The 107,348-nt window shown below is 70.3% G+C and carries 105 protein-coding genes and 2 riboswitches (1 of these 107 only partly in view); of the genes, 38 read left to right on the top strand and 67 right to left on the bottom strand.

Going from position 1 to position 107,348, the window contains the following annotated elements:
• Nucleotides 1-570: the 3' portion of a neutral/alkaline ceramidase gene (locus ACFO6S_RS08435; RefSeq protein ID WP_378415899.1), read on the top strand. Its footprint begins 1,488 nt before the window's first position; the window shows 570 of its 2,058 coding nt (coding positions 1,489-2,058); its start codon lies beyond the left edge, outside the window; it ends in the stop codon at nt 568-570.
• A 97-nt stretch (nt 571-667) separates the two neighbouring features.
• Here the strand turns inward: ACFO6S_RS08435 and ACFO6S_RS08440 are convergent, their stop codons facing one another.
• The 5 genes from ACFO6S_RS08440 to hsaA form a co-directional block, all read right to left on the bottom strand.
• On the bottom strand, nt 668-1,372 hold the full coding sequence (locus ACFO6S_RS08440) for a hypothetical protein (protein WP_378415901.1): 705 nt from the start codon (nt 1,370-1,372) through the stop codon (nt 668-670).
• A gap of 162 nt (nt 1,373-1,534) precedes the next feature.
• The gene (gene hsaB / locus ACFO6S_RS08445) at nt 1,535-2,110 is read right to left on the bottom strand and encodes a 3-hydroxy-9,10-secoandrosta-1,3,5(10)-triene-9,17-dione monooxygenase reductase subunit (RefSeq protein WP_378415902.1); all 576 of its coding nucleotides are present in this window, start codon (nt 2,108-2,110) and stop codon (nt 1,535-1,537) included.
• On the bottom strand, nt 2,107-3,009 hold the full coding sequence (gene hsaC, locus ACFO6S_RS08450; protein WP_378415904.1) for an iron-dependent extradiol dioxygenase HsaC: 903 nt from the start codon (nt 3,007-3,009) through the stop codon (nt 2,107-2,109). Before hsaC ends, hsaB begins: the two co-directional genes overlap by 4 nt.
• A complete protein-coding gene (gene hsaD / locus ACFO6S_RS08455; protein WP_378415906.1) occupies nt 3,009-3,890 on the bottom strand; it encodes a 4,5:9,10-diseco-3-hydroxy-5,9,17-trioxoandrosta-1(10),2-diene-4-oate hydrolase in 882 nt (293 codons plus the stop codon). Before hsaD ends, hsaC begins: the two co-directional genes overlap by 1 nt.
• A gap of 11 nt (nt 3,891-3,901) precedes the next feature.
• Nucleotides 3,902-5,077: a 3-hydroxy-9,10-secoandrosta-1,3,5(10)-triene-9,17-dione monooxygenase oxygenase subunit gene (hsaA, locus tag ACFO6S_RS08460; RefSeq protein ID WP_378415908.1), complete on the bottom strand. Its 1,176-nt coding sequence runs from the start codon at nt 5,075-5,077 to the stop codon at nt 3,902-3,904.
• 191 nt (nt 5,078-5,268) lie between these two features.
• On the opposite strand from hsaA, the gene ACFO6S_RS08465 reads away from it, so the two are divergent.
• Together ACFO6S_RS08465 and ACFO6S_RS08470 are read left to right on the top strand one after the other, a co-directional pair.
• Nucleotides 5,269-6,441, top strand: coding sequence for a Rieske 2Fe-2S domain-containing protein (locus tag ACFO6S_RS08465; RefSeq protein WP_378415911.1), 1,173 nt, complete (start codon nt 5,269-5,271; stop codon nt 6,439-6,441).
• Complete coding sequence (locus ACFO6S_RS08470; protein WP_378415912.1) at nt 6,438-6,776, top strand: hypothetical protein; 339 nt, start codon at nt 6,438-6,440, stop codon at nt 6,774-6,776. The genes ACFO6S_RS08465 and ACFO6S_RS08470 overlap by 4 nt, the downstream gene beginning before the upstream one ends.
• Nucleotides 6,777-6,855: 79 nt before the next feature.
• Here the strand turns inward: ACFO6S_RS08470 and ACFO6S_RS08475 are convergent, their stop codons facing one another.
• A complete protein-coding gene (locus ACFO6S_RS08475; RefSeq protein WP_378415914.1) occupies nt 6,856-7,641 on the bottom strand; it encodes a 2-keto-4-pentenoate hydratase in 786 nt (261 codons plus the stop codon).
• 77 nt (nt 7,642-7,718) lie between these two features.
• Entirely contained in the window at nt 7,719-9,326 is a 1,608-nt protein-coding gene (locus tag ACFO6S_RS08480; protein ID WP_378415916.1) for an FAD-binding protein, read from the bottom strand.
• Nucleotides 9,327-9,450: 124 nt separating this feature from the next.
• Between ACFO6S_RS08480 and kstD the strand changes: the two genes are divergently transcribed.
• The 3 genes from kstD (at nt 9,451) to ACFO6S_RS08495 (ending at nt 13,923) form a co-directional block, all read left to right on the top strand.
• On the top strand, nt 9,451-11,157 hold the full coding sequence (kstD, locus tag ACFO6S_RS08485; RefSeq protein WP_378415918.1) for a 3-oxosteroid 1-dehydrogenase: 1,707 nt from the start codon (nt 9,451-9,453) through the stop codon (nt 11,155-11,157).
• A 13-nt stretch (nt 11,158-11,170) separates the two neighbouring features.
• Nucleotides 11,171-12,031: a MaoC/PaaZ C-terminal domain-containing protein gene (locus ACFO6S_RS08490; RefSeq protein ID WP_378415920.1), complete on the top strand. Its 861-nt coding sequence runs from the start codon at nt 11,171-11,173 to the stop codon at nt 12,029-12,031.
• 98 nt (nt 12,032-12,129) lie between these two features.
• Nucleotides 12,130-13,923, top strand: coding sequence for a cholesterol oxidase substrate-binding domain-containing protein (locus ACFO6S_RS08495; RefSeq protein WP_378415922.1), 1,794 nt, complete (start codon nt 12,130-12,132; stop codon nt 13,921-13,923).
• Between the two features lie 190 nt (nt 13,924-14,113).
• On the opposite strand, the gene ACFO6S_RS08500 is transcribed toward ACFO6S_RS08495, so the two are convergent.
• From ACFO6S_RS08500 to zapE, 6 genes are all read right to left on the bottom strand, one after another.
• The gene (locus ACFO6S_RS08500) at nt 14,114-15,628 is read right to left on the bottom strand and encodes an acyl-CoA synthetase (protein ID WP_378415924.1); all 1,515 of its coding nucleotides are present in this window, start codon (nt 15,626-15,628) and stop codon (nt 14,114-14,116) included.
• Nucleotides 15,629-15,675: 47 nt separating this feature from the next.
• Nucleotides 15,676-17,304, bottom strand: coding sequence for an acyl-CoA dehydrogenase family protein (locus tag ACFO6S_RS08505; protein ID WP_378415925.1), 1,629 nt, complete (start codon nt 17,302-17,304; stop codon nt 15,676-15,678).
• Between the two features lie 66 nt (nt 17,305-17,370).
• The gene (locus ACFO6S_RS08510; protein WP_378415926.1) at nt 17,371-18,135 is read right to left on the bottom strand and encodes a PaaX domain-containing protein, C- domain protein; all 765 of its coding nucleotides are present in this window, start codon (nt 18,133-18,135) and stop codon (nt 17,371-17,373) included.
• Nucleotides 18,136-18,439: 304 nt separating this feature from the next.
• Complete coding sequence (locus ACFO6S_RS08515) at nt 18,440-19,876, bottom strand: MFS transporter (RefSeq protein ID WP_378415928.1); 1,437 nt, start codon at nt 19,874-19,876, stop codon at nt 18,440-18,442.
• Nucleotides 19,873-20,709 carry a mycofactocin-coupled SDR family oxidoreductase gene (locus ACFO6S_RS08520; protein WP_378415929.1) on the bottom strand — a complete coding sequence of 279 codons (837 nt, stop codon included), beginning with the start codon at nt 20,707-20,709 and terminating at the stop codon, nt 19,873-19,875. The genes ACFO6S_RS08515 and ACFO6S_RS08520 overlap by 4 nt, the downstream gene beginning before the upstream one ends.
• 133 nt (nt 20,710-20,842) lie before the next feature.
• On the bottom strand, nt 20,843-21,829 hold the full coding sequence (zapE, locus tag ACFO6S_RS08525; protein ID WP_378415931.1) for a cell division protein ZapE: 987 nt from the start codon (nt 21,827-21,829) through the stop codon (nt 20,843-20,845).
• Between the two features lie 84 nt (nt 21,830-21,913).
• Here zapE and ACFO6S_RS08530 point away from each other — a divergent pair, with 84 nt between their 5' ends.
• Nucleotides 21,914-22,522, top strand: coding sequence for a TetR/AcrR family transcriptional regulator (locus ACFO6S_RS08530; RefSeq protein ID WP_378415933.1), 609 nt, complete (start codon nt 21,914-21,916; stop codon nt 22,520-22,522).
• An 11-nt stretch (nt 22,523-22,533) separates the two neighbouring features.
• Here ACFO6S_RS08530 and ACFO6S_RS08535 read toward each other — a convergent pair whose 3' ends face one another.
• The 7 genes from ACFO6S_RS08535 to ACFO6S_RS08565 form a co-directional block, all read right to left on the bottom strand.
• Nucleotides 22,534-22,908, bottom strand: coding sequence for a RidA family protein (locus tag ACFO6S_RS08535; RefSeq protein ID WP_378415935.1), 375 nt, complete (start codon nt 22,906-22,908; stop codon nt 22,534-22,536).
• A gap of 89 nt (nt 22,909-22,997) precedes the next feature.
• Nucleotides 22,998-24,170: a lipid-transfer protein gene (locus tag ACFO6S_RS08540; protein WP_378415937.1), complete on the bottom strand. Its 1,173-nt coding sequence runs from the start codon at nt 24,168-24,170 to the stop codon at nt 22,998-23,000.
• Nucleotides 24,167-24,607 carry a MaoC family dehydratase gene (locus ACFO6S_RS08545; protein ID WP_378415938.1) on the bottom strand — a complete coding sequence of 147 codons (441 nt, stop codon included), beginning with the start codon at nt 24,605-24,607 and terminating at the stop codon, nt 24,167-24,169. The genes ACFO6S_RS08540 and ACFO6S_RS08545 overlap by 4 nt, the downstream gene beginning before the upstream one ends.
• Entirely contained in the window at nt 24,604-25,668 is a 1,065-nt protein-coding gene (locus tag ACFO6S_RS08550) for a bifunctional MaoC family dehydratase N-terminal/OB-fold nucleic acid binding domain-containing protein (protein WP_378415940.1), read from the bottom strand. The genes ACFO6S_RS08545 and ACFO6S_RS08550 overlap by 4 nt, the downstream gene beginning before the upstream one ends.
• Nucleotides 25,665-26,813 (bottom strand): acyl-CoA dehydrogenase family protein, encoded by a 1,149-nt coding sequence (locus ACFO6S_RS08555; RefSeq protein ID WP_378415942.1) that lies wholly within the window; start codon nt 26,811-26,813, stop codon nt 25,665-25,667. Before ACFO6S_RS08555 ends, ACFO6S_RS08550 begins: the two co-directional genes overlap by 4 nt.
• Nucleotides 26,798-27,895, bottom strand: a complete 1,098-nt coding sequence (locus ACFO6S_RS08560) for an acyl-CoA dehydrogenase family protein (protein ID WP_378415944.1) — start codon at nt 27,893-27,895, stop codon at nt 26,798-26,800. The genes ACFO6S_RS08555 and ACFO6S_RS08560 overlap by 16 nt, the downstream gene beginning before the upstream one ends.
• Before the next feature lie 124 nt (nt 27,896-28,019).
• Entirely contained in the window at nt 28,020-30,170 is a 2,151-nt protein-coding gene (locus ACFO6S_RS08565) for an acyl-CoA dehydrogenase family protein (RefSeq protein ID WP_378415946.1), read from the bottom strand.
• A 166-nt stretch (nt 30,171-30,336) separates the two neighbouring features.
• Between ACFO6S_RS08565 and kstR the strand changes: the two genes are divergently transcribed.
• Entirely contained in the window at nt 30,337-31,002 is a 666-nt protein-coding gene (gene kstR / locus ACFO6S_RS08570) for a cholesterol catabolism transcriptional regulator KstR (protein WP_378415948.1), read from the top strand.
• Nucleotides 31,003-31,059: 57 nt separating this feature from the next.
• Nucleotides 31,060-33,624 carry a trehalose-phosphatase gene (otsB, locus tag ACFO6S_RS08575; RefSeq protein WP_378415950.1) on the top strand — a complete coding sequence of 855 codons (2,565 nt, stop codon included), beginning with the start codon at nt 31,060-31,062 and terminating at the stop codon, nt 33,622-33,624.
• 24 nt (nt 33,625-33,648) lie between these two features.
• Here otsB and ACFO6S_RS08580 read toward each other — a convergent pair whose 3' ends face one another.
• On the bottom strand, nt 33,649-34,737 hold the full coding sequence (locus ACFO6S_RS08580) for a LacI family DNA-binding transcriptional regulator (protein WP_378415952.1): 1,089 nt from the start codon (nt 34,735-34,737) through the stop codon (nt 33,649-33,651).
• A gap of 86 nt (nt 34,738-34,823) precedes the next feature.
• Between ACFO6S_RS08580 and ACFO6S_RS08585 the strand changes: the two genes are divergently transcribed.
• The 5 genes from ACFO6S_RS08585 (at nt 34,824) to ACFO6S_RS08605 (ending at nt 39,173) form a co-directional block, all read left to right on the top strand.
• Complete coding sequence (locus ACFO6S_RS08585) at nt 34,824-35,879, top strand: metal ABC transporter solute-binding protein, Zn/Mn family (protein WP_378415954.1); 1,056 nt, start codon at nt 34,824-34,826, stop codon at nt 35,877-35,879.
• 83 nt (nt 35,880-35,962) lie between these two features.
• Entirely contained in the window at nt 35,963-36,787 is an 825-nt protein-coding gene (locus ACFO6S_RS08590) for a metal ABC transporter ATP-binding protein (RefSeq protein WP_378415955.1), read from the top strand.
• Nucleotides 36,784-37,671, top strand: a complete 888-nt coding sequence (locus tag ACFO6S_RS08595; RefSeq protein ID WP_378415957.1) for a metal ABC transporter permease — start codon at nt 36,784-36,786, stop codon at nt 37,669-37,671. The genes ACFO6S_RS08590 and ACFO6S_RS08595 overlap by 4 nt, the downstream gene beginning before the upstream one ends.
• 126 nt (nt 37,672-37,797) lie before the next feature.
• Entirely contained in the window at nt 37,798-38,556 is a 759-nt protein-coding gene (locus ACFO6S_RS08600) for a LamB/YcsF family protein (RefSeq protein WP_378415959.1), read from the top strand.
• Entirely contained in the window at nt 38,556-39,173 is a 618-nt protein-coding gene (locus tag ACFO6S_RS08605) for a 5-oxoprolinase subunit B family protein (RefSeq protein WP_378415960.1), read from the top strand. Before ACFO6S_RS08600 ends, ACFO6S_RS08605 begins: the two co-directional genes overlap by 1 nt.
• 68 nt (nt 39,174-39,241) lie before the next feature.
• Here ACFO6S_RS08605 and ACFO6S_RS08610 read toward each other — a convergent pair whose 3' ends face one another.
• Complete coding sequence (locus ACFO6S_RS08610) at nt 39,242-40,639, bottom strand: MFS transporter (protein ID WP_378415962.1); 1,398 nt, start codon at nt 40,637-40,639, stop codon at nt 39,242-39,244.
• Nucleotides 40,640-40,700: 61 nt separating this feature from the next.
• Complete coding sequence (locus ACFO6S_RS08615; protein WP_378415964.1) at nt 40,701-41,390, bottom strand: ZIP family metal transporter; 690 nt, start codon at nt 41,388-41,390, stop codon at nt 40,701-40,703.
• A 49-nt stretch (nt 41,391-41,439) separates the two neighbouring features.
• Between ACFO6S_RS08615 and ACFO6S_RS08620 the strand changes: the two genes are divergently transcribed.
• Nucleotides 41,440-42,297 carry a 5-oxoprolinase subunit C family protein gene (locus ACFO6S_RS08620; protein ID WP_378415966.1) on the top strand — a complete coding sequence of 286 codons (858 nt, stop codon included), beginning with the start codon at nt 41,440-41,442 and terminating at the stop codon, nt 42,295-42,297.
• Nucleotides 42,298-42,387: 90 nt separating this feature from the next.
• On the opposite strand, the gene rlmB is transcribed toward ACFO6S_RS08620, so the two are convergent.
• Genes rlmB through ACFO6S_RS08645 form a run of 5 tightly spaced genes read right to left on the bottom strand, consistent with a single transcriptional unit; the run spans nt 42,388 to nt 46,552 of the window.
• Nucleotides 42,388-43,371 carry a 23S rRNA (guanosine(2251)-2'-O)-methyltransferase RlmB gene (gene rlmB, locus ACFO6S_RS08625; protein WP_378415968.1) on the bottom strand — a complete coding sequence of 328 codons (984 nt, stop codon included), beginning with the start codon at nt 43,369-43,371 and terminating at the stop codon, nt 42,388-42,390.
• Nucleotides 43,371-44,780: a cysteine--tRNA ligase gene (cysS, locus tag ACFO6S_RS08630; RefSeq protein ID WP_378415970.1), complete on the bottom strand. Its 1,410-nt coding sequence runs from the start codon at nt 44,778-44,780 to the stop codon at nt 43,371-43,373. The genes rlmB and cysS overlap by 1 nt, the downstream gene beginning before the upstream one ends.
• Before the next feature lie 11 nt (nt 44,781-44,791).
• Nucleotides 44,792-45,268 carry a 2-C-methyl-D-erythritol 2,4-cyclodiphosphate synthase gene (gene ispF, locus ACFO6S_RS08635; protein ID WP_378415972.1) on the bottom strand — a complete coding sequence of 159 codons (477 nt, stop codon included), beginning with the start codon at nt 45,266-45,268 and terminating at the stop codon, nt 44,792-44,794.
• Nucleotides 45,269-45,279: 11 nt separating this feature from the next.
• Nucleotides 45,280-46,050 (bottom strand): 2-C-methyl-D-erythritol 4-phosphate cytidylyltransferase, encoded by a 771-nt coding sequence (ispD, locus tag ACFO6S_RS08640; RefSeq protein WP_378415974.1) that lies wholly within the window; start codon nt 46,048-46,050, stop codon nt 45,280-45,282.
• Between the two features lie 13 nt (nt 46,051-46,063).
• Nucleotides 46,064-46,552, bottom strand: a complete 489-nt coding sequence (locus ACFO6S_RS08645) for a CarD family transcriptional regulator (RefSeq protein WP_378415976.1) — start codon at nt 46,550-46,552, stop codon at nt 46,064-46,066.
• A 274-nt stretch (nt 46,553-46,826) separates the two neighbouring features.
• On the opposite strand from ACFO6S_RS08645, the gene ACFO6S_RS08650 reads away from it, so the two are divergent.
• Together ACFO6S_RS08650 and radA are read left to right on the top strand one after the other, a co-directional pair.
• On the top strand, nt 46,827-47,441 hold the full coding sequence (locus tag ACFO6S_RS08650) for a copper chaperone PCu(A)C domain-containing protein (RefSeq protein WP_378415978.1): 615 nt from the start codon (nt 46,827-46,829) through the stop codon (nt 47,439-47,441).
• A 276-nt stretch (nt 47,442-47,717) separates the two neighbouring features.
• The gene (radA, locus tag ACFO6S_RS08655; protein ID WP_378415980.1) at nt 47,718-49,148 is read left to right on the top strand and encodes a DNA repair protein RadA; all 1,431 of its coding nucleotides are present in this window, start codon (nt 47,718-47,720) and stop codon (nt 49,146-49,148) included.
• Nucleotides 49,149-49,172: 24 nt separating this feature from the next.
• Here radA and ACFO6S_RS08660 read toward each other — a convergent pair whose 3' ends face one another.
• Entirely contained in the window at nt 49,173-49,742 is a 570-nt protein-coding gene (locus ACFO6S_RS08660) for a PaaI family thioesterase (RefSeq protein ID WP_378415982.1), read from the bottom strand.
• Nucleotides 49,743-49,873: 131 nt separating this feature from the next.
• On the opposite strand from ACFO6S_RS08660, the gene disA reads away from it, so the two are divergent.
• Nucleotides 49,874-50,953 (top strand): DNA integrity scanning diadenylate cyclase DisA, encoded by a 1,080-nt coding sequence (gene disA / locus ACFO6S_RS08665; protein ID WP_378415984.1) that lies wholly within the window; start codon nt 49,874-49,876, stop codon nt 50,951-50,953.
• A 24-nt stretch (nt 50,954-50,977) separates the two neighbouring features.
• On the opposite strand, the gene ACFO6S_RS08670 is transcribed toward disA, so the two are convergent.
• Together ACFO6S_RS08670 and ACFO6S_RS08675 are read right to left on the bottom strand one after the other, a co-directional pair.
• Nucleotides 50,978-51,697, bottom strand: a complete 720-nt coding sequence (locus tag ACFO6S_RS08670) for a DUF4232 domain-containing protein (RefSeq protein ID WP_378415986.1) — start codon at nt 51,695-51,697, stop codon at nt 50,978-50,980.
• Between the two features lie 123 nt (nt 51,698-51,820).
• Entirely contained in the window at nt 51,821-52,453 is a 633-nt protein-coding gene (locus tag ACFO6S_RS08675) for a carbonic anhydrase (protein WP_378415988.1), read from the bottom strand.
• Nucleotides 52,454-52,532: 79 nt separating this feature from the next.
• On the opposite strand from ACFO6S_RS08675, the gene ACFO6S_RS08680 reads away from it, so the two are divergent.
• Nucleotides 52,533-53,402 carry an HhH-GPD family protein gene (locus ACFO6S_RS08680; protein WP_378415990.1) on the top strand — a complete coding sequence of 290 codons (870 nt, stop codon included), beginning with the start codon at nt 52,533-52,535 and terminating at the stop codon, nt 53,400-53,402.
• 34 nt (nt 53,403-53,436) lie between these two features.
• Here the strand turns inward: ACFO6S_RS08680 and ACFO6S_RS08685 are convergent, their stop codons facing one another.
• Both ACFO6S_RS08685 and ACFO6S_RS08690 read right to left on the bottom strand, forming a co-directional pair.
• The gene (locus ACFO6S_RS08685; RefSeq protein ID WP_378415992.1) at nt 53,437-53,805 is read right to left on the bottom strand and encodes an Imm51 family immunity protein; all 369 of its coding nucleotides are present in this window, start codon (nt 53,803-53,805) and stop codon (nt 53,437-53,439) included.
• A gap of 38 nt (nt 53,806-53,843) precedes the next feature.
• The gene (locus tag ACFO6S_RS08690) at nt 53,844-54,593 is read right to left on the bottom strand and encodes an alpha/beta fold hydrolase (RefSeq protein ID WP_378415993.1); all 750 of its coding nucleotides are present in this window, start codon (nt 54,591-54,593) and stop codon (nt 53,844-53,846) included.
• A 31-nt stretch (nt 54,594-54,624) separates the two neighbouring features.
• Between ACFO6S_RS08690 and mhuD the strand changes: the two genes are divergently transcribed.
• Together mhuD and ACFO6S_RS08700 are read left to right on the top strand one after the other, a co-directional pair.
• Nucleotides 54,625-54,936: a mycobilin-forming heme oxygenase MhuD gene (mhuD, locus tag ACFO6S_RS08695; protein ID WP_378415995.1), complete on the top strand. Its 312-nt coding sequence runs from the start codon at nt 54,625-54,627 to the stop codon at nt 54,934-54,936.
• 69 nt (nt 54,937-55,005) lie between these two features.
• The gene (locus tag ACFO6S_RS08700; protein WP_465269191.1) at nt 55,006-55,479 is read left to right on the top strand and encodes a tellurite resistance TerB family protein; all 474 of its coding nucleotides are present in this window, start codon (nt 55,006-55,008) and stop codon (nt 55,477-55,479) included.
• Nucleotides 55,480-55,713: 234 nt separating this feature from the next.
• Here ACFO6S_RS08700 and ACFO6S_RS08705 read toward each other — a convergent pair whose 3' ends face one another.
• The 3 genes from ACFO6S_RS08705 to ACFO6S_RS08715 all read right to left on the bottom strand — a co-directional run bounded on the left by ACFO6S_RS08705 (nt 55,714) and on the right by ACFO6S_RS08715 (nt 58,271).
• A complete protein-coding gene (locus ACFO6S_RS08705; RefSeq protein ID WP_378415997.1) occupies nt 55,714-56,403 on the bottom strand; it encodes a TerD family protein in 690 nt (229 codons plus the stop codon).
• A gap of 43 nt (nt 56,404-56,446) precedes the next feature.
• Nucleotides 56,447-57,559: a DUF475 domain-containing protein gene (locus tag ACFO6S_RS08710; protein WP_378416000.1), complete on the bottom strand. Its 1,113-nt coding sequence runs from the start codon at nt 57,557-57,559 to the stop codon at nt 56,447-56,449.
• A 136-nt stretch (nt 57,560-57,695) separates the two neighbouring features.
• Nucleotides 57,696-58,271 carry a TerD family protein gene (locus tag ACFO6S_RS08715; RefSeq protein ID WP_378416002.1) on the bottom strand — a complete coding sequence of 192 codons (576 nt, stop codon included), beginning with the start codon at nt 58,269-58,271 and terminating at the stop codon, nt 57,696-57,698.
• Nucleotides 58,272-58,429: 158 nt separating this feature from the next.
• Between ACFO6S_RS08715 and ACFO6S_RS08720 the strand changes: the two genes are divergently transcribed.
• The 8 genes from ACFO6S_RS08720 to ACFO6S_RS08755 all read left to right on the top strand — a co-directional run bounded on the left by ACFO6S_RS08720 (nt 58,430) and on the right by ACFO6S_RS08755 (nt 66,611).
• Complete coding sequence (locus ACFO6S_RS08720) at nt 58,430-59,632, top strand: hypothetical protein (protein WP_378416004.1); 1,203 nt, start codon at nt 58,430-58,432, stop codon at nt 59,630-59,632.
• Nucleotides 59,629-60,822, top strand: a complete 1,194-nt coding sequence (locus tag ACFO6S_RS08725) for an HpcH/HpaI aldolase/citrate lyase family protein (RefSeq protein WP_378416006.1) — start codon at nt 59,629-59,631, stop codon at nt 60,820-60,822. The genes ACFO6S_RS08720 and ACFO6S_RS08725 overlap by 4 nt, the downstream gene beginning before the upstream one ends.
• Nucleotides 60,819-62,192 (top strand): phosphoribosyltransferase family protein, encoded by a 1,374-nt coding sequence (locus tag ACFO6S_RS08730; protein ID WP_378416008.1) that lies wholly within the window; start codon nt 60,819-60,821, stop codon nt 62,190-62,192. Before ACFO6S_RS08725 ends, ACFO6S_RS08730 begins: the two co-directional genes overlap by 4 nt.
• A complete protein-coding gene (locus ACFO6S_RS08735) occupies nt 62,189-63,301 on the top strand; it encodes a cysteine protease StiP family protein (RefSeq protein WP_378416009.1) in 1,113 nt (370 codons plus the stop codon). Before ACFO6S_RS08730 ends, ACFO6S_RS08735 begins: the two co-directional genes overlap by 4 nt.
• Entirely contained in the window at nt 63,298-64,170 is an 873-nt protein-coding gene (locus ACFO6S_RS08740; protein ID WP_378416011.1) for an HAD family hydrolase, read from the top strand. Before ACFO6S_RS08735 ends, ACFO6S_RS08740 begins: the two co-directional genes overlap by 4 nt.
• Nucleotides 64,171-64,205: 35 nt before the next feature.
• Nucleotides 64,206-65,384, top strand: a complete 1,179-nt coding sequence (locus ACFO6S_RS08745) for a TerD family protein (RefSeq protein ID WP_378416013.1) — start codon at nt 64,206-64,208, stop codon at nt 65,382-65,384.
• A 73-nt stretch (nt 65,385-65,457) separates the two neighbouring features.
• Nucleotides 65,458-65,533, top strand: a riboswitch (cobalamin riboswitch).
• A 47-nt stretch (nt 65,534-65,580) separates the two neighbouring features.
• Nucleotides 65,581-65,775, top strand: coding sequence for a CbtB domain-containing protein (locus tag ACFO6S_RS08750; protein WP_378416015.1), 195 nt, complete (start codon nt 65,581-65,583; stop codon nt 65,773-65,775).
• Nucleotides 65,766-66,611 (top strand): CbtA family protein, encoded by an 846-nt coding sequence (locus tag ACFO6S_RS08755; protein ID WP_378416017.1) that lies wholly within the window; start codon nt 65,766-65,768, stop codon nt 66,609-66,611. The genes ACFO6S_RS08750 and ACFO6S_RS08755 overlap by 10 nt, the downstream gene beginning before the upstream one ends.
• A gap of 94 nt (nt 66,612-66,705) precedes the next feature.
• On the opposite strand, the gene ACFO6S_RS08760 is transcribed toward ACFO6S_RS08755, so the two are convergent.
• From ACFO6S_RS08760 to ftsH, 20 genes are all read right to left on the bottom strand, one after another.
• The gene (locus ACFO6S_RS08760) at nt 66,706-67,455 is read right to left on the bottom strand and encodes a DsbA family oxidoreductase (protein ID WP_378416019.1); all 750 of its coding nucleotides are present in this window, start codon (nt 67,453-67,455) and stop codon (nt 66,706-66,708) included.
• An 89-nt stretch (nt 67,456-67,544) separates the two neighbouring features.
• Entirely contained in the window at nt 67,545-67,979 is a 435-nt protein-coding gene (locus tag ACFO6S_RS08765; protein WP_378416020.1) for an OsmC family protein, read from the bottom strand.
• Nucleotides 67,980-68,118: 139 nt separating this feature from the next.
• Nucleotides 68,119-69,729: an MFS transporter gene (locus tag ACFO6S_RS08770; protein WP_378416022.1), complete on the bottom strand. Its 1,611-nt coding sequence runs from the start codon at nt 69,727-69,729 to the stop codon at nt 68,119-68,121.
• Between the two features lie 143 nt (nt 69,730-69,872).
• Nucleotides 69,873-72,425 (bottom strand): ATP-dependent Clp protease ATP-binding subunit, encoded by a 2,553-nt coding sequence (locus tag ACFO6S_RS08775; protein ID WP_378416024.1) that lies wholly within the window; start codon nt 72,423-72,425, stop codon nt 69,873-69,875.
• Nucleotides 72,426-72,729: 304 nt separating this feature from the next.
• Nucleotides 72,730-73,602, bottom strand: a complete 873-nt coding sequence (locus ACFO6S_RS08780; RefSeq protein WP_378416026.1) for an esterase/lipase family protein — start codon at nt 73,600-73,602, stop codon at nt 72,730-72,732.
• Nucleotides 73,603-73,761: 159 nt separating this feature from the next.
• On the bottom strand, nt 73,762-74,106 hold the full coding sequence (locus tag ACFO6S_RS08785; protein WP_378416028.1) for a histone-like nucleoid-structuring protein Lsr2: 345 nt from the start codon (nt 74,104-74,106) through the stop codon (nt 73,762-73,764).
• 123 nt (nt 74,107-74,229) lie between these two features.
• Nucleotides 74,230-75,741 carry a lysine--tRNA ligase gene (lysS, locus tag ACFO6S_RS08790; protein ID WP_378416030.1) on the bottom strand — a complete coding sequence of 504 codons (1,512 nt, stop codon included), beginning with the start codon at nt 75,739-75,741 and terminating at the stop codon, nt 74,230-74,232.
• A gap of 45 nt (nt 75,742-75,786) precedes the next feature.
• Complete coding sequence (locus ACFO6S_RS08795; RefSeq protein ID WP_378416032.1) at nt 75,787-76,209, bottom strand: rhodanese-like domain-containing protein; 423 nt, start codon at nt 76,207-76,209, stop codon at nt 75,787-75,789.
• Nucleotides 76,206-76,787: a cysteine dioxygenase gene (locus ACFO6S_RS08800; RefSeq protein ID WP_378416034.1), complete on the bottom strand. Its 582-nt coding sequence runs from the start codon at nt 76,785-76,787 to the stop codon at nt 76,206-76,208. The genes ACFO6S_RS08795 and ACFO6S_RS08800 overlap by 4 nt, the downstream gene beginning before the upstream one ends.
• Nucleotides 76,788-76,942: 155 nt before the next feature.
• On the bottom strand, nt 76,943-77,758 hold the full coding sequence (locus tag ACFO6S_RS08805; RefSeq protein WP_378416036.1) for a type III pantothenate kinase: 816 nt from the start codon (nt 77,756-77,758) through the stop codon (nt 76,943-76,945).
• A gap of 2 nt (nt 77,759-77,760) precedes the next feature.
• Complete coding sequence (gene panD / locus ACFO6S_RS08810; RefSeq protein ID WP_378416038.1) at nt 77,761-78,201, bottom strand: aspartate 1-decarboxylase; 441 nt, start codon at nt 78,199-78,201, stop codon at nt 77,761-77,763.
• A gap of 15 nt (nt 78,202-78,216) precedes the next feature.
• On the bottom strand, nt 78,217-79,134 hold the full coding sequence (panC, locus tag ACFO6S_RS08815; protein WP_378416040.1) for a pantoate--beta-alanine ligase: 918 nt from the start codon (nt 79,132-79,134) through the stop codon (nt 78,217-78,219).
• Nucleotides 79,131-80,072 (bottom strand): Rossmann-like and DUF2520 domain-containing protein, encoded by a 942-nt coding sequence (locus ACFO6S_RS08820; protein ID WP_378416042.1) that lies wholly within the window; start codon nt 80,070-80,072, stop codon nt 79,131-79,133. The genes panC and ACFO6S_RS08820 overlap by 4 nt, the downstream gene beginning before the upstream one ends.
• 130 nt (nt 80,073-80,202) lie before the next feature.
• On the bottom strand, nt 80,203-81,231 hold the full coding sequence (locus ACFO6S_RS08825; protein ID WP_378416044.1) for a DUF6779 domain-containing protein: 1,029 nt from the start codon (nt 81,229-81,231) through the stop codon (nt 80,203-80,205).
• A 68-nt stretch (nt 81,232-81,299) separates the two neighbouring features.
• Nucleotides 81,300-81,770 (bottom strand): DUF3180 domain-containing protein, encoded by a 471-nt coding sequence (locus ACFO6S_RS08830; protein WP_378416046.1) that lies wholly within the window; start codon nt 81,768-81,770, stop codon nt 81,300-81,302.
• The gene (folK, locus tag ACFO6S_RS08835; protein ID WP_378416048.1) at nt 81,767-82,273 is read right to left on the bottom strand and encodes a 2-amino-4-hydroxy-6-hydroxymethyldihydropteridine diphosphokinase; all 507 of its coding nucleotides are present in this window, start codon (nt 82,271-82,273) and stop codon (nt 81,767-81,769) included. The genes ACFO6S_RS08830 and folK overlap by 4 nt, the downstream gene beginning before the upstream one ends.
• A complete protein-coding gene (gene folB, locus ACFO6S_RS08840; RefSeq protein ID WP_378416050.1) occupies nt 82,270-82,644 on the bottom strand; it encodes a dihydroneopterin aldolase in 375 nt (124 codons plus the stop codon). The genes folK and folB overlap by 4 nt, the downstream gene beginning before the upstream one ends.
• Nucleotides 82,637-83,452, bottom strand: coding sequence for a dihydropteroate synthase (gene folP, locus ACFO6S_RS08845; RefSeq protein ID WP_378416125.1), 816 nt, complete (start codon nt 83,450-83,452; stop codon nt 82,637-82,639). Before folP ends, folB begins: the two co-directional genes overlap by 8 nt.
• A 32-nt stretch (nt 83,453-83,484) precedes the next feature.
• On the bottom strand, nt 83,485-84,087 hold the full coding sequence (gene folE, locus ACFO6S_RS08850; protein ID WP_378416127.1) for a GTP cyclohydrolase I FolE: 603 nt from the start codon (nt 84,085-84,087) through the stop codon (nt 83,485-83,487).
• Between the two features lie 138 nt (nt 84,088-84,225).
• Nucleotides 84,226-86,754: an ATP-dependent zinc metalloprotease FtsH gene (gene ftsH / locus ACFO6S_RS08855; protein ID WP_378416052.1), complete on the bottom strand. Its 2,529-nt coding sequence runs from the start codon at nt 86,752-86,754 to the stop codon at nt 84,226-84,228.
• 352 nt (nt 86,755-87,106) lie between these two features.
• Here ftsH and ACFO6S_RS08860 point away from each other — a divergent pair, with 352 nt between their 5' ends.
• Complete coding sequence (locus tag ACFO6S_RS08860) at nt 87,107-89,107, top strand: serine/threonine-protein kinase (RefSeq protein WP_378416053.1); 2,001 nt, start codon at nt 87,107-87,109, stop codon at nt 89,105-89,107.
• Nucleotides 89,108-89,145: 38 nt separating this feature from the next.
• On the opposite strand, the gene ACFO6S_RS08865 is transcribed toward ACFO6S_RS08860, so the two are convergent.
• From ACFO6S_RS08865 to dacB, 5 genes are read right to left on the bottom strand one after another with little or no spacing between them, the layout of a single operon-like run.
• Nucleotides 89,146-90,483: an amidase gene (locus ACFO6S_RS08865; RefSeq protein ID WP_378416055.1), complete on the bottom strand. Its 1,338-nt coding sequence runs from the start codon at nt 90,481-90,483 to the stop codon at nt 89,146-89,148.
• Between the two features lie 10 nt (nt 90,484-90,493).
• Complete coding sequence (gene hpt, locus ACFO6S_RS08870; protein ID WP_378416057.1) at nt 90,494-91,048, bottom strand: hypoxanthine phosphoribosyltransferase; 555 nt, start codon at nt 91,046-91,048, stop codon at nt 90,494-90,496.
• 4 nt (nt 91,049-91,052) lie between these two features.
• The gene (gene tilS / locus ACFO6S_RS08875) at nt 91,053-92,057 is read right to left on the bottom strand and encodes a tRNA lysidine(34) synthetase TilS (protein ID WP_378416059.1); all 1,005 of its coding nucleotides are present in this window, start codon (nt 92,055-92,057) and stop codon (nt 91,053-91,055) included.
• The gene (locus ACFO6S_RS08880) at nt 92,054-93,127 is read right to left on the bottom strand and encodes a zinc-dependent metalloprotease (RefSeq protein ID WP_378416061.1); all 1,074 of its coding nucleotides are present in this window, start codon (nt 93,125-93,127) and stop codon (nt 92,054-92,056) included. The genes tilS and ACFO6S_RS08880 overlap by 4 nt, the downstream gene beginning before the upstream one ends.
• Nucleotides 93,124-94,512 carry a D-alanyl-D-alanine carboxypeptidase/D-alanyl-D-alanine endopeptidase gene (gene dacB, locus ACFO6S_RS08885; protein WP_378416063.1) on the bottom strand — a complete coding sequence of 463 codons (1,389 nt, stop codon included), beginning with the start codon at nt 94,510-94,512 and terminating at the stop codon, nt 93,124-93,126. The genes ACFO6S_RS08880 and dacB overlap by 4 nt, the downstream gene beginning before the upstream one ends.
• Nucleotides 94,513-94,665: 153 nt before the next feature.
• Between dacB and ACFO6S_RS08890 the strand changes: the two genes are divergently transcribed.
• Nucleotides 94,666-95,157, top strand: coding sequence for an inorganic diphosphatase (locus ACFO6S_RS08890; RefSeq protein ID WP_378416065.1), 492 nt, complete (start codon nt 94,666-94,668; stop codon nt 95,155-95,157).
• A 195-nt stretch (nt 95,158-95,352) separates the two neighbouring features.
• Nucleotides 95,353-95,991, top strand: coding sequence for a transcriptional repressor LexA (gene lexA, locus ACFO6S_RS08895; protein WP_378416129.1), 639 nt, complete (start codon nt 95,353-95,355; stop codon nt 95,989-95,991).
• Nucleotides 95,992-96,009: 18 nt separating this feature from the next.
• On the opposite strand, the gene ACFO6S_RS08900 is transcribed toward lexA, so the two are convergent.
• From ACFO6S_RS08900 to ACFO6S_RS08910, 3 genes are all read right to left on the bottom strand, one after another.
• Entirely contained in the window at nt 96,010-97,761 is a 1,752-nt protein-coding gene (locus ACFO6S_RS08900) for an MDR family MFS transporter (RefSeq protein ID WP_378416067.1), read from the bottom strand.
• Nucleotides 97,743-98,246: a MarR family winged helix-turn-helix transcriptional regulator gene (locus ACFO6S_RS08905; RefSeq protein ID WP_378416070.1), complete on the bottom strand. Its 504-nt coding sequence runs from the start codon at nt 98,244-98,246 to the stop codon at nt 97,743-97,745. The genes ACFO6S_RS08900 and ACFO6S_RS08905 overlap by 19 nt, the downstream gene beginning before the upstream one ends.
• Before the next feature lie 209 nt (nt 98,247-98,455).
• Nucleotides 98,456-99,283: a crotonase/enoyl-CoA hydratase family protein gene (locus ACFO6S_RS08910; protein WP_378416072.1), complete on the bottom strand. Its 828-nt coding sequence runs from the start codon at nt 99,281-99,283 to the stop codon at nt 98,456-98,458.
• 118 nt (nt 99,284-99,401) lie between these two features.
• On the opposite strand from ACFO6S_RS08910, the gene ACFO6S_RS08915 reads away from it, so the two are divergent.
• Nucleotides 99,402-99,920 carry a 2-oxo-4-hydroxy-4-carboxy-5-ureidoimidazoline decarboxylase gene (locus ACFO6S_RS08915; protein WP_378416074.1) on the top strand — a complete coding sequence of 173 codons (519 nt, stop codon included), beginning with the start codon at nt 99,402-99,404 and terminating at the stop codon, nt 99,918-99,920.
• A 52-nt stretch (nt 99,921-99,972) separates the two neighbouring features.
• On the opposite strand, the gene ACFO6S_RS08920 is transcribed toward ACFO6S_RS08915, so the two are convergent.
• Complete coding sequence (locus ACFO6S_RS08920; protein ID WP_378416131.1) at nt 99,973-100,542, bottom strand: TetR/AcrR family transcriptional regulator; 570 nt, start codon at nt 100,540-100,542, stop codon at nt 99,973-99,975.
• Between the two features lie 159 nt (nt 100,543-100,701).
• On the opposite strand from ACFO6S_RS08920, the gene ACFO6S_RS08925 reads away from it, so the two are divergent.
• The 3 genes from ACFO6S_RS08925 to ACFO6S_RS08935 are packed head-to-tail and all read left to right on the top strand — an operon-like array spanning nt 100,702 to nt 102,842.
• A complete protein-coding gene (locus ACFO6S_RS08925; RefSeq protein ID WP_378416076.1) occupies nt 100,702-101,802 on the top strand; it encodes a hypothetical protein in 1,101 nt (366 codons plus the stop codon).
• Between the two features lie 56 nt (nt 101,803-101,858).
• The gene (locus ACFO6S_RS08930; RefSeq protein WP_378416078.1) at nt 101,859-102,332 is read left to right on the top strand and encodes a YbaK/EbsC family protein; all 474 of its coding nucleotides are present in this window, start codon (nt 101,859-101,861) and stop codon (nt 102,330-102,332) included.
• A gap of 42 nt (nt 102,333-102,374) precedes the next feature.
• Complete coding sequence (locus tag ACFO6S_RS08935) at nt 102,375-102,842, top strand: flavin reductase family protein (protein ID WP_378416133.1); 468 nt, start codon at nt 102,375-102,377, stop codon at nt 102,840-102,842.
• 4 nt (nt 102,843-102,846) lie between these two features.
• On the opposite strand, the gene ACFO6S_RS08940 is transcribed toward ACFO6S_RS08935, so the two are convergent.
• On the bottom strand, nt 102,847-104,151 hold the full coding sequence (locus ACFO6S_RS08940) for an aminotransferase class V-fold PLP-dependent enzyme (RefSeq protein WP_378416080.1): 1,305 nt from the start codon (nt 104,149-104,151) through the stop codon (nt 102,847-102,849).
• Nucleotides 104,152-104,253: 102 nt separating this feature from the next.
• Nucleotides 104,254-104,369: riboswitch (SAM riboswitch) on the bottom strand.
• A gap of 179 nt (nt 104,370-104,548) precedes the next feature.
• On the opposite strand from ACFO6S_RS08940, the gene ACFO6S_RS08945 reads away from it, so the two are divergent.
• Nucleotides 104,549-105,778 (top strand): L,D-transpeptidase, encoded by a 1,230-nt coding sequence (locus ACFO6S_RS08945; protein ID WP_378416082.1) that lies wholly within the window; start codon nt 104,549-104,551, stop codon nt 105,776-105,778.
• A gap of 113 nt (nt 105,779-105,891) precedes the next feature.
• Complete coding sequence (locus ACFO6S_RS08950; protein WP_378416084.1) at nt 105,892-106,545, top strand: NAD(P)H-binding protein; 654 nt, start codon at nt 105,892-105,894, stop codon at nt 106,543-106,545.
• Nucleotides 106,546-106,632: 87 nt separating this feature from the next.
• On the opposite strand, the gene ACFO6S_RS08955 is transcribed toward ACFO6S_RS08950, so the two are convergent.
• Nucleotides 106,633-106,962, bottom strand: a complete 330-nt coding sequence (locus ACFO6S_RS08955) for a hypothetical protein (protein ID WP_378416086.1) — start codon at nt 106,960-106,962, stop codon at nt 106,633-106,635.
• Nucleotides 106,963-107,348 lie beyond the last annotated feature (386 nt).

The raw sequence follows: 107,348 nt of genomic DNA on the forward strand, positions 1-107,348 counted from the left end.
ACCACCCCGGAGGAGTACGACTCCCAGCAGTACGAGGGCGGCTCCACGCTGTTCGGGCGGTACACACTGCCTGCCTACCAGCAGGGCTACGCCGCGCTGGCGGCCGCGCTGCGCACCGGCGCCGAGGTACCGCGCGGGCCCGCTCCCCGGGACCTGTCCGCGGTCCAGCCCGGCGCCATGCAGTACGTCGACCTCGACGAGCCGGTGGCCGGTCACGCCTACGGCGACGTGCTGGTGCAGCCGGCCGCACAGGTGGCCCCCGGCACCGAGATGGCTGTCGAGTTCGTCACCGGGCACCCGAAGAACAACCAGCGCCGCAACGGCACCTTCCTCGAGATCCAGCGTCGCACCGGCGCGGACTGGGTGCGGGTGGCCGACGACGGTTCCTGGTCCACCAAGTACCGCTGGCGCCGCGTGGGCCAGCACGGCTCGGTCGCGCGGATCACCTGGGACGTCCCCTCCGACACGGAGGCGGGCACCTACCGGGTCACGCTCTTCGGCGACCAGAAGGACGGGGCCGGGAAGGTGTCGTCGTTCACCGGCACCTCCGGCGAGTTCACCGTCGGGTAGGCACCTCCTCACGGCCGCACCGGCGGCCGCGCCGCGAACACCGAAGGGCCCCTGCGTTGCAGGGGCCCTTCGGTGTCGACGGGGACGGTTCGAACCGCTACCCCGCGGGGAACACGAACGTGTCGTTGACGAAGCGCTCGGCGCGACCCGAGAAGGCGACCCCGGTCGCGCTGCGACCGCCCAGGATCCGCGCCAGCACGGTGCCCTCGGGCACGTTCACCGTCCCGACGCCCGAGGCCGGTCGGTCGATGGTCATGTTCGCGTTCGTGGTGACCACGTAGCGCCCCTGGGCGTCCCGGGTCCACAGCTTGTAGACAATCCCCGGGTTGGGCACCCGCACCGAGTCCGGCAACAGCGACGGGGTCAGCTGTGCGGTGGCGGTGGTGGGCGCCAGCACGCCGCCGGCCGACGCGGACGCCTGCCGACCCAGCTGGTAGGGCGCGCCGAGATCGAGGGAGATCTCGACGCGCTCGTTCCGGTAGCCGAGGCCTGACTTGAACTCGGACAGCAGCACATTCGTGTCCAACTGCGAGAGCATGTAGATGTTCTCGGCGACCACCTCGCCCAGTCGCGGCGAGGAGACCGGCCGCGGCGGCTCGACCGACAGCGCGGCCTCGGACAGGTGGAACCGGCCGATCTCGGTCCCGTTGACGTTCGCACCCGCACAGGTCGAGGTCTCGACCAGCATCGTGGGCATCGCGGCGAGGGCGAATCCAGGCGGGAGCACCGCACGGGCCCGCTCGGCCTGCGCCGGGTCGAGCGGGATGGTGACACCGAGGTTGGCACACGAGTGTGCCTCCACGACCCCCACATGCGCCGCACCCGCTGCAGCCGGTTGGGCTGCAGCGGGTGCGGCGAATATCAGGGGAAGTGTGAGTGCACCGATCGCAACCCGCGCCAACGTCTTTCGTCGTCCGGCAGTTACGCGCACCACGCTTTACCTCTTCTGTTGTTGTGCGGGCACCTACAGCCAGGTGTCCTCTGTCGTCGCCGTCAGGAACGCCTCGAGGTCGTCCCGCCAGGCCGCCGGCGTCGTCTTGTCCGGCTCGATCCCGGTGTACTGCCCACGGTAGAACAGCAGCGGACGCTCGGTCTTGATCTCGCTGAGCGAGGAGACCCGACCGAAGACCACGTAGTGGTCACCGCCGTCGTGCACGGTCTCGACGGTGCAGTCGATGTGAGCGAGCGACTGGTCGATGATCGGCGAACCCAACGGTGACGGCGTCCAGCCGATCCCGGCGAACTTGTCCGGTTCGCGCGAGCCGAAGCGCGCGCACACCGACTGCTGCTCTTCGGCCAGCACGTTGACGCAGAACTTGCCGCTGCGCTCGATCGCCGCCCAGGAGCGCGAGCCCTTGGTCGGGCAGAACAGCACCAGGGGCGGGTCCAGCGACAGCGCCGCGAACGACTGGCAGGCGAAACCCACCGGCTCGCCGTCGTCGATCGTGGTGATGATGGTGACTCCGGTGCAGAACTGGCCCAGCACCGTCCGGAACTGCCGCGGGTCGAGCGCCGGAGTCACCGCATCGGGGGAACTCACGGCTTCATTCCCACCGTGAAGTCGTGACCCCACAGGCTGACCGCCGTGCTCTCCCTCGCGATCCAGCTCTCGTCCTCGACCTCGCGGCCCTCGCAACCGAACTCGATGTCGAATCCGCCGGGCGTCTTCATGTAGAACGAGAGCATCAGGTCGTTGACGTGCCTGCCGAGGCTGGCCGACATCTTGACCTTCTTGCGGGTCGCCCGATCCAGGGCGAGTCCGACGTCGTCGGAGTTCTCGACCTCGACCATGAGGTGCACGATTCCGGTCGGGTTCGGCAGCGGCAGGAACGCGAGGCTGTGGTGCCGCGGGTTGCAGCCGAGGAAGCGCAGCCAGGCCGGCTCACCGTCGGCCGGACGGCCCACCATCTGCGGGGGCAGACGCATCGAGTCGCGCAGCTTGAAACCGAGGACGTCGCGGTAGAACCGCAGCGACGCCTCGTCGTCGTCGGTGGTGAGGACGACGTGGCCCAGGCCCTGCTCGCCGGTCACGAACTTGTGCCCGTAGGGGCTGACGATGCGCCGGTGCTCGAGTGCCGCGCCGTGGAAGACCTCGAGCGTGTTGCCGGAGGTGTCCTCGAAGGTGATCAGCTCGACGACGCGCCGGTCCTGCAGCTGCTCTGCGGTGCCCTCCTTGAAGGCCACCCCCGCGGCGGACAGGTTGTCCCGAACTTCCTGCAGCTCAGCGGCATTGGCTGTCTCCCAGCCGGAGACCTGCAGCCGGTCCTTCTCGCCCGGCACGATCACCAGGCGGGCCGGGAAGTCGTCCATCCGCAGGTACAGGGCGTCGGGGTTGGTGCCCTTGCCCTCCACCATGCCGAGAACCTTGAGCCCGTAGTCGCGCCAGGCCGCCATGTCGGTGGCCTCGATGCGCATGTAGGCGAGTGAACGGATACCCATCAGTTGCCCCCATCGGAGAGGAAATCACTTGCAAGCCTGTTGAACTCGTCGAACTTCTCGAGCTGCGCCCAGTGGCCGCAGCCGCCGAACACGTGCAGCTGCACGCGCGGGATCATCTTGAGCGCGACCATCGCACCGTCGAGCGGGTTGACCCGGTCCTCGCGGCCCCAGATCAGCAGCACCCGCTGACGCAGCTTGTACGCCTCGCGCCAGAGCATGCCGAGCTCGAAGTCCGCTCCGGAGAAGGACTTCCCCATCGCCTTGGCCGCGGCCAGGGACTCCGGGGTGCTGGCGGCCGCGAACCGCTCGTCGACCAACTCGGGGGTGATCAGCTTCTGGTCGAAGACCATGATCCGCAGGAACGCCTCGAGGTTCTCGCGCGTCGGCTGGTAGCTGAACTTGCCGAGGTTCTTCACGCCCTCGGTCGGGTCCGGTGCGAACAGGTTGACGCTCAGCCCGCCGGGGCCCATCAGCACGAGCCGGCCGGCCCGGTCCGGGTAGTCCAGCGCAAAGCGCACGGCCGCGCCGCCACCGAGGGAGTTGCCGAGCAGGTGAACCCGGTCGGTGATCTCCAGCGTGTCGAGCAGGTCCTTGAGCGCCGAGGCGCTGTGCACGAAGTACTGCGGGTGCTCGGACGGCTTGTCGGAGAGCCCGTAGCCGGGCTGGTCCACCGCGAGCACGTGGAAGTTCTCGGCCAGCACCGGGATGTTCTTCGCGAAGTTCGACCACGAGGAGGCACCCGGTCCGCCGCCGTGCAGCAGCACGATCGTGGGGCCGTTGCCCACACCCGCCTCGTGGTAGTGCAGCTTCAGGTCCGGGCGGACCTGCGCGAAGCGCGAGGTCGACTCGTAGGTGAGCTCGCCGGTCTCGATTGTCGTCATGTGTCTACCCCTCAGACCATCGTGTCTGCGAGCGGCAGACCGAACTCGGCGCCACCGAACATGACGTAGGCGCGCTCGGGATCGTTGGCGGCGTGCACGCGACCGGCGTGCGCGTCGCGCCAGAAGCGCTGGATCGGGGTGCCGTTCTGCAGCGCGGTCGCACCGGAGTTCTCGAAGAGCTTGTCGATGGACGCGATGGCGCGGCCGGTGGCCCGGACCTGGTCACGGCGGGCGCGCAGGCGCAGCTCGATCGGGACCTCCTCGCCGGCGAGGAGAAGGGCGTACTCGTCGGCGACGTTGCCGGAGAGCTGACGCCAGGCCGCGTCGATGTCGCTGGACGCCTCGGCGATCCGGATCTTGGCGAACGGGTCGTCCTTCGCCTTCTCGCCGGCGTAGGCCGCGCGCACGCGCTTGCCCTGGTGCTCGACGTGCGCGTCGTAGGCACCGAACGCCATGCCGACGATCGGGGTGGAGATGGTGGTGGGATGGATGGTGCCCCAAGGCATCTTGTAGACCGGCGCGGTGTTGTTCTCGAGGCCGGGAGCGGTCAGGTCGCTCATCGCCTTGAAGCTCAGGAAGCGGTGCTTGGGCACGAAGACGTCCTTGACGACCACGGTGTTGGAACCGGTGCCGCGCAGGCCGACCACGTTCCACACGTCGTCGATCTGGTAGTCGGAGCGCGGGATCAGGAAGCTGCCGAAATCGACCGGGCGGCCGTCCTTGATCACCGGTCCGCCGACGACGACCCAGTCCGCGTGGTCACAGCCGGACGACCAGGCCCACGAGCCGGAGACCTGGTAGCCGTCCTCGGCCACCACGCCCGCGCCCATCGGCGCGTACGAGGACGAGATCCGCACGTCGCGGTCCTTGCCCCACACGTCCTCCTGCGCCTGCTGCGAGAAGAGCGCGAGGTGCCAGTTGTGCACGCCGAGGATGCCCGCCACCCAGCCGGTCGAACCGCAGGCGCTCGCGATGTCACGGACCACGGTGTAGAAGTCCACCGGGTTGGCCTCGCAGCCACCCCACTGCGCGGGCTGCAGGAGCCGGAAGAAGCCGGCCTCCTGAAGCTCCTTGATCGAGGCGTCCGGGACGCGCCGCAGATCCTCGGTCTCCTGCGCGCGCTCGCGCAGGGTCGGCAGCAGTTTCTGAACCTTCTCGATCACCGCGCGGCTGTCGTGCTCACCCACTGGTACTCCCTCAAGTGTTGGTGGTTGGCTGTTCTTCTGAGACTAGAACACGTTCACATTTGTGTCGAGAAAACGCCCAACCTGCGAGTCCATCCTCTCCGACAGGAACAACCAGCCCGATTGTCTAGCAAAACCGGGCCAAGTTCTATAACGTGTTCTAGTAACAAGACCGAAGGGATGTGAGGGCACAGATGACCGACAGAAGCGGCGCATCCGGCAAGGGTGTTCGTGAGATCGACGTGGGCAGCACCCCGACGCGGTTCGCGCGTGGCTGGCACTGCATCGGCCTGGAGAGCGAGTTCCTGGACGGCAAGCCGCACTCAGTGGAGGCGTTCGGCACCAAGCTCGTCGTCTTCGCCGACAGCGAAGGCAAGCTGAACGTCCTCGACGGGTACTGCCGGCACATGGGCGGCGACCTCAGTCAGGGCACCATCAAGGACGACTCGATCGCCTGCCCGTTCCACGACTGGCGCTGGGGCGGCAACGGCAAGTGCACCGGCATCCCCTATGCCCGGCGCGTCCCGCCGCTCGCACGTACCCGTTCGTGGACCACGCTGCAGCGCAACAAGCAGCTGTTCGTCTGGCACGACGCCGAGGGCAACCCGCCGCCCGCGGACGTCACGATCCCCGAGCTGCCCGAGGTCCTCACCGACGAGTGGACCGACTGGCAGTGGAACCGGATCGTGGTGAACGGCTCCAACTGCCGCGAGATCGTCGACAACGTCGTGGACATGGCGCACTTCTTCTACGTCCACTACGGGTTCCCGAAGTACTTCAAGAACGTCTTCGAGGGCCACGTCGCGACCCAGTACCTGCAGAACCACGGCCGTCCGGACGTGGGCGACATGGGCACCCAGTACGGCGAGTCCGTGCTGGACTCGGAGGCGTCGTACTTCGGCCCGTCGTACATGGTCAACTGGCTGCACAACAACTACAGCGGCTACAAGGTCGAGAGCGTCCTGGTCAACTGCCACTACCCGATCACCCAGGACTCCTTCATGCTCATGTACGGCGTGAGCGTGGAGAAGCCGAAGGGCCTCGACGACGCCACCAGCAACAAGCTGGCGCGCAAGTTCACCGCGGGCGTCGCAATGGGCTTCGAGCAGGACGTCGAGATCTGGAAGAACAAGACCAAGATCGAGAACCCGCTGCTCTGCGAGGAGGACGGGCCGGTCTACCAGCTGCGTCGCTGGTACGAGCAGTTCTACGTCGACGTCGCCGACATCGACGAGAAGATGACGCAGCGGTTCGAGTTCGAGATCGACACCACCAGGGCCGTCGAGGCGTGGCAGCGCGAGGTCGACGCAAACCTCGCCCGCAAGGCCGAGGAGCAGGCCGCGGCCGAGAGCAAGACGGGCGTATGACGATGACCTCGACCTGGGCCAAGGCCCCGAACTTCGCTTCCAGCCCGGCCCAGGTCGAGGCCGTCCGTGCGCAGACCGTCGTCGACCACCACACCTACCTCGAGCAGGGGCTGCAAGAGGTGGAGTGCCGTGCCTGCGGCACCTGCGTACTCGTCCGGAAGAACAGCGCCCGGCACACCAGCATCCAGTGGCAGGCCGATCCCATGCAGGCGTGCCCTGAGTTTGCCGGCGCAGGCGGGCGCACCGGGTCGATGCAGACCTGCCCGCGCCTGATCAGCAGCATCGACCATGCCGTGATGGAGGGCATCGTCGAGATCCGCGACGCGGCCGAGTAGCAGCACGTCGAGAAGGGGCGCGCATCCGACTGGATGCGCGCCCCTTGCCGTTTGGGCCGACTGAAAGCTGCCGGACCGGCTACTTGAACTGCATCGACACGGTGCCGAGTCCGCTGAAATCGGCGTGGAAGTAGTCGCCCGCGGACGCGTCGACGGCCCGCGAGCACGCGCCCGGCAGGACGAAGTCGCCCGCCTTCAGCCGCACCCCGTAGGCCTCCATCTTCCGCGCGATCCAGGCCACCGCGTTGGCCGGATTCCCGAGGACCGCATCGCTGCGCCCCCAGGCCACCTCCGTGCCGTTGCGCGAGAAGACGGTGTCGATGGCGGTGAGGTCGATGTCAGCCGGTGCGACCCGGGCCGCACCGAGCATGAAGCTGCCGCAGGACGCATTGTCCGCGATGGTGTCGCACCCGTTGATCATCCAGTCCGCGATCCGGCTGTCGATCAACTCGATCGACGGCACCACGTACTCCGTCGCCGCGAGCACGTCCTCGAGCGTGCACTCCGCGCCCGGCAGGTCCGCGCCCAGGATGAAGCCGACCTCGACCTCGACCTTCGGCGAGCAGAACCGGGTGACGTCCACCGGAACCTCCTCGGCCGAGGCCATGTCGGCGAACAGGTGACCGTAGTCGGGCTCGTCGAGGCCCACCATCTCCTGCATGGCCAGCGACGTCAGGCCCACCTTGTGCCCGAACAGTTTTCCGCCTGCGTCCAGCCGACGACCGACGTTCAGCAGCTGAATCTCGTAGGCGTCGTTCTCGTCCAGGTCCGGGTACTGCACCGAGAGCGGTGCGATCGGTCCTCGACCAGCCTCTGCAAGCCGCAGACGCTCCGCAATTACCACCCGCAAGTCCGTCGAAAGCATCGGCCATCCTTTGCGTTCGCCCGCGAGTCCCCCAACGGACTCGGAATCTCGTTCGAACTCTACGAGCAATCCGTGTGCTAGCTGGCAGAATTGACCGAGTTCCGCCGAGAGGCGTGGGCCGCTGCTCGGCGTCCCGAGAACACGCAATCCGCGAGCGACAGGCCGCTGACGTACGAGTTCGAGCAGATCCCGACGGCCGTGCGGCCGGCCGCGTAGAGACCCGCGATCGGCTCGCCGGAGGCCTCGAGGACCGCTCCGGTGTCCTCGTCGACGACCAGGCCGCCGAGGGTGATCATCGGGAGCGGGTTGGTCAGGCTCTTCTTCAACGACACGTCGAACATCGAGTACGGGCCGGCGCCGACCGGGCGGCGGAAGTCCGCGGGCTTGCCCATCGGATCGGCGGTGCCGGCGGCGATCGCCTCGTTGTGCGCGGCAACGGTGGCGGCCAAACCGGCCGGATCCACCCCGACCTTCGCCGCCACCTCGTCGAGGGTGCGTGCGGTGGTCCGCTCCACCCGCAGCAGGGTCTCGGCCTGAATCCGCTGGAACCAGTTGGTCTGACTGCTCAACTGCGCGCGCGCATCCTTGACGAGGTCCGCGTCCGCGACCAGCCACCCGTTGCCGCCGCGCTCGGAGATCATCGCGTGACCCAACGCGGCGCCGTACCGGGACTCGTCCACCATCCGCTCACCCCGCCGGTCCACCAGCAGGGACCCGAGGTAGGCGCTGGTCGGGACGATGAACCGCCACGCCGAGATGTTGGACATCTTGGCGGTGGCACCGCCGACGTCGGTCCCCATGAAGATGCCGCTGCCGTCGTCCGCGGCCGTGCCCAGCGCCAGCCCGCCGCGGTAGTTCGGGGCGTGCTCGGCGACCATCGCGCGGTTGGCGATGAAGCCGCCGGCGCTCAGGATCACGCCGGAACGTGCCTGCACCCGGATCGGCCGGCCGTACCGGGCCTCGATCCGCTCGACCCGCTTCTGCAGAATCTTGCGCATCGGCGGGTAGTAGATGCCGGGCTTGGCAGAGAGCGCCGCGAGCCGCGCGTGCTCACGTCGCACCCGGGCCGGCGCCCCGCGCAGGCTCAGGCACTCCACCCCGATCACGGCGCCGTCGTCGTCCGTCAGCAGTCGCACCGCACGCGTCTGCTGCTCGAGCCGCAGCCCCTTGGCCAGCGCGGAATCGATCAGCGGCCCGTAGAGCATCTTCCCGGAGGTGCCCTTGCCCTTGGCGCGGTGCCCGCGTGGAGCGGGCGGCGCGACGTCGCGGAATCCGCCGGCGGCCTCGCTGCCCGAGTAGTAGAGGTAGTACTTGTCGGTCGGGTAGGACGTCTTGAACGGGCACAGTGACGCCTCGAAGGGCACGCCGTTGCCGGCCAGCCACTCGATCATCCTCGGACTCTCGTCACAGAACCGGCGCAGCGTCTCCGGGCGGACGGCGTCGCCGACCTCACTGCTCAGGTACGCGAACATCGCGTCCGTGGTGTCCTCGATGCCGGCCTCGCGCTGCACCGAGGTGCCGCCGCCGGCGTAGACGATGCCACCGGAGATCGCGCTCGCCCCACCCCCACCGCAGCGGTCCAGGGCGAGCACCTCGGCGCCCGCATCCAGGGCCTCGAGCGCTGCGGACACTCCCGCCACGCCAGTTCCGACCACCACGACGTCCGCGGAAAGATCCCAGGCCACCGTGCACCGCCCTCTCGTTGCTGCAACGTGTTTTCGTTGTGCGCGTCCGAAACGCCCGATCCCAGGAATACTTCCTGGCAGAAAGGATGGACGACGACTACCCCGATTCTATAACGTGTTCTACATGAGCAAGCAGGAATACGACGTCGTCGTTGTCGGAAGTGGCGCCGCGGGCATGACCGCGGCACTGACCGCAGCCCACCAGGGCCTGAGCGTGGTCATCGTCGAGAAGGCCGCCCACTACGGCGGATCCACCGCTCGATCCGGTGGCGGGGTGTGGATCCCCAACAACGAGGCACTGCAGGCGGCCGGGGTGACCGATACACCGGAAGCCGCCCGGTCGTACCTGCACGCGATCATCGGTGACGTGGTCGCGCCCGAGCGGATCGACACCTACCTCGACCGCGGCCCGGAGATGCTGTCCTTCGTGCTGAAGAACAGCCCGCTGAAGCTGCAGTGGGTGCCCGGCTACTCCGACTACTACCCCGAGGCACCCGGCGGACGGGTCGGCGGACGCTCCGTCGAACCCACCCCGTTCGACGGCAACAAGCTCGGCGCCGACCGCAAGAACCTCGAACCCGACTACGTCAAGGCCCCCAAGAACTTCGTCATCACCCAGGCCGACTACAAGTGGCTCAACCTCCTCATGCGCAACCCTCGCGGACCGCTGCGCGCGATGAAGGTCGGCACCCGATTCATCGCCGCCAAGCTGATGCGCAAGGACCTGCTCGTGCGGGGCCAGGCACTGGTGGCCGGCATCCGGCTGGGCCTGCAGGACGCCGGTGTGCCGATCCTGCTGAACACGCCGCTGACCGAGCTGTACACCGAGGACGGCGCCGTGCGCGGCGTGAAGGTCCTCGTCGACGGCGAGGAGCAGGTCATCCGGGCCCGGCACGGCGTCGTGCTCGGCTCCGGAGGCTTCGAGCACAACGACGAGATGCGCAAGAAGTACCAGCGTGGACCCATCGGCACCGAGTGGACCGTCGGCGCCAAGGCGAATACCGGCGAGGGCATCGAGGCCGGCCAGAAGGTCGGCGCGGCAGTCGACTTCATGGACGACGCCTGGTGGGGCCCGTCCATCCCGCTGACCGGCGGCCCTTGGTTTGCCCTCTCCGAGCGCACCCTGCCGGGCTCGATGATGGTCAACACCTCAGGCAAGCGCTTCGGCAACGAGGCCGCGCCCTACGTCGAGGCGACCCACATGATGTACGGCGGCAAGTACGGCCAGGGCGAGGGCCCCGGCGAGAACATCCCCACCTGGATGATCCTCGACCAGCGCTACCGCAACCGCTACACGTTCGCGGGCATCACCCCCCGCTCGCCCTTCCCCGGCCGCTGGCTCAAGGCCGGCGTGGTGGTCAAGGCCGGCACCATCGCCGAGCTGGCCGAGAAGACCAACCTGCCCGTCGACGCGCTGACCGAAACGGTGGAGCGCTTCAACGGCTTTGCCCGTAGCGGCAAGGACGAGGACTTCGGCCGCGGCGACAGCGGGTACGACGCCTACTACGGCGACCCGCGCCTGAAGAACCCGAGCCTCGGCGAGATCAGCAAGGCCCCGTTCTACGCGATCAAGATGGTGCCGGGCGACCTCGGTACCAAGGGTGGCATCTGCACCGACACCGAGGGTCGCGCACTGCGCGAGGACGGCACCGTGATCGAGGGCCTCTACGCGGCGGGCAACGCCAGCGCCCCCGTGATGGGCCACACCTACGCCGGCCCCGGCGCGACCATCGGTCCCGCGATGACCTTCGCGTACCTGGCGGTGCTCGACATCGCCGGTCGCGTCAAGGCCGGCACCACCGATTCCGCCTCCGCCGCCACCACGAACTGAGAGGGGTAAGCAGTTGCCCATCAACCCCGACATCGCGGTCGGCGCCGAGCTGCCCGTCCAGGAGTTCTCCTGGGCCGGTTCGGACGTCCAGCTCTACCACCTCGGCATCGGCGCGGGCGCCCGCCCGCTCGACGCCCGGGAGCTGAACTACCTCACCGACGGCAAGCCGCAGGTGCTCCCGACCTTCGCCACCGTGGTGGCGAACATCCACGCCACAGAGGCGCCGAAGGTGTCCTTCCCCGGCGTGGAGATCGACCTCGCCAAGGTGGTGCACGGCAGCCAGGAGGTGACCGTGCACCGGCCGATCCCGGCCGAGGGCAGCGCCCGCACCACGACCCGGATCTCCGAGGTCTGGGACAAGGGCAAGGCCGCGGTGATCGTCCAGGAGTCGGTCACCACCGACCTCGACGGCAACCCGCTGTGGACTGCTCGCTCGTCGATCTTCGCGCGTGGTGAGGGCGGTTTCGGCGGCGAGCGCGGGCCGTCCGACAGCGTCGCCCTGCCGGACCGGGAACCGGAGTTCGAGGTGACCGTTCCGATCCTTCCGCAGCAGGCTCTGCTGTACCGGATGTGCGGCGATCGAAATCCGTTGCACTCAGATCCGGAATTCGCCTCCGCGGCGGGCTTCCCTGCCCCTATCCTGCATGGACTGTGCACTTACGGAATGGTGTGCAAGGCGGCCGTCGACGTGGCCTTGGAGTCGGACGCATCCCGAGTGAAGGGCTACCGGGCACGGTTTGCCGGGGTCGTGTACCCGGGCGAGTCCCTCCGGGTTCGGATCTGGCAGGACTCGGGCCGCCTGCTGATCTCGGCCACTGTGCCTGAGCGTGAAGACTCACCCGCCCTCGCGGACGTAGTCCTCACTCTCGCCTGACATTCCGTGTGCCTGCCGCCCGGTATACCCGGGCGGCAGGCACACGTGTACAAACTTCATCGACGCTCAAATAACTACCACCGCAACGGAGTACACGCATGTCGGCATCTCACGACGAACAGGCCGGGCTGTCTCGGCGAGGCTTCATCGCCGCAGGCGCGGGCGCGCTGGCCGCCACGGCCATCGGCGCATGGACCCCGGTCTACGCCGTCCCCGTCCGGACCCAGGGATCCGCCTCCGGTTCCGCTGCCTTCTCGGGATCCGCCTCCGGTTCCGCCGCCAGTCTCCCCACGCCGCCGGAGTTCCCCGAGGGCATCGACCTGGCCCAGCAGGCGTACCAGAACTGGTCCAAGGAGATCATCCTGGACAAGACGCTGATCGCGTTCCCGAACAGCGCCGATGACGTCGTGCGCCTGACCAACTGGGCCCACGCCAAGGGCTACACGCTGCGTCCGCGCGGCGCCATGCACGGCTGGACGCCGCTGACCGTCGTGAACGGCGCGCCAGTGGACAAGGTCATCCTCGTCGACACCATCAAGCATCTCGGCGGCGTCGTCGTGAACCAGGGTGCGGTGAACACCGTGACCGCCGGTCCCGGTGCCACGCTCTCCGAGATCACCGATGCACTGCAGGCAAAGGGCCTGGGCTTCGCCAACCTGCCGGCGCCGGGCGTGCTCACCATCGCCGGCTGCCTGGCCGTGGACGCCCACGGCGCGGCGCTGCCCGCCGACGGCCAGGCGACCCTGCCCGGCCACACCTACGGCTCGCTGTCGAACCTGGTCACCTCGCTGACCGTCGTCGCATGGAACGGCACCGAGTACGCGCTGCGGACCTACGACCGCAGCGACGCGGCGATCAACCCGCTGCTGACCAACCTGGGCCGCACCTTCATCACCTCGGTGACGCTGCAGGCCGGCCCCGCCTTCCGGATGCGCTGCGAGTCGTTCACCGACATCACCTGGCAGGAGATGTTCGGACCGAAGGGTGCCGAGGGTCGCACCTTCGAGTCCTACGTCGCCAAGAACGGTGGCGTGGAGGCGATCTGGTACCCGTTCACCGAGAAGCCGTGGCTGAAGGTGTGGTCGGTGGCCCCGGAGAAGCCGGCCACCTCCAAGGAGGTCAGCGGGCCGTACAACTACCCGTTCTCGGACAACCTGCCGGAGGGCGTGGCCGACCTGGTCGGCAAGATGAACGCGGGCCTGCCGGGCATCGCGCCGCAGTTCGGCAAGATCATGTACAACACCACCGTCTCCGGCCTGAAGAGCGACAACGCCTCGGACCTGTGGGGCTGGGCGCCGGACCTGCAGTACTACATCAAGGCCACCACGCTGCGGCTGACCGAGGGCGGCGGCGCCGTCGTCACCAACCGTGCCAACATCGGCCAGGTCATCCACGACTTCGCCACCTGGTACAACGAGCGCATCCAGCACTACAAGGGCCAGGGCAAGTTCCCGCTCAACGGCCCCGTCGAGATCCGTTGCTGCGGCATGGATCGCATCCAGGACCTGCAGGTGCCGACCGCCGGTGCCCCGACCATCTCGGCGATGCGCATCCGCGACGATCATCCCGACTGGGACACCGCGATCTGGCTGAACGTGCTCGGCGTGCCCGGCACCAAGGGCATGTTCGCCTTCTACCGCGAGATGGAGCAGTGGATGCGCGGGCACTACGCCGGCGACACCGCCGTCTTCCGTCCCGAGTGGTCGAAGGGCTGGGCGTTCGGACCGGAGAAGCCGTACACCGACGGGCCGATCATCTCGACCGACCTGCCGAACAGCTACCGCGACGGCCTGCCGAACTCGGACAACTGGGACACCGCTCGCGCGGCGTTCAACCAGCTTGACCCGCACCGGGTCTACAGCAACACCTTCATGGACCAGCTGCTGCCGTAGTACCCCCGCAGTACCCGTTCCACCGACGCCGGTGGTGTCCGCGTTCACGCGGACACCACCGGCGTTTGCGTTCGCGCGGCAGGGGTTTGCGTCAACACGGCCGGCGCGGCGCAGACGACCCGAGCCCGGAACGACCAGGGCCGGCCGTGGCAATGCCACGGCCGGCCCTGGTGTCAGGCAGTCGTTCCGGTCAGCCGTCGGACGCGCAGGCGGCCACCCGATCACGCAGCGCGTTCTTCTGGATCTTGCCGGTCGCGGTGGTCGGCAGCGCCTGGAGGAAGCACACACTGGTCGGCGTCTTGAAGCCGGCCAGACGTTGCCGGGCAAACGCGATGACCGCCTCCTCCGTGAGGTCCTCGTCATCCTTCGCGACCACGAACGCAACCGGGGTCTCTCCCCACTTCGCGTGTGCCGCACCGACCACCGCCACGTCACGCACCTGTGGCATCTCCGCGATCACCAGCTCGACCTCGCGGGTGTAGACGTTCTCCCCGCCGCTGATCAGCATGTCCTTCCGCCGGTCCACGAGAGTGATGAAGCCGTCCTCGTCGACCCAGCCCAGGTCGCCGGTGTGGAACCAGCCGCCGCGCAAGGCTTCCGCGGTCTCCTCCGGGCGCATCCAGTACCCGACGAACACATTGTCCCCTCGCACGAGGAGCTCACCCACCGTGCCTACGGGTACGTCCTGATCGCGGTCGTCCACGACCCGAATGTCGATACCGAACAGCGACCGGCCGATGGAACCCGCCTTGGTGCGGATGTACTCGGCATCGAGCTTCGCGACCGACGGCGCGCACTCGGTCATCCCGAAGCCCTCCTCGAACGGGATTCCGAGATCGGCGAAGAACTCCAGCACCGCGATCGGAGCCGGCGCTCCGGAGGTGAGCGCACAGTCCAGCGAGGACAGGTCGTAGCGCTCGAGATCGGGCACCGCCGTCACCGCCTGCCACATCGTCGGCACGAGCAGCAATTGGGTCACCCGTTCCGCGGCAACCAGATCCAGGACGGCGGTCGGGTCGAACGACGGCAGGATCACGTTGCGTCCGCCCAGGTAGATGAACGGCAGCGTGTGCAGACCCAGCCCACCCATGTGGAACATCGGCAGCGCGGTGATGGTGACGTCGCTCTTGCGCAGCCCGAACGCCGACGTGACGGCGGCGGCATTCGCGCGCAGGTTCTCGTGCGTGAGCATCGCCCCCTTGGGACGGCCGGTGGTGCCCGAGGTGTACATGATCACCGCCACGTCGTCGCGGTCCACCTGGGAGGGCACCGGCTCCTGGCTCCCGTCAGCCAGCAGGGTGTCGTACTCCTCGCCCAGGGTGACGACGTCGCGCACCCGCACCCCCGGCTCCGCCAGCGCGGCCGGTACCTGGGCGAACTGTCCGTGTACGAACAGCAGTTCCGCACCGAGATCGGCCAGCACGTAACCGATCTCCGGCGCCGTGAGCCGCACGTTGATCGGCGTGAAGATCGCCCCGAGCTTTGCGCTGGCGAACAGGACCTCCAGGCACTCCACCGAGGACGCGACGACGGCCGCGACCCGGTCCCCGCGCCGGACCCCGAACCTGGACCGAAGCTGATTGGCCAGCCGGTCGGTACGGTCGTTGAACTCGCCGTACGTCCAGGACCGTCCGTCGTAGACGAACCCGACCTTGTCCCCGCTCAACTGGGCGCGCTGGACCGCCCACTCACCGATTCCCTGCATTGATCGACTCCCTTACGTTGTGTGGGTCCGACTCGGAATGTGTTCGCTCAGCCGACCTTCGGGGTGATGCGGCCCAGGATCGCCGTGAAGTCCACGCCGCCGGGCAGGGTGCCGTAGACGCTTCCGCGATCGCCGTCGAGGCGGGTCGCCACGAATGCGTCGGCGACGGCCGGGTCGCCGAACCGGATCAGCAGCGACGCCTGCAGGACGAGCGCCATCCGTTCGATGACCCGACGGGCCAGGAACTCGGCGCCCGCGAGATCGGTGAGCTGAGAGCGGATCTCGGCCACGGCGCGCTGGATGCTGGGCTGGGGGCCTGCGAGGGCGACCTCGTCGAAGAACGCCTCCACGGACTGCGGGCTCTTGGCCATCGCACGCAGCACGTCGAGTGCCGCCACGTTGCCGCTGCCCTCCCAGATGCCGTTGAGCGGGGACTCGCGGAAGAGTCGCGGCATCTGCGACTCCTCGATGAAACCGTTGCCGCCGAAGCACTCCAGCGCCTCCGCCGCGTGCGCGGGCCAGCGTTTGCACACCCAGTACTTCCCGATCGCCAGCGCCAGTCGCAGGAACCTCGACTCCGCCTCGTCGCCGCGGGTGGACCGGTCGTGCGCTCCGGCCAGCCGCATCATCAGCAGCGACGCGGCCTCGGATTCCACCGTGAGGTCCGCGAGCACGTTGCGCATCAGCGGCTGGTCGATCAGGTAGCTGCCGAAAGCCTTGCGATTTCTCGCGTGGTGCGCGGCCTGGGTGACGCCGCGGCGCATTCCCGACGCCGCGCCGATGAGGCAGTCCAGCCGAGTCATGTTGACCATCTTGATGATGGTCGGCACGCCCCGGCCCTCCTCGCCGATCCGCCAGCCGACCGCGTTCTGGTACTCGATCTCGCCGGACGGGTTCGAGCGGTTGCCCAGCTTGTCCTTCAGCCTCATCAACCGCACGTCGTTGAGGGTTCCGTCGGGCAGGACGCGCGGCACCAGGAAGCAGGTGACACCGGCCTCCGTCTGGGCCAGGGCCAGGTAGAGGTCCGCCATGGTGGCGGAGGTGAACCACTTGTGGCCGACGATCCGGTAGCTGCCGTCCGGCTGCTCGGTCGCGCGGGTGGTGTTCGCGCGGATGTCGGAGCCGCCCTGTTTCTCGGTCATCGACATCGTCGCGAGCAGGCCGGCCTTGCCGAGCGGCGCCGTCAGGCCCGACTCGTAGAAACCGTTGGACAGCAACGGCTCGTAGGTGGCCGCCAGCTCCGGGGTGTCCCGCAGTGCGGGGATCGCGGCGTACGTGGCCGAGATCGGGCAGGTGTGACCGGCCTCGACGTTGGACCAGACGTAGAACTTCGCGGCGCGGGCGACATGGCTGCCGGCCCGGTCGTCCGACCACGGCGCGCCGTGCAGGCCGTTGGCCACCGCGGTGGACAGGAGGTTGTGCCAGGCCGGGTGGAACTCGATGTCGTCGATCCGATGGCCGAATCGGTCGTAGGGCTTGAGCACCGGCGGGTTCTCGTTGGCCAGACGACCCCAGTCCTGCACCTCCGCGGTGCCCGCCAGCTCACCGAGCGCGCTCACCTCATCCATCGACCACTCTGCGCCCTCGCGGACGAGCCCGTCCATCAGAGTTGCGTCGTCGGCCACGTTGTGGCCCTCGAGCGGGTTGGCCTGATTGAAAACCTCATGCGTCTGCATGGCTGCCTCCTTCGACTACAAGGGGACATTACGTATTTCAAACAGTCGATGTCAATGAGTAATATTTCAGCTCTCCGCGGCGCCCCCGATCTCGGGAATCGAGACGAATTCCTCCTGGTAGGCGGCCCACGCCCCGTACACTCGCGCCCCCGACCACGGGTCCGGCTGCAACCGCGAAGGCAACACCGGATCGGTGAGCAGGTGGCGCACGATCGCCGTGGCCACTGTGAAGCGGTCCACAGCGCTGTCCGCCAGGTCCATCAGGTCGAGCAGCCGGCAAGACTCCGCCTCCCACTCGGACAGGTCAAACAGCGTGGCGGCCAACTCGACCGGGTCACCGGCCGGCCGGCCCCGCAGCACTTCCACCGGCTCGGCGGTCAATTCGAGCGGGCGGACCAGGTTTGCCGGCCGCAGCCACACCCCCTCCCGCAACTCGGCCAGGCGCAGTCGGGCCAGAAGGGCCCGCAGGGTGGCCCGGTCGCCGGGGTCCCGCCCGCTCCCGGTCACCACCACGATCTCCCACTCCCCGTCCCAGTCCCGGGTCTCCTGCCGCACCTCGTGCAGCACCCGCTGACGGCGCTCGAGCAGGGACGAACTCAGGTGGAACCCGTCGGCGGTCCGGATCAGGTCACCACCGGTGACCATCCGGCTCAACGCGGCCCTGGCCGCGGACTCCTTGATGCCGAAGGCCCCGGCCGCACGGACCACCTGCGCCGGCGTCGGCCGCACGGGGTGGTTGCTGACGAGCAGGCTGAGGATCACGCCGCGCGCCGTCAGGCGTGGCAGATGGGCCTGAAGGTCCAGTGCCGAAGAATCGGTGGTGCCGTCCACGTCCGGTCGCTCCTCGCTGTGGTGTCGGGCAACCGCACCCACCCCGGACGTCCCCGGGCGCGGGCCACGAGCAAGCCCTGTCGAGCTCGTCCCGGCTGCCGATAGTTCCTCGCCACACCGTAGGGCGCGATCGGGTCGGAACGGTCCGGGGCCCGCCGAGAACCGGCCTGCCCAGCCGGCCGACACCGCGACCCCCGCCGAATGAACGGACCGTTCATGCGATCACATCGAATGAACGGAACCGTTCATTCGATGTGGCGGGCGGCGGCGAACGGTGGCGGCGGGCGGCGGGCGGCGGGCGGCCCTAGGCGCGCGAGCGCATCGGGACCGCGACGGCGATCACGGCGGCCGCGATCGAGGTTCCCGCACCGATCAGGTACATCGTGTGGAATGCCGAGAGCGTCGGGACGGTCACCCCGGCCACCGTCAGAGTCGACGACGCCAGCACCGCTGCGCCGACCGCGCTGGCGGAGGACGTGCCGACAGACCGCATCAGGCCGTTGACGGAGTTCGCCGACGCGGTCTGGTCCCGCGGCGCGGCCTCCGTGATGAGCACCGGCATGGCGGCCATCGTCAGGGCGACGCCGCCGGAGATGACCGCGGCGCTGACGGTGATGACCGTGACGGTCGACTCGGCGAGGACCCGCAGCAGGTAGCCGGCGGCGATCACCACCGCGCCGGCGAACAGCGTGGTCCGGGCCCCCCACCGGGCCGTCATCCGGGCCGAGAGCGGCACCAGCACCAGCATCGCCACCCCGCCCGGCAGCATCGCCAGCCCGGACGCGGCCTCGGACAGCCCGTGCCCGAAACCGCTCTCCACCGGGGCCTGCAGGTGCTGGGTCGCCGTGTATGCACTGAGGAACATCGCGAAGCCGAGCAGCACCGCGCAGATGTTGGAGACCAGCACCGGGCGCAGCGTCGTCGTGCGCAGGTCCACCAGCGGCTGGGGCACCCGCAGCTCGTACGGCACCCACATCGCGAGCGTGAGCAGGCCGATCCCGACCAGCCCGAGGATCGTCGGGCTGGTCCACCCCCACTCGCCGCCCTTCGACACGGCCAGCAGCAGCCCGGTCAGGGACACGGACAGCAGCAGCGCGCCGACCTGGTCGAACCGCCCGCCGGACTTGACCGGGGACTCCGGCACCACCCACAGCAGCAGCACCAGCATCACCACACCGACCGCGGCGGTGACCCAGAACAGCCAGTGCCAGCTCAGGCTCGCGTGGATGACCCCGGCCATCGGCATGCCGAACATGCCGCCGATGCCGAGCGCGCCGCTCATCAGCGCCACCCCGACCCCGAGCCGGTCCGGCGGCAGCACGTCCCGCATCAGGCTGATCCCGACGGGCAGCAACGCGACGGCGAAGCCCTGGAACACCCGCCCGACGACGACGCCCTCGAAGGAGCTGCTCAGCGCGGAGATGACGGCTCCGACGGTCATCACCGTGAGGCAGAGCAGCATCATCGCCCGCTTGCCGTACATGTCGGCCATCCGGCCGACCAGCGGCGTCGCGACGGCGCCGGTCAACAGGGTCGCCGTCACCAGCCAGGACGCCGTGGTGCTCGGCACGTCGAGCGCGACCGCGAAGTCCGGCAGGATCGGCACCACCAGCGTCTGCTGCAGGGCCACCACGACGCCCGAGAGACTGAGGACACCGACCACCGCCCGCTGCCGGGCCACACCCGCCACGACGGCGGGTGCGACGGCAGCACTGCGCGACGTGTCCTCAGTGGCGCTCACCCGGTGACGCGGGCGGCGTTACCGGCGTCGATCGGCAGCACGGTGCCACTGATGTGGGCGCTGGCCTCGGCGGCGAAGAACAGCACGGCGCGGCTGATCTCCTCGGCCTCGAGCCACGGCACCGGCTGCGCGTGCAGACTCTGGAACACCGGCGCGACGTCCTCCGCCGTCGGCGCGTCCAGGTCCGGACGCATCAACGAGTAGAGGGCGTCATTGTGGATCATCGGCGTCGAGATGTTGCCCGGCGCAATGACGTTGACGGTGATGCCGTGGCCGGCGAGGTCCAGCGCCGCGCTCTTGGACAGACCGATCACGCCCCACTTGGACGCGGCGTAGGCCACCATGTTGGTGTTGCCGGCCCGGCCGAGCATCGACGAGATCGTGACGATCCGGCCGTAGCCCCGCTCGATCATGCCGGGCGAGACCGCGCCGAGGGTGTTGAAGACGCCGGTCAGGTTCGAGTTGATGGTCTCGTCCCACTGGGCCGAGGTCATCGACTGGATCGGCGACGCGACGGACACGCCCGCGTTTGCGACCGCGATGTCGATGCGCCCGAACTCGGACTCGGCCCGGGCCACCAGGGCATCCATCGCCGCCCGGTCCCCGGTGTCGGCCTTGACCGCGATGCAACGGCGGCCGGTGGCCTCGACGAGCCGAACCGTCTCGGCGAGGTCCGCCTCGGTGGCGAGCGGGTAGAAGACCTGAGCGCTGTCCTCGCAGCGGTCGCAGATCACCACGTCGGCGCCTCGCTCGGCGAAGGCCACCGCGTGCGCGCGGCCCTGCCCGCGCGCGGCTCCGGTGACCAGTGCGACCTTGCCCTGGAAGTCGTCCATAGTGCTGCACTCCTCGCGTCGAATGGTTCTGTCGTCATCACTACTCCTGCGCGCCCCGGCCCGCCGGACATGTCCCGCCCAGCGGTATCCGATCGGCCCGCCGAACTGCCGGGGATCCGGCACCCTCACCGGCTCAGCGCAGCAGCGCGAGCCGACTGCGGGCCCGGGCCAGGTCCGGGACGGCCTCGGGGTCGCCGCCGTCCACGTGCGTTCGATCCGGGGTGCGCCAGTCCGAGCCGACCACGGTCAGCGACGCGTCCCGGTCGTGCAGGACGTCGACGAGCGTGCAGAACCGTTGCACGCCGTCCGGGGTGGCCCGGCCGATCGACGGGACGCCGCTGACCACCCAACGGCGATGGATCGCCACGAGCCCCAGGTAGTCCTGCGCCGACGTCGGCCGCTCACAGAGGTCGTCGAAGTCGAACCAGACCAGCTCGCCGCGGACGGCCCTGGCGGTGATCGCGCGCCCGGCGTCCAGGCCGACCGCGGTCCGTTCGTGCGGGTGCGGCACGTCGAGCGCGTCGGCGTCGGGCAGGTAGCGGCCCGACGCGAAGCCGCCGCGAGTCCGCTCGCCGAGCCGGTAGTCGCGATCGCCGGCCAACTCGATCACGTCGAGCCGACTCGTCAGCTCCGCGATCGTCGGCAGGAACCAGTCGTGGAAGAGCGGATTGGGCAGCAGACCGTCCGGCGGGTAGTTCGAGGTGACCACCAGCGCCACCCCGCGGTCCCCGAGCAGCTGCACCAACCGGGTGAGCAGGGCGCCGTCGCCGACGTCGTGCACGTGGAACTCGTCGAAGAACAGCACGTCGCAGTCGCCGAGCAGACTCGCCAACGCGCGCTCGATGCCCAGCTCGTGGGTCAGCCGGTGCAACTGGCGGAAGAACTCGTGGAAGTGCACCCGCCGGGTGGACCGGCCGACGAGGCCGCCGCGGAAGGTGTCCATCAGCCAGGTCTTCCCGCGTCCGACCGGCCCCCACAGGTAGACGCCGCCACCGCCCCGCAGCGTGGCCGCCGCGAGCCGGTCGGCGACCGCGCGCTGGCCGTGGTCGAGTTGGAAGCCCGCGGCCGCGGCGGCCCGCTCGAACGTCCCGGGAACAATGGTCGGTGGTGTCCGTCGCATGGCAGCGACTCTACGAATGTAGAGTGGGCATCTCAACGAGAGACATGTCTCAGTGCGAGACCTTCGGAACAGGAGCCGACGACCATGGCGAGCGACACGGGCCGGCACGCACGGATCGCGGACGCCGTGCTCGACATCGTTGCCGCGGAGGGCATCCGGGCCCTGACCCACCGGGCAGTGGACCGACACCTCGGCCTGCCGAACGGGTCCACCTCGTACTACTTCCGGACCAAACGCGAACTGCTGGTTGCCGCGGTCGAGCAGCTCAACGCCACCTCGCGGCGCGACTTCGAACGGTCCCGGCTCACCCGACCCCCTGCCGAGCTGCCGGCCCTCGCGGAGCTCGCGCGCGACATCGGCGCCGCCCTCGACGCGATGCTCGTCGGCCGCGTGCGCGACATCCGGGCCCGGTACGCGCTGACGCTGGAGATGGTGAACGACAAGGAGATCCAGCAGGCGCTGGCAACCAGCATCTTCTCCCAGCCGCTGGGCGCCGCACTGGTCCGAGACCTGGGGTCCGCTGACCCCGAGGTCGACGGCGCCAACTTCGTGGCCCTGTGCGAGGGGCTGGTGTGGGAACGCTCGGTCGGCGCACAGGCACTGACGGGACCGGCGCCCGGGTCGGCCGCGAGCGCACGCGAGCTCACGGCGGCGGTCGCGACGTACCTCAGGGGCGTGGCCGCCGGACGCTGAAGTCGGGCGTCTCAGTCCCGGGCGCGGGCGACTGCCTTGATCTCCACCAGGGTGCCGACCATGGCCAGGGCCGCGACGCCGACCGCGGTCCAGGCAGGCCGGTTGTCGCCCTGGAACTCAGCCTTGGCCGCCAGGAACTCCGACAGGTGCTGCGGGTAGTCGGTGTGGAAGGTGGTCAGCTCGACCACGTCGGCGGGCGTGCAGCCCTGCCGTTGCAACACCTCGCGCAGCGTGTCGAAGGCCAACCGGTACTGCCGCTCGGGGTCGGCGGGCACGGTGCCGTCGTCCTCGAGTCCGACCTGGCCGGAGAGGAACCAGAGGTCGCCGGCGCGGACTGCGTCCGAGTAGCCGAACTCCTCCTCCCAGCCCTTGTTCCCCTGCCCCATGCGATTTCCCTTCTCCCGGAAACGAGTGTGGCCGTGGGCATCTGAAATGCCCACGGCCACGCTCGGTCGTCAATGCGGTGGTCGAACCCTCAGGCGGTGAGCACCAGGCCCGAGGTCGGCACGCCGGTGCCTGCGGTGACCAGCAGCTGGGACGCGCCCGGCACCTGGTTGACGGCGGTGCCGCGGATCTGACGGACGCCCTCGGCGATGCCGTTCATGCCGTGGATGTACGCCTCGCCGAGCTGGCCGCCGTGCGTGTTCAGCGGCAGCTTCCCGCCGATCTCGAGCGCACCCGGCTCGCGCACGAAGTCCTTCGCCTCGCCGCGCTTGCAGAACCCGAGGTCCTCGAGCTGCATCAGCACGTACGGGGTGAAGTGGTCGTAGAGCACCGCCATGTCCATGTCCTCCGGACGCAGACCCGACTGGTCCCACAGCTGGTTGCCGACGAGCTCCATCTCGGGGATGCACGCGAGGTCGTCGCGGTAGTAGCTCATCATCGTGTACTGGTCCTTGCCGCTGCCCTGGGCCGCGGCCGCGATGGAGACCGGCTTCTGCTTGAGGTCCTTGGCCCGCTCGGCCGAGACGACGACGATCGCGATGCCGCCGTCCGACTCCTGGCAGCAGTCCAGCAGGTGCAGCGGCTCGGCGATGAACCGCGAGTTCTGGTGGTCCTCGAGGGTGATCGGCTTGCCGTAGAAGAACGCATTCGGGTTGGTCGCCGCATGCTTGCGGTCGGCGACGGCGATCCGACCGAAGTCCTCACTGGTGGCGCCGTACTGGTGCATGTACCGGCGGGCCATCATCGCCACACTGCCCGCGGGCGTGCTCAGCCCGTGCGGGTAGGAGAAGGCGTAGTCCGCACCCGAGGAGTTCACCTGGTTGACCAGGCCGGAGTCGACCTGGCCGAACCGGTGCCCGGAACGCTCGTTGAACGCCCGGTAGGCCACCACCACGTCGGCGACGCCCGAGGAGACGGCCAGCGCCGCCTGCTGGATGGTCGCGCAGGCCGCGCCGCCGCCGTAGTGGATCCGGCTGAAGAACTTCAGTTCCGGGATGCCCACCGCGCGGGCGACGGCGGTCTCGGTGTTGGTGTCCATCGTGAACGAGACCAGGCCGTCGACCTCCGCGGGCGTCAGGCCCGCGTCGGCGAGGGCGAGGCTCACGGCCTCCGCGGCGAGCCGGAGTTCGCTTCGCCCAGAGTCCTTCGAGAAGTCGGTGGCGCCGATGCCGACGATCGACGCCTTGCCGGACAGGCCGCTCATGCGGGGCTCCCCACTGCGCTAGACGAAACCGTGCCGTCCATGACCAGCCGGACGGTGGAGGTGATGTGCTTGCCCAGCGAGTCGCTGCCGACGACGGCCAGGGTGACCAGCCCGTCCTCGATCGACTCGACAGTGCCGGTCAGCGTCAGGGTGTCGTAGGCGTACCACGGCACGCCGAGACGCAACGCGATCGACTTGACGACGGCCTTCTGCCCCGCCCAGTCCGTGACGTAGCGCTGCACCAGGCCGGTGTCCGTCAGGATGTTGACGAAGATGTCCTTGGAGCCGCGCTGCTGCGCGAGGTCCCGGTCGTGGTGCACGTCCTGGAAGTCGCGGGTGGCCAGCGCCGTCGACACGACGAACGTCGGCGTCCCCTCGACGACCAGCGCCGGGAGCGTGTCGCCGACCGCGACGGCGGGCGGGTTCAGCGGGGTCATCGACTCTCCTCGGAACTGATGCGATCGACGGGCCGCCACGCGTACAGCGTCCAGGCGCCCTTGGCACTGTCGTCCGGGTCGGCCGGGAAGTCGAGGAAGTCCACCTCGACGCTCTGGCCGATGGCGACGGTCTCGGGGTCTGCGCCGCGCAGCTCGCCGAGCATCCGCACACCCTCCTCCAGCTCGACCAGCGCGATGACGAACGGCAGCGGTCGACCCGGCACCTTCGGCGCGTGGTGCACGACGAAGCTGAACACCGTGCCGCGACCGGAGGCCACCACGTAGTCGGTGGTCTCGCCCTTGGGCTTCCACAACGCGGGCACCGGCGGGTGCTGCAGCGAACCGTCGGGACGCTGCTGCAGGCGCAGCTCGTGCGCGGCCACGCCCTCCCAGAAGAACTGCGTGTCCCGCGACGCGGCCGGCCGCATCATCCGGGTGCCGTCGAGGTCGTCGACCGGGTCGCCGCTGGCCGAGGTGGCCACGGCCGCGGCCTCGGGATCCACGGCCTCCGCCTTGGCCGGGGGCGCGAACTTGAGGATGCGGAAGAGCATCTCGGCGACGACCTCGTCGCCCACCTTCCACAGGTTCCGGGTGGTGAAGAACCAGCCCTCCCCCAGCCCCGTCTTCTTCGGCCCCACAACGTCTTCGAGAACCGACTCGATGGTGACCTCCTCGCCCGGGGCGAGGTAGCGGTGGTAGGTCTGATCGCAGTTCGTCGCGACCACGGAGGTGTACCCGGCATCGTCGAGGATCTGCGTCATCGCGCCCAGCGGGTCGTCCTCCTCGCGGACCGCACCGAGGCCGCGCATGGTCCAGACCTGCGCCATCGCGGGCGGCGCCACCACACCGGCGTGGCCGGCGGCGCGGGCCGCGTCCTCGTCCACGTAGATGGGGTTCTCGTCGCCGATCGCCTCGACCCAGTTGCGGATCATCGGCAGGTTGATCGGGTCACGCCCGGCGCGGGGCTTGCTCGCCCCGCCGTCCCGAACCCGCTGCGCGGCAGCCAGAATCGAGGCTTCCCGCTCGGTCGCCTCGGTGCTCGTCGTCACGTTCTCGCTCACCTCGGCACCTTCGGCAGCTTGAGCCCGGCCATCGCGATGAGCTCACGCATGACCTCGTTGACGCCGCCGCCGAACGTGATCACCACGTTCCGCTTGACCTGCACGTCCAGCCAGCGCATCAGGTGCGCGGTCTCCGGGTCACCCGGGTCGCCGTGCGCCCCGACGATCTCGTCGGCGATCCGCCCGACCCGCTGAATGCGTTCGGTGGCAAAGACCTTCGTCGCCGACGCATCGGCGATGTCGACGTCGCCGGTGGCCGCGGCCACCTGCCAGTTCAGCAGCTCGTTGAGCCGGTAGGTCGCGTGGATCTCGCCGAGGCCGCGCTGCACGTCGGGCTCGCCGAGCAGGTCGCGCTTGGCGGCCCACTCGTGCACCTTCTCGTACAGCCCGGCGACCCGGCCCGCGGGTCCGAGCATGACGCGCTCGTGGTTGAGCTGGGTGGTGATGAGCTTCCACCCCTTGTTCTCTTCTCCGACAAGCATGCTCGCGGGCACGCGGACGTCGGAGTAGTAGGTGGCGTTGACGTGGTGCGCGCCGTCGGCGGTGATGATCGGGGTCCAGGTGAAACCCGGGTCCGTGGTGTCGACGATCAGGATCGAGATGCCGCGGTGCCGCGAGTCCGCGTCACCGGTCCGCACCGCGAGCCAGATGTAGTCGGCGTCGTGGCCACCGGTGGTGAAGATCTTCTGTCCGTTGACGATGTACTCGTCGCCGTCCCGGACCGCCGTGGTGCGCAGCGCCGCCAGGTCGGTCCCGGCCTCGGGCTCGGAGTAGCCGATCGCGAAGTGGACCTCGCCGGCCAGGATCGCGGGCAGGAACTTGCGCTTCTGCTCCTCGGTTCCGTAGGTCTGGAGCGTCGGGCCGACCGTCTGCAGGGTGACCGAGGGCAGCGGAACGTCGGCTCGCACGGCCTCGTTCACGAAGATCTGCTGCTCGATCTCGCCGAAGCCCTTGCCGCCGTACTCCGTCGGCCAGCCGACGCCGAGCCAGCCGTCCTTGCCCATCCGGCGGATCACCTCACGGTAGGTGGGTCCGTGCCGCTCGGTGAGCATCACCTCGGCCTCCTCCGGGGAGATCAGTCCGGAGAAGTAGCGGCGGAACTCCGCCTGCAGCTCACGCTGTTCGGGTGTCAGATCGATGAACACCGGGCCCCCACGAGGTCGAGTCGGGACGAGGCGCCGCCGATGAGGCGCGCCAGGTCTTTGGCAATCGAGAAGTAGCGGTGCATCGGGTACGTGACGTCGACGCCCAGACCGCCGTGCAGGTGGTGCAGGGTGCGCATCGCGGCGGGCACCTCGGCGGCGATCCAGTAGGACATCACCTCGAGGTCGTCGTCCGCGTCGGCCAGCGTCCGGTCGCTGTCGGCGTCCAGTCCCTCAGCCACCCGCCAGCCCGACGAGAGCGCCGAGACGTGCAGGGTGCGGGAGGTGACGTAGACGTCGGCGATCTGCTGCGCGACGGCCTGGAACATGGCCAGCGGCTTGCCGAACTGTTCCCGGGTACGCAGGTGGTCCGCGGTCAACGTGGTGGCGCCGGCGAGCAGTCCGTCCGCGTAGGCACCGATGCAGGCCAGGGCGATCCGGTACAGGGTGGCGTTGTCGCCGCCCAGCACCTCGCCCGCAGGCACCCGGACACCGTCGAGCCGCACCGAGAACTCGGGGGCACCCGAGGAGGTGGCACTCTTGGCGAGGGTCACGCCGGGGGCGTCGGGCGCGACCAGCACCACGCCCGCGTCGGTCGGCACCAGGATCCGGTACGCCAGGTCCGCGAACTGCACCGCGACCTTGAGCCCGGTGACGACCACACCGTCACCGTCGTCGGCGGCCACGGCCGTCGTCGCCGGAGCGAGCGGGAACGCCGCGCCCGGTTCGGCCAGCGCCGCGGTGAGCACCCGGCCACCGGAGACCCGCTCCAGCAGCACGTCCTGCTGCTCGGCGGTCCCCAGCGCGAGCACCGGCAGCACGCCGAAGCCGAGGGTGGCGAGGGCAGGCACCGGGGCCGCGCCGCGACCGAGCTCGGTCAGCACCGCCGCCACCTCGGCCAGGCCGAGTCCGTCACCGCCGAGCCGTTCGGGCACCGCCAGCGAAAGCATGTCCGCCTTCGCGAGCGCCGCCCACAGTGCGGGGTTGAACCCGCTGGTGTCGGCAGGATCGGAGACCTCGCGGGCGAGCAGCCCGACGACGATCTCCGCCACCGTTTCCTGAGTCTGGTCCTGAGAGAAATCCACGCTTGACAATCCCGCCTACGAGGTTAGAACGTGTTCTAGTTGTATCAGTTTCTGGGTATCGGAACAATGCCCGCCCGGCCCGGGAACGCGTACCCGGGCCGGGCGGGAACTGGTCTCGCGAGCGCTAGTCCCGGGGCAGACCCAGGATCCGCTCCGCCGCCACCGTGAGCAGGATCTGCTCGGTACCGCCGGCGATGGACAGGCATCGGGTGTTGAGGAACTCGCGCGAGAGCGGTCCCTCGACCGCACCCGCGGTGCCTGCCAGTTCGAGGGCGAACTCCGCGACCGCCTGCCGGTGCCGGACGCCGACCAGCTTGCGCACGCTCGACGCCGGGCCGGGGTCCTGGCCATCGAGCTGACGCAGGGTGGTCCGGTGCTCGAGCAGCGAGCCCACCATCGCCTCGCCGATCAGGAAGCCGATCCGGTCCTCGGTGACCGCGTTGGCGCCGCCGGCGCGGGCGAGGTCGAGCAGTTCCTCCATCGCCTTGCCCAGCGACGAGCCGCCGCTCATCGCGATCCGCTCGTTGGCCAGGGTGGTGCGGGCCAGCTTCCAGCCGCCGTTGACCTGCCCGACCACGCAGTCGTCGGGGACGAAGACGTCGTCGAGGAAGACCTCGTTGAACAGCGCGTCACCGGTGATCTCACGCAGCGGCGAGATGCGGATGCCTGCGCTGCGCATGTCCACCAGGAAGTAGGTGATGCCCTTGTGCTTGGGTGCGTCCTTGTCGGTACGGGCCAGGCAGATCGCCCAGTGCGCCTCGCGGGCCAGCGACGTCCAGACCTTCTGCCCCTGCAGCTTCCAGCCGCCGTCGACCTTCTCGGCGGTGGTCCGCAGCGCGGCCAGGTCCGATCCCGCGCCGGGCTCGGAGAACAGCTGGCACCAGATCACGTCGCCGCGCAGGGTGGGCACCGCGAAACGCTCGATCTGCTCCGGTGTGCCGTGCTCGAGGATGGTCGGCACCGCCCACCAGCCGATCACCAGGTTGGGGGTCTCGAGGCCCGCGCGGACGGTCTCCTCGCCGATCAGGATCTGCTCGGCGGCCTTGGCCGACTTGCCGTACGGCTGCGGCCAGTGCGGCGCGAGGTAGCCGGACTCCGCGAACGCCACCCGACGCTCCTCGTCGGCCAGCGCGGCGACGGCCTCGAGCTCGGCGCGCACGCCGGCCCGCTGCGACTCGAGGTCGCCGAGTTCGATGGTCAGGTGCCTGCGGTCGCCGGCCAGGGTCAGTTCCGCGACGCGGGCCCGCCAGGCCGCCCCGCCGCCCAGCAGCGCCCGCAGCGAGAGCACCCGACGCAGGTAGAAGTGCGCGTCGTGCTCCCAGGTGAAGCCGATGCCGCCGAGCACCTGGATGCAGTCCTTGGCCGTGTCGACCGCGGCGTCGAGCGCGACCGCGGCCGCGACCGCGGCGGCGATCGGCAGCTCGTCGTCGGTCTCCGCCGCGACAGCGGCGTCCCAGGCGACGGCCCGGGCCTGCTCGACGCGGCAGAGCATCTCCGCGCACAGGTGCTTGACCGCCTGGAACGAGCCGATCGGCTTGCCGAACTGCTCGCGGATCTTCGCGTACTCGACCGCGGTCCGCAGGCACCAGCCGGCGATCCCGGCGGCCTCGGCCGCGGCCAGGGTGGCGGCCAGGTCACGCACCAGGCCCGGCCGGACCCCGGTGAGCACCCGATCCGACGGCACGCTCACGCCGTCGAGCCGGACGGTGGCGAGCGGGACGCTCAGGTCCACGTTCTCGACCGCCTCGACGGTCAGGCCGTCGCTGTCGGCGTCGAGCAGGCACCACACGGTCTCGCTGCCGCGGGCGGCGGGCAGCAGCACCGAAACGCCGGGCGCGCCGCCGAGCGCGAAGCCCGCGTCGCCGCGCAGCACCAGGTTGCCGTCGGCGTCCGGCTCGGCCGTCACCGCGCCGTCGAGCACCACGCCCACCGGTCGCTGACCCTCCGCCAGCTCCGGGCCCCAGGTCTTGGCGGCGGTCTCGCCGCTGCGCCCGACCACCAGTGCGGCCAGCGCCGTGGACAGCACCGGCCCGGCGGCCAGCTCGGCGGCGGCCTGCTCGAGCATCACCGCGAGGTCGACGATCTCGCCGTCCGCGCCGCCCACCTCCTCCGCCTGCGCGACCATGAACACCCCGAGTTCGGCGAGCGCCGACCAGTGCGTCCGCCAGGAATCCGCTTCGTCCGATCGCAGAGTCTCGATAGGATTGACCGAGCGGGCCCAGGACTGGATCGATTCCTGGACGGCGCGCTGCTCGTCGGTCGTGGCGATGGTCACAAGAAGGGCCAACCTTTCAGAACTGTCAGAGTCTGCACCTGACAAAATCGTGTAGAACGTGTTCTAATCTCTTAATCGGTCCATAGTCAAGACCAGGACCGCTGCAGTCAAGACCGGGACCGAAAAACGCCGGTTCCAGAACACACCTATGCCAAGGATTTCGTCGATGACCTCCTCATCTCGTACACGTTCGGCGGGCAAAGTCGCCGCAAACAATGCGACCGTGACGACGCTGACCGACGATGACCTCAGTTCGAACGCACAACGCGACCGTCGCAAGCGCATCCTCGACGCCACCCTCGTGCTGGCCTCGAAGGGCGGCTACGAGGCCGTACAGATGCGCGCCGTGGCCGAGCGCGCCGACGTCGCGGTGGGCACCCTCTACCGCTACTTCCCCTCGAAGGTGCACCTGCTGGTCTCCGCGCTCGCCCGCGAGTTCGAGAAGATCGACACCCGCAAGAAGGGCATGCCGCCGGGCGAGAGTCCGATCGAGCGGATGACCATGATCCTCGGCCAGATCACCCGGGCCATGCAGCGTGAGCCGCTGCTCACCGAGGCGATGACCCGCGCGTTCATGTTCGCCGACGCGTCCGCCGCCGCGGAGGTCGACCAGGTCGGCAAGCTGATGGACTCGCTCTTCGCCCGCGCCATGAGCGACACCGAACCCACCGAGGAGCAGCTCGCGATCGCCCGCGTCATCTCCGACGTGTGGCTGTCGAACCTGGTGGCCTGGCTGACCCGCCGCTCCTCGGCCACCGACGTCGCCAAGCGCCTCGCGCTCACCGTCGAACTGCTGCTCGGCGGCGGCTACCAGGATCCCGCCAAGGCCTGAGTGGCGTTCGCGTCCTGAATACCGATCGCACGCACTTTCCTAAGTAGACTTCGCACGGTGAGTGCGCAAGACCTACCTCTCGAGCTCCGACGTCGCCTGATCGCCGTCGCCAGGACGCCGCGCCTGCTGGTGGCGTCGGACTACGACGGCACCATGGCGCCGATCGTGTCCGACCCCGCCAAGGCGTTCCCCCATGCCGAGTCGGTGCGGGCGCTGCGGGCGCTCGCGAGCCTGCCCGCCACCGACTCCGCGGTGATCTCCGGGCGGGCGCTGCGGGACCTGGCGATGCTCTCGCGGCTGCCGGTCGAAGTGCAGTTGGTGGGCAGTCACGGCTCCGAGTTCGACGTCGGGTTCGTCCACGAGATCAACGACGACGCCAAGCGCCTGCTCCGGGAGATCACCCGCGAGCTGCAGGTCATCGCCTCCGCCGGGGCCGGTCTGACCGTCGAGACCAAGCCGGCCAGTGCCGCCCTGCACGTGCGCAACGCCGAACCCGCGGTGGCCGACGCCGCGCTCGCCCGGGTCCGCGGCGGCGCCGCCACCTGGGACGGCGTGCAGGTCACGGACGGCAAGGCCGTCATCGAACTCGCCGTGATCGCCACCGACAAGGGCGAGGCCCTCGACATCATCCGGCACCGGGTCGGTGCCTCGGCCACGGTGTTCTTCGGCGACGACGTCACCGACGAGAAGGCCTTCCGCCGGCTGGCGGGACCCGACCTCGGGGTGAAGGTGGGCACCGGCGAGTCGCTCGCCGAGTTCCGGGTCGGGACCACCGAGGACGTCGGCACCGCGCTGGCGTTCCTGTTCGAGGAGCGGCGCGCCTGGCTGCACGGGGACAGCGCCGCCCCGATCGAACGACTCACGATGCTGGCCAGCCCGCGCTCGGTGGCCCTGGTCACCCCCGACGCGTCGCTGAGCTGGCTGTGCCACCCGGAACCGGACTCCGCCGCCATGTTCGCCCACCTGCTCGGCGGCGCCCAGGCCGGTCACTTCACCGTGGCGCCGCAACGCGCCGCGCTGCCGCTGAGCCAGCGCTACGTCGACGGCACCATGACCGTGCAGACCCGGTGGGCGAGCCTGCAGGTCACCGACTACCTGCCGCACGACGTGCCGTCCGACCGGACCGACCTGACCCGGGTGATCACCGGCCAGGCCAGGGCCGTCGTCACCTTCGCCCCGCGTCCCGAGTTCGGGCAGGTACAGGTCCAGCTCGAGCGGGAGGAGAACGGCCTGCGGGTCTACGGCACCAACGATCCGGTGGTGCTGCGGTCGCCCGGCGTCGACTGGGAGATCACCAGCGACGGGGTGCAGCAGACCGCGACCGCGGTCGTCGACCCGTCGTCCGGCCCGATCGTGCTCGAACTGCGCTGCGGCACCTCGGATCTCGACCCGTCGGCGACGCCGGAGCCCGAGCGTCGGGCGGCCGCCGAGTCGTACTGGCGGGACTGGGCGCAGGGTCTGGCGCTGCCGCCGCTCAAGCCCGACCTGATGAAGCGCTCGGCACTGACCCTGCGCGGGCTGGTGCACGCCGAGTCCGGGTCCATCCTCGCGGCGGCGACCACGTCGCTGCCGGAGGAAATCGGCGGCGTCCGCAACTGGGACTACCGCTACTGCTGGCTGCGCGACGCCTCACTGACCGCGTCCGCGCTGGTCTCCCTGGGCTCGCTCGCCGAGGCCGAGAACTTCCTCGCCTGGGTGCACCGGGTGCTCGAGACGGTGCCCGGCCCGGAGCGGCTGCACCCGCTGTACACGATCTACGGCTCCAGCCTGCCGCCCGAGGCGGTCCTCGACACGCTGCCCGGGTACGCCGGGTCCCGTCCGGTGCGGGTCGGCAACGCCGCGAACTCGCAGGTGCAGCTGGACGTGTTCGGGCCGATCGTGGACCTGATCTCGCATCTCGCGCACGCCCGCGAGCGGCAGGGCATCTCCAGCACCCTGACCGACGCCGACTGGGACCTGGTGTGCGCCATGGTTTTCGCCGTCGAGCGCCGGTGGTCCGAGCCCGACAACGGCATCTGGGAGATCCGCGGCAACCCGCGGCACCACGTGTACTCGAAGGTCATGTGCTGGGTCACCGTCGACCGCGCGCTGACCCTGGCGCGGCAGTTCGGGCGGGACGCCGAACCCGGCTGGGAGACCCTGCGCGCCGAGATCGCCGACGAGGTCAAGGACCGGGGCTGGAGCGACCGCGCCAACTCCTACACCGCGGCCTACGACGGCACCGACCTCGACGCGGCCACGCTGCACATCGGCCTGGCCGGCCTGATCGACCCGTCCGACCCCCGGTTCGCCGCCACCGTCACCGCGACCGAGGCCGAGCTGCGGAGCGGTTCGACCGTGTACCGGTACCACCACGACGACGGCCTGCCCGGCGGCGAGGGCGGATTCCACCTGTGTGCGGCCTGGCTGATCGAGGCCTACCTGCTGACCGACCAGCTCGCCGACGCGGAGGCCCTGTTCGCGCAGCTGGTGGCGGCGGCCGGACCGACCGGGCTGCTCAGCGAGGAGTACGACCCCGTCGCGGAGCGCTCGCTGGGCAACCATCCGCAGGCCTACAGTCACCTCGGCCTGCTGCGGTGCGCGCAACTGCTCAGCGAGGCCCGGGCCCAGTCCGTCGGTTAGGCCGCCCGGCCCGGGTCGGAGGTGCTACGACCCGGGCGGTGCCGCGGTGTGACCGCGCAACAGCTCGGTGTCGAGCATCTCGACCGTCGCGACCCCGGAGTGCGACGCGGTGAGCAGCAGCGCCCCGGCCCGGCGGCCCTTCTCCTCGGCGGGCTGGCGGACGGTGGTGAGCCCCTCGCGGAGGGCGTCCTCGATGCCGTCGAACCCGGTGATCGACAGCTGCCCGGGCACGTCGATGCCCCGGCCGCGGGCGTAGTCCAGGGCCCCGAGCGCGAGCACGTCGGTGGTGCACAGCAGCGCGGTGATCCGCGGGTTCAGGGTCAGCGCCTGCTCGGCGGCGGAGTGACCGGCCGGCCCGGAGTGCTCGGCCCGCTCGATCACCGTCAGCGAGTGCGGGTCCAGCCCGGCGGCGGTCAGCGCGTCACGGATCCCGGCGATGCGTTCGCGCTGCACGTGGAAGTTCGGCGAGTTCAACCGTTCGCCCTCGACGAGCCCGTTCCGGATGTCGCGACCCAGACGCATGCACAGGACGCCGAAGCTCGTGTGCCCCAGCGAGATCAGGTACTCGGCCACCTTGCGCATGGCGCCGCGGTCGTCGATGCCGACCAGCGAGGCACCTGCGATCTCGCGAGGCTGGTCGCACACCACCATCGGCATCCGGCGCCCGCGTACCGCCGCGAGGTACGGGTCGTCGTCGGCGACGGAGTACACCACGAAGCCGTCCACCCCGGCCTGCTGCACCACGGCGGCCGCGTCCACGTCCTCGCGCCCGGGCCCCGCCGGCACCAGCAACAGGCCGTGGCCGGCCTCCTCGCAGGACTCCGCGAGCCCCGCCAGGAAGCTCATCGCGGCCGGGTCCCGGAACGAGTAGCTCAGCGCCTCGGTGAGCAGCAGGCCCACCGCGCCGGCCTTGCGGGTGCGCAGCGAACGGGCCACCGGGTCGGGCCCCGGATAGCCGCGGCGCCTGGCCGCGTCGAACACCCGCTCGCGCAGCTCGGCGGAGAGCTGGTCGGGACGGTTGTAGGCGTTGGAGACGGTGGTGCGGGAGATCTTCAACTCGGCCGCGAGCGACGCCAGGGTGGCCTGACGATGCGGATGACGGGACCGGGGCATAGCTCGGACGGTACTGAACGCGGCGGTGACGGGAACCACGACCCCGCTAATAGACAACGGAAACGGTTTCCATTAATATTTGGAGAATGCCTCAGCCAGCCCCGACCCGCTCTCACCGACGCACTCTCGGCACCGCCGTCGGGCTCGCAGTGGCCGCCGCGCTGACCCTCGGCGCCTGCTCCACCGCCGCCGGCGTGAACTCCGCCGACCCCGTCGAGCCCGGCCAGCGGGTGAGCATCGTCGCGTCCACCAACGTGTGGGGCTCGGTCGCCGCCGCCGTCGCCGGGGACCGGGCGGACGTCGTCTCGATCGTCTCGGACCCAGCCGCGGACCCGCACTCCTACGAGGCCAGCCCGCGCGACGCCGCCCGGCTCACCGATGCGCACCTGGTGGTCTACAACGGCGGCGGGTACGACGGCTTCCTCGACGACATCCTCGCCAGCATGCCCGACAAGTCGACGGTCGACGCGTTCTCGCTGCACGGCTCGGCGACCGACCTGCACGGTGAGCACTCCCCCGCCGCCGAAGCCGCACCGGCCGCCGAGACCGCACCGGCTGCCGAGGAACACCCGGAGGCCGACGGGCACGACCACGACCACGACCACGGCGGGGTGAACGAGCACGTCTGGTACGACATCGCCACCGTCGACGCCGTCGCGCAGCGGATCGCCACCGAGCTCGCCACGCTGGACCCGACGAACGCCGCAGCCTACGCCGCCAACGCCGACGACTTCCACGACGAGCTGCACCGGATCACCGCCGTGACCGACTCGATCGCGAAGGCGCACCCGCAGGCCCCGGTCGCGCAGACCGAGCCGATCGCGCACTACCTGTTGGCCGCGGCGGACCTGCACGACCAGACCCCCGAGGACTTCACCCGGGCCATCGAGGAGGGCAACGACCCGCCGCCCGCGGCGATCGCTGCCACCCGGGAACTGTTGGCAGACAAGAAGGTAGACGCGTTGATCTACAACAGCCAGACCCAGGACCGGGTGACCCAGAGCGTCCGCACGGCCGCCGAGTCCGCGGGCATCCCGGTTGTCGAGGTGAGCGAGACGCTGCCCGAGGGCGTCACCTACGTGCAGTGGCAGGCCGAGACCGCCGCCGCCCTGGCCGCCGCGCTCGACGGCAGCACCCGGTGAGCGACGCCACGCCGGATCCCGTCGTCGACCCCGCGGTGGAACCGGCAGTTCAACCCCCGGTGGAACCGGCAGTTCAGCCCCCGGTGGAACCGGCAGTTCAGCTCAGCGGCGCCGAGCTCGCGTACGGCTCGCGCACCCTGTGGTCCGGCCTGGACCTGCAGGTGCGGCCCGGCGAGTTCGTGGCCGTGCTCGGGCCCAACGGCTCGGGCAAGACGTCTCTGCTCAAGGTCCTGCTCGGCCAGGTACCGCTGTCCGGCGGCAGCGTCCGGATCGCAGGCACGCCCGCGCGCGCCGGGAACTCCCACGTCGGGTACATCCCGCAGCAGAAGACCATGGACGAGGGCCTGCCGCTGCGCGGCCGCGACCTGGTCGGCCTCGGCGTGGACGGACACCGCTGGGGCACCGGCTTCCGCGGCCGTCGGGCCCGCCGCGCCATCGTCGACGCCGCCATCACGCAGGTGGGTGCGCAGGCCTACGCCGACGCCCCGGTCGGCTCGATGTCCGGCGGTGAGCAGCAGCGGCTGCGGGTGGCGCAGGCCCTCGTCGGCGACCCGAAGGTGCTGCTGTGCGACGAGCCGCTGCTGAGCCTGGACCTGGCCAACCAGCACCGGGTCTCCGACCTGATCAACCAGCGCCGGCTCGACCACCAGACCGCGGTGCTGTTCGTGACCCACGAGATCAACCCGATCCTGCCGCTCGTCGACCGGGTCCTCTACCTCGTCGACGGCCGGTTCCGGATCGGCACGGCCGCAGAGGTGATGACCTCGGAGGTGCTCTCCGAGCTGTACCAGACCGATGTCGAGGTGCTGCACGTGCGCGGGCGACTGGTCGTCGTCGGCACCGGCGACGCCATCGACGCCCTCGGCAGCGCGGGCGGCGAAGGCATCCACCACGAGGACCACGAATGAACGAGAAGCTCTCCGAGGCGCTGTCGCTGATGTTCGACTGGCAGGCCACCGTCGACCTGCTGCACTACGACTTCGTCCTGCAGGCCCTGCTCGCCGCCGCCATCCTCGGGCTGCTCGCGGGCGCGATCGGACCGCTGATCATCAGCAGGCAGATGTCGTTCGCCGTGCACGGCACCAGCGAACTGTCGCTGACCGGCGCCTCCGCCGCACTGCTCGCCGGACTGAGTGTCGGCGTCGGCGCCATCCTCGGCTCGGTGGTCGCGGCGGTGCTGTTCGGGTTGCTGGGTTCGAAGGCCCGCGAACGCGATTCGGTGATCGGCGTGATCATGTCGTTCGGGCTCGGCCTGTCCGTGCTGTTCATGTGGCTCTACCCCGGCCGCACCGGCACCAGTTTCTCGCTGCTGGTCGGCCAGATCGTCGGCGTCGGCAACAGCGGGCTGCAACTGCTGCTGGTGTGCGCGGTCCTGGTGCTCGCGGTGCTGCTGGTGGTGTACCGGCCGCTGCTGTTCGCCAGCACCGACCCGGAGGTCGCCCGGGCCCGCGGCGTGCCGATCCGGGCCCTGTCGATCGTGTTCGCCGTGCTGGTCGGCGTTGCCGCCGCGTTGGGCGTGCAGATCGTCGGGGCCCTGCTGGTGCTCTCGCTGCTGATCACCCCCGCGGCCGCGGCCGCCCGGATCACCTCGAACCCGCTGCGCACCACGCTGTTGTCCATCCTGTTCGCCGAGACCGCGGCGGTCGGCGGCATCCTCCTGTCGCTGGCGCCCGGCGTTCCGGTGTCCACCTTCGTCACCGGCATCTCGTTCGTGATCTACCTGATCTGTCGGGTGGTGGGTTCGCGACGCGGCCACAACAGCGGTCGGATCGTGGCCCCGGCCGCCGCCTGACCCGTCTCGCACACCCCTGCTGCTCGGCCATACATGCGCGTTGCCCGCGCACCGGGGGTGTGCGGGCGACACGGAGCGTGTGCCGGCGCGGGGACCGTCGACGTCATCGGCGCCTAGGATTCGGCCATGGCGTCAATCGACTTGAACAGCGATCTCGGCGAGAGCTTCGGGGCCTGGCGGCTCGGTGACGACGACGCCATGCTCGACCTGGTCAGCAGCGCGAACATCGCGTGCGGCTTCCATGCCGGCGACCCGACCACCCTGCTGCGCACCTGCCGCGCGGCGGGCGAGCGGACGGTCCGGATCGGCGCGCAGGTCGGCTACCGGGACCTGGCCGGCTTCGGGCGGCGTTTCCTCGACGTCGCCCCCGCCGACCTCACCGCCGACGTGATCTACCAGATCGGCGCTCTGGACGGCCTGGCCCAGACCGTCGACTCCGCGGTCGCCTACCTCAAGCCGCACGGGGCCCTGTACAACGCGATCGTGCACCACCGTGAGCAGGCCCGCGCCGTGGTCGCCGCCGTGCTCGCCTACGACCCCACCCTGCCGGTGCTCGGGCTGCCAGGCTCGGTGTTCCTCGTCGAGGCGGAGGCCGCCGGACTGCGCACGGTGGCCGAGGCGTTCGCGGACCGCGCCTACACCGCTACCGGGGAACTGGTGCCGCGCACCGAACCCGGTGCGGTGCTCACCGATCCCGCGCACGTCGCCGACCGGGTACTCCGGATGGTCGACCGCGGCGAGATCGTGGCCGCCGACGGCACGGTACTGCCGGTCGCTGCCGAATCCGTCTGCGTGCACGGCGACTCCCCGTCCGCGGTGGCCATGGCCGACGCCGTCCGGACCCGGCTGGTCGCGTCGGGCATCGGCGTGGAACCGTTCGTCTGATGCGCCTGCTCGACGCCGGCGACAGCGCGGTGCTGGCAGAGTTCGACGACCTGGACTCGGTGCTCGCCCACTACCGGGCGCTCGACGCCGACCGCGTCGAAGGCATCGTCGACGTCGTCCCGGCGGCCCGTACCGTCCTGGTGCGATTCGACAGTGCACGGACCGACCGGGCCCGAATCACCCGCTGGCTGACCGAGACCCGGCCGGTCACCGGCGCCGAGTCCACCGCGACCGAGGTCGAGGTGGTCCGGATCGAGGTCCGCTACGACGGCCCCGACCTGTCGGAGGTCGGGGAGCTGACCGGGCTCGGGGCGGACGGCGTCGTCGCCGCGCACACCGGCCGCGACTGGACGGTGGCCTTCGCCGGATTCGCCCCGGGGTTCGGCTACCTGGTCGGCGGCGACCCGCGGCTGCAGGTGCCGCGACGGACGGTGCCGCGCACCGAGGTACCGGTCGGCGCGGTCGGCCTGGCAGGCGAGTTCTCGGGCGTCTACCCGCGCGCCTCGCCCGGGGGCTGGCAGCTGATCGGCAGCACAGCCGCACCGATGTGGGACGTCGACCGCGATCCGCCGGCGCTGCTGCGGCCGGGCGCGACGGTTCGCTTCGTCGCCCTCTGACCCCGCCGAGTGTGCAGTTCTCGTCGCTTCACCTGGGGTCGATGCCCCGGCAACTGCACGCTCGACGGCTACCGGACCGGCACCGCCCGCCAGGCCAGCGGCGCCGCGCACGCGGCCAGCACCGCGACGGTCCCGAACAACAGCTGCGCCGACCCGACCGTCGAACCGCCGAGGTTGACCAGCACCCCGGCCAGCGCGGACCCGAACGCGTTGGACACCAGCTGCACGGTGTTGATGGCCGCGGCCGCCCGGCCGCCCTCCACCGGGTCGTCGGTGCTGCCCATCACCAGCGCGGACAGGTGCGGCCAGGCCATTCCGATGCCGGCGCCCGCCACCACCAGCGCCAGGGCCCAGACCGCGATCACCGACCCGGACGCGGCGTCCCGCTGCGTCGACGCCGCGGTCAGGAAGCCGAGCGCGACCATCGCCGGACCCGCCACCAGGACCGCCCGCACCGCCCGCGGCCGCGCCGCGCCCGCGCTGGAGATCTCGCCGATGGTCCAGCCGACCGCCAGCGCGGAACCGAGGAAGCCGGCGGCGATGGGCGTCAGACCGCCGAGCCGCTGACCGAAGAGCGGCACGAAGGTCTCCGCGGTGGAGGCGATCGCAAGCAGCACGATGGTCAGGTAGCACCACTTGAGCGTGTTGCCTGCGACGAAGGTGACGGCCGGCAGCACCCGCACCGCCGCGCGCCGCTCGAGCACCACGAACACCACCAGCAGGCCTAGACCGGCCAGCACCCCGGCGCCCGCCACCCCGACGCGGGTGGCCAGGCTCGCCACGCTCACCACCAGTGCGGCGGAGGCGAGCAGCAGCATCGACCGGACCGGGATCGCCTCCACCGCCGCCTCGGCGACCCGCTCGCCGGGGATGTACCGGGGCACCAGCGCGGCCAGCGCCAGGGCGAGCACCGCGAGGGTGACGAAGGCCAGCCGCCACACCCCGAACTGCGCGAACACCCCGCCCACCGCCGGGCCCACGAAGGTGCCGATCCCCCACATCGCGGAGACCAGTGCGGACGCCCGCGACCACAGCCGGGCCGGCAGCACCGAACGGATCAGCGCGTACGCGAGTCCGCTGAGCAGCCCGCCGCCGAAGCCCTGCAGTGCCCGGCCGAGCAGCAGCACCAGCATGTCCGGGGCCGCCGCGCACACCAGCGTGCCTGCGGTGAACAGCCCGATCGCGCTCAGGTAGGCCCAGCGTGGCCCCACCCCGGCCAGCAACCGGCTGACCAGGACCGCCGAGACCACCGAGGCCACCAGGAAGATCGTCGCCGCCCAGGCGAAGTAGCGTTCGCCACCGATGTCGTCGACGGCCGAGGGCAGCAGGCTCGCGGTGAGGTAGATGTTGACGGCGTAGAGCGCGACGCCGCCGGCGAGCACCACCATGGCGCCGAGGTACTCGGGGCCGAGAAGTTGCCGCCAGCCGCGCTCGGCGGAATCGGACCCGTGGTCGGTCGAATGCATTCCGCCACGCTAGAACCTCGAGGTCGGTCGGGGTCAATTCGCGAGGTCGCGGGGCAGGCGTTCAGCCGCCGAGGGCGAAGGCCACCAGGAACCCGAGCGCGGTGGACAGCCCCACCCACCAGCCGCCCTCCCGGTAGGCCTCCGGCATCAGCGAGTCCGCCAGCACGGCGATCGTCGCGCCGCCCGCGAACGCCTGGATCACCGCGATGTGCCGGTCGCTGATCGAGTCGGCCGCCGCGTTCGCGGCGACCACCACCAGTACCAGCACCACGGCCGTCACCGCCCACAGCAGCAGCGTCCGGCGCGGGTCGAACCGATGCTGGGCCCGCATCGACGCGGCCCCGGCCACCGCCTCGGGGACGTTGCCGACCGCCACCGCCACCAGCAGCACCAGGCCACCTCCCCCGCCGAGCGAGACGCCGAGCGCGGTGTTCTCCGGGATGCCGTCGAGCAGGGTGCCGAGCATCAGCGCCCACCCCAGGGCCGCCGCTCCGAGCTTGTTCTCGATGAGGTGATCCGACACCACGTAGACGAAGGCGCCTGCGATCAACGCGGTCCCGGCGACCGCCACCCCCTCGGCGTCGAACGCCGGCTGGAACAACTCGGTGGACACCGCGGCCACCATGGTGCCCGCGCCGAACGCCATCAGCGCGGCGAGCAGCGGCCGCGGCAGGTCGTACCGCAGGCCGATCAGCGCACCGAGGAACAGCGGCACGGCCGTGCCCAGCCCGTACAACGCGGCGGTCAGCATCCGCCGATCGTAGTGCGGCGCCGATCACCGGTGAGGGACACTCGATGGTGTGGCGTGGCTGGAGGTGCTTCGTACCGGGGTGTTGGTCACGGTCCAGGACCGTGGCCGCCCCGGATTCGGCGCGCTCGGAGTCGGGGCGTCCGGCGCCGCCGACCTGGACTCGCACGAGTGCGCAAACCGACTGGTGGGCAACGACGCTCGGGCGGCGACCCTGGAGATGACGTTCGGCGGGCTGCGGGTGCGCGCGATCGGGTCGGTGACGGTCGCGGTCGCCGGGGCCCGGGTGGACCTGAGTGTCGGCGGTACGCCGCGGGGCGACTTCGCCGCGGTGCACCTGGCCGACGGCGACGTGCTGACGGTCGGCCGCGCCGTCGGCGGGCTGCGCAGCTACCTCGCGGTGCGGGGCGGGATCGCGGTGGCGCCGACCCTCGGCAGCCGGGCCAGCGACACCCTCGCCGGCCTCGGTCCGCCGCGGGTCCAGGTCGGCGACCGGCTGCCGGTCGGCGACGCGACCGGGGACTGGCCGGCGCAGGACTTCGTCCCGCCGCCGCCCGCCCGGTCCGGACCGACACGGCTGCGGCTGCGCCTCGGACCGAGATCGGACTGGTTCACCGCCTCCGCGCTCGACGCGCTGTTCGGGCAGGAGTGGGCGGTCTCGCCCGACAGCAACCGGGTGGGGGTGCGACTGCACGGCCCGGTGCCGCTGGCGCGGGCACAAGGCGCCGAGCTGCCGAGCGAGGGGATGGTGCGTGGGGCACTACAGGTGCCGACCGGCGGCCAGCCGGTGCTGTTCCTGGCGGACCACCCGGTGACCGGGGGCTACCCGGTCATCGCGGTGGTGGCGGACGCCGATCTCGGCGCGGCCGGGCAGCTGGTGCCCGGCGGCGCGGTGCGCTTCGTCCGGTGACGCGGCCGGACCTGATCCCGTAGACCCGGGCCGCAAACCAGTGCGCCGCTGTGGTCGTCGAGACCACAGCGGCGCACGGAGCGTCGAACGTCAGCGGCGGCGCTGGCGCGCGATGTCGGCGAGCACCACACCCGCGGCGACGGACGCGTTGAGAGACTCCACCGGGCCCGCCATCGGAATGCTGAGGATCGAGTCGCAGTTCTCCCGGACCAGGCGCGAGAGGCCCTTGCCCTCGGATCCGACCACGATCACGACCGGGCCGGTGCCGTCGTACTGGTCGAGGGTGGTGTCGCCGCCCGCGTCGAGCCCGACGATCTGGACGCCCTTGGCCGCCCAGTCCTTCAGGGTCCGGGTGAGGTTGGTGGCCTGCGCGATCGGCAGCCGCGCCGCGGCACCGGCGCTGGTGCGCCACGCGACGGCGGTGACGCTGGCGCTGCGGCGCTGCGGAATCACCACGCCGTGCCCACCGAAGGCCGCCACCGACCGCACCACGGCGCCCAGGTTGCGCGGGTCGGTGATGTTGTCCAGCGCGACCAGCAGCGCGGGCTCCTGCTGCTTGCGGGCCTCCGCGATCAGGTCGTCGGGATGGGCGTAGCGGTACGGCGGCACCTGCAGGGCGACGCCCTGGTGCAGACCGTTGGCGCTCATCCGGTCCAGGTCGGACCGCGGGACCTCGAGGATCGAGATGTTGGCCTCGGCCGCGAGCTGCACCGCCTCCTTGAGGCGGTCGTCGCTCTCGGTGCCGACGGCAACGTAGAGCGCGGTCGCCGGGACGCCTGCGCGCAGGCACTCGACGACGGGATTGCGGCCCAGCACGTTCTCGGGACCGGCGTCTCCCTTGCGCGGGGAACCGCCGCGGCCACGGGGCGCGCTGCCACCGGTGCGGCCGGCGTCCGCGGCCTTGGCCGCGGCCCGGGCCCGCTTGGCGGCGGGGTGCTTGGTGCGCTCGATCGCGGGCGGGGTAGCCCCACGGCCCGCGAGGCCGCGGCGGCCGCCACCGCCTGAGCCGACTACCTGGCCCTTCTTGGTGCCCGACTTGCGGACTGCACCGCGCCTGCTCGAATTGCCAGCCATCACTGCCCTGCTTCGTTGTGGTTCGTCTGAACGGCCCACTCGGGCCCGTTCGGTGTATCGGTGACCTCGATGCCCGCCGAGGCGAGCCGGTCCCGAATCTTGTCGGCCGTCGCCCAGTCCTTGTCGGCCTTGGCCTGCTGCCGTGCTTCCAGGTTCGCACGAACCAGCACGTCGAGCGCGTCGTGCAGCGCGGAGCCGTCGCCCGCGCCCGAGACCCAGTGCGGATCGAGTGGGTCCACCCCGAGGATGCCCATCATGGCGCGCACCTGCCCGGCGATCGCGACCGCCGACTCCAGGTCGCCCGCGGCCAGCGCCCGGTTGCCCTCGCGCTGACGGCCGTGGATCTCGGCGAGCGCCTTGGGCACCCCGAGGTCGTCGTCGAGTGCGGCCGCGAACTCCGCGGTCCACTTTCCGACCGGGACCTCCCCCGCACGTTCCTGCGTCTTGAGCACGAACGCCTCGATACCCCGGTAGGTCTCCGCCGCCACGTCGAGCGCATGGTCCGAGTACTCGAGCATGGAGCGGTAGTGGGCGCCGCCCAGGTAGAACCGAAGCTCCTGGGGCCGGACCCGCTTGAGGACGTTGGGCACCGACAGCACGTTGCCGAGGGACTTCGACATCTTCTCGCCGCCCATGGTCACCCAGCCGTTGTGCAACCAGTACTGCGCGAAGCCGTCGCCCGCGGCGCGGCTCTGTGCGAGCTCGTTCTCGTGGTGCGGGAACACCAGATCCAGTCCGCCGCAATGGATGTCGAACGCCGCCCCGAGGTAGGCCTCGGCCATCGCCGAGCACTCCAGGTGCCAGCCGGGCCTGCCGCGGCCCCACGGCGTCGGCCAGGACGGCTCACCCGGCTTCTCCGCCTTCCACAGCGTGAAGTCCCGCGGGTCGCGCTTGCCCTCCGCGGCGCTCTCGCCCTGGTGCACGTCGTCGAGCTTGTGCCCGGACAGCGCGCCGTAGCCGGGGTAGCTCCGGACGTCGAAGTAGACGTCGCCGGCGGCGGCGTAGGCGTGTCCGGCGTCGATCAGCCGCGCCATCAGCTCGACCATCTGCGTGACGTGGCCGGTCGCGCGGGGCTCCGCGGACGGGGCCAGCACCCCGAGCTGGTCGTAGGCCCAGCTGAAGGAGCGCTCGTAGGTCGCCGCCCACTCCCACCAGGGTCGGCCGGCCTCTGCGGCCTTGTTCAGGATCTTGTCGTCGATGTCCGTGACGTTCCGGACGAAGGCGACGTCGTAGTCGTGCGCGAGCAACCAGCGCCGCAGTACGTCGAACGCGACACCGCTGCGGACGTGACCGATGTGCGGCTCACCCTGCACGGTCGCGCCACACAGGTATACCGACGCGTGTCCGGGGGCCAGCGGTACGAACTCACGCAAGGCCCGCGCTTCGGTGTCGAATAGGCGCAGAGTCACGACGTGCGATCTTACCGGTCCGGAGCAGCGTCTTGTACCAGTGCGGTCGCGATGGCCGCGATGCCCTCCCCGCGCCCGGTCAGCCCGAGTCCGTCGGTGGTGGTCGCCGAGACCGAGACCGGCGCTCCCAGCACACCGGAGAGCACGGCCTGCGCCTCCGCCCGGCGCGGGCCGATCTTGGGCCGGTTCCCGATCACCTGCACGGCGGCGTTGCCGACGACGAGGCCCTGCGCCTCGAGCAGCTGGCGCACCTCGCCGAGCAGCAGCACGCCGCTGGCGCCGTCCCACTCCGGCCGCCCGGTGCCGAACACCGAACCCAGGTCGCCGAGGCCGGAAGCCGACAGCAGCGCGTCGCACAGCGCATGCGCGGCGACGTCGCCGTCGGAGTGTCCGGCGCACCCGTCCTCGTCCTCGAAGAGCAGGCCCGCCACCCAGCAGGGTCGGCCACGCTCGATCGGGTGGACATCGGTACCAATTCCTACTCGCACGCGTCGCGCTCCTAGTCGGTCGAGGTTGCCAGGTCGGTCGAAGTTGCCAGGTCGGTCGAGGCCCTGGGGTCGGCCGCGGGCGCCGAGGTCCACGGGCCCTCGTCGCACAACGCCCGGGCCAGGGCCAGGTCGATCGCAGTGGTGATCTTGAAGGCCAGCGGGTCGCCGGGAATGGTCCGGACCCGGCCGCCGAGTCGCTCGACCAGGCCTGCGTCGTCGGTGGCCACGGACTCGGCCGCGGCGTAGGCCCGGCGCAGCACCGAGGCGGAGAAGCCCTGCGGGGTCTGCACGGCCCGCAGCTCGGCCCGTTCCGGGGTGCCGGTGACCACGCCGTGCGCGTCCACCGTCTTGATCGTGTCCGCGACCGGGAGCACCGGAACCACCGCATCGGTGCCGGCCCGGAGCTCGGCCACCACCCGGGCGACCAGGTCGGGCGGTGTGAGCGCGCGAGCGGCGTCGTGCACCAACAGCAGGTCCGCGTCGGGCGCGGCGGCCAGTCCGGCCCGCACCGAGTCGGTCCGCTCCGCGCCGCCCGCGACCACGTCGACGCCGTCGGGCAGTTCGGTGCGCACCTCGGCGACCCGGTCGGCTGGGACGATCACCACCACCCGGTCCACGACGCCGGACGCCAACAGCCCGTCCACCGACAGCCGGAGCAGGGTCTCGCCGCGCAGCGTCACGAACGCCTTGGGGATTCCGGCGCCCAGCCGGACCCCCTGACCGGCGGCCGGTACCAACGCAACGACCCGGCCGACGTGATCCACGTCGGCCGGGTCAGTCACAGTGCGCACAGTCCTACGAGGCAGCTGCGAGAACCTCGTCGAGAATGATGTCGGCCTTGGCCTCGTCAGTCCCCTCGGCGAGCGCGAGCTCACCGACCAGGATCTGCCGGGCCTTGGCGAGCATCCGCTTCTCACCCGCGGAGAGTCCGCGATCCTGCTCCCGACGCCACAGGTCGCGCACTACCTCCGCGACCTTGTTCACGTCACCGGAGGCAAGCTTCTCCAGGTTGGCCTTGTAGCGGCGCGACCAGTTGGTCGGCTCCTCGGTGTGCGGCGCCCGGAGCACCTGGAACACCTTGTCCAGGCCCTCCTGGCCCACGACGTCACGAACGCCTACGTACTCGGCGTTGTCTGCGGGAACCCGAACAGTGAGGTCGCCCTGGGCGACCTTCAGAACGAGATACTCCTTCTCGACACCCTTGATGGTGCGGGTTTCGATCGCCTCGATCAGCGCCGCTCCGTGGTGGGGGTATACGACGGTTTCTCCGACCTTAAAAATCATCTGTCCCGTGCCCCTTTCGATCTGCCCAGTTTATCACGGGTTCTCGCCATCCTGATTCCAACTGCGCTGGTCAGGGGCACAGTACGTGATCCGGAGGGCTTGACAGGGGGGCTCGGACGTGCACGGGGAGGCCTTAAACAGACCGTGCGGCCTCGGGATTCGGCTCACCGCGACGCGCCGGAACCGTCCGATTGGGCACCCCGCGACACGGTGTGGGAGCTTCACTACTACGCTACCTAGTGGAGCTACGACCCGACGCCGTGGAGGACAACCCGTGACAGCCCTGAATGCGCCGACTCGACGAGTCGCGACCGCAGTTGCCCTGGCCGCAGCCGCGGCAATCTCGCTGTCCGCCTGCAGCGCGGGCCAGATTTCGCAGACCGCGACCCAGGTCGCCGCTGTGAATGGAAACTACGCGAACCAGGGCGACGTCGCCCTGCGCAACGTGCACATCCTGTACCCGAACAGCGACGAGTTCAGCCTCGAGCCGGGCGGCACCGTTGCACTGGCGTTCACCGCGGTGAACGAGAACCTCTCCGAGCCTGAGCGACTCGGCCGGATCAGCACCGACTTCGCCAAGTCCGTCACCATCGCGGGCGAGGCCGGCGGCCGGGTCATCGACCCGGGCACCTCCCTCGGTGCCGGCGTGCGCGCGGCCACCGTCCTCGACGATCCCGAGGACCCCACGCAGCTGGTCCTGGTGACGCTCGACGACATCAGCGAGGGCGTGCGGCCCGGACTGACCATCCCCGTCACCTTCACCTTCGCGCGGGCCGGCGACATCACCGTCCAGGTCCCGGTCGACGCCGGGCCGCTCACCGAGCGCCACGAGTCGGACATGTCCGGCAACGCCGATGCCGAGCACCTGGACAGCGGCGGCGGACACTGACCGTTCGCACGGTTCACCTCCCGATCTGAGAGAACGGCCCCCGACGGCGACGTCGGGGGCCGTTCTCGTTCCGGCACGGCCCGAGACGGGCAGAACTCGGCCGCGCAACGAACGCGCCGACGAACGCGAAAACTCGTTCGATCCCCGGCGTGTCGCCCGCGCGTGGGCCGCGAATCGCCGGGCGGACCGGAGGCAGGCATCACCGCGTCCCCGGCCCCGGTCCGGTCGGCGGCCACGCCGGGTCGACCTGTCGGACCCGCCACCTAGGCTGCCGTGGTGGCCAAACCAAAGTCGAACTTCCGGTGCACGTCCTGCCAGCACACGATGCCCAAATGGGTCGGCCGCTGCCCGGACTGCGGCGCCTGGGGATCGGTCGAGGAGGCCCCGGCGCTCGCCGCCGCGGTGACCGGCCGACCCGGCGCCACCGCCGCTCGCGGTGGCGCCGCGCTGGTGCCCAACTCCCCCGCGATGCCCATCTCGGAGATCAGCGGCACCTCGAGCCTGGCCAAGCCGACCGGCGTCGAGGAACTGGACCGGGTGCTCGGCGGCGGCCTGGTGCCCGGATCGGTGGTGCTGCTCGCCGGCGAGCCCGGCGTCGGAAAGTCGACCCTGCTGCTCGAGGTGGTGCACCGCTGGGCCCGACGCGACCCGCAGGACCGCGCGCTGTACGTGACCGGCGAGGAGTCGGCCGGACAGGTCCGGCTGCGGGCCGACCGCACCGGCGCCGTGCACGAACGGGTCTTCCTGGCGGCGGAGTCCGACCTCGCGACGGTGTTCGGCCACGTCGAGCAGGTGCGTCCCACCCTGCTGATCGTCGACTCGGTGCAGACCATGCTGGCCGCCGACGTCGAGGGCGTCACCGGCGGCGTCACCCAGGTCCGCGCCATCACCAGCGCGCTGACCTCGTTGGCCAAGACCACCGGCATCCCGGTGCTGCTGATCGGGCACGTCACCAAGGACGGCGCGGTCGCCGGTCCCCGCTCGCTCGAGCACCTGGTGGACGTGGTGCTGCACTTCGAGGGCGACAAGCACTCCACCCTGCGGATGGTCCGCGGGGTCAAGAACCGGTTCGGCGCCGCCGACGAGGTGGGCTGCTTCGAACTCCGCGAGGACGGCATCGTGTGCGTCAGCGACCCGTCCGGGCTGTTCCTGCACCACCGCGACGACGCCGTCGCGGGCACCGCGGTCACCGTCACGATGGACGGCAAGCGGCCGCTGCTGGGCGAGGTCCAGGCCCTGGTCGCGCACACCACCATGCCGTCGCCGCGCCGCGCGGTCAGCGGCATGGACTCCGCCCGCGTCGCGATGGTGCTCGCGGTCCTCGAGCGACGGTTCGGGATCAAGGTGTCCGACAAGGAGGTGTACGCGGCCACCGTCGGCGGCATGCGGGTGACCGAACCCTCCGCGGACCTGGCCCTGGCCCTGGCCGTGGCGTCGGCCTTCCGGGACGTGGCGCTGCCGACCGGGCTGGTGGTGCTCGGCGAGGTCGGGCTGGCCGGCGAGGTGCGGCGCGTCACCGGCGTCGGCCGTCGGCTGGCCGAGGCCAAGCGGCTCGGGTTCACCCACGCGGTGGTGCCGCGCGACTCCGGCGACGCGCCGCCGGGGTTCAGGTCCGTCGAGGTCGGCAGCCTCGGCGAGGCACTGCGCGTGCTGGACGGGCTGCCGGCGGCCCCGGCCCCGCGCCCGCGGCTGCGCCCGGTGACCTGAGGGCTGCCCGGCCGCCCGGCGGTGCTAGATCGAGGAGGTGCCGAACGACGTGCCGAAGGGCGACTCGGGCACGCCGTCGACGACGTCCGCCATCGGGGTGAAGTGCTCCGCGGTGATCGTCAGGAACAGCCCGCGGGAGGTGGCCACGACCGCGTCGCCTGCGGCCGCGCCCTCCACGATGCGCGCCTCGGCGCTGGTGTAGACCTTGCGCCGGACCATGCCCTCGATCCGGGCCCGGAACTCGAGCACCGAGCCCAGCGGGACCGGGCGGGCGAAGTCGATCTCGAGGTGCCCGGTCACCACCGGACCGCCGAGGACCATGCAGGCCATCCCCTGCACCTCGTCGAACGCCACCGAGAGGATGCCGCCGTGGATGACGCCGGGGCCGCCCTGGTAGCGCGGGGCCACCGTCAGGCGCCCGCTGACCTCGAGGCCCTCACCGGCGTTGAAGGTCATCGCCATCCCGGCGGGCTGGTCGTCGCCGCACCCGAAGCACTTCGACCAGTGCTGCGGCAACGCGCCACCGGGCTCCGGGAAGAAGTCCGGGCGGACGGGGAGGGTCAGATCATCGGGCAAGGTCCAGGTACTGCTCATGGATAGGTAATCTAATCCGGGGAGTTGCGTTCGGGGTGACCGGCTCCCACGTACCGATAAACGGAACCGTGATCACGGAACCGTGCCAGTTGACGGCCCGCGCGATTTCAGCGAGGCACTAGGGGGACGGGTTGGAGAACACGACGGCCACGCTCCGCGAGACGATCTCCCGGTTGGCTCCGGGGACCGAGTTGCGCGACGGCCTGGAGCGGATTCTGCGCGGCCGTACCGGCGCGCTCATCGTGCTCGGCTACGACGAGGAGATCGAGGGGCTCTGCGACGGCGGCTTCGAACTGGACGTCGAGTTCGCGCCGACCCGGCTCCGTGAGCTGTCCAAGATGGACGGCGCCGTGGTGCTCTCCTCGGACGGCACCCGGATCGTCCGCGCGAACGTCCAACTGGTCCCCGACTACACGATCCCGACCGTCGAGTCCGGCACCCGGCACCGCGCGGCCGAGCGGACCGCCATCCAGACCGGCTGCCCCGTCGTCTCGGTGAGCCAGTCGATGAGCATCGTCAGCGTCTACGTCGGCGGCGTCCGGCACGTGCTGGAGGGTTCCGCGACCATCCTGTCCCGCGCGAACCAGGCGGTCGCCACGCTGGAGCGCTACAAGTCGCGGCTCACCGAGGTCACCAATGCGCTCTCGTTGGTCGAGATCGAGGACTTCGTCACGCTGCGCGACGCGCTGACCGTGGTGCAGCGGCTGGAGATGGTTCGCCGGGTGTCGGTGGAGATCGAACGGGACATGCTCGAACTGGGTACCGACGGTCGCCAGCTGGCACTGCAGCTCGAGGAGCTGGTCGGCGACAACGACGTGGCGCGGCAACTGGTGGTCCGCGACTACCTCGCCGGCCCCGGCCAGCCCCCGTCCGACGCGGTCGAACGCGTGCTGGCGTCGCTGGACAAGCTCACCGACGCGGACCTGCTGGACCTGACCACGCTGGCCCGAGCCTTCGGCTACCCCGGCACGATCGAGTCCCTCGACGCCCCGATGAGCCCGCGCGGATACCGGGTGCTGGCGCGGGTGCCGCGGTTGCAGTTCCACCAGGTGCACCGGCTGGTCGGCGCGTTCGGCACGTTGCAGGGCCTGCTCGCGGCCACCGCCGCCGACCTGCAGTCCGTGGAGGGCATCGGCGGGCTCTGGGCACGTCACATCCGGGAGGGTCTCTCCCGGCTCGCCGAGGCGTCCATCACCGGCCGCTACGACTAGCCGGGACGGGTCCCGGCCGACCGGTCAGCTGATGTTGAACGGCTCCGGGGTGCTGCGCAGTGCGCCGAGCTGACCGACCACCGTGTAGGCGCCGGCGCCGACCGGGTTCCGGGCCGCCTCGCAACCGGGCTCGGAGGTCGCGCCCGACCACTTGACCGCGAACGCCGCCTGCTCGCCCGGCTTGAGGGTGCGCACGTCCGGGGTGGTGTTGGGGAAGCAGTCGGCGTTGGACCACAGCCGGTGCTGCCCGTCGAGGCTGTAGACGAGCACCTGCTGCATGCCCGCGCCGAGGTCGCGCTCGCACGGCTCGTTGCCGATGTTGGTGACGACGACGCCGAAGGCGGGGTCCTGCCCGGCCTGGTAGTTCGCCTCGTCCGAGCTGGCCTTGATCGCCAGCGACTTGTCGGCGCACTGCCCGGCGGCCACCGGCGCGGCCGACCCGGTGGCCGACGTCGTTCCCGAGGCCGACCCGGACGCAGACCCGGATGCCGAGGAGGACGACGAGTCGTCGCTCGAGTCGGCGTCCTCGGATGCGGTGGCTGAGGTGCTCGACCCTGCCGACGCCGACGAGGACGCCAGGGCCGAACTCGACGCCACCGCCTCGGCGGACGGCGCCTCGTCCCCGCCGCGGAGGGCGGACACTATCCACAGCAACAGCAGCAGCGCGACCACTCCGACGCCGATCGCGAGGAGGCGTCGGCGCCAGTAGATCTCAGGGGGCAGCGGCCCGGATGGTTCCAACACAGTGACCAAGGTATTCGCCCGGGCCCCGGTGGTGTTCGAGCAGGGTCGGCGTGTCGCCCGCGCCGGCGTCGAATCCCCCGCGAAAAAAGTGCGGAGAACCTCCTCGCCGGCCCGGGCGGGCGGTCACTCCTGGTTGGATTCCTCGCCGACGTCGCCCACCACGCCGCGCAGCTTCACACCGCCGTTGGCCAGCGTGTAGGTGACGCCGACGATGGCGCAGGTGCCGTTCTCGACCCGCTCGGCGATGATCCGCGACCGCTGCATTAGCAGGCTGCCGGTCTCGAGGACGTGCCTGCCCTCCAGCTCGTCGACGGTGCTGAGCCCCTCGTTGCGGCCCATCAGGATGGACGGCGCGACCCGCTCGACGATGCTCCGGATGAAGCCGCCGGGCACCTCACCGCGATCGAGCGCGTTGATGGTGGCCGCGACCGCGCCGCAGCTGTCGTGGCCGAGGACCACGATGAGCGGCACGTTGAGGATGTCGACGGCGTACTCGATGGACCCGAGCACCGAGCTGTCGATGACGTGACCGGCGGTGCGGACCACGAACATGTCCCCGAGGCCCTGATCGAAGATGATCTCCGCGGCCACGCGGGAATCGCCGCAGCCGAAGAGCACCGCGGTCGGGTGCTGTCCGGCGACGAGCTTGGCCCGGTCGGCGACGCCCTGGCTGGGGTGCAGCGAGGTGCCTTCCACGAAGCGGTCGTTACCCTGCTTCAGTGCCTTCCAGGCGGAAATGGGGTTCGAATTCGGCATGCCGCCCATTGTGCACCCGGCCACATTTCCCAGTTGCGCCCGACCTGGCAGAACCCCCGACGAAGGACGTGAAGATCCGGTGAATTCCTCCGCACTGATCCGCTGGTTCGAGCGGGAGGCGCGCGCCCTGCCGTGGCGCCGGGAGGACGTCACGGCCTGGCAGATCCTGATGAGCGAGATCATGCTGCAGCAGACGCCGGTGGCCCGGGTGGCGCCGGTGTGGGAACAGTGGGTGCAGCGCTGGCCGGTGCCGTCGGCGATGGCGGCGTCGAGCCAGGCCGAGGTGCTGCGGGCGTGGGGCAAGCTCGGCTACCCCCGCCGGGCACTGCGGTTGCACGAATGCGCACGGGTGCTCGCCGCCGAGCACGGCGACTCGGTGCCGACGGACGTCGACGTCCTGCTCGGTCTGCCCGGCATCGGCGCGTACACCGCGCGGGCCGTGGCCTGCTTCGCGTACGGACAGCGGGTTCCCGTGGTGGACATCAATGTCCGACGCGTGATCGCACGGTCGGTGCACGGCACCGCCGAGCCGGGCAACCCGTCGACCACCCGAGACCTCGCCGACGCCGAGCAGTTGCTGCCCCGCACCCGGGCGCGGGCGGCGGTGTTCTCCGCCGCCCTGATGGAGCTCGGCGCGACCGTGTGCACGGCGCGGACTCCCGACTGCGCGCGGTGCCCGCTCGACGACTGCGCCTGGGTGCTGGCCGGCCGGCCCGAACACGCCGGGCCGCCGCGCAAGGTGCAGAAGTTCGTCGGCACCGACCGTCAGGTCCGCGGGCGCCTGATGGACGTGCTGCGCGAGAGCCGCGGTCCGGTGGAACGCGTACGGCTGGACCAGGTTTGGCTCACCGACACCGGACAGCGGGACCGGGCGCTGCACTCCCTGCTCGTGGACGGGCTGGTCGAGCAGACCGAGGACGGGCTGTTCGCGCTGGCCGGCGAGGGCTGACCCGCCGGGTGTCGCGTCGCGCCCGGCAACCGGACTAGTCGTCGTCGAGGCCGAGCTCGACGGCCCGAGCGAGGGCGGAGTCGAGCGCGTCGGCGTCGAGAACCAGGGTCCGCAGGGCAGTCGCGGCGACGTGCAGCGCGTCGAGGTCGTCGCCGTAGACACTGACCATGCCTGCCTCCGGGTCGAACCCGACCGCACCGAGCGCCGACGGGGCCCGGTCGGTGAGCACGGCGCGAAGCGCGCCGGTGAAGTCGTATCCGGAACCCTCGATCCCGTGAGCCTCCAACGCCGACCGGTGCTGGTGGTACTCCGGGCCGCCGGGCGAATAGATGATGCTGGAACTGCGGCCGCCGGTCACGAGGCGGATCGGTTCGAGGGCGTCGAAGTCGTCAGGAGTTGCCATGCCGAGACCGTATCGAGGGCGACCGACACGGCCACGTCCTAGTTGCGGAGACCGGCGAGGAACGACTCGACCGCCGCCCGGTATTCCGCCGGTCGATCGTCGTGGACCAGGTGGCCGGCCCCCTCGATCAGCTCGTACCGGGTCTCGGCTCCTCTTGCCGTGGAGGCCATCTCACGGATCTGACCGGGTGGCGTGATGGTGAACTCGCCCTCCAGCAGCAGCGCCGGTGCGCGGACCGCCGACCACTGCGTCCAGAAGTCGCGGGTGCCCCACTCCTCGGAGATCTGCCGCCACACCGGCACCTCGCCGTGCAGGTACCAGCCGTCGTCACGCTGGACGAACGAGTCCATGAAGTACTGCGCCGCAACGGGTCCGAAGTAGTCGACCATGTGCTCGGCGTCCCGGAACGGCTGCGGCCACGAGCCGATCAGCGCGGCCCAGTCGTCCGCGGTGCGGCCCTGGAAGTCGGGCGCCATGTCCTCGACCACCAGCGCCCGCACCCGCTCCGGGTACGCGGCCGCGAAGCACCAGCCGTGCAGCCCACCCATCGAGTGCCCGATCACGACCATCGGTTCGGCGATCGACGCCGTCGCCTCGGCCAGGTCCTCGACAAAGGCCTCGGTGCTGAACGTGGCGGGCGCGGGCCGTCCGTGACCGGCCGCGTCGAAGGTGCGGACGTGCCCGAACTCGCGCAGCCACGGCACCTGTCGACGCCAGGTACGGGCGCTGCCCATCAGCCCGTGGAGCAACAGGATTGGCACGCCGGATCCACCCTCGTCATGAAGCACGGGTCCAAGGTATCGGAGTACGCTCGCCGCCATGTCTGTGGTGAAGATCAATGCAATCGAGGTCCCCGAGGGCGCAGGCCCCGAGCTGGAGAAGCGCTTCGCGAGCCGCGCACACGCGGTGGAGAACTCCCCCGGATTCCTCGGCTTCCAGCTGCTGCGCCCCGTCAAGGGCGACGACCGCTACTTCGTGGTCACCCAGTGGGACTCCGAGGAGTCGTTCCAGGCCTGGGCACAGGGTCCCGCGCGGGCCGCGCATGCCGGCGAGCGCGCCAAGCCGGTCGCGACCGGTGCCTCGCTGCTCGAGTTCGAGGTGGTCCTCGACGTGGCGGCCAAGGGCGCCTGACCTGCACCGGCGACGGCTCCCACCCGATTCCGATACGCTTTCAGCCATAAGGGTTTACGAACCGTTGGTATGAGCTTGAGGAGTTTCATGGGGTTCTGGGATCAGCTCAAGGCCAAGACGCAAGAGCTGAACGGGCAGTTGCAGACGAAGACCGCCCAGTTCAAGAACAAGGAGTTCGCGAACGGCTCGATGGCGATGTGCGCGCTGATCGCGGCCGCCGACGGCCGGATCGACCCGACCGAGCGTCAGAAGACCGCCGCGCTGATCATGAGCAACGAGGCGCTCAAGGTGTTCACGCCGGACGAGCTGCGGGAGAAGTTCGACTGGTACTGCGACAAGCTGGCGGGCGACTTCGACTTCGGCAAGGTCGAGGCGACCGCGACGGTCGGGAAGCTGAAGTCCAAGCCGGAGCAGGCCCGGGCGGTCATCCAGATCGGCATCATCATCGGCGGCGCCGACGGCAACTTCGACCAGCACGAGAAGAACGCGGTCAAGGAAGCGTGCTTCGCGGTGGGCATCGACCCCGCCGAGTTCGACCTCTAGACCTCCCCCCGACGGCGCGCGACCCCTCACCGGGCGCGCGCCGTCGGCGTCGGCAGGCGCCCGCCCGCCGCCCGCCGCCCGCCCATCGAATGAACGGACCGTTCACTCGATTGGATCGAATGAACGATTCCGTTCATTCGATGGCGGTGCGGGCGAAAGCGGATGAAAGCGGGCGAAGAGCGGACGACAGCGGCGCCCGGGACCGAGGTCCCGGGCGCCGCTGTCGCTACTCGACTACTTGCTGCCGGCCTGCCAGCGCATGCCCCACCCGTAGGCGGCGTCGAGATCGGCCTGGCTGCCGCTGATGTACTGGACCAGACGGTTGACGGTGACGTCCCGGCCCGTGCTCTCCAGCATCGCGATCGCGCAGATCCGGGCGCCGTCGACGGCCGAGTCCAGGCGAACCTCCACCTCGGGACCGCTGGTCGGGTACATGGTCACGACGCCGTCCACCGCCGCCCAGTTCGCGGCGCCCTGGTAGATCATCGCGAAGATCAGGACGCGCTTGAACATCTCCGGGCGGTCGAGGTTGACGTGCATGTTCTCGCCGCCGGTCACCGAACCGGTCCGGTCGTCCCCGTCGAGCTGAACGAAGGGAGCCGTGTTCAGCGCGCCGAAGCTGTTCCCCAGCGCCTGGATGACGCCCTTCGATCCGTCCGCCAGCTCGTAGAGGCAGCCGAGGTCGAGGTCGATGCCGCCGGGGCCGGCCAGCTTCGCGAAGAAGCCCTTCTTCTTCGGCTGCTCCTGAGACCAGTTCAGGTTCACCCGCATGGCGCCCTGGCGCTCGCCGGACTTGGTCAGGCTGACGCTGGGCGCGCTCTTGGTCAGGGTGATCTTGCTCAGGTTGACGCCGCCACCCTGGGCGGCGGCCGCCGGCTCGCCTGCCGGGGGCGTACTGGGGCGACGGGTGTAGTCGATTGCCATGTCGTGTCCTTTCGAGTGGGTGTGACCGGTCGAGTGGTGGCAACTAGCCGACGTGCGCGGGGGTGGCTTCCTCGACCAGCGCGTCGCCGTCGCCCGCCTTGCGGTTCCTGACGACGCTGGAGATGAACGCGGCACCGATCAGGGCGATGCCGACCAGGCCGGTGATCAGCTCGTTGACGTGCACACCGATCGAGACCAGCAGGATCGCCGCGAGGGCGCCGATGGCCCAGTGCGCGCCGTGCTCGAGGTACACGTACTCCGAGAGCGTGCCCTTGCGGACCAGGAAGACGGTGATCGAGCGGACGAACATGGCGCCGACGAAGCCCAGGCCGAGCGCGATGATGATCGGGTCGGAGGTGATCGCGAATGCGCCGATGACGCCGTCGAACGAGAACGACGCGTCCAGGACCTCGAGGTACAGGAACAGGAAGAATCCGGCCTTGCCGGTGGCCTTCGCCAGGTTCGACGGGCCGCCGGACGGCTCCTCGCCCTCCTCCGGGAGGTTGAACAGCTCGCCGAGGCCGTTGACCGCGATGTAGAGGATCAGGCCCGCGACGCCTGCGACCATCACGGTCGCGCGGTTCTCGTCGTCGGCGAGGAAGCCTGCGGTGACCAGCAGCAGGGCGCCCGCGACGACGACCTCGAGCTGGTCCAGCTTGCCGATCCTGGCCAGCGGCCGTTCGATCCAGCCGAGCCAGGTGATCTCGCGCGAGGAGAAGATGAAGTTCAGGAACAGCATCAGCAGGAACATGCCGCCGAACGCGGCGATCTGCGGATGCGCGTCGGTCAGGATGGTCTCGTAGCTGGGACTGCCGTCGGGGAAGGCCGCGGCGCCGTCCGCGGGCGGGTTGAGCGCCAGGTTCATCGCCTCGACGGGGCCGAGACCGGCCGCCACCCACACGATGACCAGCGGGAACACCAGCCGCATGCCGAAGACGGCGATCACGATGCCGATGGTGAGGAAGATCTTCTGCCAGAACTCGCTCATCCGCTGCAGCACCGTGGCATTGATCACGGCGTTGTCGAAGGAGAGCGAGATCTCGAGGATGGACAGGATCGCGACGAGGAAGACGGCCTCCGGGCCGCCGTACACGGCCGCGATGATGAGGGCGAGCACGGTGACGAAGAACGAGACACCGAAGATGCGCAGAACCACGAAGCGTGGCCTTTCTGTGAGGGCAATGCAGGGTGGCTGCTGCAGCAGGTGGTTGCCACCGTCGTAGAGAGCAACGGACCGGGGCGGGGCATGCGGAACGCGCGCCCCACCCCGGTCCGCCGGGTGTGGAAGCTCTCTAGACGTTCACGCCGTAGTCGCGGGCGATGCCCGACAGTCCCGAGGCGTAGCCCTGGCCGACGGCCCGGAACTTCCACTCCGCGCCGTGCCGGTAGAGCTCGCCGAAGACCATTGCGGTCTCGGTGGAGGCGTCCTCGGAGAGGTCGTAGCGGGCGAGCTCCGTGCCGTTCGCGCGATCGACAACGCGGATGAAGGCGTTGCGGACCTGGCCGAACGACTGCGAGCGGGTCTCCGCGTCGTAGATCGAGACGGGGAAGAAGATGCTCTCGATGTTGGCCGGGACCGCGGCGAGGTCGACGGCGATGACCTCGTCGTCGCCGTCGCCGGCACCGGTCGTGTTGTCGCCGAGGTGCTCGATCGAGCCGTCCGGCGTCTTCATGTTGTTGAAGAACACGAAGTGCTGGTCGGAGACGACCTTCTTGTCGGCGCCTGCCGCGATCGCGCTGGCGTCGAGGTCGAACTCGGCACCCGTGGTGCTGCGGACGTCCCATCCGAGACCGACCGCGACCGCGGTGAGATTCGGCGCTTCCTTCGTGAGGGAAACGTTGCCGCCCTTGGTCAAGCTGACGCCCATGCGGGGTCCTTTCATGTGGAGGTAGCCGGACACCAGGCACAACGCCCGTCGGTGTCCGAAATGCCGTCGACCGCCGGACCGCGAAAAGCCGAGCCCAGCGCCGCCAACCAATGTACCTATCAGGGGATTGTAAAAATTTCCCCAAGTACGATGATGTGGTGACAAACCGATGGCCGCGATTCCTGGGGGGATCCGACAACGATGCCGGGATTCGCCACGCCCGGGAGTCGATGACCACCGCCTTCCTGACCATGGACGCCCGGCAGCGGATCGTCGAAACCGCAGTTGAGGCGTCCGCGCAGCTCTTCCCGGAGCAGGGCATCCGCCGCGGGTGGGCACCGGTCCGCGACGCCTGCTACGCGGCCGCGACCGCCTACCTCGCCCTGTCCGACGTGACGGTCGTCACTCCGCCCGGTTCGGCGCCGGTGTCCCCCGACCGGACGACACGGCAACTGTCCGATGCGACACATGCCCTCGACGAGTTCTACGCCACCCACCGGGACCATCTCGAGCACGCGGTCTCGACCCTGGAGGCGGTCCCGCAGGTCGCACATCAGGCCGACGCGGCCGCGACCGCCGTCGCCGCCCGGTTGCGCGGACCCGACCAGGGCTATGCCGGATACTCGTCGGTGCGCGCGGGGTCCGACGAGCTCGACGCCGCCGCGGCGGCCCTCGGCGCCGCCCGCGCCCGTCACGACGCCAAGGACATCCGGGCGGCGACGTCCCGCGTCCTGACCGCGGTGGCCGGCCTCCAGGAGTCCCTCGGGGCCGCCCCGACCCGCGAGCACGAGGCCCGGACCGCGCTGGCCTCGGTGCGCACCCGGGTCGAGGCCGCGCGGACCCGGGCCGGCGGCCTGCGCGCGGCCTACTCGGACATCCTCCGCGAGTTCACCATGGCCAGCTCGCTGGACCTGACGGGCAACGAGCAGTCCAGCCACCGGCACATCGAGGCCGCCGCCGCCGGACTCGTCGACATCGAGCGGGCCCTGTCCGGCGGCGATCCCGACCTCGCGCTCGAACACACGGAGCGGGTCCGGACCGACCTGGCCGCGGCCGACCATGCCGTCGACTCCGTCACCGATCGACTCCGACTGCTGCGCGAGGTTCGAGGGGATCCCGGCGCGAAGCTCGCCGCCGTGCGGTTCCGTCTCAAGGACGCCCAGCACCTCGCCGTCAACACCGGACTCGCAGGCGAATGGGGCTCGGTACTGGACGCACAGGTCGACCGGATCGACCGGATCAGCGGCGCCCTGCAGGGCACGCATCCGGACTACTGGGCATACATCACCGAACTCGACGCCGTGTCGGAGTTCATCGCGGGCGTGGTGCAACGCATGAGAGGGCAGGCAAGCAAGAGATGAGCGCGGGCACCGTCACCGAGACGACCACGATCAGGCACTTCCAACACCTCGACCAGCAAACCCAGGACCGGCTGTTCCTGCACCCGTCCCAGCCGTTCGACGACGGCACCGACCGCGAGGTGCTCGCCACCGCCCTCGGCGCGACGCTCTACATCCCCGCGACGCGTGCCGACCTGGCCGCCACGATCGCGCGGCGGGCCTGCGAGGGCGTGTGTTCGATGGTCCTCGACCTCGAGGACGCGGTCGCGGACGACGAGGTGGAACAGGCCATGGCGAATGCGGTCGCCGCCCTCGACGAACTCGCAGGCACCCTCGCCGCCAACATGCTGCTCTTCGTGCGGGTGCGCACCGCGGACGGCATCGGCGCGATCGCCGCGTCCCTGCGCGGCGGGGTCGACGCACTGACGGGGTTCGTGCTGCCGAAGTTCACCAGGGAGACCGGCGCGGGGTTCCTCGACGAGGTCGCCGCGGCCTCCGCGCGCCTCGGCAAGCACCTCTATGCGATGCCGGTCCTCGAGTCACCCGAGCTGGTGCACCGCCAGAGCCGCGACACCGAACTGCACGCGATCGGCGAACTGCTTGCCGCACACCGCGACCGGATCCTGGCGGTCCGGATCGGGGCCACTGACATGTGCAGCACCTTCGGCATCCGGCGGGACCGCGACCTGACGATCTACGACGTGCGGGTCGTCGTCGACGTCATCGCCGACGTGGTCAACTACCTCGGCCGGTCGGACGGGTCCGGGTTCGTCATCACCGGGCCGGTCTGGGAGTACTTCGCCGACCACGAGCGGATGTTCCGGCCGATGCTGCGCGCCACTCCGTTCGCCGAGCACGACGCGGTGCTGTTCCGGCAGCAGCTCGTCAGCCGGGACCTCGACGGACTGTTGCGGGAGATCTCGCTGGACCGTGCCAACGGCATCCAGGGCAAGACGGTGATCCACCCCTCGCACGTCGCCGCCGTGCACGCGCTGTCCGCCGTGACCCACGAGGAGTACCACGACGCCGTCGACATCCTCGGTGGTGAGACCGTCGGCGGGGTCCAGGCGTCGGGCTATCGGAACAAGATGAACGAGATTCGACCGCACCGCAACTGGGCCGCGCACACGCTGCGCCGGGCCCAGGTGTTCGGGGTGACCAACAAGGGAGTGACATTCGTGGACCTGCTGACGGCGCTGGTACAGCGGTGACCCGGGCCGCTGCCGAGCCGTGGGCCACCCGCGAGTTCGGCATCGACCTGCGGCACGACGACTCGGCGACCGGACACCTGGTGCCCGAGCTGGTGGTGCCCGGGCTGCGCCGGAACCCGCGTCGTGCCCACCTGCTGGTCTCGACCGTCCTGGGCAAGCACCTGCCCACCGAGCCGCGGGTGGTGCTCGACGCCGGCGACCGACTGGGCGAGCGGGTGCTACGAGCACTCGGCATCGATCCCGCCGCGCCGGGCCCGGAGGTGGACGCCGTGGTGCTCGGGTTCGCCGAGACCGCAACGGGTCTCGGACACTGCGTGGCCGCTCGGATCGGCGCACGCTGCTACCTGCACTCCACCCGACGGGACGTGCCCGGCGCCGACACCCTCGCGGGCTTCGAGGAGGGGCACTCGCACGCCACCAGCCACCTGCTGCAGCCGACGTCGGCCTCGCTGTTCACCGGCACCGCCCCGCTCGTCCTCGTCGACGACGAGATCTCCACCGGCGCAACCGCGGTCGACGCCATCCGCGCGTTGCACGCCCACCATCCGCGGGCCCGGTACGTGGTGGCCTCGCTGGTGGACATGCGGACCGACGAGCACCGGGCGGACTGCGACCTGGCCGCGGCCGAGCTCGGGGTGGAGATCGACTACGTCAGCCTCGCCACCGGCACCACGGTCCTGCCGGACGGACTTCTCGACCGGGTCGTCGGACTCGAAGACCCGGCGCTGAATCCGGTCGCCGACGCCCGCGGAAGCGTGGATCGGGTGGAGGTCGCCTGGCCTGCAACGGTTCCCGACGGCGGTCGGCACGGGTTCCTGCACACCGACACCCCGGCCTTCGAGCGGGCGGTCGCCGACGCGGCCGACGCCCTGGCACCGCGACTCGATCCGAGCCGGCCGGTCATCGTGGTCGGCCACGAGGAGCTGATGTACCTGCCGCTGCGCCTGGCGGCCGCACTCGGCGCCCGAGGCATCGCGAGCCGGTTCCAGACGACCACCAGGTCCCCCGCCTACGTCCGCGACGAACCCGGCTACCCGCTGCGCCGCGGATTCACCTTTCCCGCACCGGAACCCGACGACAGCGCGGCCCGGTACCTGTACAACGCGCAGTGGCCGTCCGACGAGCCCCAGCACGCGCAGTGGCCGTCCGACGAGCCCCAGCAGACGCAGTGGGCGTCCCCCGAGCCGACGGACGTCCCGCGAGCGCAGATCCTGCTGGTCGTCGACGGCCCCGCCGACACCCCCCTGCTCCACGTCGACGGCGGACTGCTCGACGTACTCGCCGCCGCCGGCAGCGACGTCCTGCTCGCCGTGGTGCCGAGCACCGACCCCGAAACACTGCGCGAGAGCCGAGGGACCACCTACCCGTGACCACGCCACTGACCGGACCGCAGTTCGGTTCCTACGCCCCGGCCGACGTCCGTTGGCTACTCAAGGACCTCTCCGAGCTCGACCTCGAGGCCGATGTCGCCGTGCGCGAACGCCGCATCCAGACCGGGCAGGCGCACTACGCGGAGTCGCTGCCGATCGAGTTCCAGCCCGATGCCGCGTACCGCGAACTGTTCGACGAGGTGCTGGCGACCAGCGCGGAGCGCCTCGCCCTCGCGGTCGGCGCCGTCACCGAACTGGTGCTCGCGGAGCGGGGGCACGAGATCGTGCTGGTCTCGCTGGCCCGGGCGGGCACGCCGGTCGGCGTGCTGATGCGCCGCTGGGCGAACGAGAGCCACGGACTCGACCTGCCGCACTACGCGATCTCCATCGTCCGGGACCGCGGCATCGATACCGAGGCCTTGGACTACCTTGCCGCCCATCACGATCCGGAAAGCATCGTCTTTGTCGACGGATGGACCGGCAAGGGCGCGATCACCCGGGAGCTCACCGCGGCACTCGACGCGCACGCGGCCGACGGCGGTCCGCGGTTCAACGACGACCTGGTGGTCCTGGCCGACCCCGGCGCGTGCGTACGCACCTTCGGCACCCGCGACGACTTCCTGATCGCCACCGCGTGCCTGAACTCCACCGTCTCGGGACTGGTGTCCCGAACCGTCCTCAACGACACCGTGATCGGGGTCGGGGACTTCCACGGCGCCAAGTTCTACCGCGAGCTCGCGGCCGCCGACGTCTCCAACCACCTGCTCGACTCGGTTGCCGCCTGCTTCCCCGCCGTCCGGGCCGACGTCCCCGCCGCCGTCGCCGACATCGTCGACGGCGACCGCTCCCCCACCTGGGCGGGGTGGGCGTCGGTGGAGGAGATCCGTGCCCGGTACGGCATCTCGTCGGTGAACTTCGTCAAACCCGGCGTCGGCGAGACCACCCGGGTGCTGCTCCGGCGGGTGCCGTGGCGCATCCTCGTGCGCGACCTCGACGCTCCGGAACACGCCCACATCCGGATGTTGGCCGCCGCCCGAGGCGTCGCCGTCGACGAGGTCCCCGATCTCGCGTACTCCTGCATGGGCCTGATCAAGGATGTCGTCGCATGACCGTACTTATCGCCACCGACCTCGATCGCACGATGATCTACTCGCATTCCGCGATCGAGCTCGGCGGCCCGTCGGCCACCGAGCCCGTGCTCCGCTGCGTCGAGCACTACGACGGGTCGCCGTTGTCCTTCGTCACCGAGACCGGGGCGGCGCTGCTGCGGGAGCTGACCACAGTGGCGACGGTGGTCCCGACGACCACCCGAACCGTCGCGCAGTTCGAGCGGATCGCCCTCCCCGGCGCACCCTGGCGCTACGCGATCACCAGCAACGGCGGCAACATTCTGGTCGACGGCGTGCCGGACCCGCAGTGGCGCAGCCAGATCGACACGAGCATCCGCTCGGACGGCGCGACCCTCGACGAGGTGACCGCCGAACTGCGGACCCGGGTCAGCGATGACTGGGTCCGCACCTTCCGGACCGCGGACGAGTTGTTCTGCTATCTCGTCGTCGAACCCGATGCCGTGCCCGCCGGCTTCCTCGCCCAGTGGCACCGATGGTGCCGCGAACGCGGCTGGGGCGCTTCCCAACAGGGTCGCAAGATCTACACGATGCCGGCGCCTGTCTCGAAGGGTCGCGCCGTGGCGGAGGTACGGGCCCGGCTGGTTGCCGACGGAACCCTCGCCGCGGACAGCCTGCTGCTCGCCGCGGGCGACGGCGCGCTCGACGCCGACATGCTCGTCGCGGCCCACGCCGCGATTCGTCCCCGGCACGGCGAACTCGAGTCCCTGAACTGGCAGTATCCGAGCGTGAGTGTCACCGAGAGCGCGGGAATCGCTGCGGGCGAAGAGATTCTGCGTTGGTTTGCCCGGAACCTCGCCACCGCGCCCGATCTGCTCGACACCCCCACGGTGCGCGTGCACCGCGCCTGACCACCCTCCCCGTCACACACCGAAGGACGATCACCGTGTCAGAACAGCTCACCAAGGGCCAGAACGCGACCCTGACCGCCGACGACGTCGTCGTCTCGCTCGTGCTCACCGCCGCCGCGGACCTGTCCGCCCTGCTGGTCACCGAGCACGGAAAGGTCCGTTCGGATGCGGACTTCGTCTTCTTCAACCAGCCGACCGGTCCGGGCGTGCGCCTGCAGCCGGGATCGGCCGGGCAGGCCGCCGCGCTCGCCGTCTCGCTGCGCGAGGTCCCCGCAGACGTCGACCAGGTGCGGGCGGTCATCACCCTCGACGACCCGTCGAGCAGCTTCGGCCGGTCCGCGGCGCCGACGGCACGGGTCGCCGACACCGCGGGAAATGTGCTGTACGAGTACCGGATCGACGGCCTGGACAGCGAATCCATCGTGATCGCCCTCGAGCTCTACCGTCGTCAGGGCGGCTGGAAGGTGCGGGCCGTCGGCCAGGGCTACGCGGGCGGGTTTGCCGCGTTGGTCACCGACCACGGCGTGTCGGTCGAGGACGAGCCCGCGCCCGCCCCGGCGCCTGCTCCGATCCCGGCGGCTCCCGCCGCACCGGCCGCACCGGCCGCACCGGCCGAGATCAGCCTGACCAAGAGCCGACCGGTCAGCCTCAGCAAGGGCCAGAAGGTCACCCTGAAGAAGGACGGCGGGGTGGCGCTCACCCAGATCCGGATGGGCCTGGGCTGGGATCCGGTCGTCAGCCGCGGCCGTTTCGGCGGGCGCGCTGCCAACATCGACCTGGACGCATCCGCCCTGCTGTTCGCCGGCACCGACCTCACCGAGATCGTCTACTTCGGGCAGCTGAAGTCCAGGGACACCTCCGTCGTCCACTCCGGCGACAACCTCACCGGCAACGGCGATGGCGACGACGAGGTGGTCACCGTCGACCTGACCGCTGTCCCCGCCGCCGTGACCTCGATCGTCTTCGTCGTCACGTCCTTCCGCGGGCAGACGTTCGAGCAGGTCGAGAACGCGTTCTGCCGACTCGTCGACGCCACGATCGCGACCGAACTTGCACGGTTCACGCTCGCGGGCGGCATGCCCTTCACCGCCATGGTGATGGCCAAGGTCTACCGCGACGGCAGCACCTGGAAGCTGCAGGCCATCGGCGAGGGTGTCAACGCGAAGACGCCCCAGAAGGCTGCGACCCAGCTGGGGCCCTTCCTCGGGCGCTGACCCCCACTCGAATTCGCCCGATTGACACGCCCGCGGAGAGATGCGAAGGTTCGCGGGTCAATGCGATGTTCGACGGGAATCCGGTGCAAGTCCGGAGCGGTCGCGCCACTGTGATCGAGGTGTTCGTCAGCCTCGACAGCCAGACACCGTCATCATCGCCAGGATTTTACAGGGACGCGAAATCCCAGGAGGAACCATGGCTTACGTTCACGCCCCCAGCAGGGCAACCGATTCCATCGGCATCGCGATGATCATCGCGGGCGTCGTACTGCTCGCGATGCTGACGCTGTACCTGGTCGGCTTCGACCAGGGCGCGATCTCTCGCACCGGCATGTACATGCACGAGCTGATGCACGACGGTCGCCACCTGCTGGGTCTGCCGTGCCACTGACCGAGTCCCTCAAGAATCTCCTCATCCGCGGGCTGCTGGCCGGCCTCGTCGCCGGCCTGCTGGCCGGTGCCGTCGCGTTCGTGATCGGCGAGCCGCACGTCAACGCGGCCATCGCCATCGAGGAGTCTGCATCCGCGGCCGCCGAGGCCGGGCAGTCCACGGCCGCGCAGGCCGAGGCCCACGGACACGCCACCGCGGACGCCCACGAGCACCCCGCGGCCACCGCCGCGGAGTCCGACGCCGCGCACTCGCACGGCGAGGACGCCCTGGTCAGCCGGGACGGCCAGCGGGTCGGGCTGTTCCTGGCCACCTCGCTCGCCGGGCTCGCGCTCGGCGCCATCTACGCCTGCGTGAGCTACTACGCGCGGCGGGCGAGCACGCTGTCCGCACCCGTGCTCGCGCTGGCGCTGGCCGGGTTGGGATGGCTCGCGATCGAGGCGGTGCCGTTCTTCAAGTACCCGGCGAACCCGCCTGCCGTCGGCGACCCGGAGACCATCGACAAGCGGACGCTGCTGTGGCTGGCGTCGGTGGTCCTCGGACTGCTGGCCGTCGCCGTCGCGGCCTACGCTGCGAAGGTCGTGGCGGCCCACGAGTTCCTGACCGTCCGGATCGCGGCCCCGCTGGTGGCGTTCCTGGTGGTCGTCGGGGTCGGCTACCTGCTGCTGCCCGACGTCGATGAGGTGGGCAGCGACTTCCCCGCGACCCTGCTGTGGGAGTTCCGGATCTCGTCGCTGACCGTGCAGGCCACGCTCTGGCTGGCGCTCGGACTGGGCTTCGCATTCCTCACCGAACGCGCCGCGCGGGCGCGCTCCGCGGTCGCCGTCGGCAGCCGCTGACTCAGCGTCACACGCAACACCGACCGAACGTCGCATTCGCTCACGTCGAGTGAACGAATGCGACGTTCGGTCGTTCCGGTGTGTCGGTGGTTGGTCAGACCGCGCAGGTGTCGTCGGCGCAGGCGCCGCCGTCACCGTCGGGGGTGACGATCGCGCCGGACTGTTCGAATGCCTGCTCGAGCAGCTGGGTGAACACCTCCACCGGCTGTGCCCCCGAGACCCCGATCGCCCGGTTGGCCACGAAGAACGGCACCCCGCTGATCCCGAGCGCGCGGGCCTCCTCGATGTCGGCGCGCACCCGGTCGGCGGCGGCGTCGGACTCGAGGGCTGCCCGGATCTCGGCGGCGTCCAGGCCCGCCTCGGCGGCGATGGCGAGCAGTTCGTCGCGGTCGTCGACGACCCGGCCGTCGGTGAAGTGCGCACGGAACAGCGCCTCCAACACCTCGTCGGTTCGGTCGCCGGCCAGGTGCACCAGGCGGTGGGCGTCGAAGGTGTTGGCGGCGATCACGGTGTCGAAGTCCATCACCAGTCCGTCCTCGGCCGCGGTCGCGGAGACGTGGGCGAACATCTCCCGGACGCGCTCGGGCGGCAGGCCCTTGTGCTTGGCCAGCGCCTCGAGCTCGCTGGCCCGCGCGCCCACCGGGGTGTCGGGCGAGAGCTGGTAGGAACGCCACACCACCCGAACCCGGTCGCGGTGGTCGAACGTCTCGAGGGCGGCGGCGAAGCGGCGCTTGCCGATGTAGCACCACGGGCAGGCGATGTCGGACCACACCTCGATCACGACGGGCGGGATCGCCGACTCGGCGGCGGGTACGGACTGCTGATCACTGTTCTCGGGGCTCACGGACGGTTGAAACGCCCGTGAGCCCCGATCTGTTCCGGCACCCGCCGCCGGGCACTGCTCTACCCGCCTCTACCCGCCCCGGATTCGGGTCACTCCAGGGCCGCGTCCAGGGTGATCTCCACCCCGGTCAGGGCCTTGCTGACCGGGCAGGACTCCTTCGCGGCCTGCGCGACCTGCGCGAATCCGGCGGCGTCCAGTCCGTCGACCTCGCCGCGGACGACGAGCGTGATGCCGGTCAGCTTGAATCCGGGGTTGTCCGGCCCCAGGGTCACCGACGCGGTCACGTCCAGGCTCTGCGGGGTGCCGCCCGCCTCACCGATCAGTGCGGAGAGCTGCATGGCGTAGCAGGACGAATGCGCCGCGGCGATCAGTTCCTCGGGGCTGGTGGTGCCGCCTGCCTCGTCCGCGGCCCGCTTGGGGAACGACACCTCGAAGGTCCCCGCGCCGGAGCTGCTGAGCTCCACCTGGCCGGAACCGTCCTGCAGGGTGCCGTTCCAGGCGGTGCGGGCAGTACGAGTGGGCATGGTGAATTCCTTCCGTCGAGCGGGCACCTCACACTTGAGTGCCCGCGTAGACAGTCTGTCCCGAATGCCGTTCCCGGGCCACCGGTATCGGGCGTCGACGACCTGCCGCGGGCCCTCCCGGTCCACCCGCCGAGGGCGTTCACGCGCCGTCGTCGACAGTCACCGCCACGTTGTCGACCCGGTGGTAGTGCGCCAGCAGCTCCCGCTCCTCGTCCCGCTTGGGGAAGACGAAGAAGACCAGGGCCGCGCCGGCCAGCACGATCAGCACCGCCGCCACGTACGCCTTGGTATCGCCGTCCAGGAAGGCGGTCCGCGCGGCGGCGAGGATCTGGTCCGCGTACTGCGGATATCGTTCCGCAATGTTTGCCGCGCCCGAGAACGACTTCTCGAGCGTGGACTGCACCTGCTCGCTGACCTCGGCGGACTGCGGGGTGGCGGCCAGGGTGGCCGCGAACGAGGCGGTGTAGCCGGCGGTGAGCAGCGCACCGAGCACCGACTGCATGATCGCGCCGCCGAGGTCGCGCTGCAGGTCTGCCGTTCCCGATGCCATGCCGGCCCGCCGGACCGGGACCGAGCCGGTGAGCGAGCGCGAGGCCGGGGTGCCCGCGAGGCCGACGCCCACCCCGAGCAGCATGTAGCCGAGCCCGATCTTCCAGTACTGCGCGTCCTCCTTCCACAGCAGCAGCGCGACCACCAGTCCCGCCACGATCGCCACGTACCCGAGCAGCAGCGTGACCCGGCAGCCGTGGGCCTCGATCAGCCGAGCCGACTGCGGCGCGACGAGCACCATGACGAGCGCGGCAGGCAGGGCGGCCGAACCGGCCGCGAGGGTCGAGTAGCCGAGCACGTTCTGCATGAACTGCTGGCCGATGTACATGACGCCCATCAGGGTGCCGAACACGACGATCCCCGCGACCGCGGCCACCCAGAAGATCCGCCGACGCGCGATGTCGAGGTCGAAGAGCGGGTTCGGGGCGCGTAGCTGCCGGATCACGAACACCACCCCGGCGGCCAACGCGATCGCCAGCAGCCCGAGCGCTGTCGACCGCATCCCGTCGACCGGCGCGAAGTTGATGCCGAGCACCAGCGCCGCCACCAGCACCACGGACACCATCCCGCCCAGGTGGTCGACCGCCTCGGTGGACTCGTTGACGTGCGCGGGCACGTATCGCAGGGCCATGCCGAGCGCGACCACGGCGAGTGGGAGGGTCACGTAGAACACCGAGCCCCAGTCGTAGCGTTCGAGCAGCAGGCCCGACACCAGCGGGCCGAGCGCGGAGATGCCCCCGCCGATCGCCGACCACAGCGCGATGGCCCGGGTGCGCGCCGCTCCCGACCACAGGGCAGTGATCAGCGCCAGAGTGGTGGGGAAGGCGAGCCCCGCGGACAGTCCGCCGAGCAGTCGGGCGGCGAACAGCACCTCGAAGTTCGGTGCCGCACCCGCGATCAGGCAGGCCGGGATCGACAGGGCCATGCCCAGCACCAGCATGCGCTTGCGGCCGTAGCGGTCGCCGAGCGCACCGAGGTACAGCACCGAGGCGGCCAACCCGACCGAGTAGCCGACCGCGATCAGGTTCAGCTGCGTCTGGCTGGCGTCGAAGTCCCGGCCGATGTCCGGCAGGGCGACGTTGGCGACGGCCAGGTTCAGATTGGCGACCGCGGCGACGAGGATCAGCGACAGCAGCACCACCCGGGCGCGCGCCGGCCGGTCGTCTGGGGTCAGTCGGGGCTCGACCGGGGTGGAGGACACGCCTATCAGTGGACACCAATTCGCTCCCCCGCGCGCGTTCAGGAACGCGATTGCGTGCCGCGTGTCCCGGCCGACGACGTTCGGCCCGAACAACGCAAACGCCCCGCGAGCTGGTGCTCGCGGGGCGTCGGTCGTGCGTGTGCCTACTCGGTGGGACCGGCCTCGGTCGGCGCATCGCCGGCCTTCGCCAGGTCGACCGGCGGGGAGTCCGGGACCGCGACCGGCTTCGGGGTGCCGGTGAACGTGAACTTCGCGTCCTCGCCGGCGCCCTCGCCGTCCCAGTTCTCGACGTCGACGAGCACGATCTGGCCGGGGCCCAGCTCGTTGAAGAGGATCTTCTCCGAGAGCTGGTCCTCGATCTCGCGCTGAATGGTGCGACGCAGCGGCCGCGCACCCAGCACCGGATCGAATCCACGCTTGGCGAGCAGCGACTTCGCCTGCGCCGTCAGCTCCATCTCCATGTCCTTGTTCTTCAACTGCTTCTCGACGCGACCGATCATCAGGTCCACCATCTGGATGATCTGATCCTGCGTGAGCTGGTGGAAGACGATGATGTCGTCGATGCGGTTGAGGAACTCGGGGCGGAAATGCTTCTTGAGCTCGTCGTGAACCTTGAGCTTCATCCGCTCGTAGTTCGACTCGGTGCCGGTACCGGACGTGAAGCCCAGTCCGACCGCCTTCGAGATGTCGGAGGTGCCCAGGTTCGAGGTGAAGATCAGCACGGTGTTCTTGAAGTCGACCGTACGACCCTGGCCGTCGGTGAGACGACCGTCCTCGAGCACCTGCAGGAGGGTGTTGTAGATCTCCTGGTGCGCCTTCTCGATCTCGTCGAACAGCACCACGCTGAACGGCTTGCGACGGACCTTCTCCGTCAGCTGGCCGCCCTCTTCGTAGCCGACGTAGCCGGGAGGGGCACCGAACAGGCGCGACGCCGTGAAGCGGTCGTGGAACTCGCCCATGTCGATCTGGATCAACGCGTCGTCGTCGCCGAACAGGAAGTTCGCGAGGGTCTTCGCCAGCTCGGTCTTACCGACGCCGGACGGGCCGGCGAAGATGAACGAACCGGAGGGACGCTTCGGGTCCTTCAGGCCGGCGCGGGTGCGACGGATCGCCTTGGAGACGGCCTTGACCGCGTCCGTCTGGCCGATGATCCGCTTGTGCAGCTCATCTTCCATGCGGAGCAGACGGGTGGTCTCCTCCTCGGTCAGCTTGAACACCGGGATGCCGGTCCAGTTGCCCAGGACCTCGGCGATCTGCTCGTCGTCGACCTCGGCGATGACGTCGAGGTCACCGGAGCGCCACTGCTTCTCCCGCTCGGCCCGCTGCGCGACGAGGGTCTTCTCCTTGTCCCGCAGGTTCGCGGCCTTCTCGAAGTCCTGCGCGTCGATCGCGGACTCCTTCTCCCGGCGCGCGTCGGCGATCTTGTCGTCGAACTCGCGCAGGTCCGGCGGCGCGGTCATCCGGCGGATGCGCATTCGCGCGCCCGCCTCGTCGATGAGGTCGATCGCCTTGTCCGGCAGGAAGCGGTCGTTGATGTACCGGTCGGCCAGGGTGGCCGCCGCGACCAGGGCGCCGTCGGTGATCGAGACGCGGTGGTGCGCCTCGTACCGGTCCCGCAGGCCCTTGAGGATCTCGATGGTGTGCTCGACGGTCGGCTCGCCGACCTGGACCGGCTGGAAGCGGCGCTCGAGTGCGGCGTCCTTCTCGATGTACTTGCGGTACTCGTCGAGGGTGGTGGCACCGATCGTCTGCAGCTCGCCACGGGCCAGCTTCGGCTTGAGGATCGAGGCCGCGTCGATGGCGCCCTCGGCCGCGCCGGCACCGACCAGGGTGTGCAGCTCGTCGATGAACAGGATGATGTCGCCGCGGGTGTTGATCTCCTTGAGGACCTTCTTCAGGCGCTCCTCGAAGTCACCGCGGTAACGGCTGCCCGCGACCAGGGAACCCAGGTCCAGGGTGTAGAGCTGCTTGTCCTTGAGGGTCTCGGGAACCTCGCCGTTGACGATGGCCTGCGCGAGGCCCTCGGCGACGGCGGTCTTGCCGACACCGGGCTCGCCGATCAGCACCGGGTTGTTCTTGGTGCGGCGGCTGAGCACCTGCATGACCCGCTCGATCTCCTTCGAGCGGCCGATGACCGGGTCCAGCTTGCCCTCGAGCGCGGCCTGGGTCAGGTTCCGGCCGAACTGGTCGAGCACCAGCGAGGTGGACGGGGTACCCGCCTCACCGCGGCTCGCGCCGGCCTCGGACGGCTCCTTGCCCTGGTATCCGGACAGCAGCTGGATGACCTGCTGGCGGACCCGGTTCAGGTCGGCGCCGAGCTTGACCAGCACCTGGGCGGCGACGCCCTCGCCCTCGCGGATCAGGCCGAGCAGGATGTGCTCGGTACCGATGTAGTTGTGGCCGAGCTGCAGCGCCTCGCGCAGGCTCAGCTCCAGGACCTTCTTGGCGCGCGGGGTGAAGGGGATGTGACCGGACGGAGCCTGCTGGCCCTGACCGATGATCTCTTCCACCTGGCTGCGCACACCCTCGAGGGAGATACCCAACGACTCCAGCGACTTCGCCGCGACGCCCTCACCCTCGTGGATGAGACCGAGCAGGATGTGTTCCGTGCCGATGTAGTTGTGGTTGAGCATCCGGGCCTCTTCTTGGGCCAAGACAACAACGCGCCGCGCGCGGTCGGTGAACCTCTCGAACATCGCTCTCCCTCACGTTCCATATGGGTAGATCCCTCAGCGGGATCCACGAGCCGCACCCCTACTCTAATGGCCCAGCGGTACGGCCTGCGCAGCTCCATCCCATCACTACGGGCCTGAAATCATGCTTACCGGTCCCAACGCCGCAGCCAGGCGTTTCGTTTCCCGCGACCGCTACGCCCGCAGCGAACAGCGTGGCGGATCGTCCCGGCCGGCCACGGAAATCACCCGACGAGCGGCAGTACCGCCTCGCACGGCGCCGATCAGCGCCGTGGCGGTCGCCGCGTCCAGCGCCACCGGTCGCACGTCAGCCGACGATCGGCGGCACGAAAACGCACGGCACCGGGCGCGGGTTCGCCGGGTCGAGCGCATTGAGGACCAGCGCGACGGCGACCGGCTCGCCTGCGATCGACAGGTGTTCGCCGAAGTCCTGCGCGCAGTGGTCCTGGACGAAGATGTTCGTCGTGTTCGGACCCTCCTCGTACCCGCTCATGTACGGCATGACCAGCTGGTCGTATCGGGTGATGATGTTGGTGTACGTGATGCCGGGGAGATAGACGCCGCCCGCCCGCAGGTCCGTCATGAACTTCGAGCCGGAGAGGAACTGGCCGCAGGCCCCGCACAGCGGCCCCATCACCTCGCCCGCACCCTCGACGCCCAGCTCCCGGGCCGCCGCGAGGTTCTTGTCCAGGTCGAAGGCCATCTCCCCGCGCCAGAGCGGCGCCAGCGAGACGTACTTGTCCACCTTGCCCGCGCCGCCGAGATTCTTGAGCCAGTAGGTGGGCATCAGCGTGCCCTGGGAATGGCCGACCAGGTTCACCTTCTCGGCCCCCGTGGACGCCAGTACCCGGTCCACGAAGTCGGCGAGCTGCTGCGCGCTCTCGTCCATCGGCTTGAACGCGCCGAGCGCATTCAACGGCCAGGGCAGTTCCTCGTACGCGCCATAGGTCAGCGCGTAGACGCAGTAACCCTCGTTGGCGAGCAATGGCGCATAAGTAGCCCAGTTGGTCTGTTTGTTGCCACCGGTTCCGTGCACGAGGACCACCGGTTCGGGATGCGCGGCGGTGGGTCGACACGACCAGTCATTGGAACCGGGCGCGGAGCCGCCGGGATTACCGAGCTCGAGCGGGACGCCCGCCAAGAACTGGTAGGGAACCGGCAATGGCGCCGCCCCCGCCATCCCTGTGCCGAGTAATAAAAAGGTAGCAGAAATCCATGACACGATCACAGTCGACCAACGCACTGTACCCCCTCAGCAGCTCGTCGTTTTACCCGCCCGAGAGGCTAACAGTCAATATCTCTCGGGACGGGTGAAACGACGAGTGAATTACGGAGGGGGTCAGTTGGCTTTGTTGTAGGCGTCGATGATTTCCGCCGAGATACGACCGCGGGCGGACACCGGCCTGCCGTCGCGCCGTGCCCAGTCGCGGATCGCCGCGCTCTGCTCTCGATCCACGCTCACCCGGGTCTTCGTCGCCGGCGCCGCCGACTTCACCTTACGACGACCCGAGGCCTTGCGCGCGTGGCCCACCCAGACGTCTAGCTGCTCGCGCAGCTTCGCCGCATTCTCGGTGGACAGGTCGATCTCGTACATGACGCCGTCGAGCGCAAACTCGACCGTTTCGTCGGCAGTCGCTTCCTGATCCACATCATCGATCAGAGTGACGGTGACCTTCTTCGCCATGGGTCGAGTTCCCTTCCAATTCAAGAGCCATTTCTCGCCGCGATCGCGACTATTCGACGAGTGTACCCCGTTTACCGACCACTACATGACCGGCAATAACTGGGGAATAGCAATTGAAAGGGATCAGCGGGCCGCGGGCCGAACAATTGGGAAGAGGATAGTTTCCCGGATTCCCAATCCGGTCAGCGCCATGAGCAGGCGGTCGATACCCATTCCGGTTCCGGTGGTCGGCGGCATGCCCTGCTCCATTGCCGCGAGAAACTCCTCGTCAAGGGCCATTGCCTCGTCGTCGCCGGCCGAGGCCAGTCGGGCCTGATCGGCGAACCGTTCCCGCTGGATGACCGGGTCGACCAGTTCCGAGTAGCCGGTGGCCAGCTCGAATCCGCGAATGTAGAGGTCCCACTTCTCCGTCACACCGGGTTCACTGCGGTGCTGACGGGTCAGGGGCGAGGTCTCGACCGGGAAGTTCCGCACGAAGGTGGGCTCGTGCAACTGGTCGCCGCACTGGTGCTCCCACAGCTCCTCGACGAGCTTGCCGTGGCCGTAGCCCTTGTCCTTGGGCACCTCGAGCCCCACCTGCGCGGCCAGCGCGAGCAGTTCGTCGACGGTGGTCGCGGGAGTGACCTCGACGCCGATGGCAGCGGAGAGCGACGGGTACATCTCCATCGTCTTCCACTCGCCGCTCAGGTCGTACTCCTCGCCGTCGGCAAGGGTGACCACCTGGGTGCCGAAGGCCGCCTGCGCGACCTCCTGGATCAGCTCGCGGGTCATCTTCGCCGAGTCGTCGTAGGTGCCGTACGCCTCGTAGGTCTCGAGCATCGCGAACTCCGGGGAGTGCGTGGAGTCGATGCCCTCGTTGCGGAAGTTGCGGTTGATCTCGAAGACCTTCTCGATACCGCCGACGACGCAGCGCTTGAGGAACAGCTCCGGCGCGATCCGCAGGTACAGGTCGATGTCGAGGGCATTCGAGTGGGTGACGAACGGTCGGGCCGCGGCGCCGCCGGCCACGGTCTGCAGCATCGGGGTCTCGACCTCGAGGAAACCGCGGGACTCGAGCGCATCGCGCAGCGCCCGCACCACGGCCACCCGCTTGCGGGCCATCGCGCGGGCCTCCGGGCGCACGATCAGGTCGGCGTAGCGCTGCCGGACCCGGGACTCCTCGTTCATCTCCTTGTGCGCGACCGGCAGCGGCCGCAGCGACTTGGACGCGATCTGCCAGCTGTCGGCCATCACGGACAGCTCGCCACGTCGGGAGCTGATCACCTCGCCGTGCACGAACACGAAGTCGCCGAGGTCCACGTCGGACTTCCAGGCGGCGAGGGCGTCCTCGCCGACACCGGCGAGGCTGATCATCGCCTGCAGCTGGGTGCCGTCGCCCTCCTGCAGCGTCGCGAAGCACAGCTTGCCGGTGTTCCGCAGGAAGATCACCCGACCGACGATGCCGACCTGGGCGCCGGTGGCGGTGTCCGGCTCGAGGTCGGGGTACTGCGCGCGGACCTCGCCGAGGCTGTGCGTGCGCGGAACCGAGACGGGGTACGCCTGCTGCCCCTGCGCAAGGATCCGGTCCCGCTTCTCGCGGCGGATCCGCAGCTGCTCGGGGGTGTCGTCGGCGGGCTCGGCTATAACATCACTCACGGACGGTCAGCCTAATGCCTGCACGCAAGACCAGCGCCGCTGGTCTCAGTGCGCGACGACGGCCTCACCCTCGCGAACCACGTGCCGGGCCCGCATCAGCACGCCGAGCAGGCCTGCCGAGCGCATCGCCTGGTACCCGCCGACCAGGTCGGTGGCGCGGTGCAGCCCCAGCTCCTGCAGCGCCGCGGCCGCCAGGCTGGAGGTGTACCCCTCCGAGCACACCACGATCCACTCCACGTCGTGGTCGACGGCGGCGGCCAGGCGCGCATCGCTGGTCGGGTCGAGCCGCCATTCGAGCACGTTCCGCTCGATCGCGAGGGCGCCGGGCAGGGTGCCCTCGCGCTGCCGCTGCGCCTGCGGGCGGATGTCCACCACGATCGCCCCGCGGGCGACGGCCGCCTCGAGTTCGAACACCGTCAGGCGCCGGTAGCTGCTGCGCGCCGCCTCGAGCATCTCGTCGATGGTCATGCCGTCAGTCCTTCCGGGAGGTCGGTGAGCTCGGTGCGGGTGCGACGGAGGCTGCCGTGATCGGTCACCTCGTAGTAGGACATGGCCGTCAGCGGCGGCGAGTAGGCGTGCACGCTCAGCGTCGGCTGGTCCGCGCCGGACGCCGTTCCGGGCGCCTGCACCACGTCGTGAACCCACCCCAGCGGGAAGGAGGCCTGGTCCCCGGCCTCGAGCGTCCGGTACTTCAGTTCGGTTCCACCCCAGCGATATTCCGCCAGTGTCCCGCTGAGCACGGTGAGCGCACCGAGCGATCCGGCATGGTCGTGGAGCTCGGTGGCGATGCCGGGCACCCAACTGATCAGCCACACGTCGACGTCGTCGTCCGCATGCAGTCGGGTGGACCAGCGCTCCGCACTGGGCCAGCGCCCGGGGAGCAGGTCCGCGAAGCGGCCGTCGAGCACGTCCTGTGCGCCCTGGTCGCTGATGCGCAGCAGGTCCGCCGGCCGCAGCCGGCTCGGCGAGACGGAACGGTCGACCGGGTTCCGCGGGGACCGGGAAGAAAATGGGTTCAGAGAAGAGACCACAGATGTGGAAGGCATGGCAGAGACTCCAGGAATGGGGAATTGATCGAGGGCTGCGTTCAGCCTCGACAACACTCCTGGGCGACCATGCGGTGATTCACGCCGATCAGTCTGGCACAGAATCCCGGATCAGGGAACCCCGGCGCCGGCCCCTCGACCGCCTCGGGATCCGCTCAGGCCACCGGAGGTCGCCGGGCCGCATTGCGAGCCTGGTTGCGCTCGTACACAATTCGCAATCCTTCGAGGGCGAGATCCCGCTCGAGGTGGGCGATGGTCGACGACTCCGGCATCACCAGCGCCGCGCTGTCACCGGTGGCGATCACGGTGACGTCGTCGCCGGCGAAGGCCGGCACCTCCGCGCGCACCCGGCCCACCAGGCCGTCCACCAGACCGGCGAACCCGAAGATCGCGCCGGACTGCATGCACTCGACGGTGTTCTTGCCGACCACCGAGCGTGGCCGCAGCAGTTCCACCTTGCGCAACGCCGCCGACTGGGAGGCCAACGCGTCGACGGAGACCTCGAGGCCCGGCGCGATCACCCCGCCGAGGAACTCACCCTTGGCGGACACCACATCCACACAAGTGGACACGCCGAAGTCCACGACGATGCAGGGACCGCCGTAGAGATCGTGCGCGGCAAGGCTGTTCACGATCCGGTCGGCACCCACCTCCTTGGGGTTGTCGACCAGCAGCGGCACCCCGGTGCGCACTCCCGGCTCGACCACCACGTGCGGGACGTGCGGCCAGTAGCGCGTCAGCATCACCCGCAGTTCCCTCAGCACCGAGGGCACCGTCGACAACGCGGACACCCCGGTGACCTGCTCCGCCTGGTCCCCGAGCAGCCCGCGCAGCATCCACGCCAGCTCGTCCGCGGTGACCCGCGGATCTGTGCGCATCCGCCAGTCCCGCACCAACTTCGAGTGCTCGCCGACACCGGCGAACAACCCGAGAGTGAGGTTGGTGTTGCGAACGTCGACGGTGAGCAGCACGGCTAGACCAGTGCCGCGGCGTCTTCGAGCGTGGACAGCATCCGCGGCGTGATCAGCCCGGAACCCGCGGGGGCGTGGGCCGGGTCGCTGCCGAGTTCGACCGGCGCGTTGTCGGCGTCCACGAAGACCACCTTCGGCGCGTAGTCACGGCACTCCTGCTCGTTCATCACGCCGTAGGCGATGAGGATGACCAGGTGCCCCGGCTTGACCAGATGCGCTGCGGCACCGTTGATCCCGATGACACCGGTACCGCGCTCGCCGGCGATGACGTAGGTCTCGAGGCGGGAGCCGTTGTCGATGTCGACGATGCAGACCTGCTCACCCTCGAGCAGATCGGCGGCGTCCATCAGGTCCTGGTCCACCGTGACCGACCCGACGTAGTGCAGGTCCGCGTGGGTGACGGTAGCGCGGTGGATCTTCGACTTCATCATGGTGCGAAACATGTGTGTCCTCCGGGGCTAGCTGAAAAGGTCGGTGGGTGAGGTGGTGCGGGTGTCCACTTCCCGCTCCAGGAATCCGGTGCCGACGGCAACGCCGACGTTGTCGATCAGGCGGGTCTCGCCCAGCCGGGCCGCGACGAGCAGTCGGCCGTCGCCGCGTTCGGGCGCAGGCCCGAGGTCCACACCGCGGACCTCCAGGTAGTCGACCTCGATCTCGGGCGTGGCCGCGAGCACGGCTCCGGCGGTGGCCAGGATGGCCTCCGCGCCGCCTGCGGCGGCGTACGCGCCTGCCACCAGTGCCGCGGAGATGGCCGTCGCCACGGACCGCTGGTCGGCGTCGAGGTACCGGTTCCGCGAGGACAGCGCGAGTCCGTCCTGCTCACGCACCGTGGGCACGCCGATGATCTCGACGTCGAAGTCGAGGTCGAGGACCATCTGCCGGATCAGGGTGAGCTGCTGGTAGTCCTTCTCGCCGAAGTACGCGGTGTTCGGCGCGGCGATCTGCAGCAGCTTGGCCACGACGGTCAGCATCCCGGCGAAGTGGGTCGGCCTGCTGGCGCCCTCGAGCTCGGCGCCCAGCGGACCCGGATGGATCATCGTGCGCTGCCCGGCGGGGTACATCTGCGCGACCGACGGCGCGAAGACCAACTCCACACCCTCGCCGCGCAACAGTTCGAGGTCGCTGTCGAGGGTGCGGGGGTATGCGTCGAGGTCCTCCCCCGCCGCGAACTGCAGCGGGTTGACGAAGATCGACACGATCACGACCGCGCCGCGCATCTGGGCCTGCCGGACCAGCTCGAGGTGCCCGGCGTGCAGCGCGCCCATGGTCGGGACCAGCGCGACCTGTCGGCCGACGTGGCGCAGCGCCTTGGACACCTTGGTCAGCACCGCGGGGTCGTGGTGCACGGTCAGTTCTCCGCGGGCATAGCCGTTCACGGTTTGTCCTCCAGGATCTCGATGAGTTCGGGCTTGGCGCCTGCGACCTGCGCCGAGCGCAGCGACATTGCGCGGTACCCCCGCGCGAGCTGCGGATCGACCTCACGCAGCACCCGCAGGTGGGTGGTCACCGCGTCGACGTCGCCCCGGGCCACCGGTCCGGTCAGCGCCGACGGTCCCCGTCGCAGTGCGTTGTCCAGGGCCGCCGACAGCAGCGGCGCGAGCACCCGTTCGGCCACGCCGTTGGGGTCACCGTCCACCAACTGCTGGCCGAGCAGGTCGCCGTCGGACAGGGCGACGCGCAACGCGGCCACCGCATCCGAGACCAGGGTGACCAGGTGATTGCTGCCGTGCGCGAGGGCCGCGTGGTAGAGCGGCCGAACCTCGTCGCGGACCTGGACGGGCTCGCCGCCGATCTCCAGGACCAGCGACTGGGCGATGGCGTAGCCGATCTCGTCCGCCGCGGTGATGCCGAAGCAGGCCGACGACATCCGGGCGACGTCCTCGTCGTGGCCGGTGAAGGTCATCGCGGGGTGGATTGCCAGCGGCACCGCACCGAGTGCCGTGAGTGGTGCGAGCACGCCGATGCCGTTGGCCCCGGAGGTGTGCGCGACCAACGTGCCGCGCCGGACCGAACCGGTGGCGGCCAGGCCGGAGACCAGGTCTGCGAGCTGGTCGTCGGGCACCGCCAGAATCAGCAGTTCACAACGGCCGGCCACGTCGGTCGCGGGCAGGATCTCGGAATCGGGAAGTCGGAGCCGGGCTCGGCGGAGCGAGGCATCCGAAATCGCAGTACAGGCGGCCACCACGTGGCCGACGCGCTCGAGCGCAGCACCGATCGCGGTTCCCACGCGTCCCGCCGAGACGATTCCTACCGTCAGGCGTGCGGGCGTCGTGTCGCGAAACGGCCCATCTCGAGTGATCTCGAATGAGGTCACCGTTGTTCCTCTCGTTCGTTCCAGTCCCGCGGTGCGGGTACCGGACGTTCACAGCGAGGATAGTCGTCTGGCGGTGACGGCCGCCACGGTCGGCGGAGTGATATATCGCACCGCGCGTGGTGGGCTCGCGTCAGTCGCGGCGGCGGCGACCCGCACGCGGCTCGGCGGCCGCGTCGGCCTTCTGCATGTTCGCCATGATCTCGGCGACGGTGAGCCCGTCGGCAGCCGAGTGCGCGCCCGGTGCGGGCTCCGGCTCGACCCGTCGGCGCGACCGACGTCCGGTGACCGCGGTGGTCTCCGGTTCCGGCTCGGGGCCGGACTCGGGCTCGGGCTCGGGCTCGGGCTCGCGCGCAGCAACCGCCTCGGGCGTGGGCGGCGTGGGCGCGGGCTTGTCCACCACGGGCTGGGGCGCGGTCACCGGCTCCGGCTCGGGCCTCGGGGCCGCGGTCGGGGTGCCCGTTCCGGCCCTCGGAGCAGGCGCCTCGGACTCGTCCTCCCCCACAGTCGACACCTCGGCGGTGACCGGCGCGTCGAAGGGGGTCGCGAACCGTGGCCGTCCCTGTCCGGCGTATGCGGGATCCGGCGTGAAGCTCGGGCGGGCGGCGGCACCGACGTACTCCGGGTCCGGGTCGATGGTCCGTCGGTAGCCGGTGACCGGCGGCGGGGCATCCGCCGCACTCGCCCCGCGGCCCAGCTCGCCCATCCGGCGAGCGTCCGCGGTGAGGGCGACGCGGTCGGCCGGCATCCGGCCCTCGAACAGGAACTCGAGGTTGCCGCGCAGCGCCGCCAACTCGGCCCGCAGCGCGGCCATCTCCGAGGCCTGCAGGGTGGTCTCGCTCCGAACCCGCGCCTCGACGCCCGACTCGTACTCACGCCGAGCGGTGATCTCGCGCTCGAGCTGCAGTTCGTACACCGTCTGCAGGTCGCGCACCTTCGCCTTGTCCGCAGCGGACTCCCGGCGGTACTTCGTCATCGCGATCGCGCCCAGCGTCGCCGCCCAGAGCGCAATGACCAGGCCAACTCTCAGCAACTGCACGCTGCTGCTGAAGATCAGGAACAGGCTGGCGACGACCGCGAGTGCCACCAGCGCGGCCACGATCACCTGGCTAGTGCTGCGCTTGTTTCGCCGGAGCGAAGCCGCGCGACCAGTAACCGTCATGATTTCGAGGATAGCCGTCCCGACCGACTCGCTCACATTGTGAGAGGCCGCGATTTGGCCACAACCGGTCAGAGAGCAGGCTCGTCCGGCGGCTCATCCGGTGTCTTGCAACAGTGTTCGAGCCACAGCGCCGCCGCTACCAGCAGGGTTCCCGCGACCAAACCCACCACCGCGCCCGTCGTGTCGCCGGCGGCGGCGTCGACGGTGGAGCGTTTCGGGAGCAGGAAGAGCAGCAGACCCGTCCACACCCCGGCGCTGGCCGCACCGACGAGCGCCGACGCCTTCGCCAACGCGACCGCCCGGGCCGCCGTGATCGGGTGCAGTTGACGCGGTCCCGAACCGATTCGATGGTCGGCGATTCGGGCCCGGATCACGAAGGCGAGCGCCACCTCGATCGCCGCGACCGGGTACAGCGAGGCTCCCGCAAACACCGGCACGGGCGGCAGCGAGCCGTAGAACGCACCAACCAGCAACCACGTGGCGATCGCCGCGAACGCGGCCAGGGCGAGCAGGTCCCGCACGCGGGTGGCACCGGTCACGGCGACACCAACCGCAGCTCGGTACGGCGCACCCCGTCGCGCTCGGCCGGGTCCAGTCCGGCCAGTAGGTCCCGCGCCGCGACCGTCTCGCCGGCCACGACGAGCGCCGCGTCCGGGTCCACCTCGAGCCACGGGGCCAGCACGAACGCCCGCTCGTGGGCCCGCGGGTGCGGGAGGGTCAGCCGCGCATCGGCGCTGACCGTGCCGTCGCAGTCCACCACGTCCACGTCCAGACTTCGCGGCCCCCAGCGCTGCTCACGCACCCGGTCCGCGGCCGACTCCAGTTCCTGCCCCAGCCGAAGCCAACCCCAGCAGTCCAGGTCGGGATCCTCGGCGATCACCGTCGCGTTGAGGAAGTCCTGCTGCTCGACACCGCCCCACGGCGCGGTCGCGTACACGCTCGACGCCGCGATCACCCGGTCGCCGAGTGCCGACACCACCGAACGCAGGTGCACCAGCGGGTCTCCCATGTTGGACCCGATCGAGAGCACCACCCGGCTCATCCCCGTGCGCCCTGACGTGAACGCCGGGCCACGACGGCCACGTCCGCGAAGGTCAACGGAATCGGCGCCGACGGTTTGTGCACGGTGACCTCGACCGCGTTGACCCGGTCGTCGCGCAGCACCGCGTCGGCAATCTCCGCGGCCACCGTCTCGATCAGGTCGCGCGGCGGACCCGCAACAATCTCGGCCGCGGTCTGCGCCAACTCCCCGTAGTGCAGGGTGTCCGCAAGATCGTCCGAGGCCGCGGCAGGTGCGAGGTCCATCCACACCGTGATGTCGATGTAGAAGTCCTGTCCGTCTCGCTTCTCGTGCTCGAACACACCGTGATTGCCACGGATCTTCAGGCCACGCAACTCGATCCGGTCAGCCATCCGATGCCTCCTCTGCCGCGGTCCAGGCCTGGGCCACCGCGATCGCGTCGCGAGAACCCCGTACGTCGTGCACCCGCACACCCCAGGCGTCGCCCCGCGCGGCCAGCGCGGAGATGACGGCGGTGGCCACCTCGCGCCCGGCGGGCGGGCGGTCGCCGGACTCGTCCGCGAGCAGCGAGCCGAGGAACCGCTTCCGGGAGGCACCGATCAGCACCGGGAAGCCGAGCGCGTTCAGCCGCGGCAGCGCCCCGAGCAGCGCCCAGTTGTGCTCGGCGGTCTTCGCGAACCCGAGACCCGGGTCGAGGATCAGGTTCGACGGGTCGACGCCGGCGCGCACGGCGGCGTCCACCTGGCGGAGCAGTTCCGTGGACACCTCGGCGACCACGTCGCCGTAGTGCTCGACGCCGCCGGCATGCACGTACTCGCCTGCCGATCGCCAGTGCATCAGAATCCACGGCAGCCCCGCATCCGCGAGCACCCGGGCCATCGCCGGGTCGGCGCGGCCACCGGAGACGTCGTTGACGACGCCTGCCCCGGCCTCGATGGCGGCCTCGGCAACCGAGGCACGCATGGTGTCGACGCTGACCGAGATGCCCTCGGCGACGAGGTCGGCGATCACCGGCGCCACCCGTCGCGCCTCGACCGCCGCATCCACCCGCTGAGCTCCGGGCCGAGTCGACTCGCCGCCGACGTCGACGATGTCCACCCCGAGATCCCGCAACTCGAGACCGTGCCCGACGGCCGCGTCCCGATCCAGGAACTGCCCGCCGTCCGAGAAGGAGTCGCTGGTGACGTTCAGCACCCCCATCACCACGCAGCGACCCGGGGCAGGCAACACGATCACTTGCGCAGGATCAGGTCCAGCGCCTCGGCACGCGAGGCGGCGCTGGACTGGAGCAGGCCGCGGACGGCCGAGGTGGTGGTGCTCGCGCCGGGCTTGCGGATGCCACGCATGGCCATGCACAGGTGCTCGGCCTCCACCACGACGATCACGCCGCGCGGATCGAGCTTGCGCACCATGGCATCGGCGATCTGACTGGTCAGTCGTTCCTGCACCTGCGGCCGCTTCGCGTACAGGTCGACCAGGCGGGCCAGCTTCGAGAGCCCCGTCACCCGGCCGGTCGAGCCGGGGATGTAGCCGACGTGCGCGACACCGTGGAACGACACCAGGTGATGCTCGCAGGTGGAGTACATCGGGATGTCGCGAACCAGCACCAGCTCCTGGTGGCCCTCGTCGAAGGTCGTGTTGAGCACCGCGTCCGGATCGGTGTACAGGCCGGCGAACACCTCACGGTAGGCGCGCGCAACGCGCGACGGCGTGTCCGCCAGCCCGGGCCGGTCCGGATCCTCGCCGACCGCGATGAGCAGTTCGCGCACCGCCGCCTCCGCACGCGGCTGGTCGAACTCCCGACCAGACGAGATCGACTTCAGCTCATGCGACAGCTCGCTTGCCCCACGAGAATTCGCATCACCGAGTTGATTGACCGACACCCGACCGCACCTCCACACACTCTCGGACCGATGTCCACTGATTGCGCCCCACCGGGACAAAGAACCAGTGACAGCCTAGTGCTCGCGAAACTACTGGTTACCGTTCGGGCCTTCCCACCGCTCGGTCGAGCCGTCCTTGGACTCCGGCGGCCGTGGGGTCTCAGCGTGCTGCGTCGGCTCCTGGTGCTGCTGGGACTCGAGCGGCGGCTGGGGCGGCGGGTTCCACTGGGGGTAACCCGAGTAGCCGCCCTGCTGCTCACCCTTCTGCGGGTACTGACGGCTCGGCCCCGAAGACGGGTACTGACCACCCTGCGGCGGGTACGGCGCGGCCGGGCCACCCGGGGGCGGGTACTGAGCCGCCGGGGAGCCCTGCGGCGGGTACTGGCCGTACGGGTACTCGGCCGGCTTCGGGTACTGCCCCTCGTTCGACTCACGCGGCGGCCAGCCCGGCGCCGACCAGCCGGCCGGTGCGCCGTAGTCCGGCACCGAGCCCTGCGGCTGCGACCGCGGATCGCCGTACGACTGGAAGCCGCCCGAGTTCGGCGCCGGCTGGAAGCCACCGGTGTTCGCCGCGGGAACCGGGTAGCCGTTCTGCGGGGCAGGCGTTGCCGCCGCGGCGGTCGGCGCGGCCGTGGTCGCCGGTGCCCGCTTGCTGAAGGTGGGCTGCCGGGCGGACTCGTCCGGCAACGGCTCACCGCGCTCGATCGCCAACTCCCGCGGCGTCTTCACCGGCGGCTTGTCGGACGGGGTGCGGCCACCGAAGTCGTTGAACTCGGTGATCCGCGGACGCTTCTCCACGTCGGCGAAGATCTTCTCGAGATCCTTGCGGGTCAGGGTCTCCCGCTCGAGCAGTTCGGTCGCCACGACGTCGAGCAGGTCACGGTGCTCGTTGAGGATCGACCATGCCTCGGTGTGTGCGGCCTCGATGAGGTTGCGCACCTCCTCGTCGATCTCGCGGGCCACCTCGTGCGAGTACTCCGAGCTCACGCCCATCGACCGGCCGAGGAACGGGTCGCCCTGTTCCTGCCCGTACCGAACGGCACCCAGCTTGGCGCTCATTCCGTACTCGGTGACCATCGCGCGGGCGATCTTGGTCGCCTGGTCGATGTCCGACGAGGCACCCGTGGTCGGCTCGTGGAAGACCAACTCCTCGGCTGCCCGGCCACCCATCGCCATCACCAGGCGGGCGATCATCTCCGAGCGGGTCATCAGGCCCTTGTCGTCCTCGGGCACCGTCATGGCGTGGCCACCGGTGCGACCGCGGGCCAGGATGGTGACCTTGTAGACCGGCTCGATGTCCGGCATCGCCCACGCGGCGAGCGTGTGCCCGCCCTCGTGGTACGCGGTGATCTTCTTCTCGTGCTCACTGATGATCCGGCTCTTGCGACGCGGGCCGCCGATGACGCGGTCCACCGACTCCTCGAGGGCGGCCTCGGTGATCAGCGTGCCGTTCTCGCGAGCGGTCAGCAGGGCGGCCTCGTTGATGACGTTCGCCAGGTCCGCGCCGGACATGCCGACGGTCCGCTTGGCGAGGCCCTCGAGGTCCGCGTGCTGATCGAGCGGCTTGCCCTTCGAGTGCACCTTCAGGATCGCGCGCCGACCGGCCAGGTCCGGGTTGCCGATCGGAATCTGGCGGTCGAACCGGCCCGGCCGCAGCAGCGCCGGGTCCAGGATGTCCGGGCGGTTGGTTGCGGCGATCAGGATGATGCCGGTGCGGTCGCCGAAGCCGTCCATCTCGACCAGCAGCTGGTTGAGGGTCTGCTCACGCTCGTCGTGACCGCCGCCGAGGCCGGCGCCGCGCTGGCGCCCGACCGCGTCGATCTCGTCGACGAAGATGATGCAGGGGCTGTTCTGCTTGGCCTGCTCGAACAGGTCGCGCACCCGGGAGGCGCCGACGCCGACGAACATCTCGACGAAGTCCGAACCGGAGATGGTGAAGAACGGGACCCCGGCCTCACCGGCGACGGCCCTCGCGAGCAGCGTCTTTCCGGTTCCGGGCGGGCCGTACAGCAACACACCCTTCGGGATCTTCGCGCCGAGCGCCTGGTATCGCGCCGGGTTCTGCAGGAAGTCCTTGATCTCGTACAGCTCTTCGACGGCCTCGTCGGCGCCCGCGACGTCCGCGAACGTCGTCTTGGGCATGTCCTTGGTGAGCTGCTTGGCCTTCGACTTGCCGAAGCCCATCACGCCGCCCTTGCCGCCGCCCTGCATGCGACCCATGACGAAGACGAACAGGCCCAGCAGGATGACCATCGGCAGCACGAACAGCAGGAGCGAGGTCAGCCAGTTCTCCTGGCTGACCTTCGTGTCGTACTTGTCCATCCCGGCGTTCTGGACCTCGGTGAAGATCTGCTCGGAGGCCGCGCTCGGGTACTTGGCAATGATCTTGGTGGCGTCACTGGTCGCCTCGCTGCCCTGCTTCAGGGTCAAGCGGACCTGCTGCTCACGGTCGTCGATCTGCGCGTCGGTGACGTTCTTGCCCTGGAGTTGGGCAACCGCAACCGAGGTGTCGACGTTGGTGTAGCCGCGGGTGTCGTTCCCGAAGTAGCTGAACGCATAGATGATCAGCAGGATGGCGGCGACGATCCCCAGATTTCGAAACACTGTCTTGCGGTTCATACAGGTTCAGCCGCTCGGGCCAGTTCCTTTCCACTTCCGGTCGAGCCCATCCAGGTCAGGTCGGACTCGGTTTGCCGGGTTCCAGCTGTTCAACCGGACGACCACAGGTTACCGCGAACGCCTCCGGCAATGCCCGTTTGCGTTCCTCGGCGGGGAGTCGGTGTCGGTCTCCACACCGCCTCCGATCAGTAGAACGAGCGAGGTTCCGTAATGGTTCCACCCGGCGACATCGCAGGTCGGCCTCCCGGCACGACCTGCCCGCACCGCCCACCCGTCCGCTCCGACGGCGATACGCTTGGCCAGTGCCCTCCGGAGGATCTCCACGGAGCGGGCGCGACCGGAGGGCAGCCCCGTGACGGACCGCCCGACCCGGAAGCCGCCCGAGGCGACGGTCGCTGCGGACCGGTCGCCGGAGACCACTGCGCTCGACGGTCCCCCGGCCGCAGCTCCCGACTCGACCGAGATGCTCGACACCACCGAGGTCGGCGGGCGCACCCGGACCTCGCTCACGCCCACCCGCCCGGACGCGACCGGACTGCCCCCGACCCTCGACGACCTCGACTCCGGCCAACGGGTTGACGACTTCGACCTGTTGATGGCACTGGGGCGCGGCGCGTTCGCGCGGGTCTTCCTGGCCAGGCAGCGGTCCATGCAGCGACTGGTGGCGGTGAAGATCTCCCGGGACCACGGCACCGAGCCGCAGACCCTCGCCCAGCTCGACCACGACTACATAGTCCGGGTGTTCGACCAGCGGGTGGTCGACGACCTGGAGATGAAGCTGCTGTACATGCAGTACCTGCCCGGCGGCACCCTGCTCGGCGTGCTGCGCCGGGTCCGCGACACCCCGGTCGCCGAGCGCAGCGGCCAACTGCTGCTCGACGAGATCGACGCGGTGCTCGCAGCCAAGGCCGAGATCCGGCCCACCGATTCGAGCGTCCGCACCGAGATCGCCCAGCTGACCTGGCCGGAGGCTGTCGCCTGGCTGGGCCGACGGCTGGCCGACGCGCTCGACTACTCCGGGCGGCGCGGCGTGCTGCACCGCGACATCAAACCCGCCAACGTGCTGCTCACCGCCGAGGGAGTGCCCAAGCTCGCCGACTTCAACATCAGCTTCAGCGACCAGGTCTCCGGGGCCAACCCGGTCGCCTACTTCGGCGGCTCGCTGGCCTACATGTCGCCCGAGCAGCTGCGGGCGTGCGTGCCGACGGACGAGTCCACCGCCGCAGACCTCGACACCCGCAGCGACCTCTACGCGCTCGGCGTCATGCTGTGGGAGCTGCTCACCGGCGCGCGCCCGTTCCCGGACCGGACCGACCCGGACGACGGTTCCGCCGACCTGGAGCTGATGCTGGCCGACCGGCGGCGCGGGGTGGGCGACGCCGCCCTCGACAGACTTCCCGCCGACTGCCCGGCGACGCTGCGCCGGGTGCTCCTCACCGCCCTGCAACCGGACCCCGGGCAACGCTGGCCGTCCGGTGCCGAACTGGCCCAGCAACTCGAACTGTGCCTGGACCCCCACGCCCGCGATCTCGTCGACCCGCCGCCGGGCAGCGCTCGGACGAGGATGCGGCGGTGGGCAGTCCCGATCCTGATCCTGGCCATCGCGGTGCCCAACGCCCTCGCCGGGCTGTACAACTACCACCACAACAAGACGCTGATCATCAACACGCTCTCCCCCGACGTGCAGCAGAACTTCGAGCAGCTCCAGGCCGTGATCAATGCGATCAGCTTCCCGCTCGGGACAATCCTGCTGCTGTACCTGTGCCGCTACCCGCTGACCGTCCCCCGCGGGCTGCGCCGGGGCCGCAGCTACGACGCCGCCACTCTCGCCCGGGCCCGCACTGACACCCTGTTGCTCGGCGACCGCGTCGTGATGGTGGTCTTCGGGCTGTGGGCGGTCGCCGGGCTGGCCTACCCGATCGCGCTGCAGCTCGGGGCAGGCGGGATTCCGTCCAACGTGTACGTGCACTTCGTCGGGTCGCTCGCGGTGTGCGGGGCAATCGCGGTGGCCTACCCGTTCTTCTTCGTGACGTTCTACGTGGTCCGCTGCCTCTACCCGGTGCTGCTGCCGTCGGGCATCACCAGCAGCGACGACGCCCGCAAGCTGCGCGGCCTGGACCGGCGCAGCACCCTCTACCTGGCGGTGGCGGCATCGGTGCCCCTGATCGCCGTGGCCGGGGTGACCTTCCTTTCCCCCGAGCAGATACCCGAGGTGATCGGCGCGGTCCGCATCCTGTGCGTCGGCGCGATCTTCGCGTTCCTGGCCGCCTACTGGCTGTTCCGGCTGCTCGAACAGGATCTGCGCGCGCTCGAGCGGGTGGTCTCGCACGAGTCCGCGGACCGGCCGAGCTGACCGGTCGGCAGTTCACACCGACACGACCCGCAGGCAGTTCACACCGACGCGACCCGCGTCCAGGGCTGCAGCTGCTCGAGCTGGGCCGCGACGGCCAGGATCCGCGCCTCGCCTCCGGGCGGCGCGACGATCTGCACGGCCAGCGGCGTCCCCGACTCGGGATGGATGCCCGCCGGGACGGTGACCGCGGGCCAGCCGACCAGGTTCCACAGCGACGGGAACGGCGCGTACCGGATGTTGGCGACGATGTTCGACAGCCACGACTTCTCGCTCCACCGGAGCGCCTCGATCGGCGAGGCGGCCAGCGTGGGCGTGATCACCACGTCGTACTCGGCGAAGCAGCGTTCCAGCGCCGCCGTCAGCCGCTCCACCGGCCCCGGGGTGACGAACCGCTTCAGCGTCCGCCCGAGCGCGGCATGCCGTCGGGTCCGCGGCTGCAGCAACGCCGGGTCCAACGCGTCGGCGTCCGCGGCGGTGCCCGCGGTCCACCGCGCCAGCAGCGGCAGCGGATTCGCCGGGTACGGCAGTCGTGCGGCAGCGACGTGGTGGCCGGCCCCGCCGAGCCGGGCGGCGGCGCCCTCGGCCGCGGCCCGCCAGTGCGGGTCGACCCGCACCATCGGCAACGGTGCCGCGACCGACACCCCGATCCGCAGGGTGCCGGGGTCGGAGATCTCCGCGAGCTCGGGCCGACCTGCCATGACCGAGAGCAACAGCGCGGCGTCCTCGACGGTGGTGGTCAGCGGACCGTTCTCGGACATGCCGAACCAGGAGTGCACGCCCAGTTCCGCGGGCACCACACCGCGACCGGGCTTGAGGCCGACCAGCCCGCAAGCCGCGGACGGGATCCGGATCGAGCCCATGCCGTCCGCACCGTGCGCGACCGGAACCATGCCGGCGGCGACGGCCGCGGCCGATCCACCGGACGACCCGCCGGGCGTCCGGTCGAGGTTCCACGGGTTGCGGGTGATCACATCGGGTGTGTCGGTGGCCCCGAACACGCAGAGTTCGGGGACTGCGGTGACCCCGACGACCACCGCGCCCGCGGCCCGCAGTCGCGCCACCACCGGATGGTCCACGGACTTGGGGACCGCGGAGGTGGCGGCCGAGCCGTCACCCTCCGGGAGCCCGGCAACCGCGACGTTGTCCTTGATCGCGATCGGGACGCCTGCCAGCGGCAGCGACGCGAGGTCCGGACGCTCGGCCAGCGCGACCGCCTCAGCCCTGGCCTGCTCGACCCGCACGGTCACGAACGCACCGAACGTCGCGTCCCGGGCGGCGATCCGGTCCAACGCGTCGTCGACGGCGTCGGCCGGGTCGAGTTCACCGGCCCGAACCCGGGCCGCGATGGACGCGGCGGTGAAGTCCGGGCCCGTCATGTCTGGGCTCTCAGCCGCCGTAGACGGTGGGCTCGAGGGTGCCGATGTAGGGCAGGTCCCGGTAGCGCTCGGCATAGTCGAGGCCGTAGCCGACCACGAACTCGTTCGGGATGTCGAAGCCCACGTTGGCGACCTTGATGTCGGCCTTGACCGCGTCGGGCTTGCGCAGCAGCGTGACCACCTCGAGCGAGGCCGGGTTGCGGGTGGAGAGGTTGCGCATCAGCCACGACAGCGTCAGGCCGGAGTCGATGATGTCCTCGACGATCAGCACGTGCCTGCCGGCGATGTCCTTGTCCAGGTCCTTGAGGATTCGCACGACGCCCGAGGAGGACGTCGACGAGCCGTAGGAACTGACCGCCATGAACTCCATCTGGGTGGGGATCGGCAGGGCCCGGGCCAGGTCGGTCATGAAGAAGACCGCGCCCTTGAGCACTCCCACCAGCAGCAGGTCGCCCTCCGGTGCGCCGACCGGATAGCGCTCCGCGATGATCGCGGCCAGCTCGGCCGTCTTCTCCCGGATCTCGTCCTCGGAGATCAAGACGGATGCGATGTCGCCTTCGTACACGGCGCTAACCCCTTTGCTGTTCGCTTTGCGGGTCGCTGACGAGCCCGACCGACAGCCTGCCACGTCGCCGCGAGAGCACCAACCTCACGCCCGGCCTGCCGCCGCCGACGGCCACCCCACCCTGCCCGCGCCAGCGTCCCACCAGCTCGTCGGCCGCGCGCAGCTGACCGTCCGTCAGGGATCGCGCACCGCCGGCCAGCAGCCAGGACCGCAGTGCCCGACGCCGGACCGCGGGATGCGCACCGGCGAGGGCGGTGACCTCGAGCTCACTGGCCCCGCCATCGACCCGTTCGGCCTCCGCCAGCAGCTCCGACGCCAGCGCGTCGAGCACCTCGCCGTCCTCGCGGAGCTGGTCCGCGGTGCGCGCCAATGCCTGCGCGACCCCGCCGCCGAGGATCTGCTCGAGCAGCGGCAGCGCCTCGGTCCGCAGCCGCACCCGGGTGAACTCGGGGCTCGAGTTGTGCGGGTCCTGGTACGGCGGCAGCGCGAGTTCGGCGCAGGCCCGGGCGGTCACCGCGCGGCGCACCCGCAGCAGCGGCCGGCCCCACGGCGCGTCGTAGTCGCGCATGCCGGCCAGCGAGCGCGGCCCCGACCCCCGGGACAGCCCGAGCAGCACGGTCTCGGCCTGGTCGTCGAGGGTGTGCCCGAGCAGTACCGCCCGGCCCTCGCGGGCGCCGTCCAACGCCTCGTAGCGGGCCCGCCGGGCAGCGGCCTCCATCCCGCCGGAGCCGTGCACCCGGACCGCCAGCACCCGGGCCGACGCGCAGCCCAGCGCCAGGGCCCGCTCGGCGGCGCGAGCGGCGACCTCCGCTGATCCGTCCTGGAGTCGGTGGTCGACGACCAACGCGTGCACCGGCCCGGCCTCGGCGACCGCGGCCGCGGTCAGCGCCAGCGAGTCGGCGCCGCCGGACAACGCGACCGCGACGCCGCCGCCGCCGTGTTCGGCCGTCCAGCGCCGAACCGCGTGACGCAGCTCGAGCAGCGCCTGCCCCTCCGGGAGCTTGCTCAACCCAGCACCCTGGCGATCCACTTCTCGTGGTCCTCGATCTCGTCGACCCGGGGCAGGGCGTCCGGCCCGGTCCAGACGGCGTTGAACTCGGCCATCCCGACCCGTCCGACGACGGCGTCGACGAAGGCCTTGCCGCGCACGTACTGCGCCATCTTCGCGTCCATCCCGAGCAGCGCCCGCACCAACCGCTGCAACGAGTTGGCCTGCCGGTTGCGTCGCTGCTCGAAGGCGCTCCGGATCCGCGCCACGGACGGGACGACCGCAGGCCCGGCCGCGTCCATCACGTGGTCCGCATGCCCCTCGAGCAGGGTGCCCAGCATCAGCAGCCGGTCCAGGGCCGCCCGCTGCGGCTCCGACTGGGTGGCCCGCAACAGCCCGATGAGCCCGCGCTCCTCGGGCGCCTGCTCGGCGCCGGACCGCCGCTGACGCGCCACGGAGACGAGCCGGCCGACCAGGTCGGCGATCGGTTCGTCGCCGCCGGCGCCGACGGTGGCGACGTTCTCACGCATGTAGCCGGCGATCCACGGCGCAGCGGAGAACTGCACCCGGTGGGTGACCTCGTGCAGGCACACCCAGAGCCGGAAGTCGCTCCGCGGCACCCGCAGCGCGCGCTCGACCGCCACGACGTTCGGCGCGACCAGCAGCAGGGTGCCGTGTTCGCCGGTGAACGGGTCGTACTGGCCGAGGATCGCCGAGGAGAGGAAGGCCAGCATGGCGCCCGCCTGCAGCCCGGCCGGCCGGCCGCCGAGCAGGCCTGCGCCTGCCTGCGAATCCGGCCGGTCGGCGTCACCGGTCAGGTTGGCCATCGACTCCGCGGCGGCCCGGATCCAGCCGGCCCGGTCCACCACCCGGGCGGCAGGCACCGGCAGCCCGTCGGCGAGCCCGGTGACCTCCCGGACGGGACCCTCGGCACGCACCGACGCCTCGGCCAACTCCCCGACTACCGCCTCCGCGAACAGCCTGCTGGTGTTCGGGCCCGGCCGCGACAGTCTGACCCCGGTCCGCGCGGCGAGATCCCAGTCGACCGCGCCGGCGAGCCCGCCGGGCACGTCCGCGCGGTCCGTGGTCATCGGCAGCCGCAGGAACGCAGTGTCGAGGCGAGCGCGTCGAGGGCCGGTCGGCTGACCTCGGGCGGCCGGTCGTTGGACATCAGCGAGAAGGTCAGCACCCGGTTGTCGACGGTGGTGACGTAGCCGACCAGGGCGCTGGCGTTGGACAGCGTGCCGGTCTTGGCACGCACCCATCCGGCGCCGTTGCGGTCACCGGAGGCGTACCGGTCGGACAACGTGCCGGTGGCACCCGCGACGGGCAGGTAGTCCAGCAGCGGACGCAGTTTCGGCTGGTCGGAACCGGCCGCGACGGTCAGCACCTCGTCCAGCAACCGGGCCGGGATCCGGTCGTCCACGGACAGCCCGCTGGCGTCGTGCAGCGTCAACCCCCCGAGGTGGAAACCGGCGGCGCCGAGGGTCTGGGTGATCGCGGCGTCGGCCCCGGCGAAGGACGCCTCGGTGCCGACCTTCATCGCGATCTCGCGCGCGACGGCCTCCGCGAGCACGTTGTCGGAATGGCTCATCATCTGGTCGAGCCGGTTCCGCAGCGGCGCCGACTCCACCGACGCCAGCGGGGCGGCGCCCGATGGCGCGGTGCCGGTGGTCACGGTGGCCGGGTCGACGCCCAGCGCGGCCGCCAGCAGTCGGCCGGCGTCCAACGACGGGGTGGCGCTGCGCGGCGACTCGTCCTCGAGCGGGCGCAGGCGTCCGCCGTCGAGCATCACCGGCTCGATCGGGGCGATGTACCCGGCACCGACGTCGTCGGGGAACCAGCCCTGCGCCAGCGGCGGGCCGGCGTAGACGCCGTTGTCGACGACGACGCTCTGCACCGGGACACCGGCGCTGCGCACCTGGTCGATCAGGTCGTCCAGCCGTGGGGCGCCCGGGTAGAAGCCGGGCTGACCGGCGGGTTGCGCGGTGAGCGTCGGGTCGCCGCCGCCCACCAGCACGATCTGGCCGGGCGCCTCGCCGCGCACGACCCGGGTGGCGACGCGGTGCTGCGGGGGCAGCGCGAGCAGCGCCGCCGCCGCGGTGAGCACCTTGGCGGTCGACGCCGGAATCATCGGCGTGTCGGGGCCCTGGCTCCAGAGCACGGTGCCGGTGGCGGCGTCGGAGACGACACCGGTGAACGCACCGAGCGCGGGGTCGGCCAGCGCAGGCCCCAGCGCAGCCGCCACCCCGGCCGGGCTCGGCATCGGGGCGTCGGCGGGCACCGGTGCCACCTGGGGTGCGAGCTGCACCGGCGGGGGCGCCGCCACGGTCGTGGTGGTCGCCGCGTCCGCGGAAAAGCCCAGGTCCGGCTTGACCACCACGATCACGGCGGTGCCCGCGGCGACGGCGGCGACGAGCACCCCGATGAGCAGCATCCGGACCCGTTTGCGCCGTTGGGTGGCCAGGGATCCCATCTTGCGATCCTTCGCGCCTGCCTTCGCCAACACCCCTCCGATTGTGTCGTGGCCCGCCGGACGGCACCCACTGGTCATTCCGTTGTTCCAACAGTATCGCCGACCGGTTACCCTGACCCCGCACCATCCACCGAGACAAAGCGAGGAAGCGTCGTGGAGTTCGACGTCACGATCGAGATCCCCAAGGGTCAGCGCAACAAGTACGAGGTCGACCACGAGACCGGCCGCGTGAAGTTGGACCGCTACCTCTACACGTCGTTCGGCTACCCCGCCGACTACGGCTACATCGAGAACACTCTGGGCGAGGACGGCGATCCGCTGGACGCGATGGTGCTGCTGCCCGAGTCGGTCTACCCCGGCGTCATCGTCGAGGCCCGCCCCGTCGGCATGTTCAAGATGGTCGACGAGGCCGGCGGAGACGACAAGGTGCTGTGCGTGCCGGCAGGCGATCCGCGCTGGGACCACATCCAGGACCTCGCCGACGTCTCGCAGTTCGAGCTGGACGCGATCAAGCACTTCTTCGTCCACTACAAGGACCTCGAGCCGAACAAGCACGTCACCGGCGCCGACTGGGTCGGACTCGCGGAGGCCGAGAAGGTCATCGCGGAGTCCTTCGAGCGGCTCAAGGCCAACGGCGGCCACTGAGCTTCCGGCTCTGCCCTCATCTGAGGGTCGCACTCGAAAGTGTGGGGTCCCACCCGGTTTCCGGGCGGGACCCCACACTTTTCTCGTCGGGCCCGTCGCGGAACCGGCCGCTCACCCCACCGCGGTGCAGCGCGTTCGGCACGATCCCCGACCACCACTACCATTCGCCCGGTGACCGGATACGACGATCTCGACATGTTCGATGGCCTCGACACTTCGACGCTGCCGCCTCGCCAGCAGCAGATCCTGGCCACGATTCGGGACTGGGTGGTCGCACACGGGTACCCGCCGAGCACCCGGCAGCTCGGGGACGCGGTGGGACTGCGGTCATCCTCGTCGGTGTCCAAGCACCTGAAGAGCCTGGAGGACAAGGGCTTTCTGCGGCGAGGGGCCGCGATGACACGGCCGATAGACGTCCGGATGTTCCTCCGGGAATCCGGATCACACGAGTCGGCCCGGAACTCGGTGACCGTGCCCGTGGTCGGTGACATCGCCGCCGGCAGCCCGATCCTCGCCGAGGAGCACGCCGACGAGGTACTGGCGCTGCCGCGCGAGCTGGTCGGGTCCGGCACCGTGTTCGGCCTGCGGGTGCGCGGCGAGTCGATGGTCGACGCCGCGATCTGCGACGGCGACATCGTGGTGGTTCGGCAACAGCACGAGGCACATTCGGGTGAGATCGTCGCCGCGATGATCGACGGCGAGGCCACCGTGAAGGTGCTGCGGCGACGGGGTGGGCACGTCTACCTCGAACCGCGCAACGCGGCCTTCCAGGTCATCGACGGCGACCGGGCCGAGGTGCTGGGCAAGGTCGTCTCGGTGATGCGGCGGGTCTGAGTCCGGCGGCCCGCGTGTTCACCGCGGCCGGTCTCCAGCCCCCTCCGGATCCCCAGCCCCCTCCGGGCCGCCGACCTCCTCCGGGTTGGTACGCCCCGCCCTGGCGGCCGCGGAGGCCGCCAGCCCGCCGCCGACTCGCAACGGGACCTCCTTCCAGAACAGCACCAGCACCAGACCCACCAGCGCGACGCCGGTGACGGACAGGAACACCGTCGACATCGACTCCGCGAAGCCGACCTTGAAGGGCTGCGCCAGCACCGGGCTGAGCTGCTGGATGATCGAGCTGTCCTGGAGCACCGCACCCGCCGCCGACACGTCGCGGTTGACCAGACCCGTCGCGAAGGCGACGTCGGCCGGGTTGGAACTGTGCAGGCCCGCGACGACGGCCTGCTGGTAGGCCGGGTCCTGCAGCGCCGTCTGCAGCTGGTCGGTGATGTTGGGCGTCAGCTGCGCGAACAGGATGGACAGGAAGACCGCGACGCCGAGGGTGCCGCCGATCTGCCGGAAGAAGGTAGCCGCGGCGGTGGAGACTCCCATGTCCTGCGGCGGCAGCGCGTTCTGGATCGCCAGGGTCAGCGGCTGCATCAGGTTGCCGAGGCCGAACCCGGTGACGAACATGAACGCCATCACGACCGTCAGGGACGTGTCCGCCTCGACGTAGTGCAGGAGGAAGACCCCGAGCGCGAGCAGCGCCGCCCCGATCACCGGGAAGGCCCGGTAGCGCCCGGTCTTCGCGATCAACTGGCCGGAGATGATGGAGGCCGACATCATGCCGACCACCATCGGCAGCATCTGTATGCCCGCCATCGTCGGACTGGCGCCGCGGACCACCTGCAGGTACTGCGGAAGCAGCGAGATGCCGCCGAACATGGCCGCGCCCACCATGATCGAGATGACGACACCAAGCGCGAAGGTGGAGTTGCGGAACATCCGCAGCGGGATCAGCGCCGCAGCACGCATCCGTTTCTCGATCAGCACGAACCCGGCCACCCCGAGCGCGCCGACCACATAGCAGGCGACCGAAAGCGCACTGCCCCATCCCCATTCGCGGCCCTGCTCGGCCACCACCAACAGCGGGACGATGCCGACGGCAAGCACCACCGCGCCCCAGACGTCGATCCGCAGCCCGGGACGCCTGACCCCGGGCAGGTTCAGCACCTTGAACACCACCGCGAAGGCAACCATGCCGATCGGCACGTTCACCAGGAAAACCCAACGCCAGCCGTCGATTCCGAGAATCTCGTCCTGTCCGCTGAGCAACCCGCCCAGCACCGGACCGAGCACACTCGAGGTACCGAACACCGCGAGGAAGTAGCCCTGGTACTTGGCCCGCTCCCGGGGTCCGACGATGTCGCCGAGGATGGCCAGGGCCAGGGCCATCAGGCCGCCGGCGCCGAGGCCCTGGAAGGCCCGGAACGCCGCGAGCATGTACATCGACTGCGCGAGGGTGCACAGCAGCGAGCCGACCACGAAGATGACGATGGCTGCCAGGAAGAACGGCTTTCGCCCGTACATGTCGGACAACTTGCCGTAGAGCGGCGTGGAGAGGGTCGCGGTGACGAGGTAGGCCGTGGTGACCCAGGCCTGCAGTGCGTAGCCGTTGAGGTCGTCGGAGATGGTCCGGATGGCGGTCGAGACGATGGTCTGGTCCAGCGCGGCGAGGAACATGCCGAGCATCAGCCCGCTGAGGATCGTCAGGACCTGACGGTGGGTGAAGATGCCGGTGACGTCCGATTCACGGGCGGCACCGGTCACCGGCTGGGAGGCCATCCCGGGCTCGTCGCGGGCGCGTCGGCGGTGACCCAGGTCGGTCGCAGCCGCTCGTAGTCCGAGACGAACCGGTCCATCAACCGCGCGAAGTCCTGCAGGTCGTCGAGCGGCCAGTCGACCAGCAGTCGGCCCAGGCGTTCGTTTCGGCCGACCCGTATCCGTTCGGCGGCCGCCCGGCCGGCCTCGGTAACGGCCAGCACGCTGGCACGACCGTCCGTCGGGTCGGGTTGCCGCTCGACGTGGCCGCGCTCGACCAGTTGTCCCACCTGTCGACTGACTGTCGACGGATCGCTGTACATCACCTCGGCCAGGGCGCCGGACCGCATCGGCCCGTCCCGGAGCAGCCGGAAGAGGCAGGCGTAGGCCGCCGGGTCGATACCGTCGGTCGCCTTGGCGTGCGCGATCGTCCGCTCGCGCACCCGCTGCAGTCGAACCAGGTAGTTGCCGATCTGGTCGGTGAGGGGGTCGAGCTCGTCCGGCGTCATCGGGAACCTTCTTGCTTGCGTCAATCAATCATTGTGGCCGGCCGCCAGTATGTGCCCGCCGGAAGTGGGGGTGCAAGCCGGACGGCGCCGTGACCGGTCTCGCCGTGACCGCTGCCGGCGGCGCGTCGGGCGCCGCCGGCGGATCACGAGTGCCCTACCCGCACTTCACATCCCCGACCGTGGCTGCGGGAGAGGAGATGCGGGGCGGGTCATCGCCCCTTGAACTCGGGTGCGCGCTTGGCGAACACCGCGCCCATCGCCTCGCCGATGTCCTCGGACGGCAGGAAGGCCGCGTTCCACACCGCGACGTACCGCAGGCTGTCGTCGACGGCGGCGCTGCGGCCGTGGTCGAGGACGTCCTTGATGCCGTGCACCACCAGCGGCGGGTTCGCGGCGATCTCGGCCGCGGTGGCGTGGGCCGCGGCCAGGACTGCATCGGCGTCGGCGAACACGTCGTTGACCAGTCCGATCTTCTCGGCCCGGGCCGCGTCGATGTCCTTGCCGGTGAGGGCGAGCTCGCGCAGGTGCCCGTCGCCGATGATCGCGGGCAGCCGGGCGAGGGTGCCCATGTCGGCGACGATCGCGACCTTGACCTCGCGGATGCTGAACTTGGCGTCGGCGCTCGCGTAGCGGATGTCGGCGGCCGTGACGAGGTCGAGGGCGCCGCCGATGCACCAGCCCTGAATGGCCGCGACGACCGGCTTGCGGCAGTCGGCGACGGCGTTGATCGACCGCTGCATCGACTTGATGTCCTCGTGGAAGGCGGTCCGCGGCGCGGCCTGCGCCTTGTCGCCGAGGACCGGCGCCATCATCGGGGCCATCGCCGCGAGGTCGAGACCGAAGGAGAAGTGCTTGCCAGATCCGGCGAGCACCACCGCACGTACCTCGGGGTCGGCGTCCAGCTCGGCGAAGATCAGCGGCAGCTCACGCCAGAAGTCGGGCCCCTGCGCGTTGCCCTTTCCGGGGCCGATCAACGTCACCTGCGCGACGTGGTCCTTGTGCTCGACGGAGAAGGCATTCCAGGTCTGTTCGGTCATTACTCGACAGTAACAACACCGATCGCCCATGTTAAGACCACGAAAACTCCCCCGAAGTGCTTCCAAAACGGCCGCGAGTTCGCGAGCATGGGATTGGCGTACACCTCGGAGGCACAACATGCTGATGCATCAGGGACTCGGCCTCGACCGGTTCAACGCACTCCCCCGCGCCCGGGCCGTGCACGCGCTCTTCGAGTGCTGTTGCTCGGTGGCGTGGGCCGGGCATCTCGCGGACGGCCGCCCGTACCGCGCCCACGCCGACCTGCTCACCCGCGCCGACACCGAACTGTTCGCGCTCTCCGACGCCGACATCGAACACGCCCTCGACTGCCACCTCGGCGTGGCGCGTCGCGTCGACACCGCCGCCTCGCGCCTCGAGCAGTGCGCGGTGTGGGCGCCCGACGAGGCGACGATGGCGGCGGTGGTCGAGGCCAGCACCCGGTACGAGACCCGGTTCGGCTACCCCTACCTGTGGTGCGCCGCAGGCCGTGACGCCGCCGACCTGCTCGCGGACCTGACCGGACGGCTGGACAACTCCCCCGAGGCCGAACGCAAGACCATGGCGGGGGAACTGGCGAAGATCAACCGGATCCGGCTCGAACGGATGCTGGGCCCCGAGGACGGATACGGGTACTGACCTGCAGTAACGAGCACCGACGGACCCCTGCCGTCACTGACCGAGCGGCGGGTCAGCGGCGACGCAGGGCGTTCGCGAACAACCCGGAGACCGCGGCCTGGACCGCCGCGCGGTCCACCTGCTCCGGGTCGACGGCGTGCTCGAGCATCAGCCCGGAGATCAAGGCCATCAGCGTGATCGCGATGTTGCGGGCGTCGACCTGCTCGGACACCCCCCACTCGGCCGCGCGCTCGGCGATCAGTTCCTCGATCTGACCCCGCAGTCGACGCCGTTCGTGCAGGTAGGCCTCCGCGAGCTGGGGTTCACGGCCGGCCTGGACGCCGAACTCGAGCACCAACAGCGCCCAGCCCGGATCGCCGACCAGCCAGGAACTGATGGTCTCGCCGCCCCGGCCCGCGGCATCGGTGGCGCTGAGCCCGGCGATCTCGGCGAGCACCCGACCCGCCAGCTCGAGGGAACGCTCGGCGAACAGCTCGGCGAACAGGTCCTGCTTGGACTCGAAGTTGGAGTAGACGGCGCCCTTGGTGAAGCCCGCCCGGCGGGCGATCTCGGTCAGCCGGGCGGCGACGAAGCCGCGCTCGGCGAACTCCTCCGCGGCCGCGTCGAGCAGCCGGCGGCGCACCACGTCCCGGCCCGGCCGCGCCTGCGGGAAGCCCCCGGCCGCCGACTGCGAAACCTCGGGTGACGCAGCTCTCGCTTGACTCGCCTCATTCACGATACCTACGGTATTCAATACCGAGAGTATCGGCAAGCAGCATGCGACAGCGAGGACGCAGCACCCATGACGAACACCGACACCCTGGACTCCGACGCTCGGCCCGACGCGGACAACGGCGCGCAGCCGCACCGGTCCACCAGCCCGACCGACCGCTACAGCACCCGCCAGATCATGGTCGCGCTGGTCGCCGGCATCCTGCTGCTGCAGCTGGGGTTCATCACCAGCTACGTCGCGGCCTTCCACCAGCCGACCCCGCACGACATCCCGATCGCCGTGGTCGCGGAGGCCGGGCTGCCGGCCGGGATCGACCAGCAGGTCGCCGACCGGCTCAACGCGATCGACTCCCGGCCCGTCGAGGCGCGGGTCGCCGCGAACACCTTCGAGGCACGCAACCTGATCGACAGCCGCGAGATCATGGGTGCGTACGTGGTCAGCGCCTCCGGCACCGACACCCTGATCACGGCGAGCGCCGCGGGGAGCTCCGCCGCCACCGCGCTCGAGGCGATCTTCACCGAGGCCGACGCCGCGGAGCACCGCACCTTCGTGGTCCGCGACGAGGTGCCGGTCGGCGTTCACGACAACCGCGGCCTGTCCGGCTTCTACCTGGCCATCGGTTGGGTGGTCGGCGGCTACCTGCTCGCGGCGGCGATCGGGCTGCTCATCGGCGCCCCCCGGACCCGTCGCGAGGCCTGGACACACACCGCGGTGATGGCCGGGTACGCACTGGTCTCCGGGTTCCTCGGCGCACTCGTCACCACCAACCTGCTGGGCACCTTCACCGGCCACCTGCTGCCGCTGTCCCTGCTCGGGGCGGGTGTCGTGTTCGCCACCGGAATGTTCACGATGGGGTTGCGCGCGGTCGTCGGCATCCTGGCGGTGCCGCTGGCCATCCTGATCTTCGTGGTGCTCGGGAATCCCAGCGCGGGCGGCGCGTTCGGCTCCAACGTGCTGCCGGGCTTCTACGCGGCGATCGGGCGCTGGATCACCCCGGGAGCCGGCACCGAGGGCGTGCGCAGCATCGTCTACTTCGGCGGCACCGGGATCGGGCAGCCCTCGCTGACCCTGGTCGGCTACGCGGTGGCCGGCACCGCCGCGCTGATCGGCATGACCACCTGGCGGGTCCGCCGGTCGCGGGGGCTCGACGCCGCGGCTGGCCGGTCCTGACACGCCACGCGCCGAACATCGGATGTGACGGCCGGGAATTCGCCCTACTCTGAGGCATGGCCAGGTTATTGCACCCGAATGCGGCCCACGTGGCGAAGACCCTCATCGCGCGCGGCCACCACGGCGTGATCGTCACCCAGGACGAGCCGACCCACACCGCGCAGGACGCGGCGACCGCGCTCGGCGTCCAGGTCGGTGCGATCGCGAAGTCACTGGTGTTCCTGCTCGACGACGACCCGGTTCTGCTGATCGTCGCGGGCGACCACCTGGTGGACGTCGAACGCACCGGCAAACTGCTCGAGGGCACGCTGACCCGGGCGCCGGTCAACCTGGTGCGGCAGATGACGGGTCAGCCCGTCGGCGGCGTCGCGCCGGTCGGTCACCCGACCAACCTGCCCACCTACGTCGACAACGCGCTGAACCGGTACGCCGAACTGTGGGTCGCGGCCGGCACCCCCGACACGGTGTTCCGGACGACGTTTCCCGAGCTGGTGCGGATCACCGCGGGCCTGACGATCGACATGGAGTGAGCGGTGACTGACGGCATCACCGGCGAGCAGTACCGGGCCGCGATGCGCCGACACCCGGCCGGCGTCGTCATCGTCACCCTGGACGCGGACACCGGACCGGTGGGGTTCACCGCCACCTCGTTCGCGTCGCTCTCGCTCGACCCGCCGCTGGTCTCGTTCAACATCGCGGAGGCGTCGTCGAGCATGGCCGCTCTTCGCGGCGCCCGGTCACTGGTGATCCACCTGCTCGGCGAACACCAGCGTCACCTCGCCCAGCGGTTCTCGCGCAGCGCCGATCAGCGTTTCAGCGACGAGTCGCTGTGGCGGCGACTCGAATCCGGCGAACCGGTGCTGCACGGCACGCCGATCTGGTTGCGCACCACCGTCCACCAGCTGATCCCGGCCGGTGACCACACCCTGGTCATCGGGCAGGTCACCCGGGTGCACGACGAGGACGACGCGGAGGCCGCCGCGTCGCCGCTGCTCTACCACGACGGCCGCTACCACCGGGCCAGGCCGATGGAGGAGTAGGCGATTAGGGCGCGAGTGCCGCTGTGGCGCAGCAGGAGTCCGTGGTGCGTGCGGCGACGAACTCGCGCACCGCGGCCACCACCCGGTCCACGTCCGACGCCCGACTGCCCAGTCCGAGGCTGGCGCGGACCGCGCCCTCCGGACGCCCGAGCCGGGCCAGCAGCGGGTGCGCGCAGAACCGGCCGTCCCGCACCCCGATGCCGTGGATGTCAGCCAGGTAGGACGCCACCTCACGCGGCGCGCAGCCGTCGACGGTGAAGGTGACGATGCCGACGGAATCCGGTGCGTCGGACCAGATTCGGAGCAACTCGACGCCGTCGATCGCCGACAGGCCGTCGACCAGGCGCTCGCACAGCGCCCGCTCGTGAGCCTGCGCCCGCTCCGCGTCCAGGCCTGCCAGCGCCTCGCAGGCCGCCGCGAGGGCCGCCACACCGAGCACGTTGGGAGTGCCGCCCTCGTGGCGCTGCGGCGCCTCGGCCCACACCACGTTGTCCGTGGTGACGTCGCGGGTGGCGCCGCCGCCGGCCAGGTACGGCTGCGCGGCGTCGAGCCAGTCCGCCCGTCCGACCAGGACGCCTGCACCGAAGGGCGCGTACAGCTTGTGTCCGGAAAAGACCAGGTAGTCGACCCCGGCCGCCGCCAGGTCCACGCGGCGGTGCGGCAGCAACTGCGCGCCGTCGACGAGGATCCGGGCACCGCACTCGTGCGCGACCTCGGCCAGTCGCGCGATCGGCAGCACCTCGCCGGTGACGTTGGAGGCACCGGTCACCGCGAGCAGTGCGGCAGGCCGCGCGCACAGTTCGGCGACGATGCGCCGGATCGTCTCCTCGACGGTGTCCGCGGCCTCGACCACACGGGCACCGTTTCGCTTCCACGGCAACAGGTTTGCGTGGTGCTCGATGTCGAGGATGACGGTCTCGCCCGGTACGCAGCCGGCCAGCAGGTTCAGCGAGTCGGTGGTGTTGCGGGTGAACACCACGACGTCGTCGGCGCGGGCACCGACGAAGTCGGCGATCACGTCGCGGGCACCCTCGTAGCTCGCGGTGCACACCTGCGAGGCGTAGCCGGCGCCACGGTGCACGCTGGCGTAGTAGGGCAGCAGGTCCTGAACCCGCGCGGTGACCTGGGCCAGGGCTGGGGCGCTGGCGGCGTAGTCGAGATTTGCGTAGGTGCAGGTGCTGCCGTCGGCAAGCGGGACGGTCAGACCGGCGCCGGAGACGTCGGCAAACGGCGCCTGGAGTTCCGCATCGGTGAGGACGACACCGGCGGTGCGGGTGGCGGCACAGGTGGGCTCGAGTACGGCAGTCATGGCAGATTCCCTTGCATTCAGGGACCCGGGCACAGCAATGACGACCTGACGGTCCCGGCCGAACGAGCCGGCGGTACCGAAATGTCGCGGATTGATGCTTCGAGTCCGCGCTTGCCGTGTCCGGTGTTGGACTACGGCCAGGTCGTCACCCGGGGCACCCCACCGCGGTGGAGGGTTGCCGGCCAGCAAGCCGGGGCTATCTGCTGGCACTCATGACCTGTGCAAAGAATTGCAGCCCGCCCGCTCAGTTGTCAACCACCTACCCACTGTGGGCGTCGTCACGCCCGCGACGGAAACGCACCAGTCGGTGCGCGCCGATATCGTGGTGGGTGCCTTGCCGGGCGCCGGCACCCCGCCGGACGGTCCTGGTGATCGCCACATCCGCACAGGAGGAATCTTGCTCACGCAGTCACTGCGGCGGTCGGTCGGCGCAGCGTGCCTCGTCCTCGCCACGACGCTCGCCGCCGGATGTACGAGCTCGTCAGGCCAGGACGGCGGGACCGACTCCTCGACCGACACCGTCAGCGCCGCAGTCGTCACCGTCACCCCCGCCGAGTCGGCCGCCCCGATCAGCCCGCAGAGCCCGGTCCGCGTCGACGTCGCCAAGGGCACGCTCACCTCGGTGACCTTGACCAATCCCGACGGCAAGGTCATCCCCGGCATCATCACCCCGGACCAGACGTCGTGGAAGCCCGGCGAGCCGCTCGGCTACGGCAAGACCTACACCCTCGCCGTCGCCGCGGTCGACAACATCGGCCGGGAGACCACGGCGAACAGCACCGTCACCACCCTCGATCCCGGCAACCAGACCAGGGCCTACCTGCGCACCACCGGCGGCGCCGAGATCAGCGACGGCGGTACCTACGGCGTCGGCATCGTCGCGGCGGTGCACTTCGACGAGCCGATCGGCGACCGCGTTGCCGCCGAGAAGTCGCTGACCGTCACCACCACTCCCAAGGTGCAGGGCTCCTGGTACTGGCTCGACGACCAGAATGTGCACTGGCGGCCGCGGGAGTACTACCAGCCGGGCACCGAGGTGACCGTGAGCGCGAATATCTATGGCGCGCAGCTGGGTAACGGCCTCTACGGCCAGCAGGACGACGAGGTCTCGTTCCGGATCGGTGACTCACACGTCTCGATTTCCGACGACAACACCAAGATGGTCACGGTCTACGAGAACGGCCGGGCGATCCGCGAGATGCCCACCTCCATGGGCCGTGGCGGCACCGAGACGATCGGCAACACCACGCTGCACTTCTGGACGCAGCCCGGGACCTACACGGTGCTCGACAAGGCCAACCCGGTGATCATGGACTCCTCGACGTACGGGCTGCCGATCAACTCGCGGCTCGGCTACAAGGAGACCATCAACTGGGCCACCCGGATCAGCAACGACGGCATCTACCTGCACGAGCTGGAGAGCAGTGTCTGGGCGCAGGGCAACACCAACACCTCGCACGGCTGCCTGAACCTGAATCCGTCGAATGCGCGGTGGTTCTACGAATTCTCGCAGCCCGGCGACGTGGTCGAGATCCGCAACACCGGCGGCGAGCCGCTCGACGTGTGGCAGAACGGCGACTGGGGAGTGCCGTGGGACCAGTGGCTCGCGGGCAGCGCGTTGAGCTGATCCCGGCGCCGCGATTCCGCGTCGGTCCGGACGCGGCGGCGTCAACCGTGTTGCACTGGAAGCGAACCCCGGACACCTGCCGGACCGCCGGCAGCGACGACTAAGGACGCGACATGGCACGTATCGTGATCATCGGCGGGCACGGGAAGATCGCCCTGCACCTGGCACGGATCCTCACCGACCGAGGCGACGAGGTGACCGCGGCGATCCGCAACCCCGCACACGTCGGCGACGTCGAGGCCGCCGGTGCGCGGCCGGTCGTAGCCGACGTGGAGCACCTCGACACGGAGGCCATCGCCGAGGTCGTCAGGGGCCACGACGCCGTCGTGTGGTCGGCCGGGGCGGGCGGCGGCAATCCGGATCGGACCTACGCCGTCGACCGGGACGCCGCGATCCGCTCGATGGACGCCGCCGCCCGGGCGGGCGTCGACCGATACGTGATGGTCTCGTACCTCGGCGCGCGGGCGGATCACGGTGTCCCGTCGGATAACTCGTTCTTCGCCTACGCGGAGGCCAAGGCGGCCGCCGACGACTACCTGCGCGGCACGGACCTGTCGTGGACCATCCTCGGCCCCAGCGCCCTGACGATCGACGCGGCCACCGGACGGATCGAGACGGGACCGGACCTCACCGCGCGCAGCGTGACCCGCGAGGACGTCGCACTGGTGGCCGCCGCAGTGCTGCTGCGGCCGCGCACCGCGGGCAGGTTCATCGGGTTCAACAACGGCGACACCCCGATCGACGAGGCGCTGGACGCATTGCGCTGACGCACCTTCGGCGCCCGTGCGCTCCGGTCGCCATCATCGCCGTCAACGGCTGGCAACCGATGCACCCGGAACGCGGGAAGGATCCGGCTATCTCTTCCCAGCGAGTTGCGCCGCGATCATCGACTCGACCGCGTCGGGGTCCATGGGCGTGAACGCCGGCGTCACCCGGCCCGGAGTCTCCAATACGATGGCGGTCGACTTCGATGGCCGCCTAATGTCGAAGCTGTACCAGTGGCTGAAATCAGTTGTCCCCCAAATCCTCCAGCGACCTCCGATGTTGGAAAGCTCACCGCTGTGCACGGATTCGATTCGTTCATAGGGCAGGAATCTGCTCACGAACGGAAGGTAGTAGTGCCGAATCGTCACCCCGTTGGCATCGATACGAACGGTGCCATCTTCGTAAAGTGTCCCACCCATAGTTCAAACCCTAGCTGCGCGAATCCTTGCCCAAGTGTCCTCACCCATCCGCGGACCGGGCGCGCGGACGAAGGCCTGGAACCGGAGCCGGCACTGCAAGCCACCAGTGCCCGCCAGCCCGTTCGTGATTTGCGGTTCACGAGTCTTGTCGTCACCCAGCAAGCAACCCGGCATTGCATGGCCACTCGAATCCGGCTGCCCCGACGGAGGCCAACCTACTCGCCACCAAGGACGTTCACCAGGCAAAACATCATTGTTATCGAATGAATGTGCGAGTATTGTTTGACGTATGGAACTCGTCGCCATGCTCACCGACCCCGCCCGGGTCGAGGCATGGCGACTCGACGAAACCGAACTCGCGAGCACCGTCCCGGAACTGTCATCGA

This window comes from Rhodococcus kronopolitis (genome assembly GCF_042654025.1).
GTDB lineage: Bacteria > Actinomycetota > Actinomycetes > Mycobacteriales > Mycobacteriaceae > Rhodococcus_G > Rhodococcus_G kronopolitis.

What these genes read in the sequence shown, in the direction of transcription:
- ACFO6S_RS08825 (WP_378416044.1), bottom strand. Translation starts at nt 81,231, where the DNA reads ATGACGGTTACTGGTCGCGCGGCTTCGCTCCGGCGAAACAAGCGCAGC.
- ACFO6S_RS08520 (WP_378415929.1), bottom strand. Translation starts at nt 20,709, where the DNA reads ATGGACGACTTCCAGGGCAAGGTCGCACTGGTCACCGGAGCCGCGCGC.
- lexA (WP_378416129.1), top strand. Translation starts at nt 95,353, where the DNA reads ATGTTCGATGGCCTCGACACTTCGACGCTGCCGCCTCGCCAGCAGCAG.
- ACFO6S_RS08780 (WP_378416026.1), bottom strand. Translation starts at nt 73,602, where the DNA reads ATGGCGGGGGCGGCGCCATTGCCGGTTCCCTACCAGTTCTTGGCGGGC.
- ACFO6S_RS08915 (WP_378416074.1), top strand. Translation starts at nt 99,402, where the DNA reads ATGCTGATGCATCAGGGACTCGGCCTCGACCGGTTCAACGCACTCCCC.
- folK (WP_378416048.1), bottom strand. Translation starts at nt 82,273, where the DNA reads ATGAGCCGGGTGGTGCTCTCGATCGGGTCCAACATGGGAGACCCGCTG.
- ACFO6S_RS08495 (WP_378415922.1), top strand. Translation starts at nt 12,130, where the DNA reads ATGTCGGCATCTCACGACGAACAGGCCGGGCTGTCTCGGCGAGGCTTC.
- ACFO6S_RS08930 (WP_378416078.1), top strand. Translation starts at nt 101,859, where the DNA reads ATGGCCAGGTTATTGCACCCGAATGCGGCCCACGTGGCGAAGACCCTC.
- ACFO6S_RS08475 (WP_378415914.1), bottom strand. Translation starts at nt 7,641, where the DNA reads ATGCTTTCGACGGACTTGCGGGTGGTAATTGCGGAGCGTCTGCGGCTT.
- kstR (WP_378415948.1), top strand. Translation starts at nt 30,337, where the DNA reads ATGACCTCCTCATCTCGTACACGTTCGGCGGGCAAAGTCGCCGCAAAC.
- ACFO6S_RS08545 (WP_378415938.1), bottom strand. Translation starts at nt 24,607, where the DNA reads ATGACCCCGCTGAACCCGCCCGCCGTCGCGGTCGGCGACACGCTCCCG.
- ACFO6S_RS08935 (WP_378416133.1), top strand. Translation starts at nt 102,375, where the DNA reads ATGCGCCGACACCCGGCCGGCGTCGTCATCGTCACCCTGGACGCGGAC.
- kstD (WP_378415918.1), top strand. Translation starts at nt 9,451, where the DNA reads ATGAGCAAGCAGGAATACGACGTCGTCGTTGTCGGAAGTGGCGCCGCG.
- ACFO6S_RS08740 (WP_378416011.1), top strand. Translation starts at nt 63,298, where the DNA reads ATGACCGTACTTATCGCCACCGACCTCGATCGCACGATGATCTACTCG.
- ACFO6S_RS08865 (WP_378416055.1), bottom strand. Translation starts at nt 90,483, where the DNA reads ATGACGGGCCCGGACTTCACCGCCGCGTCCATCGCGGCCCGGGTTCGG.
- ACFO6S_RS08615 (WP_378415964.1), bottom strand. Translation starts at nt 41,390, where the DNA reads ATGCTGACCGCCGCGTTGTACGGGCTGGGCACGGCCGTGCCGCTGTTC.
- ACFO6S_RS08775 (WP_378416024.1), bottom strand. Translation starts at nt 72,425, where the DNA reads ATGTTCGAGAGGTTCACCGACCGCGCGCGGCGCGTTGTTGTCTTGGCC.
- ACFO6S_RS08950 (WP_378416084.1), top strand. Translation starts at nt 105,892, where the DNA reads ATGGCACGTATCGTGATCATCGGCGGGCACGGGAAGATCGCCCTGCAC.
- ACFO6S_RS08470 (WP_378415912.1), top strand. Translation starts at nt 6,438, where the DNA reads ATGACGATGACCTCGACCTGGGCCAAGGCCCCGAACTTCGCTTCCAGC.
- ACFO6S_RS08580 (WP_378415952.1), bottom strand. Translation starts at nt 34,737, where the DNA reads ATGCCCCGGTCCCGTCATCCGCATCGTCAGGCCACCCTGGCGTCGCTC.
- ACFO6S_RS08880 (WP_378416061.1), bottom strand. Translation starts at nt 93,127, where the DNA reads ATGACCACGGACCGCGCGGACGTGCCCGGCGGGCTCGCCGGCGCGGTC.
- folB (WP_378416050.1), bottom strand. Translation starts at nt 82,644, where the DNA reads ATGGCTGACCGGATCGAGTTGCGTGGCCTGAAGATCCGTGGCAATCAC.
- ACFO6S_RS08800 (WP_378416034.1), bottom strand. Translation starts at nt 76,787, where the DNA reads ATGCCTTCCACATCTGTGGTCTCTTCTCTGAACCCATTTTCTTCCCGG.
- ACFO6S_RS08725 (WP_378416006.1), top strand. Translation starts at nt 59,629, where the DNA reads ATGAGCGCGGGCACCGTCACCGAGACGACCACGATCAGGCACTTCCAA.
- ACFO6S_RS08900 (WP_378416067.1), bottom strand. Translation starts at nt 97,761, where the DNA reads ATGGCCTCCCAGCCGGTGACCGGTGCCGCCCGTGAATCGGACGTCACC.
- ACFO6S_RS08765 (WP_378416020.1), bottom strand. Translation starts at nt 67,979, where the DNA reads ATGCCCACTCGTACTGCCCGCACCGCCTGGAACGGCACCCTGCAGGAC.
- ACFO6S_RS08660 (WP_378415982.1), bottom strand. Translation starts at nt 49,742, where the DNA reads ATGAGCAGTACCTGGACCTTGCCCGATGATCTGACCCTCCCCGTCCGC.
- ACFO6S_RS08705 (WP_378415997.1), bottom strand. Translation starts at nt 56,403, where the DNA reads ATGGCAATCGACTACACCCGTCGCCCCAGTACGCCCCCGGCAGGCGAG.
- panD (WP_378416038.1), bottom strand. Translation starts at nt 78,201, where the DNA reads ATGTTTCGCACCATGATGAAGTCGAAGATCCACCGCGCTACCGTCACC.
- ACFO6S_RS08600 (WP_378415959.1), top strand. Translation starts at nt 37,798, where the DNA reads ATGGCGTCAATCGACTTGAACAGCGATCTCGGCGAGAGCTTCGGGGCC.
- ACFO6S_RS08605 (WP_378415960.1), top strand. Translation starts at nt 38,556, where the DNA reads ATGCGCCTGCTCGACGCCGGCGACAGCGCGGTGCTGGCAGAGTTCGAC.
- ACFO6S_RS08955 (WP_378416086.1), bottom strand. Translation starts at nt 106,962, where the DNA reads ATGGGTGGGACACTTTACGAAGATGGCACCGTTCGTATCGATGCCAAC.
- dacB (WP_378416063.1), bottom strand. Translation starts at nt 94,512, where the DNA reads ATGGGATCCCTGGCCACCCAACGGCGCAAACGGGTCCGGATGCTGCTC.
- hsaD (WP_378415906.1), bottom strand. Translation starts at nt 3,890, where the DNA reads ATGACGACAATCGAGACCGGCGAGCTCACCTACGAGTCGACCTCGCGC.
- ACFO6S_RS08530 (WP_378415933.1), top strand. Translation starts at nt 21,914, where the DNA reads ATGGCGAGCGACACGGGCCGGCACGCACGGATCGCGGACGCCGTGCTC.
- ACFO6S_RS08795 (WP_378416032.1), bottom strand. Translation starts at nt 76,209, where the DNA reads ATGACCATCGACGAGATGCTCGAGGCGGCGCGCAGCAGCTACCGGCGC.
- ACFO6S_RS08465 (WP_378415911.1), top strand. Translation starts at nt 5,269, where the DNA reads ATGACCGACAGAAGCGGCGCATCCGGCAAGGGTGTTCGTGAGATCGAC.
- ACFO6S_RS08595 (WP_378415957.1), top strand. Translation starts at nt 36,784, where the DNA reads ATGAACGAGAAGCTCTCCGAGGCGCTGTCGCTGATGTTCGACTGGCAG.
- ACFO6S_RS08700 (WP_465269191.1), top strand. Translation starts at nt 55,006, where the DNA reads ATGAGCTTGAGGAGTTTCATGGGGTTCTGGGATCAGCTCAAGGCCAAG.
- ACFO6S_RS08540 (WP_378415937.1), bottom strand. Translation starts at nt 24,170, where the DNA reads ATGAGCGGCCTGTCCGGCAAGGCGTCGATCGTCGGCATCGGCGCCACC.
- ACFO6S_RS08715 (WP_378416002.1), bottom strand. Translation starts at nt 58,271, where the DNA reads ATGGGCGTCAGCTTGACCAAGGGCGGCAACGTTTCCCTCACGAAGGAA.
- ACFO6S_RS08685 (WP_378415992.1), bottom strand. Translation starts at nt 53,805, where the DNA reads ATGGCAACTCCTGACGACTTCGACGCCCTCGAACCGATCCGCCTCGTG.
- zapE (WP_378415931.1), bottom strand. Translation starts at nt 21,829, where the DNA reads ATGCGACGGACACCACCGACCATTGTTCCCGGGACGTTCGAGCGGGCC.
- ACFO6S_RS08940 (WP_378416080.1), bottom strand. Translation starts at nt 104,151, where the DNA reads ATGACTGCCGTACTCGAGCCCACCTGTGCCGCCACCCGCACCGCCGGT.
- ACFO6S_RS08500 (WP_378415924.1), bottom strand. Translation starts at nt 15,628, where the DNA reads ATGCAGGGAATCGGTGAGTGGGCGGTCCAGCGCGCCCAGTTGAGCGGG.
- rlmB (WP_378415968.1), bottom strand. Translation starts at nt 43,371, where the DNA reads ATGGCTGGCAATTCGAGCAGGCGCGGTGCAGTCCGCAAGTCGGGCACC.
- ACFO6S_RS08750 (WP_378416015.1), top strand. Translation starts at nt 65,581, where the DNA reads ATGGCTTACGTTCACGCCCCCAGCAGGGCAACCGATTCCATCGGCATC.
- folP (WP_378416125.1), bottom strand. Translation starts at nt 83,452, where the DNA reads ATGGGGGTGCTGAACGTCACCAGCGACTCCTTCTCGGACGGCGGGCAG.
- ACFO6S_RS08905 (WP_378416070.1), bottom strand. Translation starts at nt 98,246, where the DNA reads ATGACGCCGGACGAGCTCGACCCCCTCACCGACCAGATCGGCAACTAC.
- ACFO6S_RS08645 (WP_378415976.1), bottom strand. Translation starts at nt 46,552, where the DNA reads ATGATTTTTAAGGTCGGAGAAACCGTCGTATACCCCCACCACGGAGCG.
- ACFO6S_RS08585 (WP_378415954.1), top strand. Translation starts at nt 34,824, where the DNA reads ATGCCTCAGCCAGCCCCGACCCGCTCTCACCGACGCACTCTCGGCACC.
- mhuD (WP_378415995.1), top strand. Translation starts at nt 54,625, where the DNA reads ATGTCTGTGGTGAAGATCAATGCAATCGAGGTCCCCGAGGGCGCAGGC.
- ACFO6S_RS08675 (WP_378415988.1), bottom strand. Translation starts at nt 52,453, where the DNA reads ATGCCGAATTCGAACCCCATTTCCGCCTGGAAGGCACTGAAGCAGGGT.
- hsaC (WP_378415904.1), bottom strand. Translation starts at nt 3,009, where the DNA reads ATGGGTATCCGTTCACTCGCCTACATGCGCATCGAGGCCACCGACATG.
- ACFO6S_RS08610 (WP_378415962.1), bottom strand. Translation starts at nt 40,639, where the DNA reads ATGCATTCGACCGACCACGGGTCCGATTCCGCCGAGCGCGGCTGGCGG.
- ACFO6S_RS08535 (WP_378415935.1), bottom strand. Translation starts at nt 22,908, where the DNA reads ATGGGGCAGGGGAACAAGGGCTGGGAGGAGGAGTTCGGCTACTCGGAC.
- ACFO6S_RS08785 (WP_378416028.1), bottom strand. Translation starts at nt 74,106, where the DNA reads ATGGCGAAGAAGGTCACCGTCACTCTGATCGATGATGTGGATCAGGAA.
- ACFO6S_RS08505 (WP_378415925.1), bottom strand. Translation starts at nt 17,304, where the DNA reads ATGCAGACGCATGAGGTTTTCAATCAGGCCAACCCGCTCGAGGGCCAC.
- ACFO6S_RS08925 (WP_378416076.1), top strand. Translation starts at nt 100,702, where the DNA reads ATGACGAACACCGACACCCTGGACTCCGACGCTCGGCCCGACGCGGAC.
- ftsH (WP_378416052.1), bottom strand. Translation starts at nt 86,754, where the DNA reads ATGAACCGCAAGACAGTGTTTCGAAATCTGGGGATCGTCGCCGCCATC.
- ACFO6S_RS08910 (WP_378416072.1), bottom strand. Translation starts at nt 99,283, where the DNA reads ATGACCGAACAGACCTGGAATGCCTTCTCCGTCGAGCACAAGGACCAC.